The sequence below is a fragment of the Gluconobacter sp. GP1 genome (assembly GCF_032913585.1).
GTDB classification, from domain to species: Bacteria; Pseudomonadota; Alphaproteobacteria; order Acetobacterales; family Acetobacteraceae; genus Gluconobacter; species Gluconobacter cerinus.
In genome coordinates this window covers 286,512-401,471 of the sequence record NZ_JASGXC010000002.1, presented here as the reverse complement: position 1 = coordinate 401,471, position 114,960 = coordinate 286,512, and the positions used below count along the sequence as shown (strand labels likewise).

Annotated in this window: 111 protein-coding genes and 1 tRNA gene (2 of these 112 running past the window's edge); 51 read left to right on the top strand and 61 right to left on the bottom strand. The window is 56.6% G+C overall.

Going from position 1 to position 114,960, the window contains the following annotated elements:
- Positions 1-751 carry the 5' portion of a complex I NDUFA9 subunit family protein gene (locus R5H23_RS06465; protein WP_317214856.1) on the bottom strand. 206 nt of this gene lie to the left of the window's left edge, so 751 of the gene's 957 nt are visible here — the first part of the coding sequence; its start codon is at positions 749-751; the stop codon falls past the left edge of the window.
- Between the two features lie 110 nt (positions 752-861).
- Here R5H23_RS06465 and R5H23_RS06460 point away from each other — a divergent pair.
- The 7 genes from R5H23_RS06460 (at position 862) to rpoN (ending at position 6,457) form a co-directional block, all read left to right on the top strand.
- A tRNA-Leu gene (locus R5H23_RS06460) sits at positions 862-948 on the top strand.
- Positions 949-1,009: 61 nt separating this feature from the next.
- The gene (locus tag R5H23_RS06455; protein WP_317214855.1) at positions 1,010-1,654 is read left to right on the top strand and encodes a ribonuclease D; all 645 of its coding nucleotides are present in this window, start codon (positions 1,010-1,012) and stop codon (positions 1,652-1,654) included.
- A 21-nt stretch (positions 1,655-1,675) separates the two neighbouring features.
- Positions 1,676-2,662: a KpsF/GutQ family sugar-phosphate isomerase gene (locus tag R5H23_RS06450; RefSeq protein WP_317214854.1), complete on the top strand. Its 987-nt coding sequence runs from the start codon at positions 1,676-1,678 to the stop codon at positions 2,660-2,662.
- Entirely contained in the window at positions 2,659-3,429 is a 771-nt protein-coding gene (lptC, locus tag R5H23_RS06445; protein WP_086634478.1) for an LPS export ABC transporter periplasmic protein LptC, read from the top strand. Before R5H23_RS06450 ends, lptC begins: the two co-directional genes overlap by 4 nt.
- Complete coding sequence (locus tag R5H23_RS06440) at positions 3,426-4,370, top strand: LptA/OstA family protein (protein WP_317214853.1); 945 nt, start codon at positions 3,426-3,428, stop codon at positions 4,368-4,370. The genes lptC and R5H23_RS06440 overlap by 4 nt, the downstream gene beginning before the upstream one ends.
- Entirely contained in the window at positions 4,367-5,122 is a 756-nt protein-coding gene (gene lptB / locus R5H23_RS06435) for an LPS export ABC transporter ATP-binding protein (protein ID WP_046899759.1), read from the top strand. Before R5H23_RS06440 ends, lptB begins: the two co-directional genes overlap by 4 nt.
- A gap of 9 nt (positions 5,123-5,131) precedes the next feature.
- Positions 5,132-6,457 carry an RNA polymerase factor sigma-54 gene (gene rpoN, locus R5H23_RS06430; RefSeq protein WP_317214852.1) on the top strand — a complete coding sequence of 442 codons (1,326 nt, stop codon included), beginning with the start codon at positions 5,132-5,134 and terminating at the stop codon, positions 6,455-6,457.
- Between the two features lie 13 nt (positions 6,458-6,470).
- Here rpoN and R5H23_RS06425 read toward each other — a convergent pair whose 3' ends face one another.
- Complete coding sequence (locus tag R5H23_RS06425; protein WP_317214850.1) at positions 6,471-8,090, bottom strand: ABC-F family ATP-binding cassette domain-containing protein; 1,620 nt, start codon at positions 8,088-8,090, stop codon at positions 6,471-6,473.
- A gap of 377 nt (positions 8,091-8,467) precedes the next feature.
- On the opposite strand from R5H23_RS06425, the gene fucP reads away from it, so the two are divergent.
- Positions 8,468-9,802 carry an L-fucose:H+ symporter permease gene (gene fucP, locus R5H23_RS06420; protein ID WP_317214849.1) on the top strand — a complete coding sequence of 445 codons (1,335 nt, stop codon included), beginning with the start codon at positions 8,468-8,470 and terminating at the stop codon, positions 9,800-9,802.
- 56 nt (positions 9,803-9,858) lie between these two features.
- On the opposite strand, the gene R5H23_RS06415 is transcribed toward fucP, so the two are convergent.
- Positions 9,859-11,025 carry a phosphatidylinositol-specific phospholipase C1-like protein gene (locus R5H23_RS06415; protein ID WP_317214848.1) on the bottom strand — a complete coding sequence of 389 codons (1,167 nt, stop codon included), beginning with the start codon at positions 11,023-11,025 and terminating at the stop codon, positions 9,859-9,861.
- Positions 11,026-11,241: 216 nt separating this feature from the next.
- Here R5H23_RS06415 and R5H23_RS06410 point away from each other — a divergent pair, with 216 nt between their 5' ends.
- Entirely contained in the window at positions 11,242-13,629 is a 2,388-nt protein-coding gene (locus R5H23_RS06410; RefSeq protein WP_317214847.1) for a TonB-dependent receptor, read from the top strand.
- Positions 13,630-13,722: 93 nt separating this feature from the next.
- On the opposite strand, the gene R5H23_RS06405 is transcribed toward R5H23_RS06410, so the two are convergent.
- From R5H23_RS06405 to R5H23_RS06395, 3 genes are all read right to left on the bottom strand, one after another.
- Positions 13,723-14,085 (bottom strand): RidA family protein, encoded by a 363-nt coding sequence (locus tag R5H23_RS06405; protein WP_086634472.1) that lies wholly within the window; start codon positions 14,083-14,085, stop codon positions 13,723-13,725.
- A 10-nt stretch (positions 14,086-14,095) separates the two neighbouring features.
- Positions 14,096-14,347 carry a DUF1150 family protein gene (locus R5H23_RS06400; protein WP_046899765.1) on the bottom strand — a complete coding sequence of 84 codons (252 nt, stop codon included), beginning with the start codon at positions 14,345-14,347 and terminating at the stop codon, positions 14,096-14,098.
- Between the two features lie 76 nt (positions 14,348-14,423).
- Positions 14,424-14,936 carry an Hsp20 family protein gene (locus R5H23_RS06395; protein WP_046899766.1) on the bottom strand — a complete coding sequence of 171 codons (513 nt, stop codon included), beginning with the start codon at positions 14,934-14,936 and terminating at the stop codon, positions 14,424-14,426.
- Between the two features lie 166 nt (positions 14,937-15,102).
- On the opposite strand from R5H23_RS06395, the gene def reads away from it, so the two are divergent.
- Genes def through truA form a run of 3 tightly spaced genes read left to right on the top strand, consistent with a single transcriptional unit; the run spans position 15,103 to position 17,347 of the window.
- The gene (gene def, locus R5H23_RS06390; protein ID WP_046899880.1) at positions 15,103-15,657 is read left to right on the top strand and encodes a peptide deformylase; all 555 of its coding nucleotides are present in this window, start codon (positions 15,103-15,105) and stop codon (positions 15,655-15,657) included.
- A gap of 6 nt (positions 15,658-15,663) precedes the next feature.
- Positions 15,664-16,575 carry a methionyl-tRNA formyltransferase gene (gene fmt / locus R5H23_RS06385; protein ID WP_317214846.1) on the top strand — a complete coding sequence of 304 codons (912 nt, stop codon included), beginning with the start codon at positions 15,664-15,666 and terminating at the stop codon, positions 16,573-16,575.
- 1 nt (position 16,576) lies between these two features.
- Positions 16,577-17,347: a tRNA pseudouridine(38-40) synthase TruA gene (gene truA, locus R5H23_RS06380; protein WP_317215080.1), complete on the top strand. Its 771-nt coding sequence runs from the start codon at positions 16,577-16,579 to the stop codon at positions 17,345-17,347.
- Here the strand turns inward: truA and R5H23_RS06375 are convergent.
- The 3 genes from R5H23_RS06375 to dapD are packed head-to-tail and all read right to left on the bottom strand — an operon-like array spanning position 17,344 to position 19,938.
- Positions 17,344-17,919, bottom strand: a complete 576-nt coding sequence (locus tag R5H23_RS06375) for a hypothetical protein (RefSeq protein ID WP_317214845.1) — start codon at positions 17,917-17,919, stop codon at positions 17,344-17,346. The genes truA and R5H23_RS06375 overlap by 4 nt on opposite strands.
- Positions 17,920-17,957: 38 nt before the next feature.
- Entirely contained in the window at positions 17,958-19,103 is a 1,146-nt protein-coding gene (gene dapE / locus R5H23_RS06370) for a succinyl-diaminopimelate desuccinylase (protein WP_317214844.1), read from the bottom strand.
- A gap of 4 nt (positions 19,104-19,107) precedes the next feature.
- Positions 19,108-19,938, bottom strand: coding sequence for a 2,3,4,5-tetrahydropyridine-2,6-dicarboxylate N-succinyltransferase (gene dapD / locus R5H23_RS06365; protein WP_099211095.1), 831 nt, complete (start codon positions 19,936-19,938; stop codon positions 19,108-19,110).
- 275 nt (positions 19,939-20,213) lie between these two features.
- Between dapD and R5H23_RS06360 the strand changes: the two genes are divergently transcribed.
- Positions 20,214-21,191, top strand: coding sequence for a diguanylate cyclase domain-containing protein (locus tag R5H23_RS06360; RefSeq protein WP_317214843.1), 978 nt, complete (start codon positions 20,214-20,216; stop codon positions 21,189-21,191).
- A 6-nt stretch (positions 21,192-21,197) separates the two neighbouring features.
- Here R5H23_RS06360 and argB read toward each other — a convergent pair whose 3' ends face one another.
- From argB to rpmH, 6 genes are all read right to left on the bottom strand, one after another.
- The gene (gene argB / locus R5H23_RS06355) at positions 21,198-22,133 is read right to left on the bottom strand and encodes an acetylglutamate kinase (protein WP_211500010.1); all 936 of its coding nucleotides are present in this window, start codon (positions 22,131-22,133) and stop codon (positions 21,198-21,200) included.
- Positions 22,130-22,810 (bottom strand): ribosome biogenesis GTP-binding protein YihA/YsxC, encoded by a 681-nt coding sequence (gene yihA, locus R5H23_RS06350; protein WP_086634465.1) that lies wholly within the window; start codon positions 22,808-22,810, stop codon positions 22,130-22,132. The genes argB and yihA overlap by 4 nt, the downstream gene beginning before the upstream one ends.
- Positions 22,811-22,816: 6 nt before the next feature.
- Positions 22,817-24,538, bottom strand: a complete 1,722-nt coding sequence (gene yidC / locus R5H23_RS06345; protein WP_099210558.1) for a membrane protein insertase YidC — start codon at positions 24,536-24,538, stop codon at positions 22,817-22,819.
- 90 nt (positions 24,539-24,628) lie between these two features.
- Positions 24,629-24,877 (bottom strand): membrane protein insertion efficiency factor YidD, encoded by a 249-nt coding sequence (gene yidD, locus R5H23_RS06340; protein WP_086634463.1) that lies wholly within the window; start codon positions 24,875-24,877, stop codon positions 24,629-24,631.
- The gene (rnpA, locus tag R5H23_RS06335; protein ID WP_046899775.1) at positions 24,874-25,221 is read right to left on the bottom strand and encodes a ribonuclease P protein component; all 348 of its coding nucleotides are present in this window, start codon (positions 25,219-25,221) and stop codon (positions 24,874-24,876) included. The genes yidD and rnpA overlap by 4 nt, the downstream gene beginning before the upstream one ends.
- On the bottom strand, positions 25,218-25,352 hold the full coding sequence (gene rpmH, locus R5H23_RS06330; protein WP_010501271.1) for a 50S ribosomal protein L34: 135 nt from the start codon (positions 25,350-25,352) through the stop codon (positions 25,218-25,220). The genes rnpA and rpmH overlap by 4 nt, the downstream gene beginning before the upstream one ends.
- A gap of 142 nt (positions 25,353-25,494) precedes the next feature.
- Here rpmH and R5H23_RS06325 point away from each other — a divergent pair, with 142 nt between their 5' ends.
- On the top strand, positions 25,495-25,704 hold the full coding sequence (locus tag R5H23_RS06325) for a hypothetical protein (protein WP_232309105.1): 210 nt from the start codon (positions 25,495-25,497) through the stop codon (positions 25,702-25,704).
- Here R5H23_RS06325 and gloA read toward each other — a convergent pair.
- The 19 genes from gloA to rpoZ all read right to left on the bottom strand — a co-directional run bounded on the left by gloA (position 25,688) and on the right by rpoZ (position 44,159).
- A complete protein-coding gene (gene gloA / locus R5H23_RS06320; protein WP_046899777.1) occupies positions 25,688-26,077 on the bottom strand; it encodes a lactoylglutathione lyase in 390 nt (129 codons plus the stop codon). The genes R5H23_RS06325 and gloA overlap by 17 nt on opposite strands.
- Complete coding sequence (locus R5H23_RS06315) at positions 26,074-26,919, bottom strand: LpxI family protein (protein WP_211497801.1); 846 nt, start codon at positions 26,917-26,919, stop codon at positions 26,074-26,076. Before R5H23_RS06315 ends, gloA begins: the two co-directional genes overlap by 4 nt.
- A 2-nt stretch (positions 26,920-26,921) precedes the next feature.
- Positions 26,922-27,779, bottom strand: coding sequence for an acyl-ACP--UDP-N-acetylglucosamine O-acyltransferase (gene lpxA, locus R5H23_RS06310; RefSeq protein WP_046899779.1), 858 nt, complete (start codon positions 27,777-27,779; stop codon positions 26,922-26,924).
- 4 nt (positions 27,780-27,783) lie between these two features.
- Positions 27,784-28,302, bottom strand: a complete 519-nt coding sequence (gene fabZ / locus R5H23_RS06305; RefSeq protein ID WP_317214842.1) for a 3-hydroxyacyl-ACP dehydratase FabZ — start codon at positions 28,300-28,302, stop codon at positions 27,784-27,786.
- Between the two features lie 102 nt (positions 28,303-28,404).
- Positions 28,405-29,466: a UDP-3-O-(3-hydroxymyristoyl)glucosamine N-acyltransferase gene (lpxD, locus tag R5H23_RS06300; protein ID WP_203548448.1), complete on the bottom strand. Its 1,062-nt coding sequence runs from the start codon at positions 29,464-29,466 to the stop codon at positions 28,405-28,407.
- A gap of 11 nt (positions 29,467-29,477) precedes the next feature.
- Positions 29,478-30,389 (bottom strand): OmpH family outer membrane protein, encoded by a 912-nt coding sequence (locus R5H23_RS06295; protein ID WP_174694768.1) that lies wholly within the window; start codon positions 30,387-30,389, stop codon positions 29,478-29,480.
- 58 nt (positions 30,390-30,447) lie between these two features.
- Positions 30,448-32,916, bottom strand: a complete 2,469-nt coding sequence (bamA, locus tag R5H23_RS06290; RefSeq protein ID WP_086634460.1) for an outer membrane protein assembly factor BamA — start codon at positions 32,914-32,916, stop codon at positions 30,448-30,450.
- A gap of 168 nt (positions 32,917-33,084) precedes the next feature.
- The gene (rseP, locus tag R5H23_RS06285) at positions 33,085-34,185 is read right to left on the bottom strand and encodes an RIP metalloprotease RseP (RefSeq protein ID WP_317214839.1); all 1,101 of its coding nucleotides are present in this window, start codon (positions 34,183-34,185) and stop codon (positions 33,085-33,087) included.
- Positions 34,178-35,401 carry a 1-deoxy-D-xylulose-5-phosphate reductoisomerase gene (gene dxr / locus R5H23_RS06280; RefSeq protein WP_317214837.1) on the bottom strand — a complete coding sequence of 408 codons (1,224 nt, stop codon included), beginning with the start codon at positions 35,399-35,401 and terminating at the stop codon, positions 34,178-34,180. Before dxr ends, rseP begins: the two co-directional genes overlap by 8 nt.
- Complete coding sequence (locus tag R5H23_RS06275) at positions 35,394-36,242, bottom strand: phosphatidate cytidylyltransferase (protein ID WP_317214836.1); 849 nt, start codon at positions 36,240-36,242, stop codon at positions 35,394-35,396. The genes dxr and R5H23_RS06275 overlap by 8 nt, the downstream gene beginning before the upstream one ends.
- The gene (gene uppS / locus R5H23_RS06270; protein ID WP_086634456.1) at positions 36,239-37,000 is read right to left on the bottom strand and encodes a polyprenyl diphosphate synthase; all 762 of its coding nucleotides are present in this window, start codon (positions 36,998-37,000) and stop codon (positions 36,239-36,241) included. Before uppS ends, R5H23_RS06275 begins: the two co-directional genes overlap by 4 nt.
- Before the next feature lie 14 nt (positions 37,001-37,014).
- Positions 37,015-37,581 (bottom strand): ribosome recycling factor, encoded by a 567-nt coding sequence (gene frr / locus R5H23_RS06265; RefSeq protein ID WP_046899786.1) that lies wholly within the window; start codon positions 37,579-37,581, stop codon positions 37,015-37,017.
- Positions 37,582-37,651: 70 nt separating this feature from the next.
- The gene (gene pyrH / locus R5H23_RS06260; RefSeq protein ID WP_086634455.1) at positions 37,652-38,389 is read right to left on the bottom strand and encodes a UMP kinase; all 738 of its coding nucleotides are present in this window, start codon (positions 38,387-38,389) and stop codon (positions 37,652-37,654) included.
- A 126-nt stretch (positions 38,390-38,515) separates the two neighbouring features.
- Complete coding sequence (gene era / locus R5H23_RS06255; RefSeq protein ID WP_046899788.1) at positions 38,516-39,403, bottom strand: GTPase Era; 888 nt, start codon at positions 39,401-39,403, stop codon at positions 38,516-38,518.
- A 25-nt stretch (positions 39,404-39,428) separates the two neighbouring features.
- Positions 39,429-40,163 carry a ribonuclease III gene (gene rnc / locus R5H23_RS06250; RefSeq protein WP_046899789.1) on the bottom strand — a complete coding sequence of 245 codons (735 nt, stop codon included), beginning with the start codon at positions 40,161-40,163 and terminating at the stop codon, positions 39,429-39,431.
- On the bottom strand, positions 40,160-40,954 hold the full coding sequence (lepB, locus tag R5H23_RS06245; RefSeq protein ID WP_083956265.1) for a signal peptidase I: 795 nt from the start codon (positions 40,952-40,954) through the stop codon (positions 40,160-40,162). The genes rnc and lepB overlap by 4 nt, the downstream gene beginning before the upstream one ends.
- A gap of 61 nt (positions 40,955-41,015) precedes the next feature.
- A complete protein-coding gene (gene acpS / locus R5H23_RS06240; RefSeq protein WP_211501994.1) occupies positions 41,016-41,420 on the bottom strand; it encodes a holo-ACP synthase in 405 nt (134 codons plus the stop codon).
- A 4-nt stretch (positions 41,421-41,424) separates the two neighbouring features.
- A complete protein-coding gene (locus tag R5H23_RS06235; protein WP_064273905.1) occupies positions 41,425-43,725 on the bottom strand; it encodes a bifunctional (p)ppGpp synthetase/guanosine-3',5'-bis(diphosphate) 3'-pyrophosphohydrolase in 2,301 nt (766 codons plus the stop codon).
- A gap of 38 nt (positions 43,726-43,763) precedes the next feature.
- The gene (rpoZ, locus tag R5H23_RS06230; protein WP_046899793.1) at positions 43,764-44,159 is read right to left on the bottom strand and encodes a DNA-directed RNA polymerase subunit omega; all 396 of its coding nucleotides are present in this window, start codon (positions 44,157-44,159) and stop codon (positions 43,764-43,766) included.
- Positions 44,160-44,364: 205 nt separating this feature from the next.
- Here rpoZ and R5H23_RS06225 point away from each other — a divergent pair, with 205 nt between their 5' ends.
- Positions 44,365-44,970, top strand: coding sequence for an NYN domain-containing protein (locus R5H23_RS06225; protein ID WP_046899794.1), 606 nt, complete (start codon positions 44,365-44,367; stop codon positions 44,968-44,970).
- On the top strand, positions 44,967-45,545 hold the full coding sequence (locus R5H23_RS06220) for a hypothetical protein (RefSeq protein ID WP_317214833.1): 579 nt from the start codon (positions 44,967-44,969) through the stop codon (positions 45,543-45,545). The genes R5H23_RS06225 and R5H23_RS06220 overlap by 4 nt, the downstream gene beginning before the upstream one ends.
- Here R5H23_RS06220 and msrQ read toward each other — a convergent pair.
- Both msrQ and msrP read right to left on the bottom strand, forming a co-directional pair.
- Positions 45,517-46,164, bottom strand: coding sequence for a protein-methionine-sulfoxide reductase heme-binding subunit MsrQ (gene msrQ / locus R5H23_RS06215; protein ID WP_317214831.1), 648 nt, complete (start codon positions 46,162-46,164; stop codon positions 45,517-45,519). The two genes, R5H23_RS06220 and msrQ, sit on opposite strands and share 29 nt — an antisense overlap.
- Entirely contained in the window at positions 46,151-47,095 is a 945-nt protein-coding gene (msrP, locus tag R5H23_RS06210; protein WP_317214830.1) for a protein-methionine-sulfoxide reductase catalytic subunit MsrP, read from the bottom strand. Before msrP ends, msrQ begins: the two co-directional genes overlap by 14 nt.
- 79 nt (positions 47,096-47,174) lie before the next feature.
- Between msrP and R5H23_RS06205 the strand changes: the two genes are divergently transcribed.
- A complete protein-coding gene (locus R5H23_RS06205; protein WP_211497791.1) occupies positions 47,175-48,047 on the top strand; it encodes an NAD(P)-dependent oxidoreductase in 873 nt (290 codons plus the stop codon).
- A 71-nt stretch (positions 48,048-48,118) separates the two neighbouring features.
- Positions 48,119-48,727, top strand: a complete 609-nt coding sequence (locus R5H23_RS06200) for a superoxide dismutase (RefSeq protein ID WP_317214829.1) — start codon at positions 48,119-48,121, stop codon at positions 48,725-48,727.
- Between the two features lie 79 nt (positions 48,728-48,806).
- On the opposite strand, the gene yajC is transcribed toward R5H23_RS06200, so the two are convergent.
- Complete coding sequence (gene yajC / locus R5H23_RS06195; RefSeq protein ID WP_086634449.1) at positions 48,807-49,151, bottom strand: preprotein translocase subunit YajC; 345 nt, start codon at positions 49,149-49,151, stop codon at positions 48,807-48,809.
- A gap of 104 nt (positions 49,152-49,255) precedes the next feature.
- Between yajC and R5H23_RS06190 the strand changes: the two genes are divergently transcribed.
- Both R5H23_RS06190 and bla read left to right on the top strand, forming a co-directional pair.
- On the top strand, positions 49,256-50,125 hold the full coding sequence (locus tag R5H23_RS06190; RefSeq protein ID WP_211499996.1) for an ATP-binding protein: 870 nt from the start codon (positions 49,256-49,258) through the stop codon (positions 50,123-50,125).
- A complete protein-coding gene (gene bla / locus R5H23_RS06185; RefSeq protein WP_317214828.1) occupies positions 50,122-51,009 on the top strand; it encodes a class A beta-lactamase in 888 nt (295 codons plus the stop codon). Before R5H23_RS06190 ends, bla begins: the two co-directional genes overlap by 4 nt.
- 41 nt (positions 51,010-51,050) lie before the next feature.
- On the opposite strand, the gene R5H23_RS06180 is transcribed toward bla, so the two are convergent.
- Positions 51,051-53,465, bottom strand: coding sequence for a TonB-dependent receptor domain-containing protein (locus tag R5H23_RS06180; protein ID WP_317214827.1), 2,415 nt, complete (start codon positions 53,463-53,465; stop codon positions 51,051-51,053).
- A gap of 261 nt (positions 53,466-53,726) precedes the next feature.
- Here R5H23_RS06180 and R5H23_RS06175 point away from each other — a divergent pair, with 261 nt between their 5' ends.
- Together R5H23_RS06175 and R5H23_RS06170 are read left to right on the top strand one after the other, a co-directional pair.
- A complete protein-coding gene (locus R5H23_RS06175; protein ID WP_317214826.1) occupies positions 53,727-54,839 on the top strand; it encodes a Rieske 2Fe-2S domain-containing protein in 1,113 nt (370 codons plus the stop codon).
- A complete protein-coding gene (locus R5H23_RS06170) occupies positions 54,836-55,849 on the top strand; it encodes a bifunctional GNAT family N-acetyltransferase/(deoxy)nucleoside triphosphate pyrophosphohydrolase (protein ID WP_317214825.1) in 1,014 nt (337 codons plus the stop codon). Before R5H23_RS06175 ends, R5H23_RS06170 begins: the two co-directional genes overlap by 4 nt.
- A gap of 42 nt (positions 55,850-55,891) precedes the next feature.
- On the opposite strand, the gene R5H23_RS06165 is transcribed toward R5H23_RS06170, so the two are convergent.
- Positions 55,892-56,785, bottom strand: a complete 894-nt coding sequence (locus R5H23_RS06165; RefSeq protein WP_202206456.1) for an SMP-30/gluconolactonase/LRE family protein — start codon at positions 56,783-56,785, stop codon at positions 55,892-55,894.
- 100 nt (positions 56,786-56,885) lie between these two features.
- Here R5H23_RS06165 and R5H23_RS06160 point away from each other — a divergent pair, with 100 nt between their 5' ends.
- Positions 56,886-57,650 carry a competence/damage-inducible protein A gene (locus R5H23_RS06160; protein WP_317215079.1) on the top strand — a complete coding sequence of 255 codons (765 nt, stop codon included), beginning with the start codon at positions 56,886-56,888 and terminating at the stop codon, positions 57,648-57,650.
- A 46-nt stretch (positions 57,651-57,696) separates the two neighbouring features.
- Here the strand turns inward: R5H23_RS06160 and R5H23_RS06155 are convergent, their stop codons facing one another.
- The 3 genes from R5H23_RS06155 to R5H23_RS06145 are packed head-to-tail and all read right to left on the bottom strand — an operon-like array spanning position 57,697 to position 60,053.
- Positions 57,697-58,671 (bottom strand): acetyl-CoA carboxylase carboxyltransferase subunit alpha, encoded by a 975-nt coding sequence (locus R5H23_RS06155; protein ID WP_086634443.1) that lies wholly within the window; start codon positions 58,669-58,671, stop codon positions 57,697-57,699.
- A gap of 60 nt (positions 58,672-58,731) precedes the next feature.
- Positions 58,732-59,640 carry a tyrosine recombinase gene (locus R5H23_RS06150; RefSeq protein ID WP_317214823.1) on the bottom strand — a complete coding sequence of 303 codons (909 nt, stop codon included), beginning with the start codon at positions 59,638-59,640 and terminating at the stop codon, positions 58,732-58,734.
- 17 nt (positions 59,641-59,657) lie between these two features.
- On the bottom strand, positions 59,658-60,053 hold the full coding sequence (locus R5H23_RS06145; protein WP_317214822.1) for a hypothetical protein: 396 nt from the start codon (positions 60,051-60,053) through the stop codon (positions 59,658-59,660).
- A gap of 62 nt (positions 60,054-60,115) precedes the next feature.
- On the opposite strand from R5H23_RS06145, the gene aroB reads away from it, so the two are divergent.
- The 8 genes from aroB (at position 60,116) to mtnK (ending at position 70,320) form a co-directional block, all read left to right on the top strand.
- Complete coding sequence (gene aroB / locus R5H23_RS06140; protein WP_317214821.1) at positions 60,116-61,798, top strand: 3-dehydroquinate synthase; 1,683 nt, start codon at positions 60,116-60,118, stop codon at positions 61,796-61,798.
- Positions 61,799-62,117: 319 nt separating this feature from the next.
- Positions 62,118-63,257, top strand: coding sequence for an OmpA family protein (locus tag R5H23_RS06135; RefSeq protein WP_086634439.1), 1,140 nt, complete (start codon positions 62,118-62,120; stop codon positions 63,255-63,257).
- A gap of 145 nt (positions 63,258-63,402) precedes the next feature.
- The gene (locus R5H23_RS06130; RefSeq protein WP_317214819.1) at positions 63,403-63,966 is read left to right on the top strand and encodes a GtrA family protein; all 564 of its coding nucleotides are present in this window, start codon (positions 63,403-63,405) and stop codon (positions 63,964-63,966) included.
- 83 nt (positions 63,967-64,049) lie between these two features.
- Positions 64,050-66,689: an alanine--tRNA ligase gene (alaS, locus tag R5H23_RS06125; protein WP_317214818.1), complete on the top strand. Its 2,640-nt coding sequence runs from the start codon at positions 64,050-64,052 to the stop codon at positions 66,687-66,689.
- 116 nt (positions 66,690-66,805) lie between these two features.
- Complete coding sequence (locus tag R5H23_RS06120) at positions 66,806-67,489, top strand: carbonic anhydrase (protein ID WP_086634437.1); 684 nt, start codon at positions 66,806-66,808, stop codon at positions 67,487-67,489.
- A gap of 14 nt (positions 67,490-67,503) precedes the next feature.
- Positions 67,504-68,349, top strand: coding sequence for an endonuclease/exonuclease/phosphatase family protein (locus R5H23_RS06115; RefSeq protein ID WP_317215078.1), 846 nt, complete (start codon positions 67,504-67,506; stop codon positions 68,347-68,349).
- A gap of 40 nt (positions 68,350-68,389) precedes the next feature.
- A complete protein-coding gene (locus tag R5H23_RS06110; RefSeq protein WP_317214817.1) occupies positions 68,390-69,130 on the top strand; it encodes a hypothetical protein in 741 nt (246 codons plus the stop codon).
- A complete protein-coding gene (gene mtnK / locus R5H23_RS06105; RefSeq protein ID WP_317214816.1) occupies positions 69,130-70,320 on the top strand; it encodes an S-methyl-5-thioribose kinase in 1,191 nt (396 codons plus the stop codon). Before R5H23_RS06110 ends, mtnK begins: the two co-directional genes overlap by 1 nt.
- 53 nt (positions 70,321-70,373) lie before the next feature.
- On the opposite strand, the gene R5H23_RS06100 is transcribed toward mtnK, so the two are convergent.
- Both R5H23_RS06100 and rpsD read right to left on the bottom strand, forming a co-directional pair.
- Positions 70,374-71,921, bottom strand: a complete 1,548-nt coding sequence (locus R5H23_RS06100) for a peptide chain release factor 3 (protein ID WP_099210608.1) — start codon at positions 71,919-71,921, stop codon at positions 70,374-70,376.
- A 118-nt stretch (positions 71,922-72,039) separates the two neighbouring features.
- A complete protein-coding gene (gene rpsD / locus R5H23_RS06095; RefSeq protein WP_007282513.1) occupies positions 72,040-72,657 on the bottom strand; it encodes a 30S ribosomal protein S4 in 618 nt (205 codons plus the stop codon).
- A 347-nt stretch (positions 72,658-73,004) separates the two neighbouring features.
- Here rpsD and R5H23_RS06090 point away from each other — a divergent pair, with 347 nt between their 5' ends.
- A complete protein-coding gene (locus R5H23_RS06090; protein WP_046899893.1) occupies positions 73,005-73,475 on the top strand; it encodes a BON domain-containing protein in 471 nt (156 codons plus the stop codon).
- Positions 73,476-73,572: 97 nt separating this feature from the next.
- Positions 73,573-74,778: an MFS transporter gene (locus R5H23_RS06085; protein ID WP_317214815.1), complete on the top strand. Its 1,206-nt coding sequence runs from the start codon at positions 73,573-73,575 to the stop codon at positions 74,776-74,778.
- On the opposite strand, the gene R5H23_RS06080 is transcribed toward R5H23_RS06085, so the two are convergent.
- Complete coding sequence (locus R5H23_RS06080) at positions 74,741-76,123, bottom strand: MATE family efflux transporter (protein ID WP_099210612.1); 1,383 nt, start codon at positions 76,121-76,123, stop codon at positions 74,741-74,743. The two genes, R5H23_RS06085 and R5H23_RS06080, sit on opposite strands and share 38 nt — an antisense overlap.
- A gap of 87 nt (positions 76,124-76,210) precedes the next feature.
- Between R5H23_RS06080 and cysS the strand changes: the two genes are divergently transcribed.
- The 4 genes from cysS to R5H23_RS06060 are packed head-to-tail and all read left to right on the top strand — an operon-like array spanning position 76,211 to position 80,203.
- Positions 76,211-77,569, top strand: a complete 1,359-nt coding sequence (gene cysS / locus R5H23_RS06075) for a cysteine--tRNA ligase (protein WP_317214813.1) — start codon at positions 76,211-76,213, stop codon at positions 77,567-77,569.
- Positions 77,570-77,573: 4 nt separating this feature from the next.
- On the top strand, positions 77,574-78,350 hold the full coding sequence (locus tag R5H23_RS06070; protein ID WP_046899897.1) for an RNA methyltransferase: 777 nt from the start codon (positions 77,574-77,576) through the stop codon (positions 78,348-78,350).
- A 31-nt stretch (positions 78,351-78,381) separates the two neighbouring features.
- Entirely contained in the window at positions 78,382-79,341 is a 960-nt protein-coding gene (locus R5H23_RS06065; protein ID WP_317214812.1) for an ion channel, read from the top strand.
- The gene (locus tag R5H23_RS06060) at positions 79,334-80,203 is read left to right on the top strand and encodes an aldose 1-epimerase family protein (RefSeq protein WP_317214811.1); all 870 of its coding nucleotides are present in this window, start codon (positions 79,334-79,336) and stop codon (positions 80,201-80,203) included. The genes R5H23_RS06065 and R5H23_RS06060 overlap by 8 nt, the downstream gene beginning before the upstream one ends.
- Positions 80,204-80,251: 48 nt before the next feature.
- Here R5H23_RS06060 and gltX read toward each other — a convergent pair whose 3' ends face one another.
- Positions 80,252-81,586, bottom strand: coding sequence for a glutamate--tRNA ligase (gltX, locus tag R5H23_RS06055; RefSeq protein ID WP_317214810.1), 1,335 nt, complete (start codon positions 81,584-81,586; stop codon positions 80,252-80,254).
- A 292-nt stretch (positions 81,587-81,878) separates the two neighbouring features.
- On the opposite strand from gltX, the gene R5H23_RS06050 reads away from it, so the two are divergent.
- Both R5H23_RS06050 and R5H23_RS06045 read left to right on the top strand, forming a co-directional pair.
- Positions 81,879-82,472, top strand: a complete 594-nt coding sequence (locus tag R5H23_RS06050; RefSeq protein WP_317214809.1) for a LemA family protein — start codon at positions 81,879-81,881, stop codon at positions 82,470-82,472.
- A gap of 17 nt (positions 82,473-82,489) precedes the next feature.
- Positions 82,490-83,335, top strand: coding sequence for a TPM domain-containing protein (locus R5H23_RS06045; RefSeq protein ID WP_408874336.1), 846 nt, complete (start codon positions 82,490-82,492; stop codon positions 83,333-83,335).
- A 28-nt stretch (positions 83,336-83,363) separates the two neighbouring features.
- Here R5H23_RS06045 and R5H23_RS06040 read toward each other — a convergent pair whose 3' ends face one another.
- Positions 83,364-84,551: a glycosyltransferase family 4 protein gene (locus R5H23_RS06040; RefSeq protein WP_317214807.1), complete on the bottom strand. Its 1,188-nt coding sequence runs from the start codon at positions 84,549-84,551 to the stop codon at positions 83,364-83,366.
- Positions 84,552-84,695: 144 nt separating this feature from the next.
- Between R5H23_RS06040 and R5H23_RS06035 the strand changes: the two genes are divergently transcribed.
- On the top strand, positions 84,696-84,896 hold the full coding sequence (locus R5H23_RS06035) for an entericidin A/B family lipoprotein (RefSeq protein ID WP_046899903.1): 201 nt from the start codon (positions 84,696-84,698) through the stop codon (positions 84,894-84,896).
- 63 nt (positions 84,897-84,959) lie between these two features.
- On the opposite strand, the gene ade is transcribed toward R5H23_RS06035, so the two are convergent.
- Entirely contained in the window at positions 84,960-86,657 is a 1,698-nt protein-coding gene (gene ade / locus R5H23_RS06030; protein ID WP_317214806.1) for an adenine deaminase, read from the bottom strand.
- A gap of 207 nt (positions 86,658-86,864) precedes the next feature.
- On the opposite strand from ade, the gene R5H23_RS06025 reads away from it, so the two are divergent.
- The 6 genes from R5H23_RS06025 (at position 86,865) to R5H23_RS06000 (ending at position 97,310) form a co-directional block, all read left to right on the top strand.
- A complete protein-coding gene (locus tag R5H23_RS06025) occupies positions 86,865-89,423 on the top strand; it encodes a TonB-dependent receptor (protein ID WP_086634424.1) in 2,559 nt (852 codons plus the stop codon).
- Positions 89,424-89,505: 82 nt separating this feature from the next.
- A complete protein-coding gene (locus tag R5H23_RS06020; protein WP_317214805.1) occupies positions 89,506-90,729 on the top strand; it encodes a TIGR03862 family flavoprotein in 1,224 nt (407 codons plus the stop codon).
- A gap of 4 nt (positions 90,730-90,733) precedes the next feature.
- The gene (locus tag R5H23_RS06015; RefSeq protein WP_064273877.1) at positions 90,734-92,179 is read left to right on the top strand and encodes an ATP-binding protein; all 1,446 of its coding nucleotides are present in this window, start codon (positions 90,734-90,736) and stop codon (positions 92,177-92,179) included.
- 99 nt (positions 92,180-92,278) lie between these two features.
- On the top strand, positions 92,279-94,657 hold the full coding sequence (locus R5H23_RS06010; RefSeq protein ID WP_211509312.1) for a TonB-dependent receptor: 2,379 nt from the start codon (positions 92,279-92,281) through the stop codon (positions 94,655-94,657).
- Positions 94,658-94,667: 10 nt separating this feature from the next.
- Positions 94,668-95,780 (top strand): glycerophosphodiester phosphodiesterase family protein, encoded by a 1,113-nt coding sequence (locus R5H23_RS06005; RefSeq protein ID WP_211499975.1) that lies wholly within the window; start codon positions 94,668-94,670, stop codon positions 95,778-95,780.
- A gap of 312 nt (positions 95,781-96,092) precedes the next feature.
- A complete protein-coding gene (locus R5H23_RS06000; protein ID WP_317214804.1) occupies positions 96,093-97,310 on the top strand; it encodes a glycosyltransferase in 1,218 nt (405 codons plus the stop codon).
- A gap of 48 nt (positions 97,311-97,358) precedes the next feature.
- On the opposite strand, the gene R5H23_RS05995 is transcribed toward R5H23_RS06000, so the two are convergent.
- Entirely contained in the window at positions 97,359-98,786 is a 1,428-nt protein-coding gene (locus tag R5H23_RS05995) for a glycosyltransferase 61 family protein (RefSeq protein ID WP_317214803.1), read from the bottom strand.
- A 159-nt stretch (positions 98,787-98,945) separates the two neighbouring features.
- Here R5H23_RS05995 and R5H23_RS05990 point away from each other — a divergent pair, with 159 nt between their 5' ends.
- A complete protein-coding gene (locus R5H23_RS05990; protein ID WP_317214802.1) occupies positions 98,946-99,296 on the top strand; it encodes an STN domain-containing protein in 351 nt (116 codons plus the stop codon).
- Positions 99,297-99,305: 9 nt separating this feature from the next.
- Here R5H23_RS05990 and R5H23_RS05985 read toward each other — a convergent pair whose 3' ends face one another.
- From R5H23_RS05985 to tkt, 11 genes are all read right to left on the bottom strand, one after another.
- Entirely contained in the window at positions 99,306-99,833 is a 528-nt protein-coding gene (locus R5H23_RS05985; protein ID WP_086634417.1) for a type 1 glutamine amidotransferase domain-containing protein, read from the bottom strand.
- A gap of 57 nt (positions 99,834-99,890) precedes the next feature.
- Entirely contained in the window at positions 99,891-101,333 is a 1,443-nt protein-coding gene (gene aldA, locus R5H23_RS05980) for an aldehyde dehydrogenase (RefSeq protein WP_317214801.1), read from the bottom strand.
- Positions 101,334-101,476: 143 nt separating this feature from the next.
- On the bottom strand, positions 101,477-102,343 hold the full coding sequence (locus tag R5H23_RS05975; RefSeq protein WP_211501963.1) for a LysR family transcriptional regulator: 867 nt from the start codon (positions 102,341-102,343) through the stop codon (positions 101,477-101,479).
- A gap of 75 nt (positions 102,344-102,418) precedes the next feature.
- Positions 102,419-102,898: a YaiI/YqxD family protein gene (locus tag R5H23_RS05970; RefSeq protein ID WP_099210648.1), complete on the bottom strand. Its 480-nt coding sequence runs from the start codon at positions 102,896-102,898 to the stop codon at positions 102,419-102,421.
- Positions 102,882-103,460 carry a gluconokinase gene (locus tag R5H23_RS05965; protein ID WP_317214800.1) on the bottom strand — a complete coding sequence of 193 codons (579 nt, stop codon included), beginning with the start codon at positions 103,458-103,460 and terminating at the stop codon, positions 102,882-102,884. The genes R5H23_RS05970 and R5H23_RS05965 overlap by 17 nt, the downstream gene beginning before the upstream one ends.
- Complete coding sequence (gene rpiA / locus R5H23_RS05960) at positions 103,448-104,140, bottom strand: ribose-5-phosphate isomerase RpiA (RefSeq protein WP_046899916.1); 693 nt, start codon at positions 104,138-104,140, stop codon at positions 103,448-103,450. The genes R5H23_RS05965 and rpiA overlap by 13 nt, the downstream gene beginning before the upstream one ends.
- Positions 104,137-104,877 carry a 6-phosphogluconolactonase gene (gene pgl, locus R5H23_RS05955; protein WP_317214799.1) on the bottom strand — a complete coding sequence of 247 codons (741 nt, stop codon included), beginning with the start codon at positions 104,875-104,877 and terminating at the stop codon, positions 104,137-104,139. Before pgl ends, rpiA begins: the two co-directional genes overlap by 4 nt.
- Positions 104,874-105,734: a Cof-type HAD-IIB family hydrolase gene (locus R5H23_RS05950; protein WP_046899918.1), complete on the bottom strand. Its 861-nt coding sequence runs from the start codon at positions 105,732-105,734 to the stop codon at positions 104,874-104,876. The genes pgl and R5H23_RS05950 overlap by 4 nt, the downstream gene beginning before the upstream one ends.
- A gap of 82 nt (positions 105,735-105,816) precedes the next feature.
- Positions 105,817-106,815: a phosphogluconate dehydrogenase (NAD(+)-dependent, decarboxylating) gene (gnd, locus tag R5H23_RS05945; RefSeq protein ID WP_046899919.1), complete on the bottom strand. Its 999-nt coding sequence runs from the start codon at positions 106,813-106,815 to the stop codon at positions 105,817-105,819.
- A gap of 2 nt (positions 106,816-106,817) precedes the next feature.
- Positions 106,818-109,688: a bifunctional transaldolase/phosoglucose isomerase gene (locus R5H23_RS05940; RefSeq protein ID WP_211497755.1), complete on the bottom strand. Its 2,871-nt coding sequence runs from the start codon at positions 109,686-109,688 to the stop codon at positions 106,818-106,820.
- A gap of 11 nt (positions 109,689-109,699) precedes the next feature.
- Positions 109,700-111,757 (bottom strand): transketolase, encoded by a 2,058-nt coding sequence (gene tkt, locus R5H23_RS05935; protein ID WP_086634411.1) that lies wholly within the window; start codon positions 111,755-111,757, stop codon positions 109,700-109,702.
- Positions 111,758-111,878: 121 nt separating this feature from the next.
- On the opposite strand from tkt, the gene R5H23_RS05930 reads away from it, so the two are divergent.
- The 4 genes from R5H23_RS05930 (at position 111,879) to R5H23_RS05915 (ending at position 114,922) form a co-directional block, all read left to right on the top strand.
- Positions 111,879-112,898: an MBL fold metallo-hydrolase gene (locus R5H23_RS05930; protein ID WP_317214798.1), complete on the top strand. Its 1,020-nt coding sequence runs from the start codon at positions 111,879-111,881 to the stop codon at positions 112,896-112,898.
- A gap of 35 nt (positions 112,899-112,933) precedes the next feature.
- Complete coding sequence (locus R5H23_RS05925; protein ID WP_046899923.1) at positions 112,934-113,437, top strand: ankyrin repeat domain-containing protein; 504 nt, start codon at positions 112,934-112,936, stop codon at positions 113,435-113,437.
- On the top strand, positions 113,434-114,504 hold the full coding sequence (gene hisC, locus R5H23_RS05920) for a histidinol-phosphate transaminase (RefSeq protein ID WP_211504076.1): 1,071 nt from the start codon (positions 113,434-113,436) through the stop codon (positions 114,502-114,504). Before R5H23_RS05925 ends, hisC begins: the two co-directional genes overlap by 4 nt.
- 133 nt (positions 114,505-114,637) lie before the next feature.
- Complete coding sequence (locus R5H23_RS05915) at positions 114,638-114,922, top strand: hypothetical protein (RefSeq protein WP_046899925.1); 285 nt, start codon at positions 114,638-114,640, stop codon at positions 114,920-114,922.
- Between the two features lie 19 nt (positions 114,923-114,941).
- On the opposite strand, the gene R5H23_RS05910 is transcribed toward R5H23_RS05915, so the two are convergent.
- Positions 114,942-114,960 carry the end of a glycosyltransferase gene (locus R5H23_RS05910; RefSeq protein ID WP_317214797.1) on the bottom strand. It continues 773 nt past the right edge of the window, so 19 of the gene's 792 nt are visible here — the last part of the coding sequence; the start codon falls outside the window, past its right edge; the stop codon is at positions 114,942-114,944.

Here is a 114,960-nt window from a genome sequence, read left to right as displayed (position 1 = left end):
CTACCACTTGCGGGATCGGGAACAGAATTCTTGTACGACCCGACGCTTCGAGTACGAATGCCATAAGCTCACGCATACTCAGGATATCGGGACCACCGGCCTCAACGGTTAGACCTGCACTCTCCGGCTGCAGAAGTCGTAGCGCTGCTTCTGCAACATCTTCCACAAATACCGGCTGATAATATGTGCGACCAGCAAAAACCGGCAAAACAGGCGATAGCGCTGCGATCAAGGCAAACAGATTGAAAAAGCTGTCGTCCGTCCCGAACACCACAGACGGGCGCAGCAGACGCGCATCAGGGAAAACGTCCCGTACGACACGTTCTGCAGCTGCTTTACTCCGACCATATGCCCCTGGAGACGTCAAAGAAGCACCGATGGCAGACATATGAACGTAGTGCTTCACACCTGCCAGATGAGCCCGCACAGCTGCAAGCCGAGCGCCCTCGACATTAATGCGATGCAGAGTCTGCACATCTGGCGTCATGACAGACACAAGATTGATGACAGCGTCCACACCATCAAACAGACGATCAAGCTGCGCTGCATCATTGACTGACGTTTTCAGGAATTCGACGCGCCCTGTTCCACGCGCCTTTCCAAGCCCCTGAATTTTTTCGGGATTCTGACTTCCCACACGAACGACATGCCCCGTGGCAACCAGCTTTCTCACCAGACTGCGCCCGATAAAACCACCACCGCCAATGACAGCGACCTTCTGCTGCCCGGCACCCGAAAAAAGTTTTTCCATTTCCCTGTTTTCTTTCATTCCAACTGTTGACGCTCTCATTCAGTCAATGTAAACGCCTCTTCACCAACCCGGGATGCCTCAGGAAACTGAAAAAACCCGGTGCTTTCTGAGCCCAGATGGCGGAATTGGTAGACGCGCAGGTTTCAGGTACCTGTGTCCGAAAGGACGTGGAAGTTCGAGTCTTCTTCTGGGCACCACAGACGGTCAGGTTCACAAGAACCTTTCCCTCTGAGTTCATAAAAATTCGGTGACAACAAAATGAGCCAGCAGAACGCCATCCATCTTCATGACGGCGACCTGCCGGAAGATTTTGATATTGGCCCTGTTGTTGCCATAGATACCGAGACCATGGGTCTCAATCCCTACAGAGATCGCCTCTGCCTTGTGCAGCTTTCCGCCGGTGACGGTGAAGCACACCTCGTGCAGATCAAGCCTGTCTCCATGGGTGGCCGTGGCTATGATTGCCCTAATCTCAAAGCCTTCCTTTCGGATGACTCGATCACCAAGCTGATGCACTTCGCCCGCTTTGACGTGGCCGTGCTCCAGAGGGCCTTCGACATCACGATCTCTTCCGTCATCTGCACCAAGATCGCTGCCCGCCTCGTCTATACGTTCACGGACCGGCATGGACTGGCCTATCTGTGCCGCGACCTGCTTGGCGTCGAGATCAGCAAGCACCAGCAGAGCTCGGACTGGGGCGCTGAAACCCTGACGGACGATCAGAAGCGCTATGCTGCATCTGACGTGCTTTATCTCCATGCCCTGTGGGACAAGCTTGAAGCCATGCTGATCCGGGAAGAACGGCGGGAGCTGGCTCAGGCCTGCTTCGACTTCCTCTCAGCGCGCACCCGTCTGGATCTTCTGGGCTACGACGAGCCCGACATCTTCGCACACCGCGCGTAATCGCCTACACTGCGCCCCGACATGATAAACCCGGCTACCTCGCCCCTTCCCTCGGCCCTGCACACTCTTGCTGTCGAGCGACAGGGGCTTGAAGCGCTCGAAAGCGCCCTCGGCGGCGCTTTGGGCCAAGCTTTCCGCCACGCCATCGAGCGGATCCTTCTCTGTTCTGGCCGGCTGATTGTCACGGGGATCGGAAAGTCCGGTCATATTGGTCGCAAGATCCAGGCCACCCTTGCCTCTACCGGAACTCCCTCTCTTTTCGTGCACCCAGCAGAAGCCGCACATGGTGATCTGGGCATGGTGGCGGCAGGGGATGTCATCCTTGCTCTCTCGAATTCCGGCGAAACCACAGAACTTGCCGCAATTCTGTCGTATGCGTCGCACAGACAGCTGGATGTGATTGCCATAACATCCGTCGAGACCTCGGCTCTGGCCCGCGCCGCCAAGATTGCTCTGGTTCTCCCTCCCGCCAGAGAAGCCTGCCCCATGGGGCTGGCACCAACCACGAGCACGCTTCTTCAGCTTGCCCTTGGAGACGCGCTGGCCATCGCTCTTCTGGAAAAACGCGGCTTCACAGCCAACGACTTCAGCGTGTTTCACCCAGGCGGCCGTCTGGGAGCGCGTTTGCGCCCAGTGCGGGAGCTGATGCACACCGGAGAGGCTCTTCCACTTGGGGAAAAATCTCTCTCGCTTCGTTCGGTCATTCTGGAAATGACGCACAAAGCCTTTGGCTGCATGGGCGTGACAGACGAAAATGGCGTGCTGTGCGGTCTCATCACGGATGCGGATCTCCGACGGGCCCTCCACAGCGATCTTGACACGACCACGGCGGAAGAGGTCATGAATCTCTCTCCAACCACGACAGCCCCCTCGACCCTGGCACAGGACGTCCTTCTCCTTATGAATGCACGCTCCAAACCGATCACGAGTCTTTTCGTCGTTGGAGAGGACGGACGCCCACAGGGCATCATTCACCTGCACGATCTTCTGAGGGCGGGCCTGGCATGACCGACTCGCCCAAGGATGACAAACGCCCCAAACGGGACGACTTTTCAGGGAACCGGAGCGAAAGCCTCGCCAAGCTTGATGCCCTGCGCCGTGCAGCATTCCAGAAAGTACGCACCGCCCCAAATCCGGAAGAGCTGGCTCGCCGCCGCTCTCTTCTGGGGTTTGCCAAATGGGCACTCCCGGGGCTTGCCCTCGTTCTGCTGAGTTCAATTGCGGCGTGGCCCGAGATCTCTCATCTCGTCAATCAGAACCGCGCCGCTCTGAAAGAAATGGCCCGCCTGCGCGTTGAGAGCGGCAATATGGAAAATGCCGTCTATCGCGGCCTAGACGCCCATAACCACCTGTACATGATCACGGCACGCGTTACGCATCAGGAAGGCCCGGACCGTGTAGATCTGGTTGACCCAGTGGCGGATATCGAACTGGCAGGCAATTCCTGGGCGCACATCAAGGCGGACCGTGGCGTCTACATGCAGCACGAGCAGACCTTAAATCTGGACGACAACGTGGTGCTTTACCGCGATGACGGGACGCTCATGAACGGCCCTTCCGCCGATATGGACCTGAAGCAGGACGTTATTGCATCCCGCGACTGGGTCCATGCCGAAGGCCCATTTGGCAAGCAGGACGCGCAGGGCTATTTCCTGGACCAGCATGCAGGTATCATGCAGTTTACAGGGCCGGGTCTGACGGTCCGCAACGACGATAACGGCCCCCCTTCCATGGCGGCCCGCCTCCGCCAGGAAGGAGCCAAGACAGAGAAATGATGAGCCGCATCGCCAGACTGCTTCCCGTTGCAGGACTTCTCCTCGCCACTACCGCCACACCTGCCGCTTATGCGGATGGGCTGGATATGTCTCACGGCGAGGCCGTTAAGCTGTTCTGGAAAAGCGAGGAAATCTACGACCGGAACGCCCAGACAGTTACCTTGACCGGCGGTGCCCGTGCCGTGCGAGGGGATGTAACGGTCGATGCCGATACGCTGATTGGCTATCTGCGCAAGAAAGCGGCTCCCCAAGGACAACCAGCCGCACCGCCGCCGGCCACAAATGGACAGACCGGTGAAGCCGACCCGATGGGTGGCTCCCTTGAGCTGTACCGCATCGAAGCCCGCGGTCACGTCCATATCTATAACCAGACGGACCAGGGCTGGGGCGACCGTGCCCTCTACGACATGGATCAGGCCGTCATGGTCATGACTGGCAAAAACCTGAAGCTTACGACGCCGCAGGATGTGCTCACTGCACGTGACGTCATGGAATATCATTCCAAGACCCGCATGTCGGTCGGCCGTGGAAACGCAACTGTCACCACCAATGACGGGCGCCAGATCAAGGCTGACGTGCTGGTCTCCTTCAGTGCACCGGACACTCCTGCACCAGCAGGACAGGCCCAGCCGGCGAAAAGCGACGGCAGCCCTCTCGGTGGCGGTTCTTCTAAACTGGATCGTGCTTATGGCTGGGGCCATGTCGTGCTGCGCACCCCTACCCAGACAGCAACCGGGGACAGAGGCGTCTATGTCTTTGCCAGCCAGATTGCCCGCCTGATCGGCCACGTGCATGTGACGCAGGGCCAGAACCAGAACAACGGGTCTCAGGCTATCGTCAACATGAAGACCGGCATTGCCACGATGCTGCCAGGATCTGACTCTCCTATTCAGGGACTAGTCGTTCCAAACGAAGCCAACAGCAGCCAGGCACCAAAGTGACAGACACATCCCCCTCATTTCCCGTGCTCCAGACCGGTCTGGTCGCCAGCGGGATCGGCAAGACCTACAAAAAGCGGGCTGTCGTCAAGAACGTGTCCATTCAGGTTCAACGCGGTGAGGCTGTTGGCCTGCTCGGACCGAACGGCGCAGGCAAGACGACAAGCTTCTACATGATCGTCGGACTGGTCCAACCAGACACGGGCACCATTACGCTGGATGGCGCAGACATCACCCAGTTGCCAATGTATCGACGGGCGCGTCTGGGTGTTGGTTATCTGCCACAGGAAGCCAGCATTTTCCGCGGCCTAAACGTCGAACAGAACATCATGGCCGCGCTGGAAGTGATCGAATCCGATCCGGAAAAGCGCGAAACCATGCTGAACGGCCTTCTCGCGGAGTTTGGCATTACGCACCTGCGTCACTCACCCTCGCTGGCACTGTCCGGTGGTGAGCGTCGCCGTCTGGAAATTGCCCGCGCCCTGGCAAGTCAGCCGAACTATATCCTGCTGGATGAGCCTCTAGCCGGTATTGATCCTATTGCCGTGGGCGAAATTCGCGATCTTGTGTCTCACCTCAAGGATCGTGGCATCGGCGTGCTGATTACGGACCATAACGTCCGCGAAACGCTCGAAGTTATTGACCGCGCCTACATCATGCATGGTGGTCAGGTTCTGATGGAAGGCACGCCAGAGGCTATCGTCGCCAACGAAGATGTGCGCCGGGTCTATCTTGGAGAGAACTTCTCGCTCTAATCTGACGGGATGCTCAGTCCCGGTCTGATACAGCGCCAGTCACAGTCGCTCGTCATGACGCCACAGTTGCGTCAGGCGATTGCGATGCTGCAACTGGGCCATCAGGAACTGACGCAATCACTTCAGCAGATTGCGGAACTAAACCCCCTTCTCGTTCTGGAATCCACGGACACTGCTCCCAACACAGAGCCCGCTGATTCTGCATCTGACTTGCACGACGATGACCCCGAACGCTTTACGTCGGGTTCGGAACGACCGGAGACTGCGGCCCCCGGCCCCACACTTCATGATAATCTGATTGCCCAGATCCACCTCCGGTTTCCCGTCCAGCAGGACTGTGCCGCCGCTCTTTATCTTCTGGCTTGCCTCGATGAGGCCGGACGATTGCCGGAAGCAGTTTCAGACCTTGCGGTCGAACTCGGCGTCGAACCCGCTGCTCTTGAGACTATCCGCCAAATTCTGATGCGACTGGAGCCTGCTGGTCTTTTTACACGCTCTTTAGAAGAGTGTCTGGCGGTCCAGGTGGAACAGAAAAACCGGCTAGACCCCGCCATGAAAGTTCTTCTGGCCAATCTCGATCTTTTAGCCCGACGGGACTGGCGGCTGCTCCGCCAGAAGTGTCAGCTCGAACAGGACGACCTGCTCGATATGCTCGCGGAAATTCAGGCCCTCAACCCCAGGCCGGGCTTTGATCCGCGCCAGCCAGTCTCCCCCATTCAGCCAGACCTGATCCTCCGCAAAAATGGTCCAGGGTTCCGCCTGACATTTAATCACCGTCTGCTGCCGCACTGTCACGTGGATCTGGAGATGCAAAGCGCGCTCGACAGTTCAACAGACGCCGGGCGACAGCTTCTTGCTTATGCAAACGAGGCCAATGCTGTCATCCGCGCGCTGGAAATGCGTCGCCAGACTATTTTGAAGATTGGAGCCGAGATCGTCCGTCAGCAGGCGGCGTTCTTTGAAGAGGGCCTCGCTGCTCTCCGCCCCCTCACCATGCGCGACCTCGCCACAGGCGCAGATGTGCATGAAAGCACGGTCAGCCGGGTTGTGAACGGGAAGTACATAGATACACCCCGCGGCATTCTTCCGCTTCGTATGTTTTTCTCTACGGCTCTTCAGGCCAGCGATGGCTCCACGCAAAGTGCCAGCGCCATTCAGCACCGTATCAAAACGCTGATCGCTTCAGAAGGCGATGGCATCCTGTCAGATGATGCCCTGACGACCCAACTTCAAAAAGAAGGGTTCGCCATCCAGCGCCGGACAGTGGCAAAATATCGGGAAGGCATGGGGATCGCAAAATCCAGCCAGAGGCGACGCCTGAGGAAAACCTCCTGACGTCCCAACCCGCTTAATGCAGACCCGGCGCTTCCTGACCTGTACGCGCCACATATTCCGTATATCCGCCACCATACTGGTGCACACCTTCCGGCGTGACTTCCAGAACGCGATTAGACAGGGCTGCCAGGAAGTGACGATCATGGGAAACGAACAGCATGGTTCCGTCATAGTCTGCGAGGGCTGTGATCAGCATTTCCTTCGTAGCCATGTCCAGATGGTTGGTTGGCTCATCGAGTACGAGGAAGTTCGGCGGATCAAAGAGCATCAGAGCCATGACAAGGCGGGCCTTTTCGCCACCAGACAGAACCCGGCAACTCTTTTCCACTTCGTCACCCGAAAATCCGAAACCCCCAGCGAGCGAGCGTAGAGCGCCCTGATTGGCCTGCGGGAACGTATATTCCAGCATTTCAAAGACTGTTCGGTCGCCATCAAGAAGGTCCATGGCGTGCTGGGCAAAATACCCGATCTTTACATTACTGCCAACGGTCACGGTTCCGGAATCAGGCTCCGTTGTTCCCGTCACAAGTTTTAGCAATGTGGACTTGCCGGCACCGTTCACACCCATGATGCAGCAGCGCTCACGCCGACGGATCATCAGATCCAGTCCGTCATAAATCGTGCGGCTGCCATAGCGCTTGTCCACGCCCTGAATGTTGACCACCACGTCTCCAGACCGCGGCGCAGGTGCAAATTCGAAGCTCATGGCCTGACGACGCTTCGGCGGCTCGACACGATCAATCTTATCCAACTTCTTCACACGGCTCTGAACCTGTGCGGCATGAGACGCACGGGCCTTGAAACGCTCGATAAAGTTGATTTCCTTCGCCAGCATCGCCTGCTGCCGCTCGAACTGCGCCTGTTGGTGCTTCTCGTTCAGCGCCCGCTGTTCTTCATAGAACTCATAGTCGCCGGAATAGGTCGTCAGGTTGCCGCCATCAATCTCGATCACCTTGTTGATGATGCGGTTCATGAAGGCACGGTCATGAGACGTCATGAGCAGCGCGCCATCATAACCGGACAGGAACTGCTCCAGCCAGATCAGGCTTTCCAGATCAAGATGGTTACTTGGCTCATCGAGCAGCATGATGTCAGGCTTCATCAGAAGGATGCGAGCCAGAGCCACACGCATCTTCCAACCACCGGACAGGCGCCCGACGTCGCCATCCATCATTTCCTGGCTGAAGCCGAGACCATGCAGAACCTCACGCGCCTTGCCATCCAGCGCGTATCCGCCAAGATCCTCAAAGCGGCTCTGCACTTCGCCAAAGCGCTCGATGATGCTGTCCAGCTCATCCATGCGCTCCGGGTCCGCCATGGCTGCTTCCAGCTCAGCCAGTTCCGACGCAACTTCCGAAACAGCCCCTGCCCCGTTCATCACTTCCGCCACAGCACTATGGCCAGACATCTCACCCACATCCTGGCTGAAGAAACCGATGGTCACGCCACGATCCGCCAGAACATTGCCCTCGTCCGGCTCTTCCTGCTTCGTCATCAGCCGGAACAGCGTGGATTTTCCGGCCCCGTTCGGCCCGACAAGACCAACTTTCTCGCCCTTCAGCAGAGCGGCCGAAGCCTCAATGAAGATGACGCGCTGGCCGTTATGCTTGCTGATGTTGTCGAGACGAATCATGGTTCCTCGGAGGCACTGGGAGCTGGGAATAAATGGCTGTCGGGACTTACCCTTATCCCCGCATGGGCGGAACCCCTAGAAAGGCCCCTTCATCCCGATACACCTTACATTTATGACGTCATAAGCCTCGGTGTCAGATCATGAGCGGCACTCTCCTGGATGGCACCATCCCATCTCCCTGACCCGGAACCTCCATGCAATGTGATCCCCTCGAAAAGCCAAGACATTGAACCACGCAGGGAATACCGCTTTTAAAACATTATATGTGTGATATGTGCACTCAATATAACAACAAACCCCTATCTCTCATGCTGACACCAGCGTGAAGGGAGCGGATTTTTGTCTTTAGCGCTCAATCCAGTTCCGTGAGGCAATCTGTGGCCAAATCTGACCCCATCGTCCAACTCCCGGACGGCTTTTACCTGAACCGCACGCCCATTCTGGCCTTTGGGCTCCTGTGTTGCCTGTTTTCCCTCTGGGGCTGTGCGATGAGCCTCAATGACGTGCTGATCGGGCAGTTCCGCAAAGCCTTCATGCTGTCGGATTTTCAGTCAGCCCTTGTGCAGTTCTCGTTCTACATCAGCTATTTCGTGCTCGGCATTCCAGCAGGCATGATCATCAAGCGCTTCAGCTACAAATGGTCGATCCAACTCGGGCTGCTCCTGTATCTGCTCGGCTGCTGCCTCTTCTTCCCTGCTGCCCATTTCGCGACATATCAGATCTTTTTCGTGGCGCTTTTTGTCGTCGCGGCGGGATTGGTCTTCATCGAAACTGCCGCCGATACCTATTGCACCCTGCTCGGCCCTCCGGGACGCGGAACGCACCGCCTGAACTTTGCCAGCGCATTTCAGCCGATTGGTGCCATTCTTGGCTCCAGCATGGGGGCCTACCTGATTTTCAAAGATGGTGATCTGTCACGCGAGCAGCTTTCCGCCATGCCAGCCGCTCAGGCCTGGCAGCATCAGCTCGGCATGATCCACGCCACCCTTGAACCATATGTCTATATTCTCGGCGTGCTGCTGGTCGTCATGATCGCGATTGGCGTCACGCGTTATCCTGCCTGCAAAGGGCGCGATCAGCAGCGCAGTCACGAACTGGATACGGCCGGCGCCCTCAAACGGCTGTTCGCTAACAAGCGCTTTGTCCTCGGTATCCTGACACAGTTTCTGTATGTCGGCGCACAGGTTGGCGTTTGGAGCTTCATCATCCGCCTTTCCATGCGGCTGGGGCACATCAACGAACGACAGGCCTCCGTGTACCTGATCGCCTCATTCTGTGCGTTCTTTATCGGCAAGCTGGTGGCCAACTTCTTCATGCGGCACGCACGCCCGGCACGCGTTCTGTTCGTTTATAGCCTGCTCTGCATCGTTGCGCTCGGCTATGCGGTGATGGTGCATGACTTCACGGCTGTGTACGCGGCCATCCTCGTCAGTGGACTGCTCGGCCCCTGCTGGCCAACCATCTATGGCCTGACCGTCGATGAACTTGGCCATGACCGCGCATATGGCGGGTCCATTCTGGTCATGAGCATCAGCGGCGGTGGAATCTTACCGCTTTTGCAAGGCTACATCTCGGACGCTACCGGCGGAAACATGCAGCTTGCATACATCGTGCCGATGGGATGCTTCGTCGTGATTGCAATGTTCGCGGCGTACTGCATGAAAAGCGGCGACGAAACGGCGGAACACGTCGTGTTCGACGCCACGCTTTGATCCACAAAAAAGGGCGAGCACCTGCTCGCCCTTCATGACCCAACAGCCTGAAATTTTCAGTCCTTGATCAACGCGCTATCCCGGCAGTCCTTGGGAGCATTAACCGGGTTGCACCGGGCCACCGCCTGATTGGAAAACTGAACCTTGTAGTCATGCCAGGGCGCAGGCTCGATGGCCGGATAATCGGTGCTGATGATCTGCGCACCGCTCTTGAAGGACACTTCACGGCGGCTCAGGTCATTCTGGCGCGCCTCAATCGTGTTGGCATCCGCCCGCGTCCGCACGAGATAACCCTGCCGAACCAGCTCCGGGATTTTCCGGGCAGCCTCAGCATTATCAAAAGACGCGCCCTTCTGACCGGCGAAACCCTCATTGACCTCCGTATAAGCCGCATCCGGATCACCCGGTCGACCATTGGTGAACAGAACGCGCCCCTTCAAACCCGGATGGTCCAATACATAACGGGCCGTATCCTGAGGGCGATCCAGCACAAAGATGATCTTGCCACGCGCAGACGCCAGTGTCGGCCAGCCTTTCGTGCGGATCGCTTCATTGACCGAGGCTGACGTCCCCCGAACATCGTCAGGAACTAGAAGATGATCACGGCCAATAATATCCGTGATTTCCTTGTCCAGACGATCATAGGTTGCAGGCGTAAACGTCTCGGGAACCGTAAAAGTCATCTTGTCACTTTTGAATGGGATGTCCTGCTTCGTTTCGACATCAATGAACACCGGGAAATGCCCCGGATGCTCATCAGACCACGTCCGGATGATCTGAAGGCATTTGCTGAAAGGTTCGCAGTTCGAGTGCTGGTCAATGTCCACAATATGCATGACCTTGAAATCGGTACCCTGCATGGCTGCGGCGGATGCCGGATCAGCATCGGGGGTAATCCCGCTTTTACGCTCCCACTCCGGCCCCTTTGGATGGCTGTATTGGCCGCCCTGAGTATCAGCATAAATATCAATTTCGAGCTGGCGAACGCCACCATCAAGCTGCCGGTCCAGTGTCGTGTGCTTGTAATCCAACGCTTCTGCAGCTTTTGGGGAAACAGCCTGAAGCCATTTCAGCGTCGCGGGGGAAAGATCCGTTCTGTAACTATTATGGGTTCCAATGATCTGAACCTGATTCAGATGTAAATCCTTGGGGATTTCCTGCGCCAAGGCCGATGATGAAAGACCAAAGAAAGAAAAGACCAGTCCATACGTGAAGCGGTTCATGTGATGTCATCCATTTCTCAGAAGCGACGGGATGACAGATCACTACAAGACATATGACAACCGTAATGTTTTGAACGTTTTATGATGATGACTTATTTATTTCATTTCATGTTCATAAAAACATCCTTTGAAATGATCCGGAAGCGCCCGTAGTTCCACCCATGCCTCCTTCCGGGAGGTGGCCCCAGGCCAAACGTGCCGTGTGATGGAATAACAATGCCTTCCTACAAGAGACGTTCTTTTTATCTGCTCTGCGCCTCCGCACTCGTTCCAGCATTAATCTGCAGCACCGGTACGGCACATGCCCGCGTCCATCACACCGGCAAAACCCAGACAAAACAGACTCCTGTCGCTCCCGCTCCAAAAGCCGCAAGAAGAGTTCCACACGATCTGGAAGGCCACTCAGCTGAGAGCATGAGCATTCGCGCCAGCCGCCGGGCACTGGGCGGCGGAATGATGGTACATCATACGGAAGCCAAAACCATCAGCACCGTCACACAGGACTATATTTCCAAACAGGCCCCAACCGTTACGCCCGGCGTTCTGGCCTCAAGTCTTCCCGGCGTGCAGGCCACCAACGAAGGGCCGCTCAGCACGACGGCAGAAACCATCCATATCCGCGGCCTGGATCAGACCCAGATCGGCATGGTGTATGAAGGCATTCCCCTCGCCGACCCGTTCACTTACGGCGCCTATACGTCCGCTATGGTCGATAACGAGAACCTGGGGTCCGTCTCTGTCAGCCAGGGCTCATCAGACCTCACGGCCCCCGTTTACAACGCTGACGGCGCACAGATGACACTGTCCCTGCGACACCCTGCAGACAAGATGACAGCCTATGCGGAAGCCTCCGGCGGCACGCATAGCACGAACAAAGAATTCGTCCGGTTTGATACAGGTGAAATCGGGCATAGTGGCGTCCGGGCCTTCGCATCCGGCTCCTATTCCAGCGCCAATCTCTGGCGCGGCCCTGGCCAGATGGATCGCTGGCATGTGGATGCCGCCATCGAAAAGCGATGGGCCCCCAAAAGCAGTTCCGAGCTGATTTTCGGATACAACAAAGCCAACCAGACGGAATGGCTCTACCCGACGCTGGCGCAGTGGAACACCTCCGGCACCGGCTACAACACGCACGCAACATATACGAAGGGCGACACGCTCTATTACAAGCTCAACACCAAGGCGACGAATGCCGTGGTCGGTGCACTCAAAAACCATTTCGACTTCGGACATGGCCTGACGCTTGACGCTGAACCCTATGCCATCGAGACGTTCGGCCCCAACAACTACGGCGTCAATATTCCAGCATCCAACGGCTATGTCGGCACCCAGCAGTATTCATCCCTGAACGGATATGAAGGCCAGACAGGGAATGTCACGGCCATCAGTATTCACCCATGGGTCCAGACATCCAGCGGCATTAACCTTGTTGGTGCCTGGCATCGTGGTTTCAATACGCTGAAACTCTCCTACTGGTATTCTTATGCGGTCCATACCGAGTACCAGAACCATTATCCGGTCAATGCATCCGGCCAGTACACCGAGAATAACGGGTACCTGACGGCCTTCAACAACGTGTCCGTCAGCCAGTACAACATCAATGGCTTCCAGCAGTTGAACGCCATCGGTCTGGAAGATCAGGTCAAACTCTTCCATGACCGCCTGACCATCGACGCGGGCCTGCGTGCCAACATGATCTCCCGCAGCTTCAGTCAGGATCTGCCGGGGGCCAATTTCAAATCCGTGGAGAACATGTTTGTTCCCATCCCACAGGTCCTGATCAGCTACCAGTTTGATCAAAAAAACCAGATCTACGTGAACGGCACGACCGGTTATCGCGCACCGTCTTCCTTCCAGGCGCAGGTTCCGGTCTATAGCTTCACAAGCGCAAATAGAGCTTCACTTCCGCTGACAAATTTCCAGCCGGAATACATGATCGGCGAGGAAATCGGATACCGCCATTCGGGCGATATCATGTTCAACGTGGCGCTGTTCAATTACAACCTGACGCATCACCAGATCACCAGCGTCTCGTATCTTCCCAACTCCACCATCATGATCAGCCAGCCGATCGATGCGGGTGGCGAGAGCGCACAGGGCGTGCAGGCTGAAATTTCAACGCGCCCCTGGCACCATATCAGCGCTTATGCCTCCGGCCAGTTCATGCATACGCGTGTTGGCAACAACATCGCCTATCAGGGTGACTATCTGCGCACGAAGGGGAAGCAGGAAGTCGCATCCCCGAAATTCACCGGCGCTCTGGGCCTGACCTATGACGACGGCACCAACTTCGCGAACTTCAACCTGCGCTACACAGACTCACAGTACGCAACGCTGATGAATGACCAGTCCATTCCGTCCTACATCACGTCCGATATTTCGCTGGGTCGCTACCTTCCGAAAATCGGTCGGGTTCGCCCAAAAGCCATGCTGAGCCTCATGAATGTCGGGGACAGTCACTATCTGGCGCAGGTCAACGGCTTCTCCGGCAACGCCACCACAGCACGCGGCGTCTATGGAAAGACCCTCTCCGCGTCTCAGCCGACCTACAGCGTTGGCACCGGCTTCGCTGCGGTTGTCTCCGTCTCTGGCACGTTTGAATAAAACCCATACCGGGATCTGAACGCTCCCGGACAAACAAAAAAAGCGGTACAGCCTCTTTGGCCGTACCGCTTTTTTATTGGGAGTTGCTTCTACTCAGCGCAGGGCAGCAATCGCCGTAATTTCCACCCGCCAGTCCGGATCGGCCAGCTTGGCCTCAACCGTGGCACGAGCGGGCTTATGGCCCGTATCCAGCCACACATCCCAAGCCTTGTTCATGTTCCCGATCTCGTTGATGTCTGTCAGGAAGATCTGAACTGACAGGATACGCGTCTTGTCCGTACCCAGATCCGCCAGAAGCACGTCAATCTGGTGCAGGATATCAGCCGTCTGGCCTTCAGTATCCAGCGTGGCATCATCCGCGACCTGACCGGCGAGATAAGCCAAGCCGTTATGGGTCACGACGCCAGCAAGACGATTTTCTTCAAGATGGCGGGTAATGTCGGGATTAGTGCTCACGCCGGAACCTTCACTGAAGAAGAGTAGGAATCAATTCGTGTTCGAGGATCGCGTCCATAGCGCTTTCCTCATCCTCAGCAACTGCCATCGGTGTGCCGTCAGCAGCGTGAATCGCCACCATCAGCTCGCCGTCATGCAGCACTGATTTGACATAGGCCAGCTGGGACATGCCCAGCGTCCGGAGCTGCGGCCCCGTGATCCGCCTCAGATCTGCGGGGAGCACATCTTCCTGCCCATCACTGTTTTCGAACGGGTTGTTCAATTCATAATCCTTACTGACACCTGAGGGCCTTTTCAGCCGCAGTCAGGTTGAAACATTCATACTGTCGATACGTGACTTACTCGTCGTCGAGTTCCCGCACAGGCCGGGTGCGCCGGGCCGTCTTGACCACAGGCGGAACAACTTCGTGCTGAACCGTCTGCGGGCTCCCGCCAGTGCGCCGTCCCTGCGTGATAGCAATCCGTTTGACACGGACTTCAGGCTCCGGACGTAGAAGATCGATATGAAGCAGGCCATTATCAAGCCATGCCCCGCCAATCTCTATACCCTCAGCCAGAACAAACGCCTTATGAAACTGACGTGCAGCAATACCACGATGCAGGAAGATCCGTCCCTGGCTGTCATCCGTCTGACGTCCACGGATCACCAGCTGGTTGTCTTCCTGCGTGATCTGAAGGTCATCCATCACGAACCCGGCTACAGCCAGGGTAATCCGGAGCGCCGTCTGACTCAGCTGTTCGATGTTGTAGGGCGGGTAACCGTCTGACGTAGACTTGGAGGCACGCTCGAGCATCTGCTCGAGATGATCGAAACCAAGGAACATCGGGGATGTAAACAAGCGACCGGACATAGGGCTAGAGCCTCCTCCATGAGCGAGACAGCGGGAACCAGACCCTCCATGAGGCATCTGACGTGACCCTAAGATATGGTGGAGCAGGCTTTCTATGCAAGTTCTGCCTCGGGAAATGCTTGCTCGGGACTGGCATAAACAGCCGTCGCTCGCTACATCGCAAGGCATGAGCGAATTCGATTTCCTGTCCGGCATCGACGCGGTGCCGCCGACCCCGATCCTGATTGCCCCTGCGCCCGTGCTGCGTCAGGTCACCCGTGACGTCCGCGCAGAGGACATGGCGTTCCTGCGTGAGCAGCTTCCAGGCATGTTTTCCGCCATGTACAAGGCTCCCGGCATTGGCCTCGCGGCCCCGCAGGTTGGTCTTGATATGCGCTTCGCCCTCGTGGACGTCGCTGAAGAAGATGCCCCGCGCGAGCCCATGGTTCTCATCAATCCGGAGATCGTCACGGATTCCGAACAGATGGCCGTGCGGGAAGAAGGCTGCCTCTCGCTGCCGAACCAGTATGCGGAAGTCATCCGTCCCGAATCGATTCGCGTGCGTTACCGCGACCTCGCGGGTGAGATCATCGAGCGTGATGCTGATGGCCTGCTGGCGACATGCATCCAGCATGAAATGGATCATCTGGAGGGTATCCTGTTCGTGGATCACCTCTCCACACTCAAGCGCAACATGATCATGCGCCGTCTGGCCAAAGAGCAGAAGCTGAGAAGGCGTTAATCTCTGATGCGTCTGATCTTCATGGGTACGCCGGATTTCGCGGTTCCGGCCCTGCATGCCCTCATGGCTGCAGGACACGAAATCGTTGCCGTTTATACACAGCCCCCTCGTCCGGCAGGACGTGGCAAGGCCGTACGGCGCTCCCCTGTCCATGAAGCCGCCGAAGCGGCAGGCATTGAAGTGCGTACCCCTGCCCGCGTTCGCCGGGACGCAGCAGAGCATGAAGCGTTTGCGGCTCTCGATGCAGACGCCGCAGTGGTTGCTGCTTACGGGTTGATCCTGCCGAAAGCCATGCTGGATGCCCCGCGTCTGGGATGCCTGAATATTCACGCCAGCCTGCTTCCCCGCTGGCGCGGAGCTTCGCCTATCCAGTCCTCAATCGTGGCCGGAGATACCAAAAGCGGCGTTTCCATCATGCAGATGGACGAGGGTCTCGATACGGGCGCGGTCCTGCTGGAAGAAGCCACGCCGATCAGTCTTTCAGACACCGCCAGCACGCTCCACGATCGTCTGGCAGAAATTGGCGGCAGGCTGATTGTTCGAGCACTGAGTGAGCAGCCTCAGCCTGTGCCACAGCCTGAAGAGGGCGTGACATACGCACATATGTTGAAGCGCGAAGACGGACGTATCGACTGGTCACGGTCCTGCGAGGACATTGACCGCCAAATTCGGGGGCTGACACCATGGCCCGGCGCATTCACGATGCTAAACGGTGTCGTCCTCAAAATCGGCGCAGCTACCCCACGCCCCGAAATTGCAGGACCTGTTGCCGGTAGCGCACTGGATGATGCTCTGACCATTGCCTGCGGCACCGGCGCACTGCGCATTGACCGTATCCAGAAACCCGGACGCAGCATGATGGACGCTGCAGATTTCGTACGCGGACAAGCAATTCCGGCAGGCACATGCTTTGACTGAAATGAATATCTCCCGCTGGGCGTTACGTCTCGAATATGACGGGACGGGCTTTGTGGGGTGGCAGAAACAGCAAGACGGCGTCTCCATCCAGAGCCTCATTGAGGCGGCAGCGTCTCGGCTTGTTGGAAATCGTCCGGTCTCCAGCATCACCGCAGGCCGTACCGATGCCGGTGTCCATGCCTCCGGAATGGTCATTCACATCGATTTTCCGGGCGACGCCAAGATCAATGGGCGCCAGATCCGCGATGGCATGGGTTACTACCTCAAGCCTCACAGGGTTGTAGTTCTGGAGGCCGCACAGGTCAGCCTGGACTGGAGCGCACGTTTCTCCGCCATCTGGCGCAGCTACCAGTTCAAAATCCTGAACCGCCAGGCACGCCCCGCCTTGCAGGAGACACACGTCTGGCACGTCAAGCGCGTTCTGGATGTAGACCTGATGCAGGAAGGCGCGAATTACCTTCTGGGCTCGCACGACTTCACGTCATTCAGGGCGATCGCCTGTCAGGCCCGAAGTGCTGTCCGCACCCTTGATGTTCTGACCATTCACCGGGAAGGCGAATTGGTCATCGTGAATACGAAAGCCCGCTCCTTCCTGCACCATCAGGTCCGGAATATGGTGGGCTCTCTGGTCATGGTGGGCTCTCGCCAGTGGCCACCGGAAAAGATGCGCGAAGTGTTGGAAGCCCGGAACCGCTGCGCTGCGGGACCGACTTCTCCACCGGATGGCCTTTGCCTCACAGGCGTCGGCTATCCGGAAGATCCGTTCGCCTAAGCTCCGAACAGATCAGCTATCGCATTGTAATGCGGTGGGACCAGCAAAAGCAGGCCGATCAGGACAAACACGCTCACCGTCTGCAATACGGTCATAATGGCGGCCTGCCATACCGTCATGACAAGCCCAACCCGCGTGACGTACCAGGTTAGCCACAGGCTATAGAACCATACACCCACCGCAACACCGGCCAGCGCAGCAGAAGACGAGGCAGCAGCGGGCATCATGATCCTCATGATGCCTTCGGCCATGATCATCATGATAACTGGTAGCCACGCGCACCAGAGCGAAGCCGTCGCATAGCGGGTCCACAAGCCTTTCCGGCCTACGAATACGGCATAACGTTCCGAGACGATAAGCTGAAGCAACGGGCAAACCAGTTGAACCAGTGCGCGTATGGCCTGCAATTCCCGCTGATCGGCAGGCAACAGGAAGACACTCACCAGTTCGATCAGGGTTATGGCGATGGTAGGCGCCAGAGCCGCCATCAGCGGCTGAACCCCGGGGGAAAAACAGTTGATCCCCACTGCACGTCCGCGCCCCAGCAGCCAAACGCCCAGTGGGATACTCATTCCTCCAAGCGGGGGAATACCGGTTGGACGGTCTGGGGTCACAGGCCAAATCTTTCCATGAACGTCAGATAGATCTGCGTCAGATCTTCAAGGGTCGAGACGTCAACATGCTCGTCCCGCTTATGCATTGTCGCCCCAACAAGACCAAACTCTGCTACGGCACAGTACTGCGAAATAAAGCGCGCATCAGACGTTCCTCCGCCCGTATCGAGTTTTGGCTGCCGCCCTGTCACATCCTGAACAGCCCGCTCAAGACATTGAACTGCTGGACCCGGCTGCGTCAGAAACGCCTCCCCGCTGATGGAAACCGTCACGTCACTGTCAGGGGCATGCCGGGACACAACTTCACGGATCCACTCAGTCAGGGCCGCACCCGTGTGACAGTCATTAAACCGGATGTTCAGGCGTGCTGCGGCCTCAGCAGGAATGACGTTCGTCGCAGGGTTGCCTACGTCAACGCTAGTGACCTGCAATGAAGACGGGGAGAACCACTTCGTCCCCTCATCAAGACAGCGTCCAGTCAATTCACTGAGCGCTGGAAGAAGGCGATGGATGGGGTTATCGGCCAGATGCGGATAGGCAACGTGTCCCTGAACGCCCCGAACCACAATGTCCGCGTTCATGCTGCCCCGGCGACCAATCTTGATGGTATCCCCCAGAGCCGAAGGATTTGTGGGTTCTCCGAGCAGGCAGAAATCAGGCACATCATTTCGAGCCGCCAGCCATTCAATGACAGGCTTCGTACCGAAATGAGCCGGGCCTTCTTCATCACCTGTAATGAGCAGGGAGATTGACCCCTTGAGGGTATTGTTCTGAAGAAAACGCGCGATGGCTGCCACCGAGCAGGCAACGCCACCTTTCATGTCCGCGATCCCGCGGCCATACAGTCGCCCATCCTGAATTTGCGCTGCGAAAGGATCGTGTGCCCACCCTTCACCGGGGGGAACAACATCCGTATGGCCCGCAAAGCAGAGAGACGGACGCCCAGTACCAATTTTAGCGTAAAAATTCGGCGTCGGAGCCTCCGCTGGCCCGAACGGCAAATGGACCACTTCAAACCCCATCCCTTCCAGCACAGACGCCAGAAGAGCCTGTGCTCCGTCATCGGCTGGTGTGACGGACTGACAGCGGATCAGATCCTGCGCGAGAGCAACAGGATCAGTCGGAAAAGATGGGGACTGCATGACTTTAGTCGCGCAACAGTTCGTTGATGGACGTCTTGGAGCGGGTACGCTCGTCAACGCGCTTGACGATCACAGCACATGCGAGGGACGGCTGACCTGGCTCCTTCGGGGGTAGCGTACCTGGGATAACCACGGAATAGGCCGGCACACGCCCCATGAAGATTTCACCCGTCGCACGGTCCACAATCTTCGTGGAGGCACCGATAAACACGCCCATGGACAGGACGGAGCCCTTCTCCACGATCACGCCTTCAGCAACTTCCGAACGGGCACCGATGAAACAGTCATCTTCAATGATGACGGGAGCAGCCTGAAGCGGCTCAAGAACGCCACCGATGCCTGCACCGCCGCTGATATGGCAGTTCTTGCCAATCTGGGCGCAGGAACCAACCGTTGCCCAGGTGTCGACCATCGTGCCGCTATCTACGCGGGCACCCACGTTCACGAAGCTCGGCATCAGAACAACATTCGGCGCAATGAACGCGGAGCGACGAACAATGGCACCTGGAACGGCACGGAAACCGGCTTCAGCAAACCGGAACTGATCCCAGCCTTCAAACTTCAGCGGAACCTTATCAAAAGCAGGCTGACCGCCACATCCACCCACCATCACGCGGCTGTCGTACAGGCGGAATGAGAGCAGAACAGCCTTCTTAAGCCATTCATGGACAACCCAGCCATCTTCGCTCGGCTCGGCAACACGCAGCGTACCAGCGTCCAGCCCTTTGAGAGCGGTTTCGACGACCTCGCGGTCCTCTCCCTCAGTCTGGGCGTTCAGAGTAGCGCGACGCTCCCAAAGAGCGTCAATAGCGGTGCGGAGCGTATCGTGAGGCATCAGGACCAATCCGGAAAAGGAGCAGAAAACCGCCGGACCATGCGGTCCCCGATCCCGGCTGTCAACGGCTCTTTCCCTGTGAGCAACATCCAGACCAACGTTAAGGCTTTGTTTACCTTTTGATCCTATGAAAAATCCAAGCCCTTTCGCTTCTGGAAAAGATCCGGAATGCTCAAGGCGCCAGACCGTGTTCTCACATCGATTCACGACGCAGTACATCTCTCGCTTCAACGATGCGGCACGTTCAGCCGCAAAATCATGGATCCTTTGCGGCAATGCATGACATTGGCCTGAAAAGCCCGCCCCTTCCGGTGACCGAGCCGACCTCCCCTCAAAGCTTTCAGCTTTTGCGAGAGAGTCTGGCCTGTATGCGCAGCGCCATTCTGCCGCGACTAGGCATCGCAGCGGCTCTCTCCAAAGTACAGGAAGCACTTGGGGCTGAGTGCTTGCTCTTCAGCTCATTCACAGCCTCGGATCATAGTCTGATTTTGCATCAATCCGCCCCAATTCCCGACGGGTTTCAGGGTGAACTGCAACAGTATGATTTTTTGCTCAATCAAGACGTCATTCAGTTTTCCTCAGCGGCCCGTCACGCGCTGTTGGTGTGCGAGGCCATCAGAAGCCAGGCACCTCTCGGCCTTCTGTGCTGGAAAGAAACACCGTGGTCAGCGGAAGAGATCGAATTTATCCGTACTCTTCTGGCCTTCATTGCGACGTTGCAAGATTTGGAAGGGTTGCACAGGAACGTCCTGAAGGGCGCTCACTATGACCTCTCGTCCAACCTTTTGAACTGGGAAGGTCTGAAGCAGGAAATGGAGCGACGCATTCCGCGTCTGGATCGTGATTGCCTCGCGGCGACCCTCATGATCGCGCATGTTCCCGGCCTGAGCGAAATAACCCAAACACATGGGTTTCAGGCAGGAGAAGAAGCGCTCACGCAATGCGTTGCCTTACTCCGCAAAGCCGTACGCCCAACCGATGCTCTTGCCCGGCTGAGTGGCAACATGTTTGCGCTTTGGCTGGACGGAGGGGATCGCTTTGCTATGGCTGAACGTGCCGAACGGATGACGGCGCATGGCATCCCGATCCTGATTAATCCGCCAGTGCATCTCCCGTTACACATCGGACTGATGTGCCGCGAAGCAAATGATCCGGAAAATACGGCAGACAATCTTCTGGAAAGAGCCAGTCAGGCTCTCCAGACCGGAGAAGAAGAGCAAAAAAAATGGCGCTTCTCACACGAAGCGCCATAAGCCACATCAGGCTTTAATGAGAGTTCCTGGACCTGCTCGGGTAAAGAGTTCCAGAAGACAGGTGTGGGGCACGCGACCGTCGAGAATAACCGCAGCCTTGGCACCGCTCTGAACAGCGTCCAGACAGGTCTCAACTTTCGGGATCATGCCGCCGGAAATCGTGCCATCCTTGATGAGATTGCGCGCTTCTTCTGCGCTCAGCTCTTCAATCAGCTTACCGTCACGGTCCAGCACGCCCGGAACGTCTGTCAGCATCAGCAGTCGTGATGCATGAACTGCACCGGCAATCGCGCCTGCTGCCGTGTCGGCATTGATATTGTAGGTCTCCCCATTCTCGCCAGCACCCACAGGCGCAATCACGGGGATAAGACCTGAGCCAAGCAGAGCATAAAGAACGCGCGGATCAATTTTCTCAGGCTGCCCTACGAAACCGAGATCAATGACGCTCTCGATCTGGCTGTCCGGATCGCGGCGTGTGCGGGTGACTTTACGGGCCTGGATGAGACTTCCATCCTTGCCCGAAATTCCAACAGCCATGGCGCCAGCACGGTTTATAAGCTGGGCAACCTGCTTGTTCACACTCCCGGCCAGAACCATCTCGATCACATCGACCATGGCACTATCGGTAACGCGCAGACCATCCACAAACTCTGAGCGGATATTGAGACGATCCAGCATGGAGCTGATCTGAGGACCACCACCATGCACAACGATCGGATTGATCCCGACCAGTTTCAGCAGGGCAATGTCATATCCGAAAGCACTGGCGAGTTTGCCCTCACCCATCGCATGACCGCCATACTTTACGACGATCGTGTCACCGGCATAACGACGCAGGTAGGGCAGCGCGCTTGCAAGAATAGCAGCCTGCTGCTGGGCATCATCCATATTCACCGCCGGGGGAATCTCCGGCAGCTTTTCACTGTGGGTCTTTTTACTCATGGCCGGACATCTCCTTCCCCTGACGTCTGAACAGGATCTGCGAAACGGGCAATCTCCGCCCGGAGATCTTCAATCCCTTCCCCGGTCTGGCTGCTGGTGCAGACGATCCGTGGATAGGCCGCAGCCTGCTTGAGAGCAATCGCTTCAACTTCCGCGATCTTGGCTTTCAGTGCAGTCGGCCGCACCTGATCGCACTTGGTGAGCACAATCTGGAATACCACAGCCGCACGCCCCAGCAGATCCATGACGTCCCTGTCGGACTGCTTGATCTCAATCCGCGCATCCAGAAGCAGAATGACGCGGGCCAGCGTTGTCCGTCCACGGAGATAGGCGAACATCATGTTCTGCCAGTCTTCCTTGACCGATTTTGCAGCCTTCGCGAAACCGTAACCGGGCATATCCACAAGAGAAATGCGGTCCGCAAGATTGAAGAAGTTGAGTTGCTTGGTGCGCCCCGGCTCCGAAGATGCTCTCGCCAGCGCACGACGCCCGGTCAGGGCGTTGATGATGCTGGACTTGCCAACATTAGAACGCCCGGCAAAAGCAACTTCCGGCCGACCGACCGGCGGAAGCTGGTCGATCTTCTGTGAACCAAAAAAGAACTCGCACTCCCCTGCGAAGAGCAGGCGACCGTCTTCGATCTGTTCAGGGGTAGGAGGGCCAGCGGCTTCTTTCATGGTGTCTCAGCGTCCACTTTTAGTAACAGGAACCGGCAGCTTGGCACGGCTCTGAATGAAGGACTGCTGGGCGAATGTCAGCAGGTTATTCCACGTATAGTAAACCAGAAGGCTGGCCGGGAAGTTGGACATCACGAACACATAGACCAGCGGCATAAACTGCATGATGCGGGCCTGAGCCGGGTCCATGCTGACCATTGTCTGGCGCTGGAGCAGCCAGAAAGTCACGCCCAGTGCGGCTCCCCAGATGCTGACGTGCAGGAAGGAGAAATACACAGTCGGGTCGAAGGGGATCAGACCAAACAGGTTAAAGATGTTCGTCGGATCTGGGACGGACAGATCGTGAATCCAGCCGAAGAACGGGGCATGACGCTCGTCAATGCTGATGTTCAGCATCTTGTAGAGACAGAAGAAGATCGGAGCCTGGATCAGAACAGGAAGGCACCCACTGGCAGGGCTAACACCCTCTTCGCGGTAGAGCGCCATGACCTTCTGGTTCATCACCATTGGGTCGTCCTTGTTCTTCTCACGGATCTCCTTGATCTTCGGGGCCAGCAGACGCATGCGCGCTGAAGATCCTGCCGCCTTGGATGCCAGCGGGAAGAGCACAATCTTGACGATCAGCGTCAGCGCCATCAGCGCCAGACCGAAATTGCCCAGATGCAGATACAGCCAGTGCAGCAGATACAGGATCGGACGCGTCAGGAAACTGAACCAGCCAAAGTCGATGGCTTTATCGAGATCTGTAATGTGTAGGTTGCTGCTGTAAGCCTGCAGAAGGCTTGGCACCTTTGCACCAGCAAAAAGATGGCTTGTCTGCGTAACAGTGCCATTCGGCATGATCTGCTGCGGAGCCTGAGACACGAAGCCGATACGATAGGACCCTGCATTTTCCGGAACGTAAGCAAAGCTTGCCGTCACAGAAGACGTGGAGTCAGGTGCAACCGCCGTCAGCCAGTACTTGTCGCTGATACCGCCCCAGCCACCGGTGCCACCCTTGGCCCAGAACGTATGGTCGGGATGCTCAGCACCCTTGCGAACGTTTTTGTAGGTCTCGTCGTTCAGGCGACCGTCCATGACGGCGATAGGGCCTTCATGTGCCGTCCAGAAACCTTCCGGAGCCTGATAGTCACGCTGCACACGCTGGAACGGAAGCAGTGCAACAGGCTGGGAGGAATGATTCTCCACCGACTGCACAGCCGAGAACATATAATGCTCATCAACTGAAAGGTGGATCGAGAAGATCAGACCTTCGCCGTTATCCCATGTCAGCGTGACCGGGTGGCCAGGAGAGAGTGCCTCGTCCGCACTGGTCCAGACAGTGTTCAAATCCGGCACCTTCGCATTGGACCCCGGAGCGTTGCTCCAGCCAATTACGAAGAAGTTCGGATGCTCGCTGCCGGGCTTGTCCAGCAGACGGACAAGCGGGCTGTCCTTTGCAAGAGTGGCACGGTACTTCGTCAGCACCGCATCATCCAGAAGCGCACCCTTGAGGTTAAGGGAGCCCTGCACGTCGTCGCTGGTAATCGCAATGCGACGAGCGACCACTTCCGGTTCAGGCGACGCCTGAGCCGGACCAGCAACAGCCGGAGTGGACGGAGACTGTGTCGCAGTGGTCTGCGTCACAGCCGGATGACTGTCCGGACGGGGTTTCGGCATAAAATAGTCGAAACCGATCAGGATGAGGGCCGAGAGGATAATGGCCGCAATGATGCGCTTGATTTCCATCGGGCTGATGCCGGTCTTTCGTCTCTAACGGAGGAATGCTGAGCCTCAAGTGGCCGAAAACCGTTACCAAAACAATAGGCGCACGCGTTTTTAATGCCGATGAGCCTCGGGCGGGAGGTCACATCCCCCTTTTGACCAGGGGTGACAGCGGAGGATTCTCTTCAATGCCAGCCAGCCGCCCCGAACAGGCCCATGCCCCTTGATCGCCATGATGGCATAGGTGCTGCACCCGGGTTCAAAACGACAGTTTCGACCCAGATAGGGACTGATGAAGAGCTTGTAAGCGTCAATCAACGCAAGCAGGAAGACGGTGACAGCCTTATTGAAAAGGCGTGTCATTTTTCCAGGCCTTTGCGGAGCGCTTTACGAAGATCATCCTGAAGAAGGGGAAATTCTCGTCGGCGCGTACCATCGCGGCCGATCAGGACAAAGTCTCCCGAAGGAAGACCGTCCTCACGCGCTACAAGACGCAGCGCCTCACGGAGGCGGCGTTTTGTGCGGTTACGAATGACAGAGTTTCCAACCTTTTTCGTGACGGTAAAGCCGACACGGCTATCAGGCTGGCTATCATCCTGCAGCATCTGCACAACCATTCCCGGGGTAGCGACTTTACGCCCCTTCCCGGCAACACGCAGAAACTGCGGCCGCTTTTTCAGGCGGCCAGCTGTGTGGTTCCGGCTCAGGCGGAGAGCTTCGAGCGGCCCTTGGTGCGACGGTTTGCCAGCACGCGGCGGCCACCGACTGTAGCACTACGTGCACGGAAACCGTGACGACGCTTACGAACCAGCTTGGAGGGTTGATACGTGCGCTTCATGACATCGATCCTTTAAAACCATGCAGACGCCTCTCTGGACATCCGCGTCGATCGGGCGCACGAAACGCCCGGTGAATGAGACCCGGGCTTGTACTCACCCGACCCTCCCCTGTCAATGCTACACCCTCAGGAACTTAAGGATATGAGCCAGAATCCCGCTCTACCACCGTCATCAACTGACGACTCCAAGGCATTTCGACATGATCTGCGAAATGCCCTGTCCCCGGCAATGCTGTGTGCGGACATCCTGACATCCCATTCAGACGAATCCGTCAGAAAACATGCAGGAACAATTGTCGAGGCGCTGGAAAAAGCACTGCGCCTCCTGAAGAAACCTACTTCTTCTCAATAAGCTCGATCTTATAGCCGTCTGGATCTTCCACGAAGGCAATGATGATCGTGCCGAACTTCAGTGGCCCGGCTTCACGGGTCACTTTGCCGCCGCCGATCCGAACAGCCTCTACAAGCGCAGCCACATCCGGCACGCCAATCGCAAAATGGCCGAATCCCGTGCCAACGTCGTAATCCGTTTCCTGATCCCAGTTATAGGTCAGCTCAATTTCAGCCTGTCCGTTCTCATTATCAGCGAATCCAATGAAAACGAGTGTGTAACGGCCTTCACGAACTTCCTTGCGGCGCAGTTCTTTCATGCCAAGAAGGCTGTAGAACGCCAGACTGCGATCAATGTCTCGAATACGAACCATCGTGTGCAGAAATGTGCTCATTTTTCTTCTTTCAGATCTTCGCTTGTCAGCCCGTAAAGGAATAGCCCGTATCGGTCAGCCAAGGCGACGCAGCGGTCAGGGTCTGTCAACAACGTGACACCAGGCTGAAACGCGACGCCCCGCAATCCGTTCCGGGCCGCATTTTCCAGCGTCTCAGGACCTATTGTCGGCATATCTGCCCTCAGGTCCTGTCCGCTTTTAGGCATTTTGATAAGAACGCCGCCACTGCCAGCCTGCATCAGTTTGCCGCAGCGTCCCAGCATGGCATCCGTACCCTCAAGAGCTTCGACAGCCAGAACCAGACCGCTCTGAACGACACACCCCTGCCCGATATCCAGCGCAGCCATGGCCCGCAGCACCTGAACACCACGCGCTATGTCCTGACGCGCCTGTTCGTCCGGCACAACGCGACCAAGCGTCCCGCTCTTACCGGTAGCATGATCAAGGAATTCATGGGCGCCACGAACAATGAACCCTTCTTCCCCGAGCACGCGCACAACTGCTCCGAGAAGCCCGTCGTCACCAAGGAAGATTGCGCGTCCCAGACGCGCAAGAACACGCGCTCCTTCCGCATCAGGGCGAAGGTCACGCCATGCAGGGCGCCGAACCGGTCCGATCAGAACCAGCTCCCGGCATCCATGCTTTTTAAGGGCTGCCAGGATTTCTCCTACAGCAGCAAGGCGGATGATTTCATGTGGATAAGGTGCCAGACGGGCCATGTCCGCGAAATCACGAAAGCCGACCACAAAAACCGACTTCCCCTTCTCCAGGGCAGCCGCAGCGACCTTTGCAGGCAAGGGGCCTGCCCCGGCCAGAATACCGACGCAACCTGCCCCCATCATGCTCAGGCCCCTTCGGTTTCGGAAAGCCCCTCATTACGGGCCACACGCGTCAGCCCGCGACGGCTTGGCGCTTCCATAAAGTCCAGCATTTCAGCAATGCGCTGCAAATGCCCATATTCACGGCGCACGTCCGCAAGTCGGGCTTCCAGCACCACATCCGTACTGCCATGACGCGGATAAAGCGTCCGGAACGCACGACGCATGGCCTGCATTTCTTCCGGGCCCACACCAGACCGCTTCAATCCGATCCAATTCAGACCGACCAAGCGGGCGCGGTTCCCAAGAACGCTTCCATAGGGAATGACATCCATCTCGACGCCGCAAACGCCACCAACAACAGCGCCGCGCCCAATGCGCACGAACTGATGGAGCGCTGCTGATCCCATAACCTTTGCATCATCAGCAATCTCGACATGACCACCCATGACAACATTGTTCACGATGATCACACGATCACCGAGAACACAGTCATGCGCCACATGAGCATTTGCCATAATCAGGCAGGACGCACCAATTTTCGTCAGAGCATGTCCCTGCGCCGTTCCACGATGAATGGTGACGTTCTCACGGATGATAGTTTTCGCGCCGATCTCACAAAGTGTCGGCTCACCAGCATATTTGAGGTCCTGCGGTGCCATCCCGATCGTGACGAACGGATAGACTTCCACTTCCTCACGCAGGGTCGTGTGCCCGTCGACAATCACCGAAGCATGCAGGTGCACACCGTCGCCAAGTGTCACATGAGGCCCGACGATGCACCAGGGGCCAATGCGAACATTTTCCCCAATTCGGGCACGTTCATCGACAAGAGCAGTCGCGTGAATCTCAGCGCTATCGGATCGTTTTCCTGCAATCTGCATCAGTTCAGCCCATGATCATGGCACTGAAGGTTGCCTCTGCAACAGCAACGCCGTCAACACGTGCAGTACCCTTGAATTTCCAGACGTTCGCCCGGGACCGTTCCTTGACCACCTCAATACGAAGCTGATCACCCGGCCCAACCGGACGGCGGAACTTGGCGCCTTCAATGGTCATGAAATACACCAGCTTTCCTTCGAAGGCCTTGCCAAGCGTCAGGACAACGAGCGTTGCCGCTGTCTGAGCCATGGCTTCGATCATCAGAACGCCTGGCATCACCGGATGGGAAGGAAAGTGCCCCTGAAAGAAGGGCTCGTTTACCGTGACATTCTTGATGCCAACAGCGGACTCACCAGCCTTGATTTCCTGCATCTTGTCGATCAGCAGGAACGGATAGCGATGAGGGATCGCCTGCATGATCTGCAGAATGTCGATGCTCTCAGGAACCTGGTGCGTTCCCGAAGCCCCTTCTGCCGGGGTCGTCTTTTCAGCCGGAGCGTCCACTCGATCCATTTTGTTCACCATGCCCTTCTAAGGGAAAATTTTGTCAGTTTTCTGCTCTCCGAGCAGTGCGGATGGCCTCCCTTAGCAAAACTGGCTACGGGATACCATCCGTCACCGGAAAGGTCAGTCGCCGCTTTTGCGGGAGAGCTTCCGCAAAGTGGCTACGTTCCGGAAGAATTCCCGGAAGGGCATGGCGGGGCTGCCGATAACATCCGCTCCCGCATCCACGTCAGACATGACACCGCACTGAGCCCCAACACGGGCCTTGTCACCGATCTTGATGTGACCGATCAGGCCGGCCTGAGCTGCAATCGTGACGAAGTCGCCAAGCTCGGTCGAGCCAGAAATACCAGCCTGTGAAACAACAATGCAGCATTTTCCGAGCTGAGCATTGTGTCCGATCTGAACCAGATTATCGATCCGCGTGCCTGCCCCAATGATCGTATCGCGCATGGAGCCACGATCAATCGTTGAGTTAGCACCGATCTCTACGTCGTCCTCAATAACAACCAGACCAAGCTGCGGCACGGTCTCGAAACCAGCAGGGCCGACAGCAAAACCAAATCCGTCCTGACCAATACGGGCGCCGGGATACAGTGTTACCCTGTTCCCGACACGGGCGTGCGTCAGACTGACATGGCTGCCAATGCGGCAACGCTCACCAATCTCGACACTCTGTCCAATCACGGCATGCGCACCAATCAGTGTGCCCGAGCCAATTTTCGCGCCGTCTTCGACAACAGCGAAAGCCCCAATCTCGACATTCTCACCGATCTCAGCCGTCTCACTGACATAAGCCGAAGGATGGCGAACACCCGTCGATGACGGTGCAGGATGAAAGAGCGCTGCAATGCGTGCCCATGCAAGGTATGGCGTTTTGCAGACAAGGCCCGCCGTATGTGCTGGCAGCTTGTCGGCAAAAGCCGGCGCAAGAATCACCACTCCTGCACGCGTTTTTTCCAGAAGAGGCAGGTAGCGGCGATTATCCAGAAAACTGACGTCTTCCGGTCCCGCAACGTGCAATGGGGCAACCCCGCGGAAACTGACTTGATCCTCCTGCCCTTCAGCAGCGGAACGAACCTCGCTTCCCGATACTTCCGCAAGATGAGCCAGACCAAAAGGTCCAGCTCTCAGGAAGAAGCGCTCATCACCAGGGCGGTTTTCGGTGAGTACCTTATCAGCCACGGGATCAGGCCTCAGTGATGCTGCCGGAGAACGGACTCAGGCTGCGCTGGAGCCGAAGCTGGCGCTGCCTGTTCAGGACCCTGCGGCGCACGCTGTTCGTCTGCCGTCGTTGGCATCTTGCCAGATTTGGCAAGTTGCTCAGGATCAACGCCTTCATCAGGAATAAACACGTGCGGCAGCGTCTTGTTCAGTTGGTTTGCCACTTCTTCCGTGATGTCCTGCTCGCCCACATGCAGGACAACCTGCTCGGCATGCAGAACCAGGTTCATGTTATGGGCACCAGCAACGGCGGCAATGATGCCGTTGCCCTGCTCAAGCTCACGCTCGATCTGGTGAAAGGCAACCTGCGCAGCTTCCTGAACAATGCGAGCCTGATTGCCAAAATCGCGCTGATCCTTGGCGCGGCGCTCCTGAAGATGGCGCTCACGAAGCTGGATCTGATCAGCTGTAAGACTGCGGGCTTCGGATTGCAGCTTCTGCTGCTCACCACGCCATGCACCCTCTTCACGCTGCACAGCTTGTGCAAGCTTGTCACGACGTGCGCCAAGAACCTGCTGGATCTCCTGCGCAGCAGACGACATTTGCATGACAGCCTGGACATTGATCACACCGATAACTGCTGCTGGCGGCGCAGCGCCCTTCGCAACAGTTGGCGGATTAGGGATCGGCGGCAAAGGCAGTACCGGTGGAGCCTGCTGTGCATTCGGAGCAGCCTGCTCGTCTTCAACAGGCGCCTCAGCCATGGGCACACTACGGCGAGGTGCCGGACGTGCAGCAGCCGGTGCATCCGGATGTGCGGCCTTGGGAACAAACCATCCACCGTTGTTGGCGGCCTGGGCGTGAGCAGCGGGTGCAACAGCAAGAACCGTCGCAGCCAGAAGCGCGCCGACCGAAGCCGGGCGCATCAGGGAAATAAAGGTCATAACCACCTCTGGGAAAGGGGATGGAATTGCTTGGAGCTCGAAATCAGACACGCAGTTCTTAGAACTGCTGTCCGAAGCCAAAGCGCAGCGGGTAAAGACGATCGCCCTTTTCCTTACGCAGCGGAATGGCACCATCAATATTCACAAGGCCGAACGGGCTCTTCCAGGAAATACCAAGACCCGTGGAAACACGCGGGATCATGGTGTCACCATTGATCGGGGTATAAGGATACCCGGCCTCGAAGCGGCGAGAATAGTCTGTGTACTTCTTCTGCACACGTACGCTCGACAGGCTACCAGCATCGACAAAGTAACGACCGGAAATACCAAGATCGTCACCCATAGGCATCGGGAAGTTCAGCTGTGCGGAAGCCGTGTACATGAAACGGCCACCCAGAAGATCTTCTTGCCCCTGACGCGGAAGATAATCAAGCGTCGGGCAGGACCCGCTGACATATGCGCCCGTACAGATATGGCCAGAACGCGGGCCTACACCACCCTGCAGGAAGCCTCGCAGGTTTTCACCACCAAGATAGAAGTTATCAATGATGTTGCGCTTGCTGTTGGAATCCCAGTCGCCCATGTAGCCCACGCCGCCCTTGAACTGCATGGTCCAGTCATGGCTGCCGGTAATGCTATCCAGCGGCAGGTAGTACGCGCCATCAGCCTTCACACGGAAATACTTGGCGTTTCCGCCAACACCCGCGAAATCACCACCCAGCTTCATCATGTAACCGTCATGAGGATTCATACGACGGTCACGGCGGTCATAGGTCAGGGAGGTGCTCAGCTGCGACAGAAGCGACCAACCTGCAGACTGCTGAACGTAAACAGACGGCACCCATTCGATATAGGACGGGTCAGCTGCAACCGTTGCGGCATCATAGAAGTTGCCAACCTGACGATCGACCAGCGTGTAGCTGAAGGACTGAGACAGATAGCGGTTATAGGCATAACCAAGCCGCAGGCTCATACCGTACTGGGATTCTTTGTAGCTCTGATACGTCTGGTAGTTGTTCTGGATGAAGTAGAAATCAGCGCCAGCCACCAGGTTACGGTTCAGGAAGTACGGATCCGTAATGGAGATGTCAGCCTGCTTCTCATAGTACGCAACCGTACCTGAGATACCGGCGTCAATACCCGTACCAAGCATGTTGTGCTGCTTGATGGACGCATTACCCAGCACACCAACGTCTGTGGAGTAACCACCACCCAGTGAGAACTCACCTGTCGGCTTCTCAACCACGTTGGCAGACACGTTCACACGATCAGGAGCGGAGCCCTGCGTCTGATCAACAGATACCGTGCTGAAATATCCGAGGTCCTGAAGGGCCAACTTGGAATATTTCTTGTCAAACGGGGTGTACGGGTCGCCCTCTGCCATGGGCAGGTTGCGTCGGATCACGTTATCCCGGGTGATGGTGTTGCCGTTGATGTCAATACGCTCGACATACACATGCGGCCCTTCAGTCACATCAAACAGAAGGTCAACAATCCGCTTTTCCGGATTACGGGCGATTTCAGAGCGCACCATCGCAAACGGATGCCCCTGAGCCTGCAACCACTCCTGCATGTTTGTCGTGTTATGCTGGATGGCAGTGCCGTCATAGATCTGATGCTTGAACAGCTCGATGTGCTTGCGCATCATTTCCGGCGTCACACGACGCACCGTGGAACGAACGTCCATCTTGCCAATGCGATACTGCTCACCTTCATGAATGGTGAACGTCACGTAGAAGGACTTGTGATCGGGAGAGAGCTCACCCGTCGCGTCGATCATGTGGAAATCGACAAATCCGTTGTGAAGGTAGAAGCGTCGCAGAAGCTCCGCATCGTACTTGATACGCTCAGGATTATACTCATCCGAGGATGAGAAGAAGCGATACCAGGTATTCTCCTTGGACGAGATCACCTGTGCCAGACGTGCTTCACTGAAAGCGTGGTTGCCAACAAAAACGATCTTGTGGATCAGCGTCTGCTGAGCCTCATTGATCTTGAAAACAACATCGACACGGTTGTGAGAGAGCTTGATGATCTGCGGCGTGACCGTCGCGCCGAAACGCGCCTTGCCTGCATACTGATTCAAAATCTTCTGACGGTCGGCAGCCGTGGTCTGAGACGAAAATACCGCACGGGGACGAAGACTGATTTCCTTACGGAGATCCTCATCCTTCAGGGCATGATTGCCTTCAAAGACAATACGATTGACGATCGGATTTTCAACCAGATTCACCAGCAGCGTATTACCATCGCGGTGAAGGGTGACGTCCTTGAAAAGGCCCGTTGCATAGAGCGTCTTCAGGGAACGATCCAGATCGTCCTGATTGAAAGAGTCACCCGGCTGAGCAACCATGTACGACAGAACCGTACTGGTCTCGATACGCGTGTTACCAGTGACCGAAATGGCCTGGATCACGTTGTTGCCTGAGGTTGCACCTGATGTCTGGTGCTGACGAGCAGAGCGGGCCTCCGCCACACCGAGAGCGGTCGGGAGAAGACATGCGGATGCCAGCAGCATCAAACGCATGTTCGGGGACCGGGAACCTCTTGACCGTGATCCTGACAAACCGGTTTTCCTTGTAACAGATTTTTCGCAGGCGCCTGACACGCTACGCCATTGGCGGAGGTATCCGAAAATCCCCCCACCATGCAAGATCTCCCTTCACTCACGAAGAGTTACCGGGCGTATCTCACATTAGCTTCCTGCGTGAAACATCCAGTGAAACAGACCCAGATTCGTGAGATCATTCACTGTTGAAAAGAGGAAAAGCGCGCCGATAAGCGCCATTCCGACCTGCATGCTAACTTCCTGAACACGTCGTGAAACCGGGCGTCCCTTAATGGCTTCGACAGCATAAAAGATCAGTCGTCCACCATCGAGAACCGGGATCGGAAACAGATTAATCAGCCCAAGATTGATGGAAAGAAGCGCCATGAACGACACAATACTGGCCAGGCCATAGCTGGCGACCTGTCCGGAGATCTGCGCGATTCGGATTGTTCCACCCAGTTCCCGTGCACTGCGCTGCCCGGAAATGATCTGCCAGACCCCCTGCAACGTCCGCACTGACATGGTCCAGGTTTCCTGAACACCCATGACCGCCGCCTTGATCGGCGAAACCGGTTTCCCCGGAGAGGCCGCGAAACCAACGCCCAGAACACCAGTCGGATGGGAGCCAGCCTTTACGCTGCCAATTGTCACGGGCAACGTCAGATCCTGGCCATTCCGGCGCACTTCAAGTGTGGTCTCAGCGCCTGGTCGTGCCGCTACCGTCCCCATGACATCTTCAGGACCGGAAATGGACAGCGAGCCAATCCGGGTAATGACATCACCTGTTTTTACACCCGCCTTCTCTGCAGCACTGCCTGCCACAACCTGGGAAATATCCCCGCGAAGCTGCGGCTTGCCCACCGTTGCGAACAGCAGGGTAAACGCCACAATCGCAAACAGAAAATTGAATACCGGCCCCATCACGATCACCAGCGCGCGGGAACCGACAGGCTTGTCATGAAAGGTACGCCCGGGAATCCAGGCCGCTTTCTGCTCATCCGTGGCATCGTCAGGGCCTTCAAACCCGTGCGGTTTGACATACCCACCGAGCGGAATCGCGCTCAGGCGCCATTCAGTGCCGGATTTGTCATGCCACCGGCGAAGAGCAGGCCCAAAACCGATGGAGAATGTCTCAACCTTTACCCCGCGCCACCGGGCAGCAAGGTAATGGCCCAACTCGTGGATAAACACGAGAACACCAAGAATCAGAACATAGGCAAGAATGGTACGCAGAAAATCATGCATGCAGGGCAGTCTCGCTTACTGTGTTCCGCAGTCGGCCGCTTTCGCGAAGAATATGCTCTTCTGCCAATGCCCGACCGCGCGCATCCCATTCCAGGACTTCATCCAGCGTCGTCAGTTCAGGATTTTCCGTCATGGCCTGAAGAGCGCTATCGATGGTTTCACCAATACCAAGGAACCCTATCCGACGGTTCAGAAAAGCGTCCACGGCAACTTCGTTGGCTGCTGAGAAAACTGCGGGAGCAGCCCCTCCTGCCCTGAGAACCTGACGGGCAAGTCGCAGGGGAATAAAGCGCGTCTCATCTGGGGCCTCGAAATCGAGGCGCCCGAAAGCTGTCAGATCCAGACGCTGGCATGGTGTTTCCATGCGGTCAGGCCATGCAAGAGTGTGAGCAATGGGGATACGCATGTCTGCTGACCCCATCTGCGCGACCAGACTGCCATCCCGGAACTGAACAAGCCCATGCACCACAGACTGAGGGTGCACCAGAACATCAATCCGGTCTTCTGTCAGGCCAAACAGACGTGCGGCCTCAATAACCTCAAGGCCCTTATTGGCCATGGAAGCCGAATCAATCGTGATTTTCGCACCCATCGTCCAGGTAGGATGCTTCAGCGCCTTTTCAAGCGTCGCATCACGCATCTCTTCCAGAGTGGACTGACGGAAGGGGCCGCCTGAAGCTGTCAGCACGATCTTTTCGACCGTGCTCATGTCACAACCACCCAGAGCCTGGGCGATCGCATTATGCTCTGAATCGACGGGAAGAAGCGTCGCACCAGCTTCGCCAACAGCCCGGAGCATCACATCGCCTGCACAGACGAGAGCTTCCTTGTTGGCGAGCGCGATTGCATGACCATTGCGTGCGGCAGCAAGTGTTGGCTCCAGACCCGCTGCACCTGTGATGGCAGCCATGGTCCAGTCCGCTTCCATCGCACCGGCCTCGATAACGGCCTGACGCCCGGCTGCGGTGCGGATACCGCTCCCTGCCAACCGTGCTTTCAGATCGTCATGCAGGCTCTCATCGTGAATGACAGCAATTTCAGCGCGAAGTTCACGAGCCTGCTCCGCAAGAAGGGCAACATTACGCCCCCCGACCAGCGCCCGCACTTCAATATCGCCGCCCATCTGCTTGAGTAGATCGACCGTCGAAGTCCCGATGCTACCTGTACTGCCCAGAACGCTGATCCGCCGAGGCTTGGTCACAGAACCGTCAATCATGAGAAGATTCCCCCTGAGGAATGATACGATGCGCAGACCCGCCTATCAGATCCGCAGGAGTGGCAGACCAGAACACCTGCCCTGCAACTGCCAGTGACAAAAGCGCGGCAAGCGGTGCCGCAGCCAGTAGGCCATCAAAACGATCCAGCAGGCCGCCATGGCCTGGAATCAGACGGCCGGAATCCTTGACGTTCAGTCTACGCTTGGCCGCACTTTCAAGCAGATCACCACTCTGGGAGAAAACACCCAGAACCGCCCCCCACAGAAGACCACCACCCACAAAGCCTGCTCCAGAAAGCCAAGCCACCATTCCCCCGGCAAAAGACGCACCGATCAGGCCGCCAATTGCGCCCGAGCGGGTTTTTCCGGGAGAGATTGAAGGGGCCAGTTTAGGGCCACCAAAGATGCGGCCTGTCAGATAAGCAAAACTGTCGCTGGCGATCACAACGCACAGCACGAACAGAACGCTCACCAAACCATAGGGCAAATGCCGAAGCCAGAGGAGCGAGAGACCGCCCAGAATGGAGACGACAACAGGAATACAGGCTGGAATACCAAAGATGAGGCTTGGCCAAACCATCCAGAATGCGCCGCTCCATTCACCGCGAAGGGCCGCAACCCCAGACACCATCGGCCAGAGAAGAAGGAGGACGCCACGCCAGGTGTGTAATGGCTGCTTGATGAGGGTAAGCCCTTCCCAAACCAGCCCGAACATGGCCAGCAGGATGAGAGCGTTATAGATCATGCCGCCTTGCCAGAGGCATCCCCCGGCAACGACAACGAGAATGACAGCTGACGTCAGACGCAGCTTCAGATCAGACCACCGGGACGATCCGCTCATGCTGGCCGACCGCCAAAACGGCGCTGCCGTCCGGCAAAATGCGAGAGAGCCTGCACGAACTCAGCTTCCCCGAAATCCGGCCACAAGACGTCCATGAACACCAGTTCCGCGTAAGCACTCTGCCAGAGCAGAAAGTTGGAGAGACGACATTCTCCACTTGTCCGAATAACGAGATCCGGATCTGGCATATCGGACGTCTGAAGCGCCTGATCCAGACGCTCCTCAGTAATATCCGACGATGCCAATGTTCCATTGGCAACCTGATCCGCAAGACGTCGTGCCGCCTGAACGATATCGGCTCGTCCGCCATAGGACAGGGCGAGCGTCAGAGTCAGGGTCGTGTTGGAAGCAGTCTTTGCTTCCGCACGGCGCAATTCCTCGCGCAATGCTCCTTCGAACCGCTCAGGCTCTCCGATAACGCGCAAACGCACCCCTTGCTCATGCAATTCATTGAGCTTGTGGCGCAGATAGAAACGCAGGAGCGATGTCAGGTCACCGACTTCCTCAGCAGACCGCCGCCAGTTTTCCGAAGAAAAAGCGTAAAGCGTCAGATAGCGCACGCCCTGACGAATGGCCGAACGAACGCAATCCTGCACAGCCTCGGCACCTTTCCGATGCCCGGCTGCAACTGGCAAATTGCGCGAGCGCGCCCAACGCCCATTCCCGTCCATGATCATGGCGACATGGACGGGAACAGCCGCGCCTTCCCCCTCTCTTGATGAAAGAGACGGCGTGCTGGTCTGAGGAAGAGATCCCATTGTCAACGAAAGTATCAGACCTGTTTGATCTCGCGTTCTTTCTCCGCGAGAATATCGTCAACTTTCTTGACGTACTGATCTGTCAGCTTCTGCACGGAATCCGTCCAGGACTTCATGTCGTCCTGGCTGATGTCACCCTTCTTTTCGAGCGACTTCGTCTGTTCCATGCCGTCACGACGAACACCACGTACAGCGATCTTACCGTTTTCGGCATAACGATTGGCTGCGCGCGCCAGTTCGTTACGACGCTCTTCCGTCAGCACCGGAATGGGAACGCGGATCGTCTGACCGTCAGCAGCAGGGTTAAGACCCAGGCCACCATCACGGATGGCACGTTCCACTGCACCAACCAGCGTACGATCCCAGACGGAGACCGTCAGCATCCGGGCTTCCGGAACAGCGATAGATCCCACCTGAGAAAGCGGCACTTCGGAGCCGTAGGCTTCAACCCGGATCGGCTCCAGCAGGTTCGGGCTGGCACGACCAGACCGCAGGCCAGAGAGGTCACGACGCAGACTCTCAATCGCACCATCCATACGGCGCGTGAGGTCAGCCATCAGGTCTTTCAGGTCAGCAGACATTAAGCTGTTCCTTTCTGAATCAACGTAAGTTCAGGAGAATATCCTGAAAGGTTCGTTAAAAATGAGGCGATCAGCCTGCTTCGATAACCCGTGTAAAGCGACCTTCGCCACGCACAACGGCTGCAAACGCGCCAGGAGCATGCATGTTGAAGACCACGATGGGCAATTTATTTTCACGGGCAAGACTGATCGCTGCGGCATCCATGACATTCAACTGACGAGCCAGAACATCCATGTACGTCAACTGATCATAACGCACGGCATCAGGATTACGACGCGGATCATCGGAATAGATGCCATCAACCTGCGTTCCCTTGAACACGACGTCGCATTCCATTTCATTGGCACGCAGGGCGGCAGCTGTATCCGTCGTGAAGTACGGGTTGCCCGTTCCGGCAGCGAAGATAACAACGCGCCCCTTCTCCATATGACGGACTGCCCGACGACGGATATAGGGCTCGGCAATCGCGGCCATCTGAATGGCCGTCATGACGCGCGTTTCAAGCCCCTGACGTTCAAGGCCGTTCTGGAGCATCAGTGCGTTGATGACTGTTGCCAGCATACCGGCATAGTCACCCTGCGCACGATCCATGCCACGTGCCGCTGCGGACAGGCCACGGAAAATGTTGCCACCACCGACAACGAGGCAGACCTGCACACCAGACGCCACAACTGCGGCGATATCGGCGGCGACCATGTCCACCATTTCCGGGTCCACTCCACCCGAGCCCTTACCCATCAGGGCTTCACCTGACACCTTGAGCAGAACACGTTTGTAGGAGGGGCTTTTGTCTCGTTGTTCGGTCATCGTGCCCGTCTCTTGCTGGATTTGTGGTGACTTTGCGCCTGTCATACAGACGCAGAGGGCTTGGAACAAGCGATGTCAGACACGAGGCTTCTTATGAAAAGCCCCGTTGACAGCGTTTCCACCCTGTTACTCTTCGAGGCCAATCGCCCTCAGGCGTGCCTTCTCTTCATCCCAGCCTGCCCGCTCCTTGACGTTCAGGAAAAGATGGCAGGTTCGCTCAAGTAGGCCCTGAAGCTCCATTCGTGCTCGTGCACCAATGGATTTGATTTTATGGCCGCCTTCGCCAATCAGGATCGCCTTATGACCCGGGCGTGACACGTAGATTGTAACTTCCACGCGCACTGATCCATCGGGGCGTTCCTTGAAGCTCTCGGTCTCGACCGTCGCCTGATATGGAATCTCTTCATGCGTCTGCATGAAGATCTGTTCGCGCACCAGTTCAGCCGCGAGAAGACGATCCGGAAGATCCGTCAGATCATCTTCCGGATAGAGATACGGGCCTTCCGGCAGCTCACGTGCCAGATGATCCATCAGGTCATCAACACCGTCTCCGGAACGGGCGCTCAGCATGAACACATATTCAACGCTGATCAGGCTGCTGACATCCTTCGTCAGCGGCAGCAATTCTTCAGCACCAACAAGGTCCGTCTTGTTCAGAACAAGCCAGACTCTCTTGCCGCTACCCGCAAGCTTGCCAATGATCTCACGGACATCATCCCGCAAGCCGGCCTTGGCGTCGATCAGGAGAAGCGTCAGATCGGCATCCTGAGATCCCGTCCAAGCCGCGTTGACCATGGCCCTGTCAAGCCGACGGCGCGGCTTGAAAATACCGGGCAGATCCACAAGGATGATCTGCGCATTGTTGCGAACCACAATTCCCAACGTGCGAAAGCGTGTCGTCTGAGCCTTGGGGCTCACAATCGACAGTTTGGCACCGGCAATCCGGTTCAGAAGTGTTGATTTTCCAGCATTCGGGGACCCGACAAGGGCCACGAAACCGCAGCGTGTGGTCATGTACCAATCCTTTTCCACATGCGCCTCACGACGCTACGTTCTGACCAAGACGTTTCAGAAGATCTATTGCCGCCGCACTTTCGGCCACTCTCTTACTGCCTGCTTCTCCATGCCCCGTCAGGCCAAATGCCTGAACGGCCACACGAAACACGGGCGCATGAGACGGCCCCTCTGCGGCGAGGAGTTCATATTTCGGGAGCGGGAGCCCTTTGGACAGGAGATATTCCTGCAAAAGGGTCTTGGGCTCTTTGTGAGGGCGGGCATGACTGTCGATCCGCCCTTCCCACTGTTGACGGACGACACGCCGTGCAGGCTCCAGCCCGGCATCCAGATAAAGCGCACCTAACAGCGCTTCCATGGCATCGGCCCGGATGCTGGACAGGCGCCGAATACCGGCGGCCTCTTCATGCGGCGAAATCGTCAGAGCCGAAGACAAATGGATGTTATCCGCGATTTCGGCCAGAACCGGCCGGGAAACAAGATGGGCATGCCTTGGACCCAGCGCGCCTTCCTGCTCCAGCGGATAGTGCTCGAACAGCCACTCCGCCATCAGAAGGCCAAGCACCCGGTCTCCAATGAATTCCAGTCGCTCGTTCGAACCGGTTCCCTTAGGGCCCTGCGTGCGTTTGCCACGACGAGGATCACGCCCACTGACCGCTGAACGATGGGTCAGAGCTTCCACGAGCAGATCCCGGTTCGCAAAGCGATGACCGAGCGCCTGCTCCATGGCCTCCATGGCCTCTTCCTGTGAAAGTTTCATGTGACAGGATGCAGAAAACGGTTCCAGCGAATTTCGACCGGCCAGTACCAGAACTGCCATGCCGGATGCCGCAAATCCATGGAGAACAGAACCAGCGGCGCCCGCCCTACAAGGTTCTGCATCGGGACATAGCCGAGATCATCCGGACCATCGCCCTGAAAACGACTGTCAGCGCTGTCGTCCCGATCGTCCCCCATCGCAAAGAAATAACCCTGCGGCACGACATATTCTGGCGTGTCGTTGGCAAAGCCTTCGTCCGTCAGCTTGAGAATATCATGCTCAACAGGAGGGCGCCCGGCACTCCCAGGCAGCGCTTCCCGATATCGGTCACCGCTCAGCAGACGGTTATTTTCGTCGACAACCTCGTAATGCCCCAGGGACGTCCGCGGCACTTCAATTCCATTAAGGAAGAGCTTTCCGCCCGTCATCTGAATGTGGTCACCCGGCAGCCCGACAATCCGCTTGATGTAATCAACGGAGGTATTCTGGGTGAACCGGAAAACAGCCACATCGCCACGATGCGGCTCAGAGCCCATGATCCGTCCGTTAAAGAGATTAGGCGAAAACGGAAACGAAAACCGTGAATAGCCGTAGCTGGATTTCGATACCAGAACGAAATCACCGATCTGCAAGGTCGGGATCATCGAGCCTGAGGGGATATTAAACGGCTCAAACACCAGAGAACGCACGGCGACGACAGCCAGCACCATAAGGGCAAGCCAGCGCACGCTCTCTCCCAGAGATTCTTCACGGGCCGCCGGCTTTGCACCAGCCTTCTCTGAACCCTTCACGGGGCTTTTCTCCTGAGTCATGGGACGCTCTTAACGCAGCTTGCCCGCAATGGCGAGCGCTTCAAACCCTAACAGACTGAATGATGACCTGCGCCAATGCAAAGGGAGGGTCATCCGTCAGGCTCACAAGGACGTCTGCCCGACATCCTGATGGCGTCAGACGCTCCAGGGCGAGCTGAGCTCCGCCGGAAAGAACGAGCCTTGGAGCGCCCTTTTTATCGTTCAGAACCCCAATGTCCTGAAGTTGCACACCGTCAGCAACTCCCGTCCCCAAGGCTTTGACGCAGGCTTCTTTGGCCGCCCAACGCTTGGCATAACTTCCTGTTCGCGCCGGACCAGACAAACGCTCGGCGTGACTACGCTCGGCTTCCGTAAATACCCGGTCAAGAAAGCGATCTCCAAACCGGTCAATGCTGCGTTCGATGCGGGAAATCATGCACAGGTCTGTTCCCATGCCAAGAATCACGCCGTCATCCCTTCGCGCGCTCCACCTGCATCACACCCACGGCAGTCCGGAACGCGGCGATAAGTGACGAGAGATGTCTTAGATCGCGAACTTCAAGATCAACCAAAATTTCCATAAAATCGAGCTGACGGTTCACAATCTTGAGGTTGATGACGCTGCCATTATATTTAGCTGCGGTATTGGTCAGGGTCGCCAGAACTTCGGGCTCATTTGCCGCAATAACCGACAGGCGCGCCGTGTAAGGAACCGCATCCTTGCGTCTTCCGAGCGCCTCATAATCCCAGTCCACTTCAATGAAGCGCTCTGGCGTGTCTGCGAAACTCGACAGGTTCTGGCACCCACGTCGATGGATCGTCACGCCCTTACTCTGCGCTATGATGCCGACAATCGGGTCGCCCGGCAGCGGACGGCAGCATCCGGCAAAACTCGTCGCAATCCCTGTGCCGATCCCCTTGAGAATATTCGTAGACTGAACAACAGGCGACTGACGTGCCGGTCCACTTCCCGCCCCCAAAAGAAGCGACTGACCAAAGCGCGGTGACAGCCCCGGCACCATCCGAGGCGCCCGACCATTCTGCCGCAGATCCGGATATGCGGTATTGACCACATCCTTCGGACCCAACTGTCCGTTCCCGACAGCCACATAGAGATCTTCGATGGAACTCTGCCGAAGCTCCTTGAGGATTCCATCAAGAACCTTTTCGGAGCCATCCACACCTTCCTGACGGAAGGCCTTGGCAATGGCTGCACGCCCATTGTCCAGATGCACCTGACGCTGCTGTGCTGCCACAAACCGGCGCACGCGCGCACGAGCTTTACCCGTAACAACAAACCGCTCCCATGACGGCGACGGTGTACCGCCACGAGCCGTCATGATCTCGACCTGATCACCGTTCTGGAGCTCATGACGCAACGGCAGAAGCCGCCCGTTCACCTTGGCTCCGACGCAGGTATCGCCGACCTGACTATGCACGGCATAAGCAAAATCGACAGGTGTCGCGCCCCGGGGAAGCGAGATCAGCTGCCCTTTGGGCGTAAAGCAGAAAACCTGGTCCTGATAGAGTTCAAGCTTGGTATTTTCCAGGAACTCATCCGGGGCCTGGCTGTCTTCCAGAATGTCCAGAAGATCCTGCACCCAACGCAGCTTCCGGCTACCGGCGCCAAAAGCCGAAGACAGCGCTGCGGCTTCACGCTCGCTTGGCGTCGCATCTTCTTTATAGGCCCAATGCGAGGCCACGCCGTTTTCAGCGAGATCGTGCATCTCCGCCGTACGGATCTGCACTTCAATCTTCTGATTACGCGGGTGACGGAGTGTCACCCCCGTATGCAGGCTCTGGTAGCCGTTGGCCTTTGGGGTGGAAATATAATCTTTGAACCGCCCCGCAATCATCGGATAAGCGCCATGAATGGCGCCCAAAGCCATGTAACAGGCATCTCGAGTTGGAACGAGCAGACGGAACGCCATGATGTCTGAAAGCTGCTCGAACGCTACATTCCGTCGCTGCATCTTCTCCCAGATTGAAAAGGGAGATTTTTCGCGCCCGGTCACTTCGACCTTGTCGAGACCCGCTTCCGCACAGAGAGCAATCAGCTCCTTGCGAATATGTTCAATAATGTCTGCGCCCTGCCCGCGCAGGAAGTTCAGACGGGCACGAATCGTGGCGTCCGCTTCCGGCTCAAGCTGGGCGAAAGAAAGATTTTGCAGCTCCGTCTTGACCCGGTCCATACCAATGCGCTCGGCGAGCGGCGCATAGATATCCATGGTCTCACGGGCAATGCGCTGCCGCCGGTCCAAGCGCTGCACATAATGCAGCGTCCGCATGTTGTGCAGACGATCGGCGAGCTTGACGATCAGGACGCGGATATCCCGCGACATGGCCAGCACAAGCTTACGGAAATTTTCCGCCTGCTTCGTCCGGTCAGACTGCAGCTCAAGCCGCGTCAGCTTCGTCACACCATCGACGAGGGATGCAACGTCTTCGCCAAATCGGTTTTTCAGAGAGGCACAGGAAACGCCTGTATCCTCAACCGTATCATGCAGTAGCCCCACGATGATGGACGTCGTGTCCATCCTGAAACCTGCCAGAATATTGGCAACAGCAATCGGGTGAGTGATGTAAGCGTCACCGTTATCCCGTCGCTGCTCATTATGAGCATCGGCTGCCAGATCATAGGCAGCCTCGACGCGGGATAGATCAGCAGTCGGATCGTAACTCTCGATCCGACGGAGCAGCCCGCTGATGGAAGGTTTGAAGTCTCCCGTCGCGACAGCGGTGCGCTCAACAGGAGGAGATGCGTCAGGCATGAAGCATACCCCCCTCAGTCAGGATAAAGCAGAGAAAATCAGCGGCGGCCCCGGCCACCCAGCTCTGCCTCAATGGCAGCAGCTTCATCGGCAGACATGTTGTCTGCCATGTGAGCATGCTCTTCTTCAGCCGAAACATCCTGCAGACCAAAAATGTTCTGGTCCGTCGGGATGATGTCCATAACTTCTTCGTCCACAGGCTCCGGCTCGGGAGCGCGGGCGAGCGAACGGATGATGCCGTCACGCAGGCCACCAAGGTTCAGCTTGTCTTCAGCGATCTCACGAAGTGCAACGACCGGGTTCTTGTCGTTATCACGATCGAGCAGCATCTCTTCGCCACGAGAGAGTGCGCGGGCACGCTGGGCAGCCAGCAGAACCAGCTCGAAACGGTTTGGAACCTTCTCGATGCAATCTTCGACGGTTACACGCGCCATGCGACTGGCCCCCTTCGGGTAAAACTATAGAAAATGAATACAGAAGAGGCTGGCATTAGCACGCTGTTCATGCCAATGCAACGCAGCCCCGCTTTTCTGCCATAATCCTGACCAAACTTAATCGCTGGCTGAATCGTTTCATGTTCTATCGTTGGGGCCTGTCTCTGTCAGGCGAGACAACACATTTTACAACCAGGAATATCATATGATTTTGCGTCAAAACGAACGCACCGCTCTCTTCATCGATGGCGCGAGCCTTCATCACGCCGCACGTAACCTTGGATTTGAAGTAGATTTTCGTAGCCTTCGCAGTCTGTTTGAAAGCCAGAGCCAGTTCCAGCGCGCCTTCTATTACGCTGCCATGCCTGAGACGGACGACTATTCTCCACTTCGCCCCCTGACAGACTGGCTGGCCTACAACGGCTACCACCTTGTTCTGAAAAATGCTCGCGAGTTTACGGATCATTCAGGAAGACGCCGTATCAAGGGAAATATGGATGTCGAACTCACCGTAGATCTGCTTGAGCAGTCCTCCAGACTGGATCACGCCGTCATCATCAGCGGCGACTCGGATCTGCGTCGTGCTGTTGAGGCCGCGCAAAGCCGTGGCGTGCGCGTGACTGTCATTTCTTCCATGCGCTCGACCCCGCCCATGATCGGCGATGACCTGCGCAGACAGGCTGACCGCTTCGTGGAGTTGGCTGACATTGCTCCGTCCTTCACACGGCGCCAGTCAGAAACGAGGCCGCGTCAGGCTCCGCCAGTTCGTCATCCAGCAGACATCAACAGTGACGAGAGCAGCGATACATGACGCCCGAGGCTTCTTCCGGTTCAACACCACCAGACGGTCACCCACCAGTTCGTTCAGACGTCCAGCCATCCTTGTCGTTAAAGGACGGCCTTGGGCCCCTGTCCGCTGAGTTGCTGGTTGTCTGCCTTGATCCGGAAAAAGCCACCAAGACCCTTGTACCATTTCTTGAAGCACAGGGAATTTGTTTTGCTGAAGACAGACGTGATCCGCTTCTCATTCAGGCGCGTATCACGTCTGTCACCCGACACCTGCCTCCGGAGCAGGCATCTCTTCCAACCGATATGGAATCCTGTAGTGCTGCGCTCTGCGACGAATTACAGGACATGGGGCGACTGCGCCTCGTCTTGGTTCTGGGCATAAGCGCTCACATCGCTGTCCTTGGAGCCTGCGGTATTCCCCTGACACGGCTCGATTTTCGGCCCGCCGAAATTACACGTTTGCCAGACGGGCTCCTGCTTGCCGATGCATGTCACCCCCTCTCTGAAGAGGCCGACCCCGATCTTCTAACTCAGCGTAAAAATGCTTTGATAAAGCTTATTCCGCAGATCAGGAGCGCCTTGCGCCCGAGTGCGTGAACACGCGCCTGCCAGCGCTCACAAGCGCTGGCACTCTTGTCAGCAGCACTAGCCCCATTACCGTCAGATAAAAGGCAGTCGTGCTGTTCAGCGTTTTGAACGAGAGAAAGAAATGTATGCCTGCCAGAACGGCAGCGACATAGACCAGTTGATGCAACCGCTTCCAGTTTCGCTTGAGCCCTCGCATTGAGATGCGGTTTGATGTCACGGCGAGCGGCAAAAGCAACACCAGCGCCACCATTCCCAAAATGATAAATGGGCGCCGCGTTACATCTCGCCAGAAAATCGAGATATCAAACTGAAGATCCAGCGCGAGATAAGAGGCCAGATGCATTACAGCGTAGAAAAACGCTAGCAATCCGGTCAACCGCCTGAACCTTAGCAGATTGATGCCGATAATTTTTTGCATCGGAGCGAGCGCAAGGCAGATCAGCAGGAACCGGAAAGCCCAAAGACCTAAGCTGCGCTCAAAGACATTGACTGGATCAGCACCAAGCTCTCCGTTTTGTCCCTGCCAGACCAGCCAGGCAGCCGGAATGAGACCAAAGGGGTAAAGCACGACGTGCCAGTATCTCCGTAAAAAAGCAGTGCTTTTCCCCGATACTCTAGAAGCTTTCATGCAGGTTCATGCCTTTATAGAGACTGGCGACCTGCTCGGCATAGCCGTTGAACATCAGTGTTGGCTGACGTTTCGTGCCAAAGAGAGTCTTGGAGCCAATGACACGTTCACTCGCCTGGCTCCATCGCGGATGGTCAACCTGCGGATTGACGTTGGCGTAAAAGCCATACTCGTTTGGCGCCAATCGGTTCCATGTCGTCGGAGGCTGCCGGTCCAGCAGACGGATACGCTGGATGGATTTAATTCCCTTGAAACCATATTTCCACGGCACAACAAGCCGGATGGGAGCACCGTTCTGGTTGGGCAGGCTTTCGCCATAAATACCGACGGCCAGTAATGTGAGTGGGTTCATGGCTTCATCCAGCGTCAAACCCTCAACATAGGGCCACGAAATTCCTGAAAATGCACTGCTCTGCCCCGGCATTTCAGAGGGCCTGACAACACTTTCAAAAGCAACATAGCGAGCATTGCTATCCGGCTCAGCCAATGCCAGAAGCTTCGCCAGCGGAATGCCATCCCACGGGATAACCATGGACCACGCTTCGACACAGCGCATGCGGTAAATACGCTCTTCAATATCGGAGGATTTCAACAGTGCTCCAACATCAATGTGCTGAGGCTTTTTCACCATCCCTGAGATTTCGAGTGTCCACGGCAGTGGGTGGAAATCACCTGCATGAGAAACAGGATCATCCTTCTCCATCCCGAATTCATAAAAATTATTGTACCCGGTTACGAATTCTTCCGGCGTCGGCGTGAGGCCGCCCGAATAAGGGCCGGGATGTGCTTTTAGAGCGTCCGCTTCAGCCGTCCCGGCAAGAGCAGCCATGAGACTCATGGCACTCCCTCCCAGCATTCCCCGGCGAGAAAGATAAACCTCTTTTGGGGTGATCTCCGATGGTGCAGGACGTGGATAGCGAAAAATCGCCATGATCAATTTCCGATCTGAATGAAACTCTGGCAGCCATAGTGCGTGAACTGAAGCAACGCATCGTAAGGAGCCTGTTTGCATGCCCGATATGAAAATCGGTTTTATCGGCTACGGCGCCATGGCCCAGCGGATGGGCGCCAATCTCCGCCGTGCCGGATATTCCGTCGTGGCCTTTGCGCCCTCCGGCGGCAAAGACGAGACGGAGATGCTTCCCTCCCCCCGCGCCATTGCAGAGGCTGCTGACGTCATCATCCTTTGCGTTCCCAACGATGCGGCTGAAAATCAGTCCCTTCAGGGGGAAAATGGAATGCTTGCGGGCATTTCAGCAGGGAAACTGGTGCTCGACACGTCAACAGTGTCTCCGGAGCAAGCACTGGCTCTTGCCAAGATCGCCGCGGAAAACGGATTTGTCGTTCTGGACGCCCCGATGTCCGGCAGTACACCCGAAGCCGAAACCGGCGACCTGGTCATGCTGGTTGGTGGAGATGCCGAGACTGTCGAACGCGCCAAGCCGATTCTGGATGTCGTTGGCAAGCTGACAATCCACGCCGGGCCTGCTGGCTCTGCCGCTCGGCTTAAACTCGTCGTGAATGGCGTCATGGGTGCCACGCTCAATGTCATTGCCGAAGGTGTGAGCTACGGCCTGAAAGCGGGTATCGACCGCGATGTCCTGTTTGATACACTCCAGCAGGTCGCCGTTGTCAGCCCCCATCACAAGCGCAAACTGAAAATGGGCCAGGACAAGTCCTTCCCATCCCAGTTCCCGACGCGTCTGATGTCCAAGGACATGGGCCTTCTGATTGATGCGGGACGTAAAGTGGGTGCCTTCATGCCTGCCATGGCCATAGCCGATCAGGCTCTGGGCCTTTCCAACCGCCAGCACGCTGACGAGGACTACTCAGCTCTCATCGGCGCGATGGAACACAGCGTTGCCAACACGCCTCATAAATGAGATCGATTATGACAGTGGTCACCCCTCATCCCTGAGGGAGTGACTTCTTCATTTTGCCAAGGAGTAACATCATGGCCTTCGAACTGCCCTCACTGCCCTACGCCGCCAACGCGCTCGCAGGCGCTGGCATGTGCCAGGAGACCCTGGAACTTCACCACGGCAAGCATCATCAGGCCTATGTCACGGCGCTAAACGGCTTCGTCGAAAGCAAGCCGGAACTGGCTGGCAAGTCCCTTGAAGAGATCATCGCATTCTCTCATGGCAAGTCTGACATTGCCCCGGTTTTCAACAATGCCGGCCAGCACTGGAACCATATCCTGTTCTGGAAGAACCTGTCCCCGACGGGTGGCAAGCTGCCGACATCGCTTGAAAAGAAGATCACGGAAGACTTCGGCTCCGTGGATGTTTTCAAGACCGCATTCAAGCAGGCTGCCACGACGCAGTTCGGTTCCGGTTGGGCCTGGCTTGTTCTCGACAAGTCCGGCAAGCTTGCCGTGACGAAGACGGCCAACGGCTCCAACCCGCTCGCCGAAGGTCAGGGCAAGGCTCTTCTCGGCCTCGACGTCTGGGAGCACGCCTACTACCTCGACTTCCGCAACCGCCGTCCGGATTACATCACGAACTATCTGGACAAGCTGGCGAACTATGAGTTCGCAGAAGCCGAACTGAAGTCTGCCTGAGTTTTTCAGCAGCCTGAAAACGGAAAACGCCCCGACCAGTCTCCCGGCGGGGCGTTTTTCTTGGCGCGCTACGACCCGATCAGGAGTCGTTTGCAGCCTTGTCGCGAGACACGATGTTCGTAATCGTGGTGCGAACGATCTTCACACGGACGCCCTGAGCGATTTCGACATCAACTTCGTCGCTACCGTCACGGGTTGCCTGCACGATGCCAACGATACCGCCGGCCGTCACAACCTTGTCACCACGGCGCAGACCACCCTGCTCTTCACGGAGCTTGCGCTGACGCTGCTGCTGCGGACGGATCAGCAGGAAGTAGAAAACCACGAAGATGAAAATCATCGGGGCGAACTGAAGCACCGTCGGGTTCGCGAGGAGCCCGCCGCCATCGGCGGCCTGTGCGGAAGAAATGAACAGACTGCTCATGGAATATTGGTCCAGTCTTGAGTGAAACGTGCGGGGACCATATCGTCCGGAGTTTCCCCGTCAAGGACGGGCGCTTCCTTCATCACTGGCACAAAGCGAATTCCATGACCGATCACGCCCTGCTCAACGTCCTTGAACGTATTGCAGACAGCCTCGAACGCATGAGCCCCAAACCGCCAAGTGCTGATATTTTGAAGCACCATGATGCCTTTATCTGGCAGGCCGCGATGGGAACGCTTGCTCCGGTTGAGAAGGTTTCCGGCGTTACCCTTTCACTGCTTCGGGGGATTGAGCGGCAGATTTCACAGGTCATGACGAACACCCGACACTTCGCGGAAGGTTTCACGGCCAACAACGTGATGCTCTGGGGCGCTCGCGGCATGGGCAAATCCTCACTGGTGAAGGCTTCGATTGCCACGGTGAACGATGAGCAGCGCGCCAAGGGACAGCCGACGCTCGCGCTCATCGAAATCCAGCGTGACGAGCTTTCCACCTTGCCGAAACTTCTGGCCGTTCTGCGCACAACCGATCGCCGATGCATCCTGTTCTGCGATGATCTGTCGTTCGAAAGCCAGGATGCTGATTACAAATCTCTAAAATCTGTTCTGGATGGTGGTATCGGCGGACGTCCGGATAACGTTCTGGTCTATGCAACCTCGAACCGCCGCCATCTCATGCCGCGTGACATGATCGAGAACGAAACCGGGAGTGCCATTAATCCGTCTGAAGCCATTGAGGAGAAGGTCTCCCTGTCAGACCGTTTTGGCCTCTGGATTGGCCTCTATGGCGCCAGCCAGGACGAATATCTGGATATCGTCCAGACTTATGCTGCAGCCCGCAAGCTTCCTGTTTCGCCAGAAGACCTTCGCCGCAAAGCGCTTCAATGGGCTCTCACGCGTGGCAGTCGTTCTGGACGTGTCGCGGCGCAGTTCATTGATGACCTGAGCGCAGACCTCGGTATTCCAAACTCATGAAACGCCGTTCTTTTCTCGCAGGGGCCACCTGCGCCTTCACTACGCTCCCACACATTGCGTCAGCAGCACCCCGCGAGCAGGAGCAATCCGGATGGTGGGCACTGGATCTGGAAACAAACCGAACACTCGGTGAAAACCCGGACATGCACCTGCCCATGTGCTCGACATTCAAATGGCTGCTGGCTGCTGCCACCTTGTCACGAACGGACTACGGCCGTGAACACCTGGGTCGAGAGATCGCCTTCAGCCGCAAGGATCTTATTGCCGCGTCCCCGGCTGTCAAAGACGCTCTCGCGGCTTCAAAAACAGCGCACGCCAGTCTGTCCGTTGGAGAGCTTTGCGCTGCAACAGTTTCACTAAGCGACAGCACCGCCGCAAACCTCCTTCTGAAGAGGCTTGGCGGCCCGGCGGCCCTCACACACTGGCTGCGCGATCATCATGACCCAGTGACAAGGGTAGATCGTTACGAAACGGCGCTGAACCGTGTTCCAATGGGGGATCTGCGAGATACCACCACACCACGCGCCATGGTCTCAAACCTTCAGAACACGCTCTATGGCAACAATCTGAGTTCGGCCTCTCAGGCTCAGCTTCTCAAATGGCTTCTGGCCACCACAACCGGTCCAAAACGTATGCCGGCCGGATTGAGAGAAGGATGGCGCATCGGTCACAAGACCGGAACATGGACTGTTAAACCCGGCTACAATCCAGCTGTGGAACGGGCAGCGTCCGGAGATGTGGCGATCCTGCTTCCCCCTACAGGCAAGCCCGTTCTCGTAGCCGCCTATGCAGCAGGATATTCCATTCCTCAATCAGAGAAAGAGAGCTGGTTTGCCGATATCGCTCATCGTGCAACAGACCCCGACTGGCTACAGCGGCATTAAAAAAAGCTGGGAGATCTGTGTCTCCCAGCCTCTGAACATACTTAGAACGATGCGCTGACCGTTCCAAAGAACTCACGAACGGCTCCGCGTTCCATGGACTGATAATCACCTGTCGCAGGATTGTCGTTCTGGCCCATCATGGCGATGTATTTCGTGTTGAACAGATTATAGACGTTGAAGCTCGCCGTGACGTCTTTCAGCACACTCAGCTTGCCAAAACGGTACTGCATCCCGGCATTTGCCAGCCAGTAGCCCCCCACAGACGTATCATTCATGAAGCTGTAGTAGCGACGGCTGTAGTAGTTGGCATCGAAGTGCGCCGTCGCCCCCTTCCAAGTGTAAGACACGGACGTTTTGTACATCCAGGCCGGATAATTGACGATGTTCTTGCCCGCCAGCGCGTAGAAACCACCCGCCGTATCGACGTCCCGGTCGTAGGTACCCTTGTTGTAGCTCAGGTTATTGCTGATGCTCAGACCTTCGATCGGCGTCAGCGTGATATCACCATTGGCACCCGTCATGGAGATATGACCGAAGTCGATCACCTGAGACACCGGATTGGTCAGAGAGCCAACAGCCGCCGCCAGGATCGGATGGATCAGACTGGCATGGTAAACAGTCGCATTCGCCTGAAGATACTTGGACGTATAGCGGTATCCACCCAGATAGACCCAGGCTTTGGACGGCTCGAGAGACTTCTTCTGCGCCTGAAAGGTCGCCTGATCTTCAACCGAATAAACCGAGTTCGCCACGCCATAGGCCGAGACTTCGTAGGCGCGCATATTCTCGGCCACATCCACATACAGCTCATGGTGGTTGTTGATGTGCCAGTCCAGATTAAGATGCGGCAGGAAGGCCTGAGACGCCGTTAGCGAACCATTCGGCAGTTCATCCGAGCCGGTCCAGTCTGCGTTGTTATAGTTCGCACCGCCTGAGGTCGTCGCAACCATGGACTTGAACCCGGCATGCAGCGTCAGACCTTCGGTCAGGCGGATGCTATCCTGAAGGTGAAACTGCATGACGTTGGTCGTCCACTGGAAGTTGTATCCTTCCAGAAAAGCCTTTCCATAAACGTCATAAGGCCCGACAGCCTTGAGCGGAGCGCCCTCACCCAGCAATGGCTGCTGGTAATTGAACAAGCCAGCCTGCTGGTTGTTGTTTTCGTACCAAACACCGCCTTCGATCGTGTGGCGTCCCCACTTGTAGCGAAGGCTGGTATCAAGACCGTAGCGCTCCTGACGGTTCTGCCAGACTTCTTCTGAGAATGGCGCACCGTTCGGGGATGGGTCTTCGGAGTCCGTGTAGCTGTAATAGCCGGTCTGGCTGTGACCGTAGACCGTTGTGTTCCAGGTCAGGTTATCCGTGAGAGCCAGATCGAAGTGCAGGCCACCCATGTAGTTGGTTTCAGCCTGACCGCCATCGTACATCGCGATTTCGGAGCCATCGATACCCGGCACGCCACCATACCCAGCCGGAAGCGCTGCCGTGCCTTTTGCGATGCCGTAGGCCAGACCATAATTCGGATAGAGATGCGGCGTCCGCCATCCAAGATTCTTCAAAATCCCGACGGACGTATCCGGGTAGTTCCACTGAGCAAGGCTGGACCAGTTAAAGAACGCAGACATGCGGCTGCGCTGCCCGATGGGCTGCACAAGCTTGGCATCAACCTGCTGCATGAACTGGTCACCACTCCCCATCCACATGCCCTCGTCGGTACGGGCATAGGACGTGTAGAACTTCGTGCCTGAGCTGTTCAGCTTACCGGAATCCAGCCGAACATAGGTGCGATAAGAATTATAGCTGCCGAAAGACTGGCTGATCTTGCCGCCACGCTTGTCGTTCGGGTCAGACGACCCGATCTGGATTGTTCCGCCCAGCGTGTTTGTGGATGGTAGTTCGACGGACCCCGCGCCCTGAGACATCCGCATGGACTGGATATCGTCTGGAATGATCGCCGAGGCGAGGCTCATGCCACTGACGGACTGGTAAGTCTGATCATTCAGGGGCACGCCATCAACCGTCACCCCCATCTGATTCATGAAGAACCCACGGACGTAAAGATTCGCGCCGAAGCTGTCGATTCCGAATGGATCCGTGGACGTGAAGCTGACACCCGGCATCCGGTCCAGCATACGGTAAGGGCTGGTTCCCGGCACAAACTGGCGCATGACGGCTTTCGAAACAGCCTGCTCCGCATCGCGTCCCGTCAACTGGCGAGCCGTGACCGAAACGCTTTCTGTTGAACGGGATTCCAGATTCGCCCGCTGTGGGCGCTTCGCAGGAACAGCTGTTTTCTGAGCAGGCGCGGTCGAAGTTGCTGTCGATGGTGTCACGCCATGCCGCGATGGCGCATGCCGATGCCCTGGAGCGACCTGTCTTGTCGTCTCAGCAGCGTATGCCTGCGATTGAATAGCCAACAGTGCAATGGAAGACAGAAGCAGGGGTTTCGTGCGCACTGAGGCCAATACTCCGGGAACATAAGGGCAAGAAGAAAGGAAGCGGTGTCCTAGCCAAGCAATACTCATAGGCAAAGCCTCTGAGGCTCAGGATGATGTTTCCATGACATCTAGCCTGTGCTTTTCCTGCCTCATGTTGCGCAAATGACGCGACTTGCCTTGATACATCCTGCCCTCTTCCTGCGAGAACCCTTTGCCTGTTAGGCTCGTTTAGAAAACATGCCTTTTGAAGGCCCGCCTTTACTCAGGATCGGGATATCCATGTCGCAGAGTACCTTAGAAGAAGCTGATATTGTCAGCAGCGTCTCTCCAGAGCCCCAAGGACACAATGCGGACCTACGGCGTATCCGTTCCAACCCAGACTACTGGTACCCTGTCGCGTGGTCTCACGAGCTCAAAAGCGGAAAAACCATAGGCACACGCTACGCCGGGCAGCCCATTGCGCTTGTTCGCCCTCTGGATGGCAGTGTATTCGCTCTGGAAGATCGCTGTGCCCACCGGCAGGTCCCGCTCAGCCTCGGCCGGGTCAGTGGTGAAGCGGTACAGTGCTGCTATCATGGCTGGGCCTACGGGCGCTCAGGTCGGTGCATTGATGTCCCGTATCTGGGCAAGAACAAGCTTCCGAACGGTGTGCGAACCTATCCCTGTCGGGAAGAAGGCGGCCTGATCTTCATTTTCCCGGGTGATCCGGCAAAAGCAGAAACCACGCCCTTCCCCGCGCTCGGCTCAGTTCGTGATCCCGCGTACAAGACGCGCCGTTTCGGCAAAAAAGTCGCCTGCCATTACAGTTTCATGCATGAAAACCTGATGGATATGAACCATCAGTTCATGCACATGAAGCAGATGGGCCAGATGAAGCCCCGCTTCCTTGGTGGTAAGGATGAGCCCACCCTCGTAGAGGCCCGTTACAGCTTCGCACGGACAAGCGGCAAGCAACCCTGGGGCGAAGCGCTGATCTTCGGTGAACGTCGGGACGCCAGCGAGCGCTACGCTCACCGCGACGTCATGACGATCCGAACAGAGTATCCTTATCAAACCCTGAGGATCGCTACGGGTGACGAGCCGCCCGTCATGGATCTGTGGATCGTCTACGTGCCGCAGGATGCAGAAGAGAAAACCTGTCGCGTTTTCGGCCTCCTCTCGGTGCGCAAGCCGAAAGTCGGTGTTGTGCTCGATATGGCATGGCCTTTCCTTGTCGCCTTTACGGAACGGATCTTTAAGGAAGACCGTGATATCGTGGAACTTGAGCAAGCTGCCTGGAACGAACTGGGCGGAGACCACAATCAGGAAGTTTTCCCTGTCATCAATACGCTGCGCCGACTGTTGGCACGTTGCGGTGTTCCTGAGGAGCAGGATACAACAAAGCCGACATGACACCTGAACTGAAAGCGGGGGATTTTCTTTTACGTCCCCTTCGCCCGGAAGACGCGCCAGCCGTCCATCGCCTCGTGAACGACTGGAGCGTGGTCCGCATGCTCAGTCGTCTTCCCTTCCCTTACCCGCGTGACCTTGCTGAGAAATGGATTGCCTCCACGCTGGAGGACAGTGCCAAAGGAAGCGCTCATCACTTTGCCATCACGCGCGACGGCATCCTTCTGGGAGCTGTCGGGCTGGTGCTGTCGGACGACAAGCGTTCTGCTTCTCTGGGTTACTGGGCCTCCCCCGCCACATGGGGACAGGGCATGACAACATCTGCGGCCCGACGCGTCACGGAATGGGCTATTCAGGTGCTCAAGCTTGAGAAGCTCACGGCAGACGTCGCGGTTGATAACCCCGCGTCTGCCGCCGTCCTCCGCAAACTTGGCTTTCGGGAAACTGGCCGCTCAAGCCGTCGCTTTGTGTCACGTGGGACCGAATGTCCCATCATTGTGCACGAATTGACGCGGTCGACCTTCCTTCAACTCGACATACCGGCCCCCGTTGAAACGGCTTCTCCGGCTGCACTGGAAGATCAACCGTCCGCTCCCGCACCGATACGCAAACCACGGACTCTTCTGGTCGTCGCAGCAGCTCTGCTGGATGCGCAGGGACGTATTCTTCTCGCACGCCGCCCTGAAGGAAAACGTCTGGCTGGGCTTTGGGAGTTTCCAGGCGGAAAGGTCGAACGGGACGAAACACCGGAACAGGCCCTCATCCGGGAAATGAAAGAGGAGTTGGATGTCGATCTGACAGGAGCCTGCCTCGCCCCTTTCACCTTCGTCAGTGAAAATGCAGGCCCGTTTCATCTTCTGATGCCACTGTATGTTGTGCGGCGGTGGCGCGGCGTTCCTGTCCCACGGGAAGGGCAGGCGCTGGCGTGGGTGGAGGCAGCCGATCTGGCAAAATATCCAATGCCAGATCCGGATCTACCACTTATCCCACTCCTTCAGGAACTTCTGGGATAAACAGCCGGAACCGCTTTAATCATTCCGGCTATCCGTTGGTGATCAATCGTTCAGCTGGAACTGATTCTGCGGCACACCGGCAATATCGGTACGAAACGCAAACAGCGATCCGGCCTGCGGCTCCTTGGCAAGAACATCGTCATCCAGACCTTTGCGCGCCGTTGTCACAAAGACCGTCTTGAGATCATCCCCACCAAACGCAACCTTCGTCACGTTCGTCACGGGCATATCAATGGATGGCAATTCCGTGCCATCGGGACGGAAGCGCGCGACGCGGCCACCTCCCCAGGTCCCACACCACAGATTGCCTTCGCTATCCGTGACAATTCCATCCGGATAGCCCTTCGTCAGCGTGGCAAAAACGCGCTCGTTCGAGAGATCTCCGTTCTCATCAACATCGAAGGCATAGATCGTCTGTTTCGGGCTATGGCAAACATACAGGACACGCCCGCATGGCGAGACAGCCGGACCATTCGAGACAATATACCCCTCGTTATGGTGCGTGATTTCAAGACCGTCTTCCGTATGAACCACACGATAGATGGAGCCAGTCGGTTCCTCTTCCCCATCATCCATCGTGCCAAACCACACACGGCCCAGCGGATCTACACAACCGTCATTCAGACGATTGTCCGGCCGCTCGGGCTCAATTTCCGGACCTGCTTCGAAGTCACCGCTTTCTGGATCAAAACCATGCAGGCCATCGCGAAGGCCTGCAAGAAAAGTGCCGTTGGCAACAGGAAGCAGGAAACCCAGACGGTCCGGAGCATCCCATGTCTTGTGATCGCCTGTTTCCGGCGTAAAGCGATGAACTTTGGCGGCAATGATATCGACGAAATAAAGCGACTTTTCAGCCTCACTCCAGACGGGTCCCTCACCCAGCGTTGCACGCAGATCGAGAATACATTCAGGGAGATGGTGCTTCAGAGTGCTCATGAGTGTCCTGTTTGAAATGGGCATGGCCAGACGTCCGACCCTGCTCGACAACGCGGCACAACGCGCTACGTTTGGTCCACAGACTATCAGGACGAGACTCATGCTTCAAAAAAACGCCTGCCTGCTCGTCATAGGCAACGAAATTCTTTCCGGTCGCACTCAGGACGCCAACACACAGGTTCTGGCGCGTGCGCTGAATGCCCAGGGTATCCGGCTTCTCGAAGTCCGTGTCATTCCGGACATCGAAGACCACATCATCCGAACCGTTACGGAATGTCGGGAGCGATTCGATGTAATTTTCACATGTGGCGGCATCGGTCCTACCCATGACGACATCACGGCTGAATGTATCGCCAAAGCCATGGGCGTTCCGCTACTGCGTCACGAGCCGACGTTCCAGAAGCTTGAAGCCATCATGGGGAAAGAAAAGTTCAACGCTGCCCGCCAGCGCATGGCCATGCTCCCGGAAGGCGCAACACCCATCGAAAACGCTATTTCGGCGGCTCCCGGCTTCAGCATCGGGAATGTGCATGTCATGGCGGGTGTCCCCTCTATTTTCGCAGCCATGGTGGACTCGCTGGTGCCCCAGATGGAGAAAGGACCGCCCCTGACGTCCGTCAGCTGGCATGCCGCGGGGCTGAAAGAAGGTGACTTCGCGGATGATCTGCGCCGTTTGCAGGAGCAGTTCCCGGAAATTGATCTCGGATCCTATCCATACGGCCTGACGAACGGCACGACGGGAACAGCTCTGGTCGCCAAAGGATACGATGCGTCAGCAGTTAAGAGTGCGGGCTCTCTTCTGCATGATCTGATCATGGCACATGGACGCGAGCCAATCAGCGGTGACCCGCCACACAAAGCGTAAAAGCAAAAAAAACCGCTGCTCAGGAGGGCAGCGGTTTTTTTTCAGACTAGTTCAGAGGACCACGGGTCATGGCCAGGAACTTTTCTCTGCGTTTCTGAACAAGAGCCGGGCCTGTCAGCTTCTGGAGTTCCAGAAGTTCTTCAGCAATAACATTGCCTACCGCGTGCACGGCATCGTCCGGAAGACGCTGCGCCCCACCGACGGGCTCAGGAATGATACGGTCGATCAGACCAAGCCCCAGAAGATCCTGAGCTGTCAGCTTCAGAGCTTCAGCAGCGGCCGGAGCCAGCTTAGGATCACGCCAGAGAATGGATGCTGCGGCCTCAGGCGAAATAACGGAATAGATCGAGTTCTCAAGCATCAGAACACGATCGCCCGCGCCGATAGCTATCGCACCACCGGAACCACCCTCACCAATCACGGTTGCGATCAGGGGGACAGGAGCCTTGAGGCAGATATCGATTGAGCGCGCGATGGCCTCGGCCTGGCCGCGTGCTTCGGCATCGATACCCGGCCATGCTCCAGCCGTATCGATGAAGCTCAGAATCGGCAGCCCGAAACGGCCGGCCATTTCCACAAGGCGCTGTGCCTTCCGGTAACCTTCCGGGCGGGCCATGCCAAAATTATGAAGCAGACGCGTTTCCGTGTCGTGACCACGCTCCGTCCCAACCACGACAACCGGCTCACCACGGAATCGGGCAAGACCACCAATCATGGCCTTGTCGTCTCCGAAAGCACGATCTCCGGCCAGCGGCGTAAAGTCTGTTGTCAGAAGACGAACATAGTCCAGAGCCTTGGGGCGCTGGGCGTGACGGGCAACCTGCACCTTCTGCAGCGGCGTAAGCTTTGCATAGGTTGCACGAAGCTGTTTGTCCGCCTTGTCAGAAAGACGGGCAACCTCGTCATCGATGTTGATGCCGCTGGTGCCGGAGTCCTTCTCCTGGCTGCCCATCTGGCGGAGTTCGTCGATTTTGGTCTCGAGTTCGGCGACCGACTTCTCGAAATCTAGGAATTGGCGCATGGCTGCCGGATAGCACGGCAACGCATCCGGAAACAGCCCCCCGGTTTTTTACGGGGCAGATCAGTCCCCAGACTGGATTTTCGCCAGCGGGTGATGCGCCGTCACGAGTTGCCTCAGACGTTCCGCCATGACCTGTGTGTAAATCTGGGTCGTCGCGATATCCGCATGCCCCAGCAGCATCTGAAGCGCCCTCAGATCCGCGCCATGGGCCAGAAGGTGGCTGGCAAAAGAATGTCTGAGCACATGAGGGCTCACACGTTCAGGGTCAATTCCCGCCTTTAGTGCGCAGGCCAGCAGAATTTTGTCGAACCCCTGCCGAGTCAATGGCTTGTCAGGATTTCTGCCTGGGAAAAGATACGGACTTCCCAAATCCCGGTCATAGTGAACCAGAGCTTCAGCAGCCTCCCGCGCACTTCGAGACAGAGGAACCAACCGCTCACGGCCGCCTTTGCCTCTCACGAGAAGCATCGCCCCCTTCGCCTTCACACATGTCGCGGGCAAAGACAGGAGTTCTGAAATTCTGAGACCTGTTGTGTAAAGAAGTTCCAGAGCTGCACGGGACAGCAGATCACGCCGTTCACTGTCGTGCCCTCTGGTGCCTTCTTCCAGAAGCAGTCGAATTTCTTTCTCATCCAGAGGACGAGGAAGCGAGGAACTGACTTTCGGAGACTGCTGGCGATCCGTTGGATCATCGCTCCGAATCGATTCCAACATCAGGAAGCGATAAAATTGCTTGAGACAGGACAGTCTACGCGCTGCCGTACGGGCAGCCATCCCAGCCTGTGACAGTGATGTCAGATAACTCCTGACCTGCTCTCCCGTCGCCTGCGCCAAAGACGCTGGAGCACAATGACGGGAAAAATCCGCAAGGTCAGAGGCATAGGCCTGACGCGTTTTCAGAGCTGCGCCCCGCTCTGCCGCAAGCATTTCAAGAAATGCCTCGACATGCCGATCAACCACCTCTGACATGCGTCAGGCCTGCCTGATCAGTGCGCGGGACCGCCAGCAGGCGCCGGAACAGCAGCTCCCTGCAGAGGAGCAGGCTTGGGTGCAGGCATTGTGGGCAGCGGCGTGGATGGCGTCAGAGCGGGAGCGGCTGGAGCCACGGGTGCCGCGGCAACCGGAGCCGGAACAGGCGCAGGCTGAGCAGTTCCTGCGGCCGGAGCTGTCGGAACCGGCGGCATCGCCGGAAGAGCCGCAGCAGCAGAACCGGACGTAGCGAACATCGCCGCTGGCAGCTCTTTGTGAACCTGTGTCTGCTCAGGCGGGACAACCCCCATCCCCAGACGCAGGAAAAGTCCTCCCAGCACCACCACCAGAACCAGAGCACCAGCTCCAGCAATCATGGGCAGACGGGAAGATGAACGATCAGATTGTGCCATTATGTTCAGGTCTCAAAGTGCGGGCAGGACGTGATGCCCTCTCCTATGATAGGTAGCAGAGCATGTCACCTCTGCCACCCTCACTTTCCGCCGATCCGGCGGTATCTCTTCCCGTCCCGACCTGCACTGTTGTTCTGGTTGGCATGATGGGAGCTGGAAAAACCACCGTAGGCCGCCGCCTGGCGCAGGTCTGCCGCCTGCCCTTCGTTGATGCGGATGCAGAAATCGAACGCGCCGCAGGCTGCACGATTCCGGAAATCTTTTCCCGTCACGGAGAAGCCTATTTCCGTGCTGGCGAACGCCGGGTCATCGAGCGCCTGATCAAAGGCCCTCCCTGCATTCTCGCCACGGGTGGCGGAGCATGGATGGACGCCCAGACACGCCGCCTTGTTCGCAAACATGCCGTCTCGATCTGGCTTCGCGCGCCTGTGCACGTTCTGCTCAGACGCGTTCAGGGCCGCGGCGGCAGGCCTCTGCTTGCTCAAGGTAGCCCGGAAGAAGTCATGACCCGGCTGGTGGGCGTTCGTTACCCTGTCTATGCGGAAGCAGACATCATTATTGATTGCGGAGACGAAACCGTGGAGCAAGGCGTGCAGCGCGTCCGTGAAACCCTCGCAGAATATCAACATCCACAGAAAGTTCCTGTCGCTCTGACACAGCACAGCTACGATGTTCTGGTCGGGCCGGATCTGATCTCGCGTGCGGGGGCGTGGGTTGCTCCATATCTGCGCCAGAAGAGAGTCGTGGTGATCACGGATGACACCGTGGCAGCCCTCCACCTGCCCCGTCTGCTTCTTTCCTTCCAGGAAACAGGCATTCAGGCAGACGTCATCTCCGTGGCTGGAGGCGAAGAGAGCAAGTCCCTTCATTGCTATGGCGACGTAATGACGCGTCTCCTGTCACTGGGAATCGAGCGTGGCACAACAATTGTCGCCCTGGGTGGTGGTGTTGTTGGCGATCTGGCCGGTTTTGTAGCCGCAACAGCCTTGCGCGGAATCCCGTTCATCCAGATTCCCACGACACTGCTCGCACAGGTGGATAGTTCCGTCGGTGGAAAAACCGGCATCAATTCCCCGTCCGGCAAGAATCTGATCGGCGCATTCCATCAGCCCATCATCGTTCTCGCAGACAACTCCGCACTCGCGACTCTACCGCGCAGGCAGCGGATTGCGGGTTATGCCGAAATTGTGAAGTCAGGCCTGATCGCAGATCCTGACCTGTTTGCATGGTGCGAAACCAACGGGCGATACGTTCTTGATGGGGATCCGGCGGCTCTCGCAGAAGCCGTTCGACGTGCCTGTACTTTCAAGGCTGTAGTCGTCGCAGCAGATGAGCGCGAACAGGCAAAGCTGAACGGTCGCGCCTTGCTAAACCTTGGTCATACCTTTGGTCACGCCCTTGAGGCGGAGCTTGGTTATGATGGACGTCTCCTGCATGGCGAAGGCGTTTCCATAGGGTTGCATCTCGCGATGGCACTATCTGTTCAGCTCGGATATGCGCCCGTTGAAGACCTTTCCCGTCTGGACGCCCATCTGCGCAGCCTCAGAATGCCGGTCAGCTTTGACTGGTTCGATATTCCCTTCTCAGCACAGATACTTCTCGATCACATGACTCGGGACAAGAAAATGCAAGACGGGAAAATTTCCTTTGTCCTCCTGCACGGTATTGGCAAAGCATTCACAAGTCGTGACGTTCCCATGGATACGGTCCGTAACTTGCTGATAAATGAAGGCTGCAAACCATAAGGACCGTTACAGTCCTTTATGGTTCAGCCTAACTTTTTGTTTTTTAACTGCATTTGAGCAGCAGAAATTCCCGGAAGAGTCTGGCGTCCCCGCAAGTGTTCAGCTATGGCAGCAGGGACGCGAGGCGTAGATCGTGAAGCGGGCGGAATGAAATGTGACTTTTTTGTCACTCCTTCCACCCGAGTAGGTCTGGAAGGCTCTGTCTGGCTTTGTCCGAGGGAACTCCCCGATCTATATGCGCTTATGCATCGCGCTGGGTCCGTTGGTTGAAGCAGTTTTTCCAACGGCTCGAAACGTTAGTCACTAAGAGGACGAAAACATGCGTCTCCGCACGGCACTCCTTGCCATGACGTCGATGGTCGCCGCACCGTCGCTCGCCATGGCCAGCACGATCACCGGCCCGTACGTCAACATCGGCGGTGGTTACAACCTGGTTCAGCAGCAGCACGGCCGCTTCTCACCAACCACACAGGCTGACGGCACGTCTAGCAACAACGCTAGCAGCTCACGCCTCCGCCACAAGGACGGCTTCACGGGCTTCGGTTCGTTCGGCTGGGGCTTCGGCAACGGTCTGCGCGTTGAAGTGGAGGGTGTGTACAACTACTCCCAGATCAACCACCGCACGCCGACGGCTGTTCGTGGCTCCACGAACGGTTCTGACCAGGCTTATGGCGGTTTCGTCAACGTCCTGTATGACATCGATCTGGCCCACTTCGGCCTGAACGTTCCTGTCACGCCGTTCGTTGGTGTTGGCGCTGGCTACCTGTGGCAGCACTACAACCCGATCACGACGAACTATGCCAATGGTTCCGTCAACCGTATCGGTGGCACGCAGGGCAGCTTCGCGTACCAGGGTATCGTCGGTGCAGCTTACGACATTCCGGGCGTTCCGGGTCTTGCTGTCACGACCGAATACCGCTTCATCGGTCAGCAGTTTGCTGACGGCCCGTACCGCTCCACGGCCTACAACGGCTCTGGCGTTCACAAGGGCAACGTGAACTTCGACCCACGCTTCTCGCACCAGTTCATCCTGGGTCTGCGTTATGCGTTCGACACGGCTCCGCCGCCGCCGCCGCCGGCTCCGGTCATCGTTCCGCCGGCTCCGACGCCAGCTCGTACGTACCTCGTGTTCTTCGACTGGGACAAGTCTGACCTGACGGGCCGCGCTCGTGAGATCGTTGCTCAGGCAGCTCAGGCTTCCACACACGTCCAGACGACGCGCATCGAAGTTAACGGCTACACCGATAACTCCGCAGCCCACCCGGGCCCGCGCGGTGAGAAGTACAACATGGGTCTGTCCCTCCGCCGCGCACAGAGCGTTAAGGCTGAGCTGATCCGTGATGGCGTTCCAGCAGCTGCTGTGGACATCCATGGTTACGGTGAGCAGAAGCCACTGGTTCCGACCGGCCCGAACACCCGCGAGCCGCAGAACCGTCGCGTCGAAATCATCCTGAAGTAATTCAGCTTGAAAAGACGTCGGAGCCCTCGGGCTCCGGGTTTCTGGAAAAGGCGTCCTTCGGGGCGCCTTTTTCTGTTCCAGAGCCTTTGCAGCCTCAATCTGCACACGCTAGAGCAATACCCACAGCCCCTCCGGAGATGTCCACTTGCGACGCACCCGAATTTTCTATCCCCGTTCACGCCCGCAGGTGATTGATCAGTTCCTTAGATTTGGCGTCGTTGGGGCATTCGGCTTCTTCGTAGACTGGGGAAGCGTGGAGGCTTTGCGGCCAGAAATTGGCCTGATCGCTGCAACCATTGCAGCCTATTTTGTTGCTGCCACCGTCAACTGGATTCTGAACCGCGCCTGGACGTTTCGGACCTCGGCTGCCGATAACCAGCATCTGATCCTTCAGTGGCTCCGGTTCCTGATCGCAAATTCTTTCGGGTTCCTTCTGAACCGCGGGGCAGTCTTCCTACTCTACGCCTTCGTGCCCTTCACAGTGCACCACCCTTTTACGGCACTCGCGATTGGTGCGGGTTGCGGGATGATGGCCAATTTCAATCTGTCCAGGCGTCTGGTTTTCAGAGCCAAAATTCCCGAAACCCCAATGGAACTCATGCAGATGGCTGTGGAGATCCCGGCGGCGGGGCTGACCTCTCCTGACCCGGAACCTCAAATGCCCATTCCACAACCAACCATGGAACCCTTTGAGCACAAGGCGCCCTGAGGCGCACATTTCCAAGCTGCTCACAATGGTCTAGGAGTAACGCTGGTTTTTCCCGTTTTCTCCGGAATCTGACGCTTCATCCCATGACCAGCACAAACGACATCCGCTCAGCCTTCCTCGAATATTTCGGGTCGAACGGCCATCGCATTGTTCCTTCAGCGCCCCTCGTACCGCAGAACGACCCTACCCTGCTGTTTACGAACGCTGGCATGGTTCCCTTCAAGAACGTTTTTACCGGCCAGGAAACGCGCCCTTACTCCCGCGCCACAACCGCTCAGAAGGTTGTCCGCGCAGGCGGCAAGCATAACGATCTCGACAACGTCGGTTACACCGCGCGCCATCACACATTCTTCGAGATGATGGGCAACTTCAGCTTCGGTGATTATTTCAAGGCTGAAGCCATCGAGTTCGCCTGGAACCTGCTCACGAGAGACTTTGGCCTCCCCAAGGAAAAGCTTCTCGCCACGGTTTACGCTGAAGATGAAGAAGCAGCAGATCTCTGGAAAAAAGTCGCTGGCCTGAGTGATGATCGCATCATCCGGATTGGTACGTCCGACAACTTCTGGCGAATGGGCGACACCGGCCCGTGCGGTCCCTGCTCCGAAATCTTCTACGATCACGGCGACAGCGTCTTTGGTGGCCCCCCGGGCAGCCCGGACGAAGACGGTGACCGCTTCGTCGAGATCTGGAACCTCGTGTTCATGCAGTTTCTGGATCAGGCCGATGGTTCCCGCGACAATCTGCCGCGTCCTTCGATCGATACGGGCATGGGCCTGGAGCGTTTCGCTGCAATCATGCAGGGCAAGCGCGACAACTACGACACAGACACGATGCGCGCGCTCATTGAGTCTTCTGCTGACGTCATGCATCAGGATGCAGACGGACAGTTCAAGTCCAGCCATCGCGTGGTGGCGGATCATCTCCGCTCCACGGCTTTCTTGATCGCGGACGGCGTTCTTCCGTCCAAGGAAGGTCGAGGCTATGTGCTGCGTCGCATCATGCGTCGTGCCATGCGCCATCTGCACATCATGGGCGCCAAGGAACCAGTTTTCTATCGCCTGCTCCCGGCCCTGATCCAGCAAATGGGCGCGGCCTATCCGGAACTCGTGCAGCACCAGGCTCTCATCACTGAAACGATGAAGGGTGAAGAAGAGCGCTTCACAGCCCTTCTGGAACGCGGCCTGACCCTTCTGTCCGACGAAGTCAGCAACCTTGGAGACAAGCAGGCCCTTCCGGGCGATGTTGCCTTCAAGCTGTATGACACTTTTGGCTTCCCGCTCGATCTGACGCAGGACGCCCTTCGCGAGCAGGGCCGCACTGTCGATGAATCCGGCTTCGAAACAGCCATGGCTGAACAGCGCAAGCGTGCTCGCGCTGCGTGGGTCGGTTCTGGCGATACGGCAGCCGAGACCGTCTGGTTCGACGCACGTGACAAGCATGGTCCCAGCGAATTCCTGGGCTATGTGTCAGAAAAAGCCGATGCTGAAGTGCAGGGCATTTTCCGTGGAAACGACGAACTGGCCGAAGCCCCGGCTGGCGATGACATTATTGCCATCCTGCTGAACCAGACACCGTTCTATGGCGAAAGCGGCGGTCAGGTTGGTGATCACGGCACACTCACGGCCAACGGTCTGCGGGTGCAAATCACAGACACCCAGAAGCGCAACGGCGATCTAATCGTCCACTACGGCAAGGTTGTCGAAGGCACACTGAAGCCAGGCATGGCCGTTCATGCAGAGATCGACCATGGTCGCCGTACGGCCGTCCGTGGCCATCACTCAGCAACGCATCTTCTGCATGAAGCTCTGCGTCGCCAGATCGGCACGCATGTCACTCAGAAGGGCAGCCTGAACGCCCCTGAACGCCTACGCTTCGACATCAGCCAGCCTCGCCCGCTGACGGACGCAGAGCTTCAGGCTGTTGAAGCCGAAGTAAACGCCCGTATCCGTGAAAATGCGCCTGTCGAAACGCGCCTCATGACGCAGGAGCAGGCTGTTGCCGAGGGTGCAATGGCGCTCTTCGGTGAAAAATACGGCGACGAAGTCCGCGTTGTTTCCATGGGCGTCGGAGAGGAAGGCCGTCCCGCCTACTCCATCGAACTTTGTGGTGGCACGCATGTTGGTCGCGTGGGAGAAATCGGCCCGTTCCGGATCGTGTCAGAAAGCGGTGTGTCTGCGGGCGTTCGGCGTATTGAAGCCGTTTGCGGAATTGCCGCAGAAAATCTGGCACTTGAAACTGAAAGCCGCCTGAAACAGATCGCAGATCTTCTGAAGGTTCCGGTTTCTGATGCCGTCACACGGGTCTCGGCTCTGCTGGAAGAGCGTAAATCGCTCAACAGTCAGATTTCAGAATTGCAGCGGAAACTGGCCACAGGCGAAGGCACGGCGGCAACCGAGACCATCAACGGCATCACACTTTCAGCCCGCAATCTGGGAGACGTCAGCCCCAAGGAACTCAAAAGCCTGGCGGACAGCATCTCCAAGCAGATCGAATCTGGCGTTGTTGCTCTTATTTCGGAAGCCGATGGCCGGGGCAGCATCGTGATTTCCGTCACGCCAGACCTCAAAGATCGACTGAATGCTGTCACGCTTGTCCGTGCAGCATCTGAAGTCATGGGAGGAAAAGGTGGCGGCGGACGGCCAGATATGGCGCAGGCTGGTGGCCCCAATGCAAATGCAGATGAAGTCTTTGCAAAGCTGCGCGAGCACCTTGCTGCGTCATAAACCGTAACGACAACAGATGTCAGGGCAGTAACAAATCATGAGACTACCGTTTTACTGCTTTACCTGCCCTGACAAAGCCTCCTAACTGCTCACTAGTTTATAAAAAGGAGAACACCATGGCCTGTGGTCGTGATACTCTGGCAAAACTGCTGAGCGGTGTCCGTACATTCGAGACGGACGTCTATCCTGACAGTGCGGAGCTTTTTGAGAGCCTGGCCTCCAGCCAGTCTCCTTCCACGCTGTTCATCACCTGCGCCGACAGTCGGATCAGCCCGAGCCTCATCACCCAGACTGAACCGGGTGAGCTGTTCATTGTCCGGAATGTTGGCAACATCGTGCCAGCTTACGGTGAGATGCTGGGTGGCGTTTCTTCTGCCATCGAGTACGCCGTTGCGGCACTCAAGGTGAAGAACGTCGTCATCTGCGGCCATTCCAACTGTGGCGCCATGAACGCGCTGCTGGACCTGAACGCACCGAAGCTGGACGCTCTTCCAACCGTTCGCAGCTGGCTGCGCAACGCAGAAGCAGCACGCGCGGCCATGGGTGATCTGAAGGCAGACGATGCTGGCCCAGCAGACATCCGCCAACTGGCAGAATACAACGTCCTGCTTCAGCTTGCTCACCTGAGAACACACCCCGCAGTCGTTCGCGCCCTCTCTCAGGGCACACTGACCCTGCAGGGCTGGTTCTACGACATTCCGAAGGGTGAAATTCTCATTCTGGATGAGAAAACCCGCACGACCCGCTCTATCGAAAGCGTTCTTTCGGAAATGGGCGCAACACAGAAAGAAGCCGTCTGAGGTTTCTTTTCACACTGACCCTCGCCGCATGTTTTCTATGCGGCGAGGCTTTTCCAGCCCAGGCCAGAGACATCAAGCTCTCAACCTGGAATCTGGACTGGCTCTCCCTTCGTCAGACGGGAGATCCATCACTCCCCGACGATGTTCATGGTCGCAAACCCCGAGACTTCATTCGGCTACACCAATACGCGACCCACCTGAACGCAGATCTCATTGCTTTTCAGGAAGTGGACGGCCCCGAACCTGCAGCGCAGGTCTTCGATCCCCAAACCTACCAGATCATTCTGTCCAACGCGCCCGTTATCCAGCGTGTCGGCCTAGCCATCAGACGCCCGCTGAACGTGACAGTGAATGAAGAACTCTCAGCCTTGGATGTTACTGCTCCCGATGCGCCCCACCATCTGAGAACCGGACTTGATGTCACGGTATCAGACGGGAAAAGCCATCTCCGTATTCTGGTTGTGCATCTGAAAACCGGCTGCTGGGATCAGCCTCTCACTCAACGCAAACATTCCTGCCCGACCCTGTATCAACAGTTCCAGATATTGGAAGACTGGATTGCAGAGCGTCAGGACGAAGGAGAGCCCTATGCGGTTCTCGGTGACTTCAACCGCCGCCTGACCATGCATGACCCACTCATGCAGCAGATCGAGCATGATGCGCCCGTTCTTCTCACCACAGCAGGTAAAGCCAGCCCCTGCTGGAATGGAGAGTACTTCATCGACCACATCCTCCTTGGTAACGAAGCCCACAGTTGGCTCGTCCCGGAGAGTCTACGGGTTATGACCTATCAAAACGATAGTGCGCCGGAAGGATTGTCTGACCACTGCCCCGTTTCGGTGCGCCTGCACCTACCTTGACCGAAGCAGCATCGGGGAAAGTGTTTTCCAGAACGGAATTATGCCTCATGAAGGCATGTGCTTCCCGCTTCTGGTTCAAGGTTCCAACATGTCGCAGTCTCTATCCTGGCCCATCACGCCACTTCAGCCAGATGTTCAGGTGTTGGCTGACCGCCCCCTCCCTGTCCTGACGACTGAGCAGGAAGAGACCGTCTCGCGCATCTGGGCCAAGGCACTTGCGGCCTATCCCAGCCTCTACAATGGCCGTGTCTTCTGTGCCGATGAAATCACCCCAGCTCGAATTCACGGCCACTGGTCCGAATACCGTCGCGTTCTTGCACAGATGAAAGAGCCAGACATTTATGGATCGCACATTCTGCGACCACTAGCCGTTGTGGGGCTGATGTTTACGCCAGACGGCATTGTCATTGGCAGACGCGCTGAGACCTCAATCTACCTTCCCGGATACTGGCAGGGTGCTCCAGCAGGAAATGTTGAAAGCCGCGCGCAGGAAAGCACCATAGATCTCGCCGCGCAGCTTCTGGCGGAATGTGAAGAAGAACTTGGGCTCGTCCCAGCGGAATGCAGGGTTGGACCGTCCCTTTTGGCCTGCGAGCATCCCTCATCCCATATCGTGGATATCGGGATGCGGATTGACGTCTCCCTGACTTTTGAGGACCTTCAGAAGCGATGCCGCGAGCAGGGCAACGCCGAATATGGCGCACTGCACCTGATCCGCCCAGATCACACACCTGAAGGCCCAATGGTCCCGACCCTGGCCGCTCTGCTGGAACTGTCCTGATGCCGTATTTCACTCTCGATACTTCCAGCCTTCGACACTGGCTGACAGAGCATGCTGATCTTGCATCCCGCCTTGGTGGAAACCCGGCAGACTGGACAATCCGCGAGGTCAGCGACGGCAATCTGAACACGGTTTTTATTGTGGCCGGTCCAGATGGGCAGCTTTGCTGCAAGCAGGCTCTGCCTCATGTTCGCGTGGCACCAGAATGGCCTATGCCTCTGCAACGTGCGCTGTATGAAGCCCGTTATATGCGCGCAACGGCAGACGCCGTTCGCCCAGCCGCGCCAGAGCTGTATTTCTACGATGATGAAATGTTCCTGCTCGTCATGGAGTGCCTGACGCCACATGAGGTCCTGCGCTCTGCACTGATCCACGATGATGCACAGCCGGGCTTTTCGGCCAGTATCGGCCAGTATGTCGCTCGTAGCGTACACGCGACGAGCTGGATCAGCCGCCCCTTTGAGGTCGGCTCGAAACTTCTTGAGGAGTTCTCGGGCAACACGGCACTCACCCGTATTACCGTCGACCTGATACTCACCGATCCATTCCGTCCCTGCTCCCGCAACCCGGAACCGGAGGCGGCTCTTCTGCCGGATGTGACAGCCCTGCAAGGAAACAAGCCTCTTCACCGCGCAGTCGGGGTGCTTCAGGATCGTTTCCTGACGGCACGACAGGCCCTTCTGCATGGAGACCTTCACACAGGCTCCATCATGCTACATCGCGATGATGTTCGTGTGATTGACGGCGAGTTTGCCACAATGGGGCCAATTGGCTTCGATTGTGGACTTTATTTGGGCAATCTGGCCCTTCATGCCTGCGCAGCGCCCCACAAGCAGGATTTCATTAGAACCGAGATCATTGCCTTCTGGCGCAGCTTTACAAACGAACTCCGCGCCCTGCTGAAAACGGGCGGGGGAGACGTGTGGGCGCTGTCAGACGAAACACAGCGTGAAGAGCTGCTCGAAAATTTCTTGACGAGCATCCTTCAAGACACGGCAGGTTTCTGTGGTCTCGAAATGATCCGTCGAACTATCGGTTTTGCACAGGTTGCAGATTATACCCTCTGCCCGACCCCAGAAAATCGCACGCAGGCACGCCACAAAGCTCTTCAGACAGGCCAGCGTCTCATCCTTGACGCGTCCACCGTCCAGAACCTGAGTGACGTTCTCGCCTTACTGCCACTCGTTTGAGATCATACAGACAAAAAAACCTCGCTCCCTGAGACAGGAGCGAGGTTTAAAAATCAGACCGAAGCCAGACCGATCTGTTTGATATCGTGGAACGCCAGGTCAGGGTTCATTTCGATAGTCCGACGCATCATGAAGGACGAACTGGCAAGGAAAACCGGATCTCCATCCAGATCATCGGCCATAGATGAGCGGTTTACCATCATGAACGCCTCGATCTTCTCGCGGCTTCCCGTAATCCAGCGAGCCAAGGTGAAGGGGGTATTTTCGAACCCGATAGACACGCTGTACTCACCTTTTAGGCGAGACTGAAGCACGTCCAGCTGGAGCGTTCCCACCACGCCGACAATCGGCGGCAAGCCATCCTGCGGACGGAAAAGCTGCACAACGCCTTCCTCGGCCAACTCTACCAGAGCCTGACGCAGCTTCTTGGCTTTCATGGCATCATCGAGACGAACACGACGCAGAATTTCAGGCGCGAAGTGTGGCACACCTGTGAAACGAAGTTCTTCACTTTCACTCAGTGTATCGCCAATACGGAGCGTCCCGTGATTGGGAATACCAACCACGTCCCCACCAAAAGCTTCCTCAGCCAACTGGCGATCACGCGCAAAGAAAAACTGCGGCGTGTGAAGGGCAAACTGCTTGCCCGTCCGCACATGCTTCAAGCGCATACCGCGCGTCAAACGCCCCGAACACACACGGGCAAAGGCCATGCGGTCGCGGTGGTTCGGGTCCATGTTGGCCTGAATTTTGAAAATCAGCGCCGTTACCTGTTGTTCGCTGGCCTGAACTTCACGAGTTTCCGTCGGTTGGGCACGCGGAGCCGGGCCATAAGCAACAAGCGCATCAAGAAGATCGGTCACACCGATTTCTTTCATGGCCGAACCAAAGAACACCGGAGACAAATGCCCGGCATCAAAGGACTCACGGTCGAATTCAGGTAGAGCAGCTTCTACCAGTTCCAGATCTTCCCGAAGCTGCACCATCCGCGGATCAGTCTCATCAACCGCATCCTTGGTGTGAACTTCACGCGTGCGGATATCAAACGTGCCGATAAACGTCGCGGCACGGCCAATTGGCCACGTAGCAGGCGAGACGTCCAAAGCAAGAGAGTTGGAAATTTCGTCCAGAAGCGCAAAGCAATCCTGTGCTTCACGGTCCATCTTGTTGATGAACGTGATGATCGGAATGTCGCGTAGACGGCAGATTTCGAAGAGCTTGCGTGTCCGGTCTTCGATACCCTTCGCGGCGTCAATCACCATGACCGCACAGTCCACAGCCGTCAGGGTACGATAGGTGTCTTCGGAGAAGTCTTCATGGCCCGGCGTATCAAGCAGGTTGAAAACACATCCACCGTATTCAAACGTCATGACGGACGTCACAACCGAAATGCCACGATCGCGCTCAATACCCATCCAGTCAGACTTAGTACGGCGGCGCTCACCTTTGGCACGCACGTTTCCGGCAAGCTGAATGGCACCACCAGCCCGAAGAATACGCTCGGTCAGGGTCGTCTTACCGGCATCCGGATGGGAGATGATGGCGAAAGTCCGCCGACGGGCGATCTCGCGGTTGATTTCGGCGCTGAGAGCTTCGGACATGGAGACTCCGGGAGAGACTGGAAGCCGGGGGCTTTAAAATGAGAAACGCCGGACGGGATGACCCGCCCGGCGTTTTCCGGTCGCTTGCTGATCCAGGTCCGAAGACCCGGGATCGGAATTAGCGGGAGTAGAACTCGACGACCAGGTTCGGTTCCATCTGCACCGGATACGGCACGTCAGAGAGAACCGGCGTACGCAGGAACGTACCCTTCATCTGGCGATGATCGACTTCAACGTATTCCGGCGTGTCGCGCTCGCCCGTCTGCACGGAGTCAAGAACGATGGCGAGGTGCTTGGACTTCTCGCGCACTTCGATGACGTCGCCTTCCTTCACGAGGTAGGACGGGATGTTCACCTTCTTGCCGTTGACCGTAACGTGGCCATGGCTGATGAACTGACGTGCTGCGAACGGCGTGATCGCGAACTTCAGACGGTACACAACGGCGTCCAGACGACGCTCCAGCAGACCGATCAGGTTCTCAGAGGTATCACCCTTACGACGGACGGCTTCGTCGTAGTACTTGCGGAACTGCTTCTCGCTGATGTTGCCGTAGTAGCCCTTGAGCTTCTGCTTGGCCATCAGCTGGATGGAGAAGTCAGAAGGCTTCTGCTTACGACGCTGACCATGCTGACCCGGTCCGTATTCACGACGGTTCACAGGGGACTTTGCACGGCCCCAAAGGTTTACGCCGAGACGGCGATTGATCTTGTACTTGCTCTCAAGACGCTTTGACATGGGTTAACCCCTGTTCATACATCAGGCCCGCCCCATGCTGCATGGCGAGCCGTTTTGTTGCACCGGTAGGCCTCTCCCCGAATTGGGAAAGACGGGCGCGCACCCAAAAACCGGAGCCTGCGGGGTACAGAAACCCGCTTTATTGGTCCGGCCGGTACGTCCACGTTTCCGGCAGTGGACCCGCGCCTAACAGGTCTCGCTCTGTCATGTCAATGAAAGGACGAGTCTGACCCTTGTTATTTTCTCACATCGGAGGCCTATAAAGCGCGCAACCCTTCCCTGGGGATTTGCGCTAACGGTCTGGTACTCCCCATGAATCCGGGAGCCATGTCTTTTTGAGTTTGCCCATGAAAATCTATCGCTTCAATCCCAAGGCTGGCCGCATCGCTGAGGGTTCCCTCGAAGGGCTGATCCAGTCTCTGGATTCACCGCCCCCGCCCAAGCCAGGCGAGAGCGCCATCAAGCGCGCCTTCAAGAGATTCGGCCTCGCGCAGATGCATATGTCGCATCTCGTGATTGATGACCGCACGATCTATCTGCGCGGCAAGGCCGATTCTGCCAAAGCGCGTGACCAGATGATCCTCACCGCGGGTAACGTCGCTGGCGTGGCTGCTGTGGAAGCGGAAATCCAGGTTCCCCCCGGCACACCTGATCCGAAGTTCCTTGAAATCAAGACAAGCCATAACCTTGATGAGGTTGCCGAGAAGCTGCCGGAAGATATTTCTGGCGATGAGCTTCTTGATGCAAATCAACCGCTTGTCACAAGCAAGGATGACATTTATCCGGGTCAGACAATTCGCCTGCCAACGGAGAATTGAACTGACCTGCCCGGACACTTCCACGTGAGCGTGTTCGGGTAGCTTTTCAGGGTCCGGATGGTAGGCGGGTTTTCCCCTTATTCCGGACCTTTTCCATATGGAATTAATCGAACCAGTCGATGTCGAGCGGGTGCGTCCACCCCACGGTGTCGAGCCAGCCATGTTTGCTCTCATGCTGGCGACATTTACGATTGGGACTGGCGAATTCGCCATGATGGGCCTTCTGCCCGAATTCTCCCATTCCCTTGGTATTTCCATTTCCCGCGCCAGTTCCGTCATTTCAGCTTATGCGCTGGGTGTCGTGGTCGGAGCACCCCTCATTGCGGTTGCTGGTGCAAAACTCCCCCGTCGTACACTTCTGCTGGCTATGCTTGTGCTGTTCCTTGTCGGGAATATCGGCACAATCCTGATGCCGAACCTGCTCGACATTGAAGTCATGCGCTTCATCACCGGGCTCCCTCACGGCGCCTTTTTCGGTGTTTCCGCGCTCGTTGGCGCCTCCATGGTTGAGCGCGCAAGACGTGGCCGCGCAGTCGGACGCGTTTTGTCGGGCATCATGATCTCCACGGTTGTGGGGTCGCCCCTGTCCACCTACGCCGCCAATCATCTGGGCTGGCGCGTCGCTTATGGTGCAATCTCTGCGCTGGGATTGCTCTGCTTCCTGGCACTCTGGTACTTCGCCCCACGCGACAAGCCCCATCCAGACGCAAATGCACTCGCTGAACTCGGAGCTTTCAAGCGGCCTCAGGTGCTCCTGACGCTTCTGACAAGCGCCATTGGCTTTGGTGGCCTCTTTGCAGTGTACACGTTCCTCACGACAGCCCTGTCAGACGTAACGCATCTCCCGGACTGGGCCGTTGCGCTTTATCAGATCGTCTGGGGGCTTGGCATGGTTGCTGGCAATTCGTTTGGCGGAGCCATGGCGGACCGGAATATCAACCGGACGATCCTTTTCTCTCTGGCTGCCAGTTGCGTGTTCATGATCGGGTTCTGGCTACTCCTGCCATCCCCTGTCGCCATGCTGCTGATCACGTTCCTGATCCCGGCAACGCTGATCGGCATTTCCCCAGCCATTCAAACACATCTGATGGAAGTTGCGGGCGATGCCCAAACCCTTGCCGCATCCCTGAACAATTCGGCCTTCAACATTGCCAACGCTGCGGGCACATGGCTCGGGGCCTATCTGGTAAGTTCAGGGCACGGCCTGGAATCGATCGGATGGGGTGCCGCGCTGCTCTCTGCCGGTGGGTTTGTGGCTTATCTGATTACGATGGCACAGGCTCGGCTTTCCGCATCACGCTGAACAGCCGAATTCCCAAGGCGACAGAGCTCACCGTGAGCGCTGCCGCCATGCCGACCCAAAGGCCTTCCGCACCCCAGTGCTGCTGGAAGGCCAACCATCCCCCAAAGACAAGGCCAATCAGGCCATAATTCGTGACAGCAATCACCATTGGCCAGACGGCATCACCGCACCCACGCAGAGCGCCGCTGAACACAACCTGAAGTCCGTCCACAATCTGGTAGATCCCGGCAATCTTCATGAGCGTGATCACCAATGCCGCCGTAGAGGGATCTGGTGCATGCCCCGTGAAGTACAGGCTGACGATCTTTTCTGGCCAGATCAGCAACAAGGCTGAAGACAGAATGGACCAGACGAGCACCACCCAGATACCGGTCCACGCAGCCCGGCGGCTTTGATCCATTCGCCCTGAACCCCGCCAGTATGCCACCCGCACATTGGTGGCCTGACCAATGGCCAGACACACCATGAACAGCAGTGCACTCACGTTTACCGCAACCTGATGGGCTGCCAGGCTTTGTGTTCCAAGCTGCCCGGCCCGCAGGCTTGTGATCTGAAACATGAGAATTTCAGCAGCAGCTCCCATCATCATGGGCAAACCGAGCTTCAATAGTTCCTTCATGATAGGCCAGCGCACAGGAGCTGGCTTCATAACGGCCCGCACTCGCGGGTGCATCAGACACAATCCGGTCAGGGCAAAACTGATCGCCCAGCCTGTCAGGGTCGTGGCTGTGGCGGAGCCATACATCCCCATCGCAGGCAGCCCGAACCATCCATGAATGAGCGCTGCATTGGTGATGCCATTGCAGAGCGCCATGGCAGGCATGATCCACAACAGAAGCGTTTCCGCCCCGAGCGATGGGAGCGCCACACGCAGCACACCGATCACAGCCAGATCCGGCAGCAGGGATAACAGAAGGATATGAATGAAGTGGCTGCCCTGCGTCACCACGTCCCCGGGTTCCGCTAACCATGCAAATAACGGCTGCACGAACCATAAGAGCAACGCACAGGGAATGAAGATCAGCAGTGCCAGAACGAACGCAGCGCTCATGACACTGCGACCGTCATGAGAATCCCGTCCGTGATCTTCCGCCCCCCGACTATGAGACAGAAGAACGCCAGCTCCACCCAGAATGGTCTGGCAGGTCACCATGGTGGTAAAGAAAAAAGTATTGGCCAGACCGCCGACCGCCACTTCAGCTACCCCCAGACCGCCCAGAAGGATGGTGTCCGTAACGCCCATCGACATTTCGGAAAGCTGGGAAAGTGCAAGCGGAAGAGCCACGCGAAGCAGGGCAAGAGCATGCCCGCGTGAAGAGGTCGGATCTTTGAAGGTTCTACACATAAGCCTCACTATCGCAGTGCAGATCATACAGACAAGAGTAACAAAGCCTGTTGCACCAAAACGGTGGCTGGCGCATTGATCCCATCTATGGCCGATCCCGTTCCTCACGTGCTCCGTCTGCACGACACCCACGCGCGCGAAAAGCGACTGTTCACACCACTCGATCCGCAGAATGTGCGGGTCTATTTCTGTGGACCCACAGTCTATGACCGGGCGCACCTGGGCAATCTGCGCGCCATGATGGGCGCGGATATCCTGATCCGACTGCTCCGCGTGCTGTATCCACGTGTCACCTATGTCCGCAACGTCACGGACGTGGACGACAAGATCACAGCCCGCGCGAAAGAAAACGGGGAAGACATCTCCGCCCTGACCGCCCGTACGACTGAAGCCTTTCATGAAGATTTGGCGTCACTCGGGATTCTGCCGCCGGATATCGAACCCCGCGCAACCCACCACATTGGTGAGATGCTGGACATGATCGGCCGCTTGGTCGAAAACGGGCATGCGTATGAAGCCGAAGGGCACGTTCTGTTCGCGGTCCGGAACTTCTCATCTTATGGCGAACTCTCCGGCCGCTCGCTGGATGACATGATCGCTGGCGCTCGTGTTGAAGTAGCGCCCTATAAGCGCGACCCAGGCGATTTCGTGCTCTGGAAACCATCCACACCCGATCAACCCGGTTGGGACAGCCCGTATGGTCGCGGCCGACCTGGCTGGCATATCGAGTGTTCGGCCATGTCTCACCGGTATCTGGGGGAGAGCTTCGATATTCATGGTGGTGGCGACGACCTGCTCTTCCCGCATCATGAAAACGAGCGGGCACAGTCTCTGTGCTGCTATCCGGGCAGCAAGTTCGCCACGCATTGGCTCCATAACGGCATGCTGCTCTCCAACGGAGAGAAGATGTCCAAGTCTCTGGGCAATTTCTTCACCATACGGGAAGTGTTGGAGAAATCCCCAGCAGAACCACTGCGTCTCCTGTATCTAGGCGCGCATTACCGTTCGACGCTGGATTTCACGTGGGAGAAGCTGGAAGAAGCCCGCCGCGTTCTGGATCGCCTCTACCGTGCTCTTGAGCGCGGTGATGCGCAACAAGGAGCAAATGTTCCGGCCAGCGTGCTGGATGCCCTGTGCGACGATCTGAACACACCGCTCGCCATCGCAGCCCTTCACCCGCTGGCAGACGCTGCCATGCAGGGCGATCAGCAAGCTGCCTCTGGTCTTCTGGCCGCTGGCAAACAGCTTGGTCTGTTTCAGGTTTCCCCGGCTGAATGGTTCCGCTCAGGCGTTGATGCGTCCGCCATCGAAGCCCTGATCGAGGAACGTCTGGCAGCCCGCAAAGCCCGCAACTTCGCCCGCGCGGATGAAATTCGGAACCAGCTTGCTGCAGACGGCATCACGCTGGAAGACGGCCCTGGCGGCACAACATGGCGGAAGGCATAATCTCATGACCGGACGTGATGGTGGTGCCGATCTGGAACCGATCGGCGAATTTGACCCCGTTGTTATTCTCGTGCGCCCGCAGCTAGCCGAAAACGTCGGTACGACTGCGCGCGCCATGGCGAATGGCGGCCTGTTTCACCTGCGCCTCGTCGCCCCACGGGATGGCTGGCCGCAGGAACGCGCCTGGCCTGCGTCTTCCGGCGCCCATCGTATCCTCGACAACGCACAGGTTTTCGAAACGGTCGATGAGGCCGTGGCTGACCTGCACCGCGTTTTCGCCACCTGCCCCCGCCCCCGCCATGTCGTGAAGCCTGTCATGACGGCTCGCGGGGCAGCGGCGGAACTCCGTGTCGCTTCTACGCGTGGCCTGCGCACCGGCATCCTGTTCGGACCAGAACGTGCGGGCCTCGACGTCGAAGACATGGCCCGCGCCGATACGCTGGTGCGTTACCCGCTCAATCCGAAGTTCATGTCCCTCAACCTCGCACAGGCCGTGCTCGTCATGGCCTATGAGTGGTATCTGACCGAAGACATGACGCCCCCGCGTGATCTCATGACGAATGAGACGCATGTGGCTACCAAGGGCGAGCTGGAAAACTTCATGTCCCATCTGCTGCGGGAACTTGATGACTGTGGCTTCCTGCGGAACGAACAGAAGAAACCGGGCATGATCCGCAATCTGCGGCATTTCTTCACACGAGGCGAAGTCACCGAACAGGAACTTCGCACGCTCCATGGCGTGGTCAGCGAACTGGTCAGCGCCAGAAAGGCAAGACGGTAAGACCATGATCCACTGGCGACACAGGCACCGGATGACTCCACGGCCTGAGGAGCTGGTAGTCGAAACGGCCAACCGCATCCGGGCCCATGTTCTGGAAGAAAACGGTCGGGGCGACATTATCCGCACGGGACTGAAAGACGGTTCCCTCGGGGACCTCTATCATCATCTGATGACCATGACATGGGGGGCGTTCTTCTGGGCGTCCCTCGCTCTGTATCTGGGCATCAATATCGGATTTGCCTGCCTTTATTACATGATCCCTGGCAGCGTCAGCGGCGTCCCGCACGGGGATTTCCTTGATGACGTGTTCTTCAGTGTCCAGACGATCTCGACCGTTGGATACGGGACAATGGCCCCCGTCGGACGCCTGACCAACACCATCGTGTCTTTCGAAGTGCTCGCCGGCATGATGCTCAATGCGCTCGCGACGGGACTGGTCTTCGCACGCTTCTCGCGCCCGAGAGCGCGTATCCTGTTCAGCCATGTCGCCGTCGTGTCCTATGATGACCTGATCCCGACACTCACCATCCGGATCGCGAACCGTCGTCGCACGCTGATCCTGTCTGCTAACGTTGAAATGACCCTGACGCGCCTGATGCCGGACGATCATGGGCGACTGGTTCGCCGTTTCGACAGACTGGCGCTGATCCAGTCGCATGTTCCGATCTTCCGGATCAGCCTGAACGCCACACACATGATTGATGAGACCAGCCCGCTTTATGGCCTGTCAGCAGACACGCTGATTGACCAGAATGCGGAAATCATCATCACGATGGATGGGACAGACGAAATCTCCTCCCAGACACTCTTCGCACGACATGCCTACGAGATCGGCCATGTGAAACACGGATACCGTTTCTCGGACATGATCCATCACCGCCCGGATGGCAGGGTCGAGGTCGACTTCACCCGGTTCCACACAACCGAACACGGGGACCACGAGCCGATTGATCCGTCCACAGCGCATGAAAGGCACCATCACCATGTCTGATACCAAGCACAGCTTCGGAAAAAATGGCCTGACGGCAACGGTTTCCGCCCATGGCGCAGAGCTGACCTCCCTGCGGACCACTTCAGGGCAGGACCTGCTCTGGAACGCTGGCCCCGCCTGGAAACGCCATTCGCCCGTTCTGTTTCCCATCGTTGGAAAACCACCGGAAAATACAACGCTGAATGGCCAGCCCGTTACGCTGACCCAACATGGCTTCGCCCGTGACATGACATTCCGCTGGCTCGAACGAACAGAAACCGGCTGTGTTCTGGAGCTGGAAGATACACCCGAAACATGGCAGCTCTTCCCGGCGGCATTTCGGCTGCACCTGATCTACCGGATGGAAGAAACTGGCCTGCACGTCGGCTATGTTCTCACCAACCCGTCCGGAGATGCCACGCTACACGCGTCCCTTGGTGTGCATCCGGCATTCATGTGGCCCCTGAATCCAGAAACGGGCCGCGAAAATCATCGCCTGACCTTTGACACGAATGAAGCCGATCATATCCGGCGCATCAGCCCGGATGGTCTGCTTCCGGAGGCAGCCCCGTCCCCAATCCATGACCGAATTCTTCCGTTGCAGGACAGCCTGTTTGAGGCTGATGCCATCATCATGCTGGATGCCCGCAGCAAGGGTGTCGATTTCACAGGCCCGGACGGAAGCGGCCTACGCGTGCGCTGGGACGGGTTCAAGGATCTTGGAATCTGGACCAAGCCAGGTGCTGGCTTCCTGTGCATCGAGCCATGGTACGGTTACGCCACACCCGTTGGATTCACCGGAGATTTTTCGGAAAAGCCGGGGCTGCTGCATCTACAACCCGGCGAAAGCTGGGAGGCTTTCTGGAGCGTCGAACCCGTCTGACGCCCGGAAGTGGGAATGCCCGAAAAAACAGGCATTCCCAATCATCACTCAGGCGCCAATAGCGTCCTGAAGACGTGACACCGTCCGGGCGTGTCCCATCAGGCTCAGAAGAACATGCAGTTCCGGCCCATTGTCCTCACCCGTCAGGGCAAGGCGCAACGGCATAAACAGGGTCTTGCCCTTACGACCTGACTTTTCCTTCAAAGCCGTGGTCCAGTCCTGCCATGTGGTTTCGCCCCATGGCTCGGCAGGAAGGGTTTCAAGCGCCTGCTGAAGAAATTCACGGTCTTCCGGCTGCGACGGCGGAATGATCGTGCCCTGCGTCACATCCCACCAATGCGGGATTTCAGCCGTCAGATCGACATTACCGCGCACTGCATTCCAGAATTCTTCCGTCGCCTCGGCTGGAAGGTGTTCCTTCGCCACCGAGAACGGCAGATTATGAAGAGCCTTGCGGTTCAGAGCCAGAAGCTGGCGCATATCGAACCGCGCCGCAGACTTGGAAACATGGGAGATCTCGTAGGCCGCAATCGCCTCTTCCATCGTCATGACTTCCGGATCATCGGACGTCCCAACGCGCGCCAGATACGACACGATGGACATCGGCTCGATCCCATCCTGACGAAGCGACTTCAGGCCCAGCGCATCAAAACGCTTGGATAGCTTCCCACCATCGGAATCCAGCAGCAGCGGCAGATGCGCGAACGTAAAGCGATCCGGCTTTGCACCCAGAGCTTCTGCAATGTCGATCTGAACGCCAGTATTTGTGACGTGATCTTCACCGCGGACGATATGCGTGATGCCCATTTCCAGATCATCAACAACCGAGGCGAGCGTATAGAGGATCGTGCCATCAGCGCGGATCAGAACCGGATCGGAGATTGCCGTCAGCTTGACGGAACAATCGTCCATGACGAGATCCTGCCACTTGCGGCTGCCATCCGTCAGCTTAAAGCGCCAGTGCGGCGTCTTGCCATTGGCTTCGGCACGTGCCCGCTGGTCCGGCGTCAGTTTCAGCATAGCGCGATCATAGATCGGGGCCTTGCCAGCCCGGATGCGCATCTCGCGCTTGGCATTCAGTTCGTATTCGGTCTCGAAACACGGATACAGCCGACCAGAGGCTTTCAGCTTGTCGATCGCCGCAGCATACCGCTCCATCCGCGAGGACTGACGGGCCTCTTCGTCCCAGTCCAGACCGAGCCACGCCAGATCCTTACGGATCGCGTCCTCATATTCAGGCTTGCTGCGCGCGACGTCCGTATCGTCGATACGCAGGAGGAACTTGCCGCCATGACGGCGGGCGAACAGGAAGTTGGCGACGGCCTGACGGGCGTTACCAACGTGGAGATAGCCGGTTGGCGATGGGGCAAAGCGCAGTTTCATGCCGCCTTAATGCCGCATGATTGCGCGTCATGCCAGATGCATGAAGCATCGTACTCAGAACACCCGACACTCTCCAGTTTCTCGACACTCTGCCAGCCAAATAAAACATGGCCATTCTACCGATATAACATAACGGGAAACCGGAATACTTGCCCCACAAACATGGACTAAAAAGAAACGTTTTTTCCTTCAGTCCATCCTGTTGTATAAAGGCGAAGAACAGACACTCACGACTGACGATTTTTTCTGCGATCGGAGTGATGATCCGTTTTTTGATTTAAGAGGACCCCTGATGAGAAAACTTCTCATTCCTGCCATTCTGGTAATCGGCATTATTGCCCTGCTGGGATCAAGCTATAACCGTTTCATGGGAGCGGACCAGAACGTCAAGGAACAGATGGGTCAGCTTCAGAACGAAGTGCAGCGCCAGACCGACCTGATTCCCAATCTGGTCAATACAGTCAAAGGCTATGCCACCCACGAGCATGACACCCTGACGGATTACGCTGCGGCACGTTCGGGTGAAACACCCCTGAACCGCATTGACCCCCGCTCGGTCAGTGATGAAGCCCTTCAGAAAAAAATCCTGGACGCACAGACCCGTAACGCACAGGAAATCAAGGCCATTAACGTCGTGGCTGAACAGTCCCCGCAGCTACAGGCCAATCAGAACTTCACAAGCCTGATGGTTCAGCTTGAAGGTACACAGAACCGCATCACCGTGGCACGCCAGCGTCTGCAGCAGGCCATTTTGGCTTACAACCAGACAGTCATGCACTTCCCGGGCAACCTCGCCGCCGGGATCATGGGCTACCATCAGCGCGTTTATTACGAGGCTTCCCCAGCCGCACAGACGCCGCCAGTCGTAGACTTCTCCAAGCATTGATCTGACTGAAGGACCGGATGAACGTGCCGACTGTTTCCCGCCCGCTTCTAACGCGCACCCTGCATCTGGTCCTTGCCGTGACTGCCCTGCTGTGCCTGTCTCTGACTGGCCCGGCAGGCGCGGCCACACCTTTGACTGAGCTCGTCACAGACCCGCATCAGAGCCTGTCCGAGCCGGAACAGGATCAGCTCGTCCAGAAGCTGACGGATCTTCGGCAAACACTCCCAAGTCACCCGCACATTCTGATCGTTCTGCCCGGCCATGTGGACGATATCGATCAGTATGCGAATGAGACGTTCCATGCTTCCGGCATTGGTCAAAAAGGTCAGGACAACGGTCTCCTGATCGTTCTGGATATTCCGGACAATCAGGCTCGCATCGAAGTCGGGTATGGGTTTGAAGGCGACCTGACCGACCTTCAGACATTCAATATCCTGCATGCTGCCCAGCCGGACCTGAAAGCCGGTCACTATGCCGCCGCACTAAACGGGATGCTGGATTCCATCGCCGACATTTTGCGCAAAAGCGAGACGCAGGTTCACGAGGAGCAGGCCTCATCCGATACGGATTTCAACATCAACGGATTTGATCTCGCACTCGGTGTCGGAGGGATGGTGCTGTTTGCTCTTGGCTCTGGCTTTACCGTCCGTGCTCAACGCCGCGAAGCTCAGGGCCTGCCTCTTTCAATTTTTGACAGGTTTCTGATCAGCATTCCCTGGGACGTGATCCTGAGCCTGCTGATCAATATTCTATCAGCCGCCTCACGTAATAACGCCAACTCGTCCGGCGGCGACAAGAAGAAAAACTCCTACAAATCCGGCGGTGGAGATTCTGGCGGAGGCGGCGCGAAGGACTCCTGGTAACGGGCACCTTCGTAAGTTTATCCTTCGGTCACCGGCCTGCAGCATCAAGACGCAATAACTGAGCCACCGCCGCATCAAGCTTCTCGGGCGTATGATTCTGCAATATCAGATCACGCCCGTGACGAACGACCATCTGCCATCGAGAGGCCTGTGTGTAGAGTGCCACAATGGCATCCACCACATCCTGCGGAAGATCAGCAACAACCAGCTCTTCGAGCTGCGGCGTGAAGTCGAAACCTTCAGCGGCAACGGATGTCATGACACAGGGCACGCCATGAGACAGGCTACTTAAAACCTTTCCTTTTGTCCCTGCTCCATACCGAAGCGGCGCGACAGTTATTCTTAAACTGTTCAACACAGCCGCCAAATCTGGAACGTGCCCTAGCACAACCAGACGCGCGTCTTTCTCCGCCCATTCTGTCAGCCAGTCCGGCGCCCCCGTTCCCACGATCAGAAATCTGCAATCCGGCATGCGGACAGCCAGATCCGGCCAGACATGTTCCAGAAAATAACGCACCGCATCTTCATTCGGCCGATGCCCGAAATTGCCAATGAAACCAATATCGCGGCGCGCGTCCCAGCCATCTCCCTCGGCAGAGGGCCGGGGAAAAGCCAGATGAACAACCAGCGCTTCCGGCAATTCCTGACGTAAAAGATTCTTCTCGTAGCTGGACACCACCAGTGTCGCATCTGCACGACGCATAATGGCGAATTCATTATCCCGCGTGACCTCAACTGCTTTGAGCGCGGTATAATCTCCGGCCAGACGCGCAGCCCGTTCTTCTCGCAGAAAATGCAGATCACACGCGTAGAAAATCATGCGGGCGGATGGAAACGCCGCACGAAGCCGATCGTAAGCTGCGCCCCCACAGCTCACGCGGCATGGGATGCAGGTATCAAGATTCGGCCCGACATGTTGAAGAGCCTCTTCAATTCCCTTCCATCCAAGTGAAGCCATATCATCACCGGGCGTCAGGCAGATCACTCCACAGGCGCGATATTCTTCCCTCGCGTTCCTATCCCGCTGCTCTCTGGGAAGGAAATACTCCCCCAGCGCAAGGAAGCTGACCTTACATCCCTGACGCAGCAGCGAGTGGATCAGCGCGTCCAGATCCATCGAACCGGAATCATGGAGGGGCCGCGGAAAATTACAGTCCACAATCAGAACTGACTTTCCAGGCGAACGCTCCGGGTTACGACGAAACACTCTGAACATCGCTGTGGCCCAATGAAATTTCTCTAACAATTTTCAGGCCTTTTTCCGTTCCTGCCGACGCAGGTCAGTACTTAAAAACGCAACTTTTTGACACGACAGGCTTTTACCCCTGAACAAACACACAGAACATAAGGACATGCCCGCATGACCAAGACCCGTAAATCCACGTTCGCTCGCCTGATGCTGGTCTCTGCCCTGCTTACAGGTACGGCAGTGTCTCTGTCCGCTTGCAACACGACGCGTGGCGCAGGCCAGGATGTCAGTGCTGTTGGCCATGCAACGTCTCACGCTGCAACCAGTGCACAACAGGGCATCGCCAACGCAACGGGTGCCTCCACCCACTGATCAGCCTTCGTCATGCCTGATAAGAAAGACCCGCCCTCTCACAGGGGCGGGTCTTTTTGCGTTTCAGACCAGTTCCATCGTTCTGACGTCAATCATTCCAAGATCCGTAATCTTGAGATGCGGGATAACAGGAAGAGGCAGGAAAGCCAGTTGTAAAAACGGCTCTTCCAGAGAAACGCCCATCTCTTTCGCAGCTTTCCGCAATACGATCAGTTCGTCGCGGACCTGTTCGAACGGCGCATCACTCATGAGGCCCGCCACCGGCAGCTTCAGTTCTGCCAGCACCTTGCCATCCTGAACGGCCACAAATCCGCCGCCTGTCGCTTCCAACCGGTTCACAGCAGCCGCCATATCCGCATCATTGGTGCCCACAACGCAGATATTATGGCTGTCATGCCCGACAGATGACGCCAGTGCTCCGTGCTTCAGGCCGAACCCTTTCACAAACCCCCGGCCGATATTGTCATTATGTCCATGTCGCGCCACCACACAGACCTTGGCCACATCGTTCGGAACATCCGGCAGGGCCTGCCCGTTCTCTTCCGGCAATGTCAGCCGCAGATATTCCGTAATGATCTGCCCAGGAATAAGCCCCATCACAGGGCGGTCTGTTCCGCTGCCCTGAATTTCCATATCCGACGCAGAAACCACACCTGGCAACTTCACGCTGCCCAGCCCCACGGGCGGAATAATCTCCCGTTCAGCAAACAGGGCATCCGTGACCAGACGCCCGGCAGAAATGACGTCTGACACCAGACAGGCCTCCAGATCATCCAGAAGCACAACATCTGCACGCTTGCCGGGAGCAATCTGCCCGCGGTCCCGCAGACCAAAGGCATTGGCAGCCGAAAGTGAGGCCGCGCGATATGCAGCCAGCGGCTCAACCCCCAGTTCGATTGCCCGGCGGATCAGAAAGTCCAGATGCCCTTCATGTGCGATTTCAAGCGGATTCCGGTCGTCTGTGCAAAAGGCAAAGAAGGGCGACGTTGCAACATTCAACAGCGGAACCAGAGCTTCCAAATCCTTGCAGACGGAGCCTTCCCGGATCAGCACGGTCATGCCCTTGCGGACTTTTTCCAGCGCTTCTTCCGCGGCGGTTGCTTCATGGTCCGTCGAAATGCCAGCGGCCAGATAGCCATTCAGTGCCTTGCCACGCATCAGCGGCGCATGACCATCAATATGACCGCCGGCAAATGCGGCCAGCTTGTCCAGGCAACTCGGATCACCGTTCAGAACACCCGGGATATTCATGAATTCTGCCAGCCCGATCACCTTGGGATGATCCCGGTAGGCCACCAGATCAGCTGCATCCAGTGTGGCCCCTGATGTTTCCATAGGCGTTGCAGGAACACAGCTCGACAGATTGACCCGCAGATCCATGACGGTCCGCTCAGCCGCGGCCAGAAAATAATCGAAGGCTGACCGCCCAAGGACGTTGGCCATCTCATGGGGATCACAGATAGCGGTCGTCACGCCATGCGGCAAAACGCAGCGATCAAACTCGAAAGGCGTGACCAGAGAGGACTCAACATGAAGATGGGTATCAATGAAACCGGGAACAGCGACCCGCCCGCGTCCGTCGATCTCCTGCCTACCTTCGTATGTCCCGTACGTTCCAACGATCCGGTCACCGCAGATCGCAATATCCGTCGGGATCAGTTCGCCTGTCACGAGATCCAGAAGACGGACGTTGCGGATCACCAGATCTGCTGGTTCCCGTCCCTGCCCCTGAGCCACCCGGCGCTGGATTGCGTTCTGCATGCCTGAAACCTCCGAATGTCAGCAATGACCACTTATAGCGCGCAGATGCCCCGGCACTCAAAGCAAGCTTTCGGGCCACTTTTTGTTGCGAAAATATCACGATTATTTATGTCGTAATGTTTCATATGCCAAACTGTTGATGATTGTGACAAAGCGTGGTTTTCCCCTTCTCGCTTATTTCACTATCCGAGAAAGACCATCTTCCTGATGCGCCTTGCACGCCTGCTTTCAACGTCTGCACTCATTGCCTTAGGGGTCGCTCCTGCACTGGCAGCCCCCGCCGCGTCGTCCCCTGATCATAAGTCAAACCGCCATCAGGCAGCCGCAGCGGCACCGTCAATGATGGGTAATACCGCGCCAACAGATGAAGTGCATGAAGAGCACGTGTCCGTTAGCGGTCGTCGCAAGTATTTTGACGGCGTTACACGCCGTGACGTTGGTGGCGGCCTGATGCAGAAGCAGGACGCAGCAAAGTCTGTTTCCAGCGTGTCTCGCGATTTCATTGAAAAGCAGGCTCCGGGTCAGGACCCGATGCAGCTCATCTCCCTGCTTCCAGGCGCCAACGTGTCGTCTTCCGACCCGGCCGGCCTGACAGGAAGCCACATGAGCTCCCGTGGCCTCGATCAGACGCAGATGGGCTTTACCCTTGAAGGCTTCCCGATCAACGACGTCGGCTCCTTCCAGACGTATTCCCAGGAAATCGTGGATTCAGAAAACCTTCAGAAGGTTAATCTCGCTCAAGGTTCCGCGGATCTGGACAGCCCACATCTGAGCGCCACGGGCGGCGTGGTCGACATGTATATGATCGATCCGAAGATGAAGGCTGGCGGCGCCTTCGACGTGTCCTACGGGTCTTATGATTATACCCGCGGCTTCCTGCGCCTCGACACTGGCAAGATCGGCCACACGAACCTGCGTGCCTATTTTTCCGGTTCCTATGCGACGGAAGATGCCGTTCATAGTGAGGCAACAAACCGGAAGCTGCACGCCGAAGGCAAGATCGTGAATGACTGGGGCGACGGCAACCGCGTCTCTCTCGCGATCGTTGGCAATCGCCTCTACAACTACCTGAACCGCTCCGTGAACATGGCGTCGTGGGACGAATACGGTCTGGGCGTGAAGGACAAATACGTGACGTCCTGCTCGGCTGGTGCAACCTGCACGCGCCCGAATGGCAGCACATTCAAGAACACCACCACGTCCACGATCTCCAACACCGTCTATAATGGCGTGTACAAAGATCCGACCGGCCAGACCACGAAGAGCGATGCGGACTATTACAAGTTCCATCAGAACCCGTTCACCAACATTTATGTCAGTGCACCATCCACCTTTAAGCTGACCGATCACCTGACACTGACGGAAACACCTTACTTCTGGTACGGCAGCGGCAGTGGCGGCGGGGCATACACGGTTCCCACCAGCTATGGTGCGACAACAATGGGCGGAACACTTGAAGGGCAGTCCGTTGCAAAGGGCAGCCTGCTCTATGAACCGTCCATCACCACAACCTATCGCCCCGGTGCCGTCACGAAGCTGACGCTGACCACAGGGGTCAACCGCCTCATGGTTGGTTACTGGTTCGAATATTCCAAGCAGATCCAGAGCGGCCCCGCCACGGGCATTGGCGCGGACGGAACGCCCTGGAGCGTTTGGGGACAGGCTGCAAACTACGTTTTTGATAACGGGCAGACCTATCAGTATCGCTCTAACCTGACGCAGACCCGCGTGCACACAATGTTCATCGGTGACAGCCTGTCTCTGCTGAACAACAAGCTCACGATCGAGGGCGGCCTCAAATACGCCATCGTCACCCGTGATGCGCAGAATATGCTGCCAAACACATCCACCGGCCCATACATCAACAAGACGTACTATGAGCCGCTGCCAACGGCGTCGATCCGCTATCAGATCAACCCTGAAAACCAGATCTTCATCTCCGGCGCGACCAACTTCCGGATGCCGACGAACTACGCGCTTTTCGATGCCGGCACGTATTACAATGTGAAGGCTCCCAACCAGGCCAGCAGCGGTTACGCCACACGCGGCACCTCAAACCTCAACCCGGAAATTTCCATCTCGGAAGAAGCGGGCTGGCGTTACACCGGGTCAACCGTCATGGGATCGATCACCTACTTCCATTATAATTTCACCAACCGGTTCTTCTCGCAGAGCCAGTGCACCGATGACGCCTGCTCAAACTACTACAGCAACAACATCAATGCGGGCGGTCAGAGCACAAACGGTGTGGACGCAGAGATCGGCACGCGTCCGATTTTCTATCATCTGCGCCCGTATGTATCCTTTGAGTATGTTGATGCCCGCACGACCAGCAACCTGCGCGGCGGCAGCGGAAGCTCCGTGGATTACCTGCACACCAAGGGCAAGTTCGCGCCTGAAACACCAAAATATCAGGTTGGCTTCAATCTGGATTACGATGACGGAAATCTTTTCGGCGCCTACAGCCTGAAATACGTCGCCAAGCAGTATTCAACGTTCATGAACGACGAGGCACTCCCGTCTTACGTGCGCATGAACCTGACCGTCGGTTATCGCTTCCACAATGTTGGCTTCCTGCAGAGCCCCAACGTCAAGCTCAACATCTCCAACATTGCCGACAAGCACTATCTGGGCTTCCCGCTCAGCGTGCAGACGAATGCAACAACCATGAAGGGCATTTTCGGCAATACGGTAAAGGGCACTGCCCCGACCTACGCCATTGCAGCACCTTTCGCCGCAACGGGCTCCATCAGCGCCGGTTTCTGATGCCCTCCTGAGGCTGACCCTCGTCGGCCCCAGAAGCACGTAGAACCTGACAAACCATCCGGCTCATGGCAATCAGACAGCCATGAGCCCTTTCTCCACGCCTCCAGTTGTTGCCATCGTTGGCGCAGGTCCCGCCGGACTGTTTGCCGCTGAATATCTTTCTGGTCATGGATGTCACGTCGAAATCTTTGAGCAGATGCCCAGCGTGGGACGGAAACTGCTCATGGCAGGCCGAAGTGGCCTCAACCTGACCCACTCTGAGCCACTCGACCTTTTCATAACACGCTATGGACCAGCTCAGGACTGGCTGACCCCAGCCTTGCTGAACTTCCCGCCAGACGCTCTGCGTCGCTGGGCTGAAAGCCTTGGGCAAGAGTGCTTTAGTGGAAGCTCGGGGCGAGTTTTCCCCAAAAGCATGAAAGCGTCTCCTCTCCTTCGCGCTTGGCTCGGTCGCCTTGCAGAACAAGGCGTTCAGATCAGGACACGCCATCGCTTCACAGGATGGGAGGGTTCACGACTGACCTTTGAAAGCCCTTCAGGTCCTGTCACCTTTGCTGCGGACGCCACGCTCATGGCCACAGGCGGAGCAAGCTGGTCTCGCCTGGGATCAGACGGGCGCTGGGCCAGTCTGTTCCCTACGGAAACATCCCCTTTTAAACCGTCAAACTGCGGTTTCATGCCCAACTGGCCCGATGACGTCTTGCAACGCCATGACGGTGAAGTACTCCATTCCGTCGGACTATCGTTTCAGGGAACGGAAACCCGTGGGGACCTCACCATTACGCCGCGCGGACTGGAAGGCTCTGCCCTTTATGCCCTCTCGGCCTCTCTCCGTGATGCCATCACCTCTACGGGCACCGCCACCCTGTCACTGGATCTGCGTCCCACCCTTTCTGAAGACGCCATTCTCAAACGCCTTCAGAACCAGCGACCGAGAGAGAGCCAGTCTAACCGCCTCCGCAAAGCTCTGTCTCTCGATGGTGCCTCCAGAGAACTGCTGCGACAGGCAACACCAAAACAAGCGACACCCCTCCAGCTGGCCCGGGCCATTAAAGCCCTCCCCATCGTCCTGACCGGGACAGACACCCTCGACCGCGCCATTTCGACCGCAGGGGGATTACGTCAGGACGCATTAGACGAAAAATTCATGGTGAAGGCTCATCCCGGGGTGTTTGCAGCTGGCGAGATGCTGGATTGGGAAGCCCCAACCGGGGGTTATCTTCTGCAGGGATGTTTTTCCACCGGTCTTGCCGCAGCAAAAGGCGTCCTTGGGTGGCTAGAATCGTCAGTTTCGGGTATCCGCTGACGCCATGACATCCATCGTTCTCGGACAGGGCCGCGACGGCTCAGACACCTGCATTGATTTGCCGGAACTGCTGGCCACGCGCCTATTGGTTCAGGGTAACTCCGGCTCGGGCAAATCCCACCTTCTGCGCCGCCTGCTGGAACAGACAGCAACCCTCGTTCAACAGGTCATGATCGACCCGGAAGGCGACTTCGTCACCCTGGCAGACCGCTATGGCCATCTGGTCATTGACGTTGAAGACCAGTCTGAAGCCAGTTTGCGCGCAGCCGGTGAACGTGTCAGGGCGCATCGTGCATCTGTTGTGCTGAACCTTGAACAGGTGGAAGCCGAAATGCAGCTGCGTGCCGCTGGTGCATTCCTGAACGGCATGTTCGAAGCACCCCGCGCCAACTGGTATCCGGCTCTGGTTGTGGTGGACGAAGCCCAGCTCTTCGCACCGGTTGCGGGCGGGGACACATCCGATGAAGCCCGCCGCCTCTCACTGGGGGCCATGACAAACCTCATGTGTCGTGGGCGTAAACGTGGTCTGGCCGGTGTCATCGCAACACAGCGCCTGGCCAAACTGGCCAAGAACGTCGCGGCAGAAGCCTCGAACTTCCTGATGGGCCGGACCTTCCTCGACATCGACATGGCCCGCGCGGCAGATCTTCTGGGCATGGAGCGTCGGGCCGCGGAATCGTTCCGTGATCTTGCCCGCGGGCAGTTCATGGCGCTCGGCCCCGCTCTGTCCCGTCGTCCGAAGCTGCTGACAATCGGCCCCGTAGAAACAGCCAGCCACAACACGGGGCCAGTGCTTGTTCCCCTGCAGCCCATGGATGCCGAGGACCTGCGAGACATTATTCTCGAACCCGTTCACGAATTTTCGCCGCGCCCCCGCCGCGAAACACGCCCCCCTCCGCCGGATCTTCTCGCACAGCTTGATGCCTATGGCGCGACCCGCGAAGCGGCTGAAGAACCCACCACAGCAGCCGAAACGACTGAGATTGATCCAGCCCATATCTGGGACATGGTTGCTGGCGTGGCATCCGAGGAAGGCGCGGATTACAAGCCGCTTGCCACTCTCTATCAGGACTTTCAGCTCCGGGCCCGCATTCAGGGGCTATCACGAAACATCCTCGATCTCGGTCGTTTCCAGCGCATTCTTGCAACCATCCGCGCGGGTCTGGACCGGGAACGTGCTGAAAGTGAAGAGTGGCAGAAAGCCGAAGCCATAGCCGCGTCTCTGCCGGAAGATGTTCAGGGCGTCTTTTTGTTGCTGGCGCGCACCGCACTCGATTCGGAAACCTGCCCGGATGACAGCGCTCTTGCCCGCGCCTACGGCACGCACTCACTAGGGCGGGCCCGCCGCCAGCTGACATATCTTGAGGAAAGAGAAGTCATAGTATTGCAGGAGACCCCGTTCGGACGGCGCGTCGCGATCGTGGGCCTAGGCTGGCAAACGGCGTCATAAAACTGTCACGCCGCCTTCACACTAGGTTCACACAACCATCACGATATTGAGACTAGTTTCCGCCCGTTCCGACTCCGCTTCGTTACGGGAAAGCTATCCATGTCATCCAAATCCCAGCGCAACCGCGCGCTGCTCTTTCTTTTCTGTTCTCCGCTGGCAGTGAGCATGGCACTGCCTTCAGCCAAAGCTGCCACCGCGTCGACAAACAGCAAGAAACACACCGCAGCACACAAGGCCGCAGCCGTTTCCGGCGGATCGGAACAGCTGGTTATTACCGCAAAGCGCACCCGCTCCGAGCAGACACTGGGCCGCGTTCAGATCCAGCGCATCATGCCGGGCATCAACCCCATCAAGGCGCTGCAGATCCTGCCAGGTGTTGTGTTCAACAATGCTGACCCCTGGGGCAACAACGAACAGAACTCATCACTGTATGTGCATGGTTTTGCCAAAGAGCAGCTCGGTTATACGCTTGATGGAATTCCCCTCGGCGATCAGGCCTACGGTAACTACAACGGCCTCTCCCCGCAGCGTGCATCCATCAGCGAAAACATCGGGTCTGCGTCCATTGCCACCGGTGCAGGCGGTCTGGGTACGGCATCCACGTCCAATCTCGGCGGTACACTCGAATTTACGACGCAGGATCCACTGCGCAAGCGCGGCGCTCAGATCGAACAGGTCTTTGGCAGCTGGTCCACATTCCGCACCTTCGCGCGTCTCGACACAGGTGAATTCGGAAATGGCAACTCGGCCTATGTCTCATTCGCTCGTCAGGATGCGCGCGCATGGGATTTCGCTGGCCATCAGGGCGGCTATCAGGTCAATGCCAAGTTCGTTCACCACAGCGCCCATGACCGCTTTTCGGTCTTCTTTGACTGGTCCCAGAAAGTGGAGCCGAACGAAGACAGCGTAACGCTGCCACAGGGCTACGGCACTTATGTCCGTCCCTTCACGTATCCAAATTATAATTACGCAAAATCCTATATTAATTCAGCTGCCTACACGAATGCAGGCCTGAACTACCGCAATTACTATTCCGCTGCCCAGCGTGAAGATTTCCTGGCCTATGCAAAGTGGACGCATGATTTCAATGCGAACCTGCACTGGGATAACTCGATCTATTACCATCATGATCTAGGTGAAGGCGTCGTCGCAGGCCCAATTACGGCTGCGGGTCTGCCTACCCTCTTCGCAGCTTATTTCCCCGGTCAGGATCTCAGCACGGTCTTCGGTGGATCCGGTTACGCCACGCGTACAACCGAATACTGGGATAACCGCGGTGGCCTGATCTCCACACTGCGCTACCACCTCGGCAAGCATTCCATTGAAGTTGGTGGATGGTATGAGCGCAACAACAATACGCAGGCTCGTCGCTGGTACCCGCTGGATGCCAACAACCCGACCACACCATACGAGCGCCAGCAGAACGCCCTGATCGACCAGTATACGAACAACTTCTACACCAACACGTTCGTCACCCATCTGCAGGACAACTGGCAGGTTTCCAAGAACTTCTCCCTGACGGCTGGTTTCAAGTCTGAGCTCGTTTATACGAACGGCACACTGCCTGTTGCTGCCAAGGCGGGCTCGCTCTCTCCGTCCTACGCTGTCACGGCTCCGGGTGGTACGATCGCTGCGGAACGTCCGTTCCTGCCATCCTTCGGTGCGGTCTGGAACATCACGCCGAATGAACAGTGGTTCGCCACCATTCAGGAAAACATGCGCTCCTTCCAGGACGCGGGCTACGGCAACGCCACACCTTGGGGCGCAACCAGCCAGGCTGCGTTCGAAGACTTCAAGAAGAACGGCAAGCCGGAAACATCATGGACGTACGAGACCGGTCTGCGTGAGCATCGCCAGATCCACCTCGGCCCGCTGACGTCTATCGAAGGGCAGCTGTCATACTATCACGTGCACTTCTCGAACCGCCTTCTGGCTGTTGCCACCACGCAGACGCTGTCTTCCATCATCGGGTCTGCCACAACGCTTGCCAACGTTGGTTCCGTCACGACCGATGGTATGGACTTCTCCTTCACGTCCCATTTCGGCGAGCATTTCTCTCTCTACAACGGCCTGTCCTATAACAAGTCCACCTACAACGATAACTACAGCACCGGCACGACAGTCGTGCATACGGCTGGCAAGAATGTTGTGGGTATGCCTGCCTGGTCTGAGAAGTTCGTCTTCAGCACCAACTGGGGCAATGCTTATGGCCAGTTCATCGGTGTTGTGACCGGCAAGCGTTATGCAACCTACACCAACGACATGTACGCCGCCCCGTTTGCTCAGTTTGACATGAACGCCGGCTACACGTTCCATGGCATCCCTCACATTGCAGCCCTGCGTGTTCAGGGTAACATCACCAACCTGACCAACACACACGCCTGGTCCACCATCAACGCGACCCAGACTTCTGGTCAGTTCAGTGCCTTCCCGGTTGCCCCGCGCAGCTTCTTCCTGACACTGAACGCCACGCTGTAAGGACTGATCCATGCTGACGCGCCGCCGCACTCTGGGGTTGCTTTCCGCAGCCCTCCCTGCCCTTCACCTGAGCCGCTCCGCAAAGGCGGCTCCTTCCCTGGCTCCAAAGCCACTGGTGTTTGCTCACCGTGGCGCGTCGGCTCTCCGTCCTGAACACACACTCGGTGCTTATGCCAAGGCAATGCTGGACGGCGCCGATTTCATCGAGCCCGATCTGGTCATGACAAAAGACGGCCATATGGTCGTCCGTCATGAAAGCAACATCGCCGATACGACAGACGTTTCGGATCACCCGGAATTCGCCGACCGCAAAAAGACCGTCACCATCGACGGCCAGAAGCAGACCGGCTGGTTCACCACGGATTTCACGCTTGCGGAACTGAAAACACTCCGCGCCCGTGAGCGTTTGGCCACCCTTCGTGTCCATAACACCCGCTACAACGACCGCTTCGAAATCCCGACGTTTGAGGAGGTCATCGAAGTTGTGGCGGCTCAGGCTGCTGCCACCGGCAAGACCTTCGGTCTGATCCCGGAACTGAAGCATTCCACGCATTTTCACAGCCTGGGCCATGATCCGGAAGCAATCTTCCTCAAGACCATCGCGGCTCACGAATATACGCGCCAGGCCCCGCTCGAAATCCAGTCTTTCGAAACGTCCAACCTTGCCCGTATCCGGGAGCAGGCACTGGCCATCAACCCACAGACACGACTGATGCTTCTGATGGGTGAACGCAGACAGGTTCCGCCCGATCTTGCCGCAGCAGGAAAAACAACAACCTTCGGCGACCTGATGACACCGAGCGGCCTTAGGGAGGTCCGTCATTATGCCGACGTCATCGGCCCATCGAACACAGATCTGATCCCCCGGGATTCCAAAGGCGCATGGCTTGAACCCAGCACACTGGTGGATGACGCGCACCGTGCAGGTCTGCTCGTTCATTCCTACACAGCACGCCCGGAAAACTACTTTCTTCCTGCTCAGCTTCGAAATGACGCAGGCCCAGCAGCTCGCAACCCCCAAGGTATGATCGCAGAGGTCCGCCGCTACCTAGATATGGGGATCGACGGGTTCTTCACAGATGACCCAGCCCTAGGACGCCATCTCGTGGACACAACATTTTAATAAAAATGGGAGGATATTTTAATTACCTCGAAATACCCTCCCATATACTAGTATAAAACTCTGTAAAAACCGAGTTTTTAGAATAAAATATTACTTTAAAAATATTCGAATTTTTAACTATTGTCTTATTTTACGAGCAGACTGACATTTTTAAAAAAGAAATATGAAAAAAACACTATCCCGAAAATTTATTTTCATTTTTCTAAAAAGGCTCTACCATTTTAACAAATTGGTGTGCCGAAATTATAAAGCAACGCCATTGATAAGAATAACACCGGTGGCGCAAACGCCAAGGCTTGCAAGGAAACAGTCATGCGTGTGGGAATAGCGATCTTATCCTATAAGCGGTGTGATATTACACGCCACACCATTGAACAGGTCCGACGCCACACCAAGGCCGATCATGAGCTTATCGTCGTTGACGATGGATCACCTGATAACACTCAGAATATGCTTGAAGAGCTCGGGGTAGCTTACATACGAGGACCAAACTGTGGGGTCGTATGGAACAAAAACCGAGCGATTTTTTATCTTCATGAAATGTGCCACTGCGATGTCGTCATTCTTCTTGAAGAAGACACTTTCCCAATAGAGGACGGCTGGGAACAAGCGTGGATCGATGGAGCAAAACGATGGGGTCACGTTAATCTCGCCCCGTCTCACTGGCCCTTAAATGATCGAATTGGCGGAACTGGCACTGTCTCCAATCCGATTGTTTCGCGGTATGTAACTGGCCAGTGCTGCTCCTTTTCGCGAGAGGCGCTCTCGGTCGTCGGATATCTCGACACCCGCTTTCGGGGGTACGGCCATGCCCATGTCGAACATACTATACGCTTTCTACGAGCAGGCTGGGGAGGCTACATAAAATCAGGCCGAGATCATAATTTTTATCTCATTCGTTCTCCACTCAAGGTTACCTGCCTTGATAAGCCGCCTCCGGTAGCTGATTATTCTAAAAATGGTGATGTATTTAATAGCATAAGACATGATCATATACATCGCTGGTGCTGGAGAGATGAAGAAGAGATGGCTATTTTCCATACTTCTTTTGCAACTCTATCAAGAAGTGGAATTCCGGTTCCAACAATTTCAAAACGAGAATGGTTTTTATCTGATAACACAGATCAGAGTTTAGTCTGGGATCAGAAATCTCAAGTTGTCATTTCCACTCCAGACAAAAAAGATGAAAGACCTAAAATCATTGCTACGGTCTCAGGTGAAACGGTGCAGTTCAAAATTTTGAAAGATCAAACATTTTGGATAACATGGGGCCAACCAGGAGAAGCAGCGTTAAAGGAAAAACGTTCTGAAGCTGCCACTTTCAAACTCATTTATGGAAAAAACGGTGGAGTAGGATTTTCCTGTAACGGCCTCTTCCTTTGTACAGATCATAGTTTTGGTGACCATGTTATGCTTTCGAGGTCAGAAATGAAGAAATGGGAAATTTTCCATTTCTCAGGCTTCTCTGAACTAGAACAGCCCATCACCAGCCCCATGCGCTCTGACCGCATGCAGGACTGGACTCTTTAGAGAAACAGTATTGCCCCTTAAACATTTCAAGAGACAATAATATTTTGCTTAGTCTTGGTTTGTAGAAATCAAGAAAAATTTCTCCCAAGCTCGTGCATATTCTCTATTGCACTCCACAACTCCATCAGGAGTTGTGGATACAAACCGGCTTGTGACCGGATGCTTAAGTGAAAATGTTTTTTCATTTTGACTAGTCTGCATTTTAAAATTTAAAGTATTTGAAACGCTATCAAGCTGATCCATAGATAAAACATCCCCACCTGCTGTAGAAAGCTCTATCCATTTTGAATCATAAATATATGCAAAAATTTTATGTATCCGCGGGCCGACTCCACTTCCAGCATGAATTTTTCCAAGCTGCCGGTCTATTTGAAGAAAAGAGTCGAATTTTGTTTTTATTAAATAAGGACCTTCCTTTTTACTGTAGTTATTTTTGTTATTTTCTTCCTTTAAAACAATTTTATCTTCGTAATAATCTATGACTAGGTTCGCAACGTCCATAGGATTATCTATTGTGAACTCTGCGGGAACGCCAGCTCCTGGAGAGTTTTTAAGGATTAGTGTCGGTGTCGAAAAATATTGAATATTTGCGTCGTTGACCTGGTCCATCAGCCAGAAATTTGTGGAATAACTATTGCCATAGCAAAGCGCTAAACCGCGAGGAGAGGAACAAAATATACTATTGTGAAATGCGGAGCCAACAAACCCGCTGGTCAATCTATCAGAAGAAAAAAGACCCATTTGCTCTCTTATGGAAAGAGTTTCCGGGTAAACAATTCTAAACCCTCTATTACTTAAAATAGAGGTTATTTCCTCCTCACCTTCTATTGTTCTCATCGCACTTTTAAATTTTTCTCTCGAAAGAAAAATTGGATCAGAAATACCTAAATCAATAGCATATTTTCTACCTAATCTATTGCAAAATTCTGCAAATTGTCGATGAGAAAAATGATTTTCTTCAAATGATACGCCAGAAATAAGGAGGCTGGTGACTGTCGTCGGACGATCAAAAATAATAAATTGCTCTTTTACAAGACCGATCATCTCGAAAATTTCTTTAATCCAAGAAACGGAAAATAATTTTTCTATAGTATCTCCACTGTGGCAGATGATTTTTTTATTAAGATACCAATGTGGCGCGCACCAAAATCTCGGCAACGTCTCTGTCAAAAAATGCCCAAAATGCGTTCCAATATGCCCCCCATAAAAATATGAGTTCTCCGTCGCGCGCGGATATGATGATGAGGGAGAAATACTAGAACTTGGAGACTGTCCTAATGAAAAATTTGGCCAACCTCGACGAGGGCCAGCTGTTTGTACAAGACGCCCATAACTATCATAAATACCGTAATTGGAATCATGTGGGCCAGGAATTCTCGGGATATAAAGGACATCATCATAGATATTTATTTCTGGCGGGTTTTGAAAAATTTTTAACCCTGCACTAACAGGATTAGCCGAAATTATTTTATTCATAATTATTTCCACTATATCTTAAAGACGATTTAATCGAAAAAACACTCACGATTCAGATGAAAAATATTATGCTATTTTTCAATTCTTCAAAACATCTTTTGAAAAGAAACCAAAATTGTTCAGCCATACGTTAACCCTCTGAATACTCAGGAGGTTAACGTGTATCTTCGTTCTGTGGGTCTTTTCGTTATTCTCTTTAGCGCTCCCGTCAGTGCGTCAGCCGAGTGCAAGCAGAGCCCGTTTTCCCTGAAACTTCCTACTCAACGCATGGATGAGCGACTGCAAAACCTTGCTCACCAGACAGGGTGTTTCGTAGAGGTGGATCCGGCGCTTCTAGGCACCATGAAAGCGCCAGCCGTCTCAGGTGTCCTGACACCCCGACAGGCATTCAGTCGATCCCTAAAAAGGAGCGGCCTACGCTATCGGTTTGTGAAAGATCATTGGAAAATTACATCTCAAAGCCAGACGACCGACCATCCAATTCATGACTCGTTCGTCCAGCCTTGGTGATGCGATGTATCACCCCACCTTGAAATGCTTGATAATCGCCTTGTTGAAAGCAGGCAGATCGTCGGGGCATCGTGAGAAAACATAAGGGCCGTCTGTCACAACTTCTGTGTCCACCCAGCTTGCTCCCGCATTTTCAAGATCGGTCTTGATTGCAGGCCATGATGTAACGGTACGGCCTCGTAGCTCGTTTACTTCGATTAAAACCTGCGCTCCGTGACAGATTGCAGCGATCGGCTTGTTGGCCTTCACAAACTCCTTCACGAACGCCACGACATCCCGGTTCATGCGGAGGCTATCAGGTGAGGCAAGCCCTCCCGGCAGCAAAAGAGCATCAAAATCGGAAGCTTTTGCATCCGCAATGCCTAGCTCTGCTTTAATTTTGCGAGACGGATAAATGTCCTTGTTGACCGCCTGAAACTCGCCTGCTTTCAACGAGATTACAGTCACAGTCGCGCCCGCTTTTTCCAGCGCCTCTTGTGGGGATGTCAGCTCGATTTCTTCCAGGCCATCAGTGGCCAGTGCAGCAACTTTAACCATGTTTCCGGTCCTTTCATAAAAAAAGGGCAGTCCGGTTTCGGACTGCCCTTTTGAACATCAAGCGTTGAGATAAATCGTCTTGGTCTGCACATAGGCTTCCAGCCCGTGCTGTCCGTCTTCCCCCCCAAGGCCACTTTCTTTGTAGCCATGGTGGAAACCCTGCGGCGCTTCACCGCCGGGACGGTTCACGTAGACTTCCCCGAACTCCAGCTCACGCGTCATACGCAGGATACGACCCAGATCCTTCGTGAAGAGGTAGGCTGACAGCCCATACCGGCAGTCATTGGCCCAAGCGAGCGCCTGATCAAAATCCACCACTTTAATAAGCGACATGACAGGGCCAAACACCTCGTTATGAACAATGTCCATATCCTGCGAGACGTCCGTCAGCAGTGTGGGTGCGTAAAAATAGCCCTTATCGTAGACACCGCCCGTTAAGCGTTTCCCACCAGTTTCCAGCGTGGCACCTTGGCGAACAGCCTTTTCGACAATCTCGTGAACCTTGGTGAGTTCGTCTTCGCTCACCTTGGGGCCCATGTCCGTTGAAGGGTCAGTCGGCAGACCAACCTTCAGTGCGTCGATCTTCTGACGAACCTTCTGCACAAAGTCGTCATAAACTGCTTCATGGATGTAGGTACGTTCATTGCAGGTACAGACCTGCCCCGTGTTCATGAAGCGAGATTGCACAGCCGCTTCCGCCGCCTTTTCCAGATCAGCATCTTCCATCACCAGGAAAGGAGCCTTGCCACCAAGTTCCAGTCGAACTTCCTTCAGCGTCTCCGCCGCGGCGGCCATGATCTTTTTCCCGGCAGGCGTAGAGCCGGTCATGGTGATGAGCTTCACATCCGGATGCGCGACCAGCGGAACTCCGACTTCCGGGCCATCACCCGTGACAATATTAACGACACCTTTGGGAATGCCGACTTCCTCAACCAGCTTTGCCAGATGAAGCGACGCAAGCGGCGTCAGTTCGTGCGGCTTTACAACGATCGTATTCCCCGCAGCGATGGCCGGCCCAATCTTGCGAGCACAAAGAGCCAGCGGAAAGTTCCAGGCCGTAATGGCGCCAATCACGCCAAGAGGCACACGATCAATCAGAATTTTCTCGTCCGGGGTACTCCCCGGAATGATTTCCCCCTGAAGACGCAGCGTGTTTTCAGCCGAAAACCGCAGCAGCCCGATTGCGAAATCAACTTCGACTTCAGCTTCCTTTAGGGGCTTACCCATTTCGGACGTAATGATCTGGGCCAGAACCTTCTTGTCCCGCTTCACCAGATCTTTCAACGCATGGACATAATCCGCGCGCTCCGTCGCTGTCTTTCGGCTCCAGGCCGGAAACGCCGCCTTGGCTGCTGCTACCGCCTTATCCAGATCGGCTTCACCACCCCGAGCCGCCTGGCCGACCGTTTGTTTCGTGGCAGGATTTTCGACAGCAATCCATTCTCCCGTCTGCGGGGAAACCCATTCACCGTTAATGAAGAGATCGTATTTCTGAGCCATGAGTGCTCCTGTTTTGCAGGAAGCGCATCCTGCGCCGCTTTATTCCAGACGCATGAGACCGCTGCCGGTTCAATCGATGACCCGACACTGGCAAGAGATATGTTTTATTAAAAGTGATGATAAATCAGTGTTTCGTTCACTATTTATGAGTCTTTAGAGATTGAACCCAAACCATCCATGAACAGCCGGGCCAACACGCTCACTCGCGGCTCCCGCCAGACCGAATAGATATCACTGCCCTGAAGATCTGTGGGGTACTGCACAGCGATGCCTGTCTTACGGACAGCCCCCAGAGTTGAGAGAACACTCTGAGGAATACACGAAATTCCCAACCCCGCCTCTACGCAGGCCATAATGACGTCATAAGACTCAACGGTATGGATAAGACCACCGCCAAAGCCCTTCTGCTCCAGCCAAGCCTCAAAATACCGGCGATACAAACAGTCTGTATTGAACAGAAAGACTGTCTGGCCTGACTGAAGTGTCTTCTGTCCTTCGGGCAAAATAAGTGCCAGACGTTCGCGAAAGGCAAATGCGCTGCCCATCATGGGATGCTCGATTGGCCCATCCGTCAGAGCAAGATCAATCTCGCCATCAACCAGCATACGCTCAAGCGTATCTGTCGGCCGGATCAGTATCCTGATCTCTACACCCGGTGCCGCTGCCAGAAACTGCGGCACTCGACTGGGTAAATATTCCTTCAGTGCGACGTCCAAGGCCCCAACAGTCAGTATCCCGCGAGGCACGCCTTCAGAAAAGAGATCTGTCAGGTGCCGTGCCTCTTCCACGACGGTTTTGGCCTGTTGGTGAAACAATCGTCCTTCCGGCGTCAGAAAGAGACGGTTCTTTTCCCTCGTAAACAACTCCCGCCCCAGAAGCTGCTCCAGTTCCCGCAAGCGCGCCGTCACGTTGGACGCCACACAGTTCAGTTTCCGTGACGCTGCCACCACCGTTCCTGTCTCGACGACAGCACAGAACATTTCCAGCTGTGCAAGACGCAACGGATTCATGGGCGATTTTTCCTCAGCAGCGGACTCTTATCCCCAGATTCATGGAACATCTCCGGGGACGTCCCTGTGGATGTTTTATGAAGAACTGGGGATCACTCTGGAAAGGGCAGCTTTCCTGCGGAGTCGCACGATGAGCGTATCGAGAGCGGAAAGAAACCGGCTTCGATCCGCTTTTCCAAAGGATGGATTGTACGTATTCATCACCCCGGTTTCGCGCAGGTCATGCATCAGATCCCGCATGGCCGAGACCATTCCCACGGACCGATCATCGATTTCTTCGCCATTAGGGCGCAAAACGGCAGCCCCCTTTTCCAGACACCGCACGGCCAGTGGCACGTCGTTCGTAACCACGATGTCTGCTGTGACAGCCTGCTCTGCAATCCAGTCATCCGCAACGTCTGGCCCTTCCGGCACGACCACACGCTCAATCAGTGGCGACTGGGGGATATTGATCCAGCGATTGGCAACAACCAGCGTCTGGAGGCCATAACGGCCTGCCACACGGTAAATCTCGTCCTTTACAGGGCAGGCATCTGCATCAACCAACAGCCGCATGGAGTTCCTTCTGGTTTTCTTCATCACGAAACTGCTGGATCAGCTTCTCCAGCACAACATCGGGGTGATCTTCACCACAAACATGAATAACCGGCTCGTCGTCACCAGGCTCTTCAAATGTGGAAAGCTGGCTCGGCAGCAGACTTGGCGGCATGAAATGACCTTTTCGATGGGTCATACGATCAGCCAGAGTGTCACGAGCAACACGAATATGAATAAATTCAACGGGAAGATCGCGGCGTAGCTGTTCGCGATAAATGCGCTTCAAGGCGGAGCAGGTCAGGACAGCACCATGACCCGCTTTTACTTCCCTGCTCAGCCAGTCACGACAGAGTTCCAGCCAGGGCTTGCGGTCTTCGTCCGTCAGCGGCTGACCTGAGCTCATCTTGTCAACGTTACTTTGGGGATGGAGCGCATCCCCTTCCTGAAAATGCCACCCCAGGCGGGTGGCAAGGCCGGTGGCGATCGTTGTCTTGCCTGTCCCGGAAACACCCATCACGACCAGAAAACGCGGCCGGACACCTATGGCCTTACTGACGTGCGCAGTCTCTATGGTTCCCATCGCTCCACTCCCTGTTCTGTCGCAACCAGAACTTCAGACGCCATGTTCAGGAACATGCCGTGTTCCACCACGCCCACGATCGCGTCTATTTGGCGCGCCAGATCTTCCGGGTCCTCGATCGGGCCGAACGTGCAGTCCAGGATCATGTTGCCATTGTCACTGACGAACAGGTTCCCATCACGGTCGGTCCGGGGCTTAACGCCCTTGGCACCGCAGGCTGACAACCGTTCTGCCGTGCATTCCCAACCAAAAGGAATCACTTCCACGGGAACAGGAGCACGCTCCCCAAGGTGATCAACCGGCTTGCTGCCATCCACAATCACCACAAATATCTTCGAAGCCTGAGCCACGATCTTTTCACGCAGAAGCGCCCCGCCAAGGCCCTTGATGAGGTGCAACGGCCCCCGCTGAACCTCATCCGCGCCATCAATGGCAATATCGAGCTGACGATGAGCGGAAAAATCCGTCAGTGGAATACCCGCTTTTTTAGCCTTGCGGGCACTGTCTTCGGATGTCGGAATCCCGACAATGTGAAGGCCTTCTGCCACGCGCTCACCGAGCCGCTCGATCATGTAGGTGGCGGTGCTTCCCGTGCCGAGTCCAACCACCATGCCACTCTTGACCATATCGGCAGCACGACGCGCCGCAGTGCGCTTGTGCGCCTCCATATCCGAGCTCATGCGGCGTCTCCCGTTGCGGCACGATCTGCCAGAATGACGATCCGACCTACACTGGTCACATTTGCAGACGGCAGAGTTTTGTCGCCTTCACGAAGACGCTGAAGCATTTCAACCTTGGATGCCCCGGTCACCAGAAAGACGACCAGCGCGCTGGAATGGATGGCAGGATACGTCAGCGTAATACGCTCGTAGGGTGCGGTCTTCGGCGCTGCCGTTCCAACCCATGCCGTCTTTTCCTGAAGCACAGGCTCGCCCGGAAACAGGGAGGCCGTATGTCCATCAGTTCCCAGGCCAAGCATCACGAGATCAAACAGCGGACGAGCCGGGTCCAGCTCCGTCGCGCCGTATGCAGTCTCAAGAGTTTTCTGATAGGCGCGCGCATCTGCCTCGACCGTCCCACCCGTCGGGATCGGATGCACGTTCTCGGCAGGAACCGGAACATGGCTGATCAGAACAGACTGGCCAACCGTATGGTTGCTGTCTGCATGCCCTTCGGGAACATGGCGCTCATCCCCGTAGAAAATCTCAATACGATCCCACGGAATGCGCTTTGCCAGCTCTGGCTCGGCCAGCAGTTCGAACAGTCGCTTGGGTGTCGAACCACCAGACAGAGCCACACGGAACTTGCCGTCCGTCTTGGCAAAAACACCTTCCACCAGAAGATCCGCCATTCGAAGGGCTACTGCTTCTGAGCTCGGCAGTGTTTCCAGTGTGGCAGTACGGATATCGGTCGTCATGTGTTTTTGACCCTTGGCAGAATGTAGCGCTCAATGGCTTTGGCCCAGCCATCACGCTCATTGGTGTCAGTAAGAACCTGGGCAGCGGCTCTCACATCGTCTTCAGCCTGTCCCATGGCAATGCCCAACCCCGCGACAGCAAACATCGGCAGGTCGTTGTGGGCATCACCCAGACAGGCCACTTCATGCGGCTTTACACCGTGAGCGAGAGCCAACTCACGGACGGCTTCGCCCTTGTTGGCGAGCGCAGGCGTAATATCGAGTAGCATTTCGGAGGAACGGCGCACACTGGCTTCACCACGAAGCATAACAGCCAGTTCCGTCTCGACACGCTGAAGCAGATCGTAGTTGTTACTCACACCCATGACCTTACCGATCCCGTCAAACTCATGACGCAGATCCGGCACGGCATGAGGCGTCAGCCCGGTGATACGGCGCTCATGCTCGACAAACGGCGTCGCGGCGTCACTGACCATCCAGTAAGACTGACGCAACAACCACGTTTCAATTCCATGAACATGCAGCATGTCATGCACCACGGAGAGCACATCACGCGACAGGACACGGCTCACTGTCGGTGTTCCGTCCGGCGAGAAGATAATGCCGCCGTTGAAACCCGCGTTCTGACCGCTCAAGCCGAGTTGTGAGATGTATTTTGTCATCGCAGCCGGAGGCCGCGCGCTTGCCAGACAGAGCGGAATACCGCGCTTCTGGAGCTCCTTTGCCATCGCCATTGTAGAGGGAGCGATTGTCTTTTCCGGTGTCAGGAGCGTTCCATCCATGTCGGACACAACCATCCGGATCGTCTCCGGAAGCGCTGGAAGTTCCGCGTGAATGGTATCTAGGTCAATGGACATACAAGCCCCTGTCGGTCGGCCATATTGAATGGGGGAGTGAGCATACTGTGCCCACTCCCCCTTGCCCATCCGTCAGAGGGGCTTATTTCTGCTCGACGTGACCGCCAAAGCCGAAACGCTGCGCCGAGAGAATCTTCTCGGCGAAGTTATTGCCCGACCGCGAACGGAAACGGGTAAACAGCGCCGCCGTCATCACTGGCGCCGGCACATTTTCTTCAATCGCGGCTTCGATCGTCCAGCGACCTTCACCAGAGTCAGCAACTTCACCCGAGAACTCGGACAGTTCGCCTGACTTCGCGAGCGCTTCCGCCGTCAGATCCAGCAGCCAGGACGACACGACACTGCCGCGACGCCAGACTTCGGCAATATCCGCCATGTTCAGGTCGAAGCGTTCACCTTCGGCCAGAACGGGTGAGTTCTTGCTCTTCATGATGTCAAAGCCTTCAGCGAAGGCCTGCATCATGCCGTACTCGATGCCGTTATGGATCATCTTCACAAAGTGGCCCGAACCGGACGGACCACAGTGCAGATAACCCTGCTCGGCACGCGGATCGAGATTGGTCGCATCGCGGTTCGGCGTGACGGGAACATCGCCCTTTCCAGGAGCCAGAGCCGCCAGAATTGGATCGATATAATCCGCAGCCTCTTTCGGCCCGCCATACATCATGCAGTAGCCACGTTCGAGGCCCCACACACCGCCGGACGTGCCAACGTCAACGTAGGAAATCCCCTTCGCTGCCAGCTCTTCCGCACGACGGACGTCATCCTTGTAGTAGCTGTTGCCACCATCAATGATGACATCTCCCTTGCCGAGAAGCGTGCCGAGCTGCTTCACGCAGGCTTCGGTAATCGCACCAGCCGGAAGCATGACCCAGACGACACGATGCGTGTCACCTTCAAGACCCTTCACAAGCGCCTCGACGCTGTCCACGCCTGTGGCGCGACCCTTTTCGGATCGCTCCACAGTCGCTGCCGTCACGGCAGCCGTGCGGTCATGCACAACAACATCATGTCCATGCCGGGTCAGACGGACGGCAATATTGCCGCCCATACGACCCAGACCAATGATACCGATCCGCATGTTTATGCTCCTGCCACCGCTTTATGGATTGCCGTGGCAAGGGTCTTCAGGCCCTCTTCCAACGGTCCATCGATATGCACCCGGAGGGCACGACGCCCACGGGCCGAGAGAACTTCGAAGTCACCACGTGCCTGTGCCGCCTTGACGACACCGAAGCTGAAACCATGCCCCGGAACCGGGACATCAGCAGCATCAGCAGCAGTTACCTGAAGGAAAACACCACTGTCGGGGCCACCTTTGTATGCCTGGCCTGTCGAGTGAAGGAACCGCGGACCGAACTCGGCTGCCGTGGCAACCTTCAGCACGTCGCGCAATTCCATCCGAACGTCCTGCGCCCAGTCCCGTGTTTCACGGTTGCGTTCGATATAGGCCAGAAGACCGACATAATCGCCCGCACCAACACGGCTGAAATGCTTCTTGAGAACGGAAACAGCGTCTCCTCCCCCAAGAACACCCGCATTCTTTTCGTCTGCGTAGAAAGACAGCTTTCCGTCGATTGCGAACGGCTCTTCTGCTGGCAATGAACCAGTTTCAGCATAGGCGTTCGTCAGCTTGCGGGTTTCAACCTTGCTGAACTCGACATCCGGCTGATCAAACGGGTCAATGCCCAGAACCGCACCTGCAACAGCAGTTGCAAATTCAAAGACAAAAAAGGCCTGCCCGATCTCGTTTTTGTCTGCCAGACGCACCGTAATCACCGGAGCTCCAGCTTCACGCAGTGCCCCAAGACGACTGTCCGGAACGTCGTCGCCCAGCAGGATATCCACGAAAACGCGGTCCTTGCCGTAGACGTCAGGCGTGCCGAGCACTTCCTCGTCAATCGGGATCAGACCTGTGCCCTTCTTACCGGTGCTTTCCGCAATAAGCTGCTCAAGCCAGGCCCCGAAGGACGCAATGCCCTTGGACGCAAGGATTGTCACCTTGTCACGACCGAAGCACTTGGCGGAATGACCAAGGATCAGACCCAGCGTCACACCCGGGTTAACGTGTGCCGGTGCGCTCGGACCACAGCTCTCGACCATCAGATTGGTAATGGTCAGGAACTTGCGAACATCAAGACCGCTGACTGCGGCTGGCACCAGTCCAAAGTTTGACAGGACAGAGAACCGTCCACCAATCTTCGGATCACCGTAGAAAATACGCCAGAAGCCGTTCTCTTCGGCGACCTTCTGCATGTGGGAGTCAGGGTCCGTGATGGCGATGAAGTTATCGCCCGGAGCCTTGCCCAGAGCCTGACCGGCAACCGTCCAGAAATGCGCGAACAGAATGTTCGGCTCCAGCGTGCCGCCAGACTTGCTGGCCACGATGAACAGGGTCTTCTTGAGATCAACGGCCTTCTCGTAAGCCCGAACTTGCTGCGGGTCGGTGCTGTCGAGAACGTGCAGCTTCGGCCAACCTTCCTGCTGACCGAAGGTTTCGGCCAGAACCTCTGGGCCAAGGCTCGAACCGCCCATACCCAGAAGCAGGATGTCAGAGAAACCACGACTGCGGACATCACGAGCCAGAAGTTCCAGCTCTTCAATGTGCCACAGACGATCCTGAACGATGGTCAGCCAGTTCAGCCAACCGGCTTCAGCACCATTCGTCCAGACAGAGGCGTCCTTCGCCCAGATGCGACGGACCAGACCTTCCTTGCTCCACGCCGTCTCGGATTCAGCAACATCGTCGCGGATATCCGAGGGAAGGTCAGCTGTGACGTGGAGCAACCGTTTTCCCAGCACAGACTCCCGCTTTTCAGCGACCGCACCGAGAAGAGTGTCGAAGGATTCAGAGAAGGAGGCACAGCCATCCTTCACCAGCTTCGCCGTGACACCGGCCAGATCCAGACCAAGGCGCTCGGCCTCAGCAAGAACGTGACGGGCTTCTTCAATGTTTTCCGTCAGGCTCTCACGGAGCTTGCCGTGATCGCGGAACGCATCGAACGTTGCTGGCGGAATGGTGTTGACCGTCTCAGGACCAATCAGCTCTTCGACGTACAGGACGTCAGAGTAAGCCTTGTCCTTCGTGCCGGTGCTGGCCCAGAGCAGACGCTGCGGGTTTGCACCCTTGGCAGCAAGCGCCTGCCAGCGCGGGCTCTTTTTGACGTCAAGGTAATACTGATAGGCGGCCTTGGCGTTTGCGATGGCAACCTTGCCACGCAGAGCCTTGAGCGCTTCTGCGTCCTTGTCACCAGCAGCGACGCGACGGTCGATTTCGCCATCGATCTTTGCGTCAATACGGCTGACGAAGAAGGAAGCAACGCTAGAGATGTGGGAAATGTCTTCCCCACGGGCTGCGCGGGCTTCAAGACCGGAAATGTAAGCTTCCAGAACGGCCTTGTAGGCATCCAGAGAGAACAGCAGCGTCACGTTGATGTTGATGCCGTCTGCAATCGCTTCGCGGATGGCACCCGTGCCTTCTTCCGTACCCGGAATCTTGACCATCAGGTTCTTGCGACCAACAGCCTTCCACAGGCGACGGGCTTCCGTGATGGTGCCGTGCGCGTCAAAGGCCAGATACGGAGAGACTTCGAGGCTGACGTACCCGTCCAGACCCTTTGTCTTTTCGAACACCGGATAAAGAACACCGCAGGCAGCGCGGATGTCGTCAATCGCGAGGTGCTCGTAAAGGTCTCCAGCAGAGAGACCTTCGCCTTCGAGAAGCTTGCGGATCTGGGGATCGTATTCCGTCCCCTTACCGATGGCCTTCTCGAAAATGGCCGGGTTGGAGGTGACCCCGCGAAGCCCGTCTTCCTCGACGAGCTTCTTGAGGCTGCCATCTTCCGTAAAACTGCGCTGAATAAAGTCCAGCCAGGGGGACTGGCCGTGCTTTTCCAGATCCCGCAGGACACTGCCCACTTTGTCTAGGCCGGTGTTAGAGATTGTGTCCGCCACAGGTTCTCTCCTTACTTGCTACGGGCAGCCTGACGCTTCGCGGCGCCATAAACTGCTTCCGGCGTAAAACCGAACTTGGTCAGAAGTGCAGAGGCAGGAGCCGATGCACCAAACGAATTCATGGCAATGATCGAGCCGCCAAGACCGACATAACGGTCCCAACCGAAGGCCGCAGCCTGCTCGACAGCCACGCGGCCGATCACGTCAGGCGGCAGAACGGAATCGCGGTATTCCTGGCTCTGCTCTTCAAACAGATCGAAACTCGGGATCGACACCACGCGGGCCTTCACACCTTCTGCCGTAAGCTTTTCATAAGCTTCGACAACCAGCGATACTTCAGAACCCGAAGCCATCAGAATCACATCCGGCTTACCTTCACAGGAGGCCAGAACGTACGCGCCCTTGGCCAGACCGGAAGCCGCTGCATACTTCGTGCGGTCAATGGTTGGCAGATTCTGGCGGCTTAGAGCCAGAACAGCAGGCTTGTGCGTCATCGGGATCAGCGTGCGCCATGCCTCTGCCACTTCGTTGGCGTCGGATGGGCGGATCGTCATGATGCCCGGGGTCGCGCGAAGTTGAGCAAGCTGCTCGATCGGCTGATGGGTCGGGCCATCTTCACCGACGCCGATGGAGTCATGCGTGAAGATATACGTGACTGGCAGTTCCATGATGGCCGACAGACGGATCGGAGCCTTCATGTAATCAGAGAAGATCAGGAAGCCGGAGCCATAGGCACGGATGCCGGACAGCGCGATACCATTACAGATCGAACCCATGGCGTGTTCACGCACACCGAAGTGCAGGTTGCGGCCACCATAGGTACCACCCCACTGCGGCGGCTGGAACGATCCACCACCCTTGATGTCTGTCTTCGTGGAGGGCGTCAGGTCAGCAGACCCACCAATCATCCAGGGCAGGTTCTTGGCAACGGCATTCAGCACCTGGCCAGAGCTTGCACGGGATGCAACGCCCTTGGCATCAGCTTCGTAAACCGGGATGTCCTTGTCCCAGCCTTCTGGCAGACGGTGCTCGAAGATTGCTTCAAGCTCGGCGGCTTCCTTCGGATGCGCTTCCTTGTAAGCCGAGAACAGTTCGCGCCACTGGGCACTGGCTGCCGCACCGCGCTTGCCGAGACCTTCGGCGAAATGCTCCTGGACACCATCCGGAACATAGAAATCACCGGCATTTTCCGGCCAGCCATAAGCTGCCTTTGCGCCCTTGATTTCATCTTTGCCCAGCGGTTCACCATGAGCAGATGCCGTGCCGGCCTTCTTCGGCGCACCGTAACCAATGACCGTCTTCAGAACGATCATGCTCGGGCGGTCCGTGACCTTCTTGGCTTCCTGAAGGGCCTTCAGAATTGCCTGAACGTCGTTACCGTCCGTCAGTGTCTGAACGTGCCACTTATAGGCCTCGAAACGCTTGCCAACGTCTTCGGTCAGGGCAAGGTCGGTCGAGCCTTCAATGGAGATCTGATTGGAATCGTAAACCCAGGTCAGGTTGCCGAGGCCCAGATGACCGGCCGTTGAAGCCGCTTCTGAAGCCACACCTTCCATCATGTCGCCATCACCACAGAAAACCGTGACGTGATAGTCGAACAGCTTGAAGCCAGGGCGGTTGTACGTTTCAGCCAGCCACTTTTCAGCAATGGCCATACCCACGGAGTTGCCACAGCCCTGACCCAGCGGGCCGGTCGTTGTTTCAACACCTGAGGTGAAACGATATTCCGGGTGGCCCGGCGTCCGGGAGCTCAGCTGGCGGAACTGCTTCAGGTCCTCGACAGTGAGAGCTGGCTGGTCCACGACCTTTCCATCCTGGATGTCCCGAACGCCTGTCAGGAACAGCGTCGAGTACAGGAGCATAGAGGCGTGTCCGACGGACAGGACGAACCGGTCACGGGCTGGCCATAGCGGATCGGCAGGATCGTAGTTCAGATCATGCTGCCAAAGCGCATACATGGCCGGGGCGAGAGCCATTGCGGTTCCGGGATGCCCGGAATTCGCACGCTCGACGGCGTCCATGGAAAGGGTGCGGATGGTATTGATACCGAGTTCAGGAAGCGTACTCATCGGTATGGGGTCTCCGGCTTGTGACGAGCGGGGGAAAGGTCAATGATGCCCCCGCACCTTCTGCAGCCACGGCATGACGCGATATCACGTCTGACGCAATGCTTGATGGGTAAACCATATTGTGAAACACGGTCTTGTGCTTGACGACAACCCGCCTCACTTCGATGGAACACGTTATTTCAACCCACCTTCGTGGCGCCCGGATAACGCTGTTTCAGGACGAACCCCTGCCCAGCGCTTCCGCAATATCCTGAAGTGGCAGCTCAGCCTGCGTCCCCGCTGGCCTGATGCCCTGCCCCCTCAGAAACCCCACACCCTGACTGCTCCCGCGCCCGGCGAATGTCTCGCAACGTTCATCGGCCATGCCACCGTTCTGCTTCAGTTCGGCCGGCAGGGACGTGAACCATTACGCATCATCACGGACCCGGTGTTTTCAGAACGCTGCTCCCCGTTCCGGAGTTTCGGCCCCCGACGCGTCCGGCCACCCGGCATCTGTTTTGAAGACCTGCCGCCGATCGATCTCATTCTGGTTTCACATTGCCATTACGACCATATGGATCTCCCAACTCTGCGCATTCTGGCGCGCAAAGGTGATCCGCTGTGCATTACGTTGCCGGGAAACCGCAGCCATCTGGAAAAAGCTGAGCTGCCCCGCATTGTCGAACTTGACTGGTGGAACAGCACGCAGGCGGAAGGCGCGCGCATTTCTGCAACGCCCGCCCTACATGGAAGTGCCCGTACTCCATTCGATCAGAACAAGGCCCTCTGGGGCGGCTTCATGATCGAAACGCAGGACAAAACCGTGTTCTTTGCCGGGGACACAGCGTGGGGCCGTCACTTTGATGCGATCCATAATCGCTGGAACACGATTGACCTCGCAATCCTGCCAATCGGTGCCTACGAGCCACGCAATTTCATGCGTCGTGTACACATGAATCCGGAAGAGGCGGTCATGGCCTTTGACACCCTCAAGCCCACCCAGGCGATGGCCATTCACTTCGGGACATTCCAGTTGACTGATGAAGCTATTCTGGAGCCTGCGGCACGCCTCAATCTGGCCTTTCAGGACCGTGCCCGTCCCTTTAAAGCTCTGGAAAACGGGGAAACCCTGGCTCTTTCGCCCCCTCCCGCAAGCCGCTAACCTAACGGCACTATGTCCCCCTTGTGGAAACCGTCATGAACGCACAGACCGTCAATTTCACGCCTGAACAGATCACTGCCCTGTTCATTGACGCCGCCCGTGAGGGTGACACGGACCTCCTGACCCAGTTTCTGGATGCAGGAATGGTCATCGATACACCTGACAGTCGCGGCTACACGGCCCTCATTGTCTCGACCTACAACGGACATCTGGACGCCGCGCGGCTACTCCTCGCACGCGGAGCCAATACGGAATCCGTTGATCTGAAGGGGGCCACGGCCCTGTCCGGCGTCGCCTTCAAAGGCATGACGGACATTGCACAGGTTCTGATCGACAATGGCGCTCAGGTGGATCACGCAAATTTCTCGGGCCGGACGCCTCTGATGTTCGCCATCATGTTTGGCCGTACGGACATGGCACGGCTTCTTCTGTCTGCGGGCGCCAATCCGGATCATCGGGATGGCGACGGCGTTTCTGCCCGTGACCTCGCAGAGCGACAGGGTGTGACTGGCTTTTTCGATCAGGAAACAGGTGCATGAGCCGCTTCTGGAATAAACGCGTCCACGCTCTGGACCCTTACGTCCCCGGCGAACAACCTAAACTAACCAACCTGCTGAAGCTCAATACAAACGAGTCTCCGTATGGTCCGAGCCCGCGGGTGCTAGAGGCTATTCGAGAGACTGCAACGGACGACCTTCGCCTTTACCCGGACCCAACTGCGACGGTCCTGTGTGAAACCATCGCAAAGCGCTTCGGTGTCACAACAGACCGGGTTTTCGTTGGAAATGGCTCCGATGAAGTCTTGGCTCACGCCTTCCGTGCCCTCTTTCACGATGACGCACCGCTCTACTTCTCGGACGTCACTTACGGCTTCTATCCGGTCTATTGCAGCCTGTTTGAACAGCCCTTCAAGCAGTTCCCGCTCAACGACGACTACGAGATCGACATCAACGCTTATGATGGCCCCTGCGGTGGCGTTGTCGTCGCGAACCCCAACGCCAACACGGGTTTGGCCCTCTCGCTTGAACAGATCGAGACGCTCGCTCTTCGTCATCCAGACCGGACGGTCATCATCGACGAAGCATACGTGGATTTCGGTGCCGACTCGGCCATTGAGCTGACGAAGCGTCATGACAACCTTCTGGTCGTCCAGACACTGTCAAAATCCTATGCTCTGGCAGGGCTGCGCGTCGGTTTCGCAATCGGCTCGCCGGAGCTGATTGAAGGACTGATCCGCGTCAAGGACAGCTTCAACTCCTATCCGCTTTCACGCCCGGCGCAGGCGGGGGCTATCGCTGCCATCAAAGACACGGACTGGCTGGAAGAGATTACAGCCCGGGTGATTGCCAGCCGGAAAACACTTGTCCCTGAACTGGAAAATCTCGGCTTCCAAGTCCTTCCATCCTGTGCCAACTTCATTCTCATGCGCCACCCGGCGCATCCGGCCGGATCGATTGCCAGCGCCCTGCGCGAGCGTTCGATCCTGGTGCGGCATCTTTCAACCCCGCGTATCCAGAACTGGCTACGCGTCACGATCGGAACTGACGAGGCCTGCACACGCCTGATTGACGCCCTGCGGGCCATCATTCTCACAAACCGATCCTGAACCACAGTTGGGCGGACTGATCCGCCCTCACGATCATGACCTTTCAGAGGCTGCCCGGTGTGCATTCGCGCACCGTTCCGCATTCAGTGATGATGCGGAGGCCTCTGGCGTTTCGTGCTGAAAGACCAAGACCATGCGCGCATTCCACGGACAGATGTCCGACAATCAGCCTATCCGCCGTAACCAGGCAGAGAAGGAAAAGCAGCTTCGGGACCTCAAGGAAACACTTGCTTCCATGAAGTCTCACACATCCCCTGCTCTGAAAGAGAGCGTCCAGCGCCGTATCAAGGAACTGGAAACCGAACTCCGTGCCGCAGCCCGTGACAAGGCTACCCGCGCCGCCAACCCGAGCGCCCAACCGCAGGATCAGCAGCGTCAGCGCCGCGCGCCGCGCCGGAACACCATTCGCTCCATGTGAAATTGCGAACCGGGCAGCCTTACAGGCCTGCCCGGTTC

What these genes read in the sequence shown, in the direction of transcription:
- yidD (WP_086634463.1), bottom strand. Translation starts at nt 24,877, where the DNA reads ATGACACGCCTTTTCAATAAGGCTGTCACCGTCTTCCTGCTTGCGTTG.
- aroB (WP_317214821.1), top strand. Translation starts at nt 60,116, where the DNA reads ATGTCACCTCTGCCACCCTCACTTTCCGCCGATCCGGCGGTATCTCTT.
- fabZ (WP_317214842.1), bottom strand. Translation starts at nt 28,302, where the DNA reads ATGGTGAACAAAATGGATCGAGTGGACGCTCCGGCTGAAAAGACGACC.
- R5H23_RS06395 (WP_046899766.1), bottom strand. Translation starts at nt 14,936, where the DNA reads ATGTCCGGTCGCTTGTTTACATCCCCGATGTTCCTTGGTTTCGATCAT.
- R5H23_RS06085 (WP_317214815.1), top strand. Translation starts at nt 73,573, where the DNA reads ATGGAATTAATCGAACCAGTCGATGTCGAGCGGGTGCGTCCACCCCAC.
- gltX (WP_317214810.1), bottom strand. Translation starts at nt 81,586, where the DNA reads ATGAAACTGCGCTTTGCCCCATCGCCAACCGGCTATCTCCACGTTGGT.
- yihA (WP_086634465.1), bottom strand. Translation starts at nt 22,810, where the DNA reads ATGAAAGAAGCCGCTGGCCCTCCTACCCCTGAACAGATCGAAGACGGT.
- R5H23_RS06020 (WP_317214805.1), top strand. Translation starts at nt 89,506, where the DNA reads ATGAGCCCTTTCTCCACGCCTCCAGTTGTTGCCATCGTTGGCGCAGGT.
- R5H23_RS05965 (WP_317214800.1), bottom strand. Translation starts at nt 103,460, where the DNA reads ATGGGAACCATAGAGACTGCGCACGTCAGTAAGGCCATAGGTGTCCGG.
- bamA (WP_086634460.1), bottom strand. Translation starts at nt 32,916, where the DNA reads ATGCGTTTGATGCTGCTGGCATCCGCATGTCTTCTCCCGACCGCTCTC.
- era (WP_046899788.1), bottom strand. Translation starts at nt 39,403, where the DNA reads ATGACCACACGCTGCGGTTTCGTGGCCCTTGTCGGGTCCCCGAATGCT.
- cysS (WP_317214813.1), top strand. Translation starts at nt 76,211, where the DNA reads ATGGCCGATCCCGTTCCTCACGTGCTCCGTCTGCACGACACCCACGCG.
- rpoZ (WP_046899793.1), bottom strand. Translation starts at nt 44,159, where the DNA reads ATGGCGCGTGTAACCGTCGAAGATTGCATCGAGAAGGTTCCAAACCGT.
- R5H23_RS05925 (WP_046899923.1), top strand. Translation starts at nt 112,934, where the DNA reads ATGAACGCACAGACCGTCAATTTCACGCCTGAACAGATCACTGCCCTG.
- argB (WP_211500010.1), bottom strand. Translation starts at nt 22,133, where the DNA reads ATGAGTAAAAAGACCCACAGTGAAAAGCTGCCGGAGATTCCCCCGGCG.
- R5H23_RS06375 (WP_317214845.1), bottom strand. Translation starts at nt 17,919, where the DNA reads ATGAGTATCCCACTGGGCGTTTGGCTGCTGGGGCGCGGACGTGCAGTG.
- mtnK (WP_317214816.1), top strand. Translation starts at nt 69,130, where the DNA reads ATGCCGTATTTCACTCTCGATACTTCCAGCCTTCGACACTGGCTGACA.
- rnc (WP_046899789.1), bottom strand. Translation starts at nt 40,163, where the DNA reads ATGAAACTTTCACAGGAAGAGGCCATGGAGGCCATGGAGCAGGCGCTC.
- R5H23_RS06050 (WP_317214809.1), top strand. Translation starts at nt 81,879, where the DNA reads ATGAGAAAACTTCTCATTCCTGCCATTCTGGTAATCGGCATTATTGCC.
- lptC (WP_086634478.1), top strand. Translation starts at nt 2,659, where the DNA reads ATGACCGACTCGCCCAAGGATGACAAACGCCCCAAACGGGACGACTTT.
- tkt (WP_086634411.1), bottom strand. Translation starts at nt 111,757, where the DNA reads ATGAGTACGCTTCCTGAACTCGGTATCAATACCATCCGCACCCTTTCC.
- R5H23_RS06060 (WP_317214811.1), top strand. Translation starts at nt 79,334, where the DNA reads ATGTCTGATACCAAGCACAGCTTCGGAAAAAATGGCCTGACGGCAACG.
- R5H23_RS06000 (WP_317214804.1), top strand. Translation starts at nt 96,093, where the DNA reads ATGCGTGTGGGAATAGCGATCTTATCCTATAAGCGGTGTGATATTACA.
- R5H23_RS06150 (WP_317214823.1), bottom strand. Translation starts at nt 59,640, where the DNA reads ATGTCAGAGGTGGTTGATCGGCATGTCGAGGCATTTCTTGAAATGCTT.
- R5H23_RS06070 (WP_046899897.1), top strand. Translation starts at nt 77,574, where the DNA reads ATGACCGGACGTGATGGTGGTGCCGATCTGGAACCGATCGGCGAATTT.
- R5H23_RS06450 (WP_317214854.1), top strand. Translation starts at nt 1,676, where the DNA reads ATGATAAACCCGGCTACCTCGCCCCTTCCCTCGGCCCTGCACACTCTT.
- R5H23_RS06135 (WP_086634439.1), top strand. Translation starts at nt 62,118, where the DNA reads ATGCGTCTCCGCACGGCACTCCTTGCCATGACGTCGATGGTCGCCGCA.
- rpsD (WP_007282513.1), bottom strand. Translation starts at nt 72,657, where the DNA reads ATGTCAAAGCGTCTTGAGAGCAAGTACAAGATCAATCGCCGTCTCGGC.
- R5H23_RS06010 (WP_211509312.1), top strand. Translation starts at nt 92,279, where the DNA reads ATGTCATCCAAATCCCAGCGCAACCGCGCGCTGCTCTTTCTTTTCTGT.
- hisC (WP_211504076.1), top strand. Translation starts at nt 113,434, where the DNA reads ATGAGCCGCTTCTGGAATAAACGCGTCCACGCTCTGGACCCTTACGTC.
- R5H23_RS06110 (WP_317214817.1), top strand. Translation starts at nt 68,390, where the DNA reads ATGCCTCATGAAGGCATGTGCTTCCCGCTTCTGGTTCAAGGTTCCAAC.
- alaS (WP_317214818.1), top strand. Translation starts at nt 64,050, where the DNA reads ATGACCAGCACAAACGACATCCGCTCAGCCTTCCTCGAATATTTCGGG.
- R5H23_RS05975 (WP_211501963.1), bottom strand. Translation starts at nt 102,343, where the DNA reads ATGAATCCGTTGCGTCTTGCACAGCTGGAAATGTTCTGTGCTGTCGTC.
- fmt (WP_317214846.1), top strand. Translation starts at nt 15,664, where the DNA reads ATGCGTCTGATCTTCATGGGTACGCCGGATTTCGCGGTTCCGGCCCTG.
- R5H23_RS06005 (WP_211499975.1), top strand. Translation starts at nt 94,668, where the DNA reads ATGCTGACGCGCCGCCGCACTCTGGGGTTGCTTTCCGCAGCCCTCCCT.
- yidC (WP_099210558.1), bottom strand. Translation starts at nt 24,538, where the DNA reads ATGGAAATCAAGCGCATCATTGCGGCCATTATCCTCTCGGCCCTCATC.
- R5H23_RS06040 (WP_317214807.1), bottom strand. Translation starts at nt 84,551, where the DNA reads ATGTTCAGAGTGTTTCGTCGTAACCCGGAGCGTTCGCCTGGAAAGTCA.
- ade (WP_317214806.1), bottom strand. Translation starts at nt 86,657, where the DNA reads ATGCAGAACGCAATCCAGCGCCGGGTGGCTCAGGGGCAGGGACGGGAA.
- R5H23_RS06200 (WP_317214829.1), top strand. Translation starts at nt 48,119, where the DNA reads ATGGCCTTCGAACTGCCCTCACTGCCCTACGCCGCCAACGCGCTCGCA.
- truA (WP_317215080.1), top strand. Translation starts at nt 16,577, where the DNA reads ATGAATATCTCCCGCTGGGCGTTACGTCTCGAATATGACGGGACGGGC.
- R5H23_RS05950 (WP_046899918.1), bottom strand. Translation starts at nt 105,734, where the DNA reads ATGTCCATTGACCTAGATACCATTCACGCGGAACTTCCAGCGCTTCCG.
- R5H23_RS06235 (WP_064273905.1), bottom strand. Translation starts at nt 43,725, where the DNA reads ATGCCTGACGCATCTCCTCCTGTTGAGCGCACCGCTGTCGCGACGGGA.
- rpmH (WP_010501271.1), bottom strand. Translation starts at nt 25,352, where the DNA reads ATGAAGCGCACGTATCAACCCTCCAAGCTGGTTCGTAAGCGTCGTCAC.
- R5H23_RS06090 (WP_046899893.1), top strand. Translation starts at nt 73,005, where the DNA reads ATGAAAATCTATCGCTTCAATCCCAAGGCTGGCCGCATCGCTGAGGGT.
- R5H23_RS06175 (WP_317214826.1), top strand. Translation starts at nt 53,727, where the DNA reads ATGTCGCAGAGTACCTTAGAAGAAGCTGATATTGTCAGCAGCGTCTCT.
- dxr (WP_317214837.1), bottom strand. Translation starts at nt 35,401, where the DNA reads ATGATTGACGGTTCTGTGACCAAGCCTCGGCGGATCAGCGTTCTGGGC.
- msrQ (WP_317214831.1), bottom strand. Translation starts at nt 46,164, where the DNA reads ATGAAAGCTTCTAGAGTATCGGGGAAAAGCACTGCTTTTTTACGGAGA.
- R5H23_RS06120 (WP_086634437.1), top strand. Translation starts at nt 66,806, where the DNA reads ATGGCCTGTGGTCGTGATACTCTGGCAAAACTGCTGAGCGGTGTCCGT.
- R5H23_RS06025 (WP_086634424.1), top strand. Translation starts at nt 86,865, where the DNA reads ATGCGCCTTGCACGCCTGCTTTCAACGTCTGCACTCATTGCCTTAGGG.
- dapD (WP_099211095.1), bottom strand. Translation starts at nt 19,938, where the DNA reads ATGCCTCACGATACGCTCCGCACCGCTATTGACGCTCTTTGGGAGCGT.
- rseP (WP_317214839.1), bottom strand. Translation starts at nt 34,185, where the DNA reads ATGCATGATTTTCTGCGTACCATTCTTGCCTATGTTCTGATTCTTGGT.
- R5H23_RS06190 (WP_211499996.1), top strand. Translation starts at nt 49,256, where the DNA reads ATGACCGATCACGCCCTGCTCAACGTCCTTGAACGTATTGCAGACAGC.
- R5H23_RS06275 (WP_317214836.1), bottom strand. Translation starts at nt 36,242, where the DNA reads ATGAGCGGATCGTCCCGGTGGTCTGATCTGAAGCTGCGTCTGACGTCA.
- R5H23_RS06225 (WP_046899794.1), top strand. Translation starts at nt 44,365, where the DNA reads ATGATTTTGCGTCAAAACGAACGCACCGCTCTCTTCATCGATGGCGCG.
- uppS (WP_086634456.1), bottom strand. Translation starts at nt 37,000, where the DNA reads ATGGGATCTCTTCCTCAGACCAGCACGCCGTCTCTTTCATCAAGAGAG.
- R5H23_RS05985 (WP_086634417.1), bottom strand. Translation starts at nt 99,833, where the DNA reads ATGGTTAAAGTTGCTGCACTGGCCACTGATGGCCTGGAAGAAATCGAG.
- R5H23_RS06045 (WP_408874336.1), top strand. Translation starts at nt 82,490, where the DNA reads ATGAACGTGCCGACTGTTTCCCGCCCGCTTCTAACGCGCACCCTGCAT.
- R5H23_RS06015 (WP_064273877.1), top strand. Translation starts at nt 90,734, where the DNA reads ATGACATCCATCGTTCTCGGACAGGGCCGCGACGGCTCAGACACCTGC.
- R5H23_RS05915 (WP_046899925.1), top strand. Translation starts at nt 114,638, where the DNA reads ATGCGCGCATTCCACGGACAGATGTCCGACAATCAGCCTATCCGCCGT.
- R5H23_RS06165 (WP_202206456.1), bottom strand. Translation starts at nt 56,785, where the DNA reads ATGAGCACTCTGAAGCACCATCTCCCTGAATGTATTCTCGATCTGCGT.
- aldA (WP_317214801.1), bottom strand. Translation starts at nt 101,333, where the DNA reads ATGGCTCAGAAATACGATCTCTTCATTAACGGTGAATGGGTTTCCCCG.
- yajC (WP_086634449.1), bottom strand. Translation starts at nt 49,151, where the DNA reads ATGAGCAGTCTGTTCATTTCTTCCGCACAGGCCGCCGATGGCGGCGGG.
- rpoN (WP_317214852.1), top strand. Translation starts at nt 5,132, where the DNA reads ATGCTCAGTCCCGGTCTGATACAGCGCCAGTCACAGTCGCTCGTCATG.
- dapE (WP_317214844.1), bottom strand. Translation starts at nt 19,103, where the DNA reads ATGCAGTCCCCATCTTTTCCGACTGATCCTGTTGCTCTCGCGCAGGAT.
- def (WP_046899880.1), top strand. Translation starts at nt 15,103, where the DNA reads ATGAGCGAATTCGATTTCCTGTCCGGCATCGACGCGGTGCCGCCGACC.
- R5H23_RS06315 (WP_211497801.1), bottom strand. Translation starts at nt 26,919, where the DNA reads ATGATGGGGGCAGGTTGCGTCGGTATTCTGGCCGGGGCAGGCCCCTTG.
- R5H23_RS06035 (WP_046899903.1), top strand. Translation starts at nt 84,696, where the DNA reads ATGACCAAGACCCGTAAATCCACGTTCGCTCGCCTGATGCTGGTCTCT.
- R5H23_RS06100 (WP_099210608.1), bottom strand. Translation starts at nt 71,921, where the DNA reads ATGTCCGAAGCTCTCAGCGCCGAAATCAACCGCGAGATCGCCCGTCGG.
- R5H23_RS06160 (WP_317215079.1), top strand. Translation starts at nt 56,886, where the DNA reads ATGCTTCAAAAAAACGCCTGCCTGCTCGTCATAGGCAACGAAATTCTT.
- R5H23_RS06325 (WP_232309105.1), top strand. Translation starts at nt 25,495, where the DNA reads ATGAGCCAGAATCCCGCTCTACCACCGTCATCAACTGACGACTCCAAG.
- bla (WP_317214828.1), top strand. Translation starts at nt 50,122, where the DNA reads ATGAAACGCCGTTCTTTTCTCGCAGGGGCCACCTGCGCCTTCACTACG.
- R5H23_RS06440 (WP_317214853.1), top strand. Translation starts at nt 3,426, where the DNA reads ATGATGAGCCGCATCGCCAGACTGCTTCCCGTTGCAGGACTTCTCCTC.
- R5H23_RS06455 (WP_317214855.1), top strand. Translation starts at nt 1,010, where the DNA reads ATGAGCCAGCAGAACGCCATCCATCTTCATGACGGCGACCTGCCGGAA.
- gnd (WP_046899919.1), bottom strand. Translation starts at nt 106,815, where the DNA reads ATGCGGATCGGTATCATTGGTCTGGGTCGTATGGGCGGCAATATTGCC.
- R5H23_RS06295 (WP_174694768.1), bottom strand. Translation starts at nt 30,389, where the DNA reads ATGACCTTTATTTCCCTGATGCGCCCGGCTTCGGTCGGCGCGCTTCTG.
- R5H23_RS06155 (WP_086634443.1), bottom strand. Translation starts at nt 58,671, where the DNA reads ATGCGCCAATTCCTAGATTTCGAGAAGTCGGTCGCCGAACTCGAGACC.
- lpxA (WP_046899779.1), bottom strand. Translation starts at nt 27,779, where the DNA reads ATGCAGATTGCAGGAAAACGATCCGATAGCGCTGAGATTCACGCGACT.
- R5H23_RS06145 (WP_317214822.1), bottom strand. Translation starts at nt 60,053, where the DNA reads ATGGCACAATCTGATCGTTCATCTTCCCGTCTGCCCATGATTGCTGGA.
- pgl (WP_317214799.1), bottom strand. Translation starts at nt 104,877, where the DNA reads ATGACGACCGATATCCGTACTGCCACACTGGAAACACTGCCGAGCTCA.
- R5H23_RS06065 (WP_317214812.1), top strand. Translation starts at nt 78,382, where the DNA reads ATGACTCCACGGCCTGAGGAGCTGGTAGTCGAAACGGCCAACCGCATC.
- R5H23_RS06410 (WP_317214847.1), top strand. Translation starts at nt 11,242, where the DNA reads ATGCCTTCCTACAAGAGACGTTCTTTTTATCTGCTCTGCGCCTCCGCA.
- gloA (WP_046899777.1), bottom strand. Translation starts at nt 26,077, where the DNA reads ATGAGCACATTTCTGCACACGATGGTTCGTATTCGAGACATTGATCGC.
- R5H23_RS06080 (WP_099210612.1), bottom strand. Translation starts at nt 76,123, where the DNA reads ATGTGTAGAACCTTCAAAGATCCGACCTCTTCACGCGGGCATGCTCTT.
- frr (WP_046899786.1), bottom strand. Translation starts at nt 37,581, where the DNA reads ATGTCTGCTGACCTGAAAGACCTGATGGCTGACCTCACGCGCCGTATG.
- R5H23_RS06205 (WP_211497791.1), top strand. Translation starts at nt 47,175, where the DNA reads ATGCCCGATATGAAAATCGGTTTTATCGGCTACGGCGCCATGGCCCAG.
- R5H23_RS06170 (WP_317214825.1), top strand. Translation starts at nt 54,836, where the DNA reads ATGACACCTGAACTGAAAGCGGGGGATTTTCTTTTACGTCCCCTTCGC.
- pyrH (WP_086634455.1), bottom strand. Translation starts at nt 38,389, where the DNA reads ATGACCGAACAACGAGACAAAAGCCCCTCCTACAAACGTGTTCTGCTC.
- R5H23_RS06415 (WP_317214848.1), bottom strand. Translation starts at nt 11,025, where the DNA reads ATGAACCGCTTCACGTATGGACTGGTCTTTTCTTTCTTTGGTCTTTCA.
- R5H23_RS06360 (WP_317214843.1), top strand. Translation starts at nt 20,214, where the DNA reads ATGCATGACATTGGCCTGAAAAGCCCGCCCCTTCCGGTGACCGAGCCG.
- rpiA (WP_046899916.1), bottom strand. Translation starts at nt 104,140, where the DNA reads ATGAGCTCGGATATGGAGGCGCACAAGCGCACTGCGGCGCGTCGTGCT.
- R5H23_RS05970 (WP_099210648.1), bottom strand. Translation starts at nt 102,898, where the DNA reads ATGCGGCTGTTGGTTGATGCAGATGCCTGCCCTGTAAAGGACGAGATT.
- R5H23_RS06425 (WP_317214850.1), bottom strand. Translation starts at nt 8,090, where the DNA reads ATGATTCGTCTCGACAACATCAGCAAGCATAACGGCCAGCGCGTCATC.
- R5H23_RS06220 (WP_317214833.1), top strand. Translation starts at nt 44,967, where the DNA reads ATGACGCCCGAGGCTTCTTCCGGTTCAACACCACCAGACGGTCACCCA.
- msrP (WP_317214830.1), bottom strand. Translation starts at nt 47,095, where the DNA reads ATGGCGATTTTTCGCTATCCACGTCCTGCACCATCGGAGATCACCCCA.
- R5H23_RS05995 (WP_317214803.1), bottom strand. Translation starts at nt 98,786, where the DNA reads ATGAATAAAATAATTTCGGCTAATCCTGTTAGTGCAGGGTTAAAAATT.